We start from the raw sequence: 114,161 nt of genomic DNA on the forward strand, positions 1-114,161 counted from the left end.
ACACCGTTTCACTCATCGGCTTTGGCGGCGTGAACCGCGCCTTGGCAGAACTGATCGCCGAGCGCAACGAAACATGGCAGCGCGAGCTGGGGTTCGGGCTGAACATCGTCGGCGTCAGCGACCTGCATCTCGGCTCGGTCATTTCGCCCAATGGCATCGACGCCCGGATGCTGACCGCAACCCGCTTTGAAAAGGGCGGCTTTGCCAATCTGTCGGGCGGCAGCGCCGAGCCGCGCAGCCTGCATGTGGTGCGCAGCGCCCCGGCGGATATCGTGGTTGAGGCGACCTATACCGATCCGGCCACCGGCGAGCCTGCCATCTCGCATTGCCGCGCCGCCTTCGAGGCGGGGCGCAGCGTGGTCACGACCAACAAGGGCCCGGTCGCGCTGGCAGCGGCAGAGCTGAAGGCGATGGCGGCGGCCTGCGGGGTGGGCTTTGAATATGAAGGCGCCGTGATGAGCGGCACCCCGGTCATCCGTCTGGCGCAGAGCGCGCTGGCCGGGGCCGAGATCACCGGCTTTGCCGGGATCCTGAACGGCACGTCGAATTTCGTGCTGGGCCGGATGCAGACCGGGCTTGGCTTTGCCGAGGCGGTGGCCGAAGCGCAGGCGGCGGGCTATGCCGAAGCCGATCCGACAGCCGATGTCGAAGGGTTCGACGTGCGGCTGAAGGTGGTGATCCTGGCGAATGAGGTGCTGGGGGCCACCCTCACCCCGGATCAGGTGGATTGTGCGGGCATTTCCGCCCTGACCCCGGCGGCTCTGGCCGAGGCCGAGGCGGCAGGCACGCGCTGGAAGCTGATCGGGTCGGCGGCGCGCGATGCTTCGGGCCGGATCACGGCGGCGGTGCGCGCGGAACGGCTGCCGCTGGCGCATCCGCTGGCCTCGGTCAGCGGGGCGGTCAATGCCATCACCTTCCAGACCGGGCTTCTGGGGGATGTGACCGTCACCGGCCCCGGTGCCGGGCGGATCGAGACGGCCTTTGCGCTGCTGTCCGACATCGTGGCGCTGCACCGCAAGGCCACGCCCCTCGCACTGCGCGAGGCCGCAGAATGACCATGCAGGGCCATACCGGACTGACCGCCACCACCATCGCCGTCACCAGCCCGTTTGACGGCCGGCTGGTCGGCACCGTCGATCAGACCCCCGCCACCGCCATCGACAGCCTGTTGCAGCGCGCCGAGGCGGGTCGTCGGGCGGCGCAGCAGCTTCCCCGCCACCGTCGCGCCGCAATCCTCGAAGGTGCGGCCACGCTTGTGGCGCAGGATCAGGAGGCCTTTGCCCGGCTGATCAGCGCCGAGGCGGGCAAGACGATCCGGCAGGCCCGCAAGGAGGTGCTGCGCTGCATCAACACGCTCCGCCTGTCGTCCGAAGAGGCCAAGCGGGGCGGCGGCGAGATCATCCCCTTTGACGCCTTCGCAGGGTCGGAGCGGCGACAGGGCTGGTTCACCCGCGAACCGCTGGGTATCATCGTCGCCATCACCCCGTTCAATGATCCGCTGAACCTTGTGGCGCACAAGCTTGGCCCGGCCATCGCCGGGGGCAATGCGGTGCTGCTGAAACCGTCGGAGCTTGCGCCTTTGTCGGCATTGCGGCTGGTCGAGGCCCTGCGGGCGGCAGGGCTGCCCGAGGATGTGGTGGTGCCGGTGGTCGGCGGTGCCGATCTGGGTCATGCGCTTGTCGCGGCCCGTGCAGCGCGCATGGTGTCCTTCACCGGCGGGTTCCGCACCGGCGAGGCGATTGCCGCAGCGGCGGGGCTGAAGCGGCTGGCGATGGATCTGGGCGGCAATGCCCCGGTGATCGTCATGGCCGATGCCGATCTGGCGGTGGCGGTGGAAAGCTGCGTGTCGGGGGCCTTCTGGGCGGCGGGGCAGAACTGCATCGGTACCCAACGCATCCTGATCGAACGCGCGGTCTATGACACCTTCCGCGACGCCTTTGTTGCGGCTACGGCGGCGCTGGTTGCGGGCGATCCGGCCCAGGAGACGACCGATGTCGGCCCGATGATCACCGAACAGGCCGCCTTGCGGGCCGAAGCCACGGTGGCCGAGGCGGTGGCACAGGGCGCGCGGGTTCTGGCGGGCCATGTGCGCTGGGGCTCGGTCTATCACCCGACGGTGCTGGAGGCGGTGCCACATGCGGCGCGGCTCTGGTCCGAAGAAATCTTTGCGCCGGTGGTCACGCTGGAGCCGTTCGATGGTTTCGATGCGGCGATGGACATGGCCAATGCCATCGAGTTCAGCCTGCATGCCGGCATCTTCACCCGCAACCTGGACCTTGCACTGGAGGCCGCGTCGCGGATCGAGGCGGGCGGGGTGATGATCAACGATTCCTCGGACTACCGCTTTGATGCGATGCCGTTCGGCGGCTTCAAATACGGCAGTCTCGGGCGGGAGGGCGTGCGCTTTGCCTATGAAGAGATGACCCAGCCGAAAGTCACCTGCATCAACCGCGGGCAGGCTTGAGGCCCCGGCGCAAAACCCGGTCCGGCCCGCAGAACCTGCGGCGCCGGACTTGCCCAAGCCGACGGGGCCTGATAAACACAGCCCCGCGTGGCCCCTATAGCACAGCGGTAGTGCAGCAGTTTTGTAAACTGAAGGTCGGGAGTTCAAATCTCTCTGGGGGCACCATCCATCCCGCAAGCCACGTTGGATCCTGCCGCGACCCGTCTTGCCAATGCGCGCGACGGGGTGGCGATGGCGAAAAAATTGCCGTATGCGGCGATCGACAGACTGTTGCAAAGCCCTGATCCTCGATCCCCAATCGGAACCTCTGCCCTATGTTTATCGCCACGCTGCTGACCGCCCCCGCGCGCCCCGTGCTGGACCGTGCCACCGTCGAATCGCTGCGCAATGCCTGGGGCGGCGGCGATGCCGTCTGGCTTGATCCCGGCATCGCCGCCGAGATTGCCTTGCCCGCGCTGCCGCCGAACCGTTGGGACGTATGGCAGGGCTTGCAGGCGCAGGGCATTGATCTGGTGGTGCAGCAAGCTGCCGGGCGCAAGAAGCGCCTGCTGATCGCGGATATGGACAGCACCATGATCCAGCAGGAATGTATTGACGAGCTGGCCGATGAGGCGGGCGTCGGGGCCTATGTGGCCGATATCACCAAACGCGCCATGAACGGCGAGCTGGATTTCGAGGAGGCCCTGCGCGAGCGGGTCGGGCTGCTGAAAGGCCTGTCCGAGGCGGTGATCGACCGCGTGTATCAGGACCGCATCACCTTCATGCCCGGGGGCAAGGCGCTGCTGGCAACGATGAAGGCGCAGGGCGGTTATGCGGCGCTGGTGTCGGGCGGGTTCACCGCCTTCACCAGCCGCGTGGCTGCCGCCTTGGGCTTTGATGAGCACCGGGCCAATACCCTTCATGCCACGGATGGCACGCTGACCGGCACGGTGGGCGTGCCGATCCTGGGCAAACAGGCCAAGCTGGATGCGCTGGAAGAGATTTCGGCCCGTCTGGGCATCACCCCGGATCAGGCGATGGCGGTGGGCGACGGGGCCAATGATCTGGCGATGCTCAACCGTGCCGGGGCGGGGGTGGCGCTGCACGCCAAACCTTCGGTCGCGGCGCAATGCGAGATCCGCATCAACCATGGCGATCTGACGGCGCTGCTTTATCTGCAAGGTTATGCCCGGTCGGAGTTCGTCGCGTGATCGTCCGCCCGGCTGTGCCCGGTGACGCCGCCGCCATGGCCGATCTGCTGAATCGGATCATCGCCATTGGCGGCACCACGGCGCATGAGCGGCCGTTTTCGGCGCAGGACATTGACCACCACTATATCTCGGGCGCAGCGGTCATTTGCTGTCATGTGGCCGAAGATCAGGGTCTGATCGGTTTTCAGTCGGTCGAGGGCCACGCCGCCCTGCCGGAAGGCTGGGGCGATATCGGCACTTTCGTCGATCCGCAATGCCAGCGCAGCGGGGCCGGGGCTGCACTGTTTGCGGCCACACAGACCGCCTGCCGGGCCGCCGGTCTTGTGGCGATCAACGCTACGATCCGTGCCGACAATGCGCCGGGCCTTGGCTATTACGCCCGGCGCGGCTTTGTCGATCATGCGACGGACCCGGCGTTCGCACTGTCGGATGGCCGGGTAGTGGGGCGGATCTCGCGGCATTTCCGGCTCTGAAAGCCTGTCCGCAGCAAGAGGCAGTGTGATGTTTGAAGTCTCCTATGAACTGGCGGCGATGCTGATTGCCGCGGCCTTTGCGGCGGGGTTTGTCGATTCCATTGCCGGGGGCGGCGGGCTGATCACCCTGCCTGCCTTGCTGCTGGCCGGGGCCTCGCCGGTTCAGGCGCTGTCGACCAACAAGGTGCAGGGAACCTTCGGGGCGGCGACGGCGGCGGTCAGCTATGCGCTGGCCGGGCATGTGGAGCCGCGCCGCCAGATCGGGGCGGCTGCGGTTGCCTTCGCGGCGGGATGTCTGGGCGCGCTTGCCGTCAGCATCGTTCCGACCGAGGGCCTGCGCTATGCGCTGCCGGTGATCCTGATCGGCATTGCGCTGTTTTTCGCGCTCAAACCCGGGCTGAGCGATCAGGACCGGGTGGCGCGCCTGACGCCGACCTTGTTCACCGCCTTTGTGGTGCCGCTGATTGCCGCCTATGACGGGCTGATCGGGCCGGGGGCCGGGGCTTTCTACATGATCGGGTTTGTCATGCTGGCGGGCTATGGTGTGCTGAAAGCCACGGCCCATACCAAGCTGCTGAACCTTGCCTCCAACCTTGGCGGGTTGCTGATCTTTGCCGCGCAGGGCGCGCCGTGGTGGGCCATCGGCCTTGCCATGGGGGTGGCACAGATTGCGGGCGCACGGATCGGCTCGCGGCTGGCCATGCGCATCGGGGCCAGGGTGATCAAGCCGCTTCTGGTGCTGACCTCGACCGCGCTGGCGCTGCGCCTGATCTGGCAGATGATCTGACCATCCGCCTGCGCCCCGTCAGATGCGGAAGAGCGGTTGCAGCAGCCGGGGGATCATGCCGGTAAACCGCAGCGGCGCATCGGTTGCGGCAAGGCAGATGCAATCCTGACCCGGCTCTGCCACCGGGGTATGTTCCAGCTCTTCATTCGCGATTTCCAGATCTCCGGGGCCGAAGCGGTCGGTTGCATCGCTGAAAGCGCCTTGCAGCACCAGCGTCAGTTCGGTGCCGCGATGGCCGTGATCGGGCACGGCCTGCCCGGCGGGAATGAACAGCAGCCGCGCCGTTGCGCTGCGCCCGGTCGGCAGGATGGCCTGCCGCACCCCCATGCCCAGCGGACGCCACTTCACCGCTGCCAGATCGCCGCCGACGTAATCCTGCAACGGTTGCGGAAACAGGCCGCGCGGCGGGCGGGCCGCAGGCGCGGACGCGGGCGGCTGCCCCGCAATGCGCGCCATGCAGGCCTCCAGACTGTCGCCGGCAAGTTGGGCCTGACAGGTGTCCAGCATCGCGCCGCCCAGCGCATCATAGGCCCCCAGCCGCGCGCGGCAGTCATCACAGAGCGACAGATGCGTGGCCAGCACGAGGTTGAACGCCTCGGGCAACTGGCCTGCGGAATAGGCCATCAACAGGGCATCGGATACATGGTGGCGGATGGTCATGGTCGTCTCTTGCCTCAGCTCATCTGCAGGCGCAGTCGGTCCAGCGCCAGACGGATGCGGGATTTGATCGTGCCCAGCGGCAGACCGGTTTGCGTGGCGATTTCGGTATGGGTCAGATCCCCGAAATAGGCCTTTTCGATCAGGTCGCGCTGCGGTGGCGGCAGGCGAGCCAGCGCGGCACCCAGCCTTGCGGTGTCTTCGGCCATTTCCAGCACGGCCTGCTGATCCGGCTCCGGCTCTGGCCCCCAGGGCAGATCTTCCGGCTCCGGCCGTTTGGCGCGGCGCAGCGCGTCGATCCGGCGGTTGCGCGCGATGGTAAACACCCAGGTGGCCACCGAGGCGCGCGCCGGATCGAACAGATGCGCCTTCTGCCACAGCGTCGCCATCACATCCTGCGCACATTCCTCGGCCAGCGCATCAGATGCGCCGGATTTCATCAGGAACCCCTTGATACGTGGTGCAAAATGCCGGAACAGCGCCGCAAAGGCAGCGCGATCCTGACGATCCCGCACCGCCAGAAGCAATGCCGTCCAGTCGTCGCCCGTTTCCGTCACTCGTTCCACGCCTTTTCGCCGTTTGATGCCGATGCGCAGAGCATAGGGGCCACGCAAGACGTGTGCATCCTGAATTTCCGGGCGGGCGGCAACGAGTATCATGGTCTGTATACGGCGGCGCGCGCGGCCGGATCATCTGCTGCAACTTTTTATTGCAGTGATCCGTAAAGGGTTTTGCCGCGTAATCGTTTTGCACACCACAAGGACAGACACCGGATGCCGTTTGAAATGCCCCCCGCCCCCCGCCGCCGCATCGCCGTGATCGGAGGCGGCATTTCAGGAATGGCGGCGGCGCATCTGCTGGCGGATCAGGCAGAGGTGACGCTGTTCGAGGCGGCCCCGCGGCTTGGCGGCCATGCGCGCACCGTGATGGCGGGCAGGAATGGTGATCAGCCGGTGGATACCGGCTTTATCGTGTTCAACAAGGTGAATTACCCGCATCTGACCCGGCTGTTCGACCGGCTGGAGGTGCCCTATACCGAAAGCAGGATGAGTTTTGGCGCGTCATTCGGCAGCGGTGCGCTGGAATACGGGCTGGCCGATCTGGGCACGCTGTTTGCGCAGAAGTGGCGGCTGGCCGATCCGCGCTTTCTGCGCATGATCCGCGACATCGTGCATTTCAATGCCCATGCCGAAACCGCGCTGACCCATCCTGGCCTGACCATCGCCGAATTCCTGCGCGAGCTTGGCACCGGCGCGTGGTTCCGCGACCATTATCTGCTGCCGTTTTCGGGTGCGATCTGGTCGACCCCCTGTGCTGGTGTGATGGATTTTCCGGCCCATGCGCTGATCAGTTTTTTCCGCAACCATGCGCTGATGAGCGCGGAGGGCCAGCACCAGTGGTATACCGTCAAGGGCGGCTCAGTGCAGTATGTGCAGCGGTTGCAGGCGCTGCTGCTGGATCAGGGGGTCCACCTGCGGCTTGGCTGTCCGATTGCCGCGGTGCGCCGCGCGCCGGGGGTGGAGTTGCGGCCCGAAGCTGGCGAATGGGAGGCGTTCGACGACGTGGTGTTTGCCACCCATTCGGACGACAGCCTGCGCCTGCTGGCCGATCCGACGCCCGCCGAACGTGCGGCACTGGCGGCGGTGTCCTATCAGCCGAACGAGGCGGTGCTGCATTGCGATGCGGCGCTGATGCCCAAGCGGCGCCGGGTCTGGTCAAGCTGGGTCTATGTCGAACCGAAAGGGCCGAAACCCGACCGCATCGCGCTCAGCTACTGGATGAACTCGTTGCAGCCGATCCCGCAGGAGGATCCGATGTTTGTGACGCTGAACGCCACGCAGCCGATCCGCGAGGACCGGATCTATGACAGTGTGACCTTCCGCCACCCGGTCTATGATCTGGCCGCCCTGAAGGCGCAGGATCAGGTGCGGGCGATGAATGGCACCCGCGGCACATGGTTTTGCGGCGCATGGATGCGCAACGGCTTTCACGAGGATGGCTTTGCCAGCGCCGTGGATGTGGCGACGGCGATGGCGGCACGCGATCCGCTGTCGATGGCCGCGGAATGAGCCGGGTCGATCATATCGCGGGGCAGACCTTCCACGGCCGCAAGGGCGCCGTGGCGAACAGCTTTCGATATGGTGTGGATTATCTGCTGCTCGATCCCGAACGGGCGCAGGGGCCGGGGCTGTTTGCCCGCAACCGGCGCAAACTCGTCTCGGTCTGGGATCAGGATCATGGCGGCGCGCCGGGGCAGGGGCGCGGTGTCATCTGGCTGCGCGAGGTTCTGGCGGCGCAGGGCCTGCCCGCGCCGCTGCGGGTCGAGCTGCTGGCCCAGCCGCGCATCCTTGGCCATGTGTTCAACCCGGTCAGCTTCTGGCTGGCCTATAGTGCCGAGGGGTTGCAGGCGGTCGTGGCCGAGGTGACCAATACCTATGGCGACCGCCATTCCTATCTGTGCCACCGCGCCGATCACGGCCTGATTACCCGCGAGGATGAGATCGTGGCGCGCAAGATCTTTCACGTCTCGCCGTTCCAGCCGGTCGAGGGCGACTATCGTTTTCGCTTTGACATCGGTGCGCAGCGCATCGGCATCTGGATCGACCACAGCCATGCGGGCGGCGGCATCTATACCAATCTGATCGGTCGGCGGGTGCCGCTGACCAATCTTGGCATCCTGCGCGCCTGCCTGCGCCGCCCCTTCGGGTCGCGGCGGGTGCTGGCGCTGATCCACTGGCAGGCGCTGAAACTGGCGCTGAAGGGGGCCGGGTTCCGCAATCGCCCCGCCCCGCCCGCTGACGAGATCAGCCGGTGACCGCCCTGCCGCTCCATCGCGCCGATCCGGTGGGCTTGGGCCGTTGGTCGCTGTTTGCCGCGATGATCGCGGCGGCGGGTCTGCCGATCTATATCCATGCGCCCAAGGCCTATGTGGATGACTATGGGCTGAGCCTTGGCGCCTTGGGACTGACGCTGGCCGGGCTGCGGCTGCTCGATGTGGTGCAGGATCCGGCACTTGGCTGGCTGGCCGAGCGGACACGGGCGCGGCGCGGCGCGATGGTGGCGGGGGCGGGCGCGCTGATGGCCCTTGCGATGCTGGCGCTGTTTGCAGTGCCGCCGCCGGTTGCGCCGCTTTTGTGGTTCGCGCTGAGCCTGACCGCGCTATTCAGCGCCTTCTCCTTCCTCAGCATCGCCTTTTATGCCGAAGGCGTAGCCAAGGCCGCAGATCTGGGGCCGGGCGGGCATTTGCGACTGGCGGGATGGCGCGAGGCCGGGGCGCTGGCCGGGATCTGCACCGCCGCCGTGGCCCCGGTGGCTCTGGCGCAGATCAGTGACCGGCCCTTTGCCGTGTTTGCCGCAGGGTTTGCGCTGTTGGCCGGGCTTTCGGTCTGGGCGATGCGGCGGCAATGGCGCGGGGCGGTGTCGGGTGCCACCGCGTTCGGGCCGCTGCTGCGGGTGGCGGCGGTGCGGCGGCTGTTGCTGCTGGCGCTGGTGAATGCGGCCCCGGCGGCGGTCAGTTCCACCCTGTTCCTGTTCTTTGTGGAGAGCCGCCTTGACGCGCCGGGGGCCGAAGGGCCGCTGCTCTTGCTGTTTTTCCTGTGCGCCGCGCTGTCGGCCCCGGTCTGGAGCCATCTTGCCCGGCGCATCGGCGCGAAATCGGCGCTGCTGTCGGGCATGGTGCTGGCCATCCTGTCGTTTGGTGGGGCGCTGGCTCTGGGGGCAGGCGATGTGCTGCTGTTTGCGCTGATATGCGCCGCCTCGGGCGCTGCGATCGGGGCCGATCTGGTGCTGTTGCCCGCACTTTTCGCGCGGGAGCTGGCGCGGCTGGGGCAGGGCGAGGCGGCAGGCTTCGGCCTGTGGTCCTTTGTCTCGAAACTGTCGCTGGCGCTGGCCGCCGCCACGCTGCTGCCCATGCTGGAGGCGCAGGGCTTTGCGCCCGGTGCGGCCAATGATCCCGGCACATTGGCGCTGCTGGGGTTTTTATATGCCGGGGTGCCCTGCGGGCTGAAGCTGCTGTCGATTGCCCTGCTGTTGCGTCTGGATCTGCCGGAGATGCGTGATGACTGAAACCCTGTTCCTGATCCTTGGTATCCTGCTGGCGCTGGCGGGCCTGTTGCTGCATCAGCGCTTTTTCGGATTCGCCGCACAGCGCCCGCAGGATTATGCCCATGGCCCCCGCTTTGATCTGCGCCGCCACATGCAGGGGCCGATGGTCTGCGAAGGCGTGATCTATGGCCCGCTGGGCCGTGTGACCTCGCGCTTTGTGGCCGAGATCGACGGGCGCTGGGATGGCAACAGCGGTATCCTGTCTGAGCGGTTCCACTATGACAGCGGCACAGTCCAGCTGCGCGAATGGCGCTTGCGCCTTGGCAATGATGGCCGCATCCGCGCCGAGGCGGCAGATCTGGCCGGTGCGGGCGAAGGCTGGGCCGAAGGCTCTGCGGTGGTGCTGCGTTACCGCATCCGGCTGACACCCGAGGCGGGGGGCCATGCGCTCGACGTGACCGACTGGATGTATCTGATGGAGAATGGCACCATCCTCAACCGCAGCCAGTTCCGCAAATTCGGCATCAAGGTGGCCGAACTGGTGGCAACCATGCGCCCCAAGGTGACAGCATGATCTGGCAGGGCAAACGCTATTGGCTGGTCGGCGCGTCCGAAGGTCTGGGTCTGGCACTGGCCGAGGCGCTGAGCGCGCGGGGGGCGCATTTGGTGCTGTCGGCGCGGAATCCTGAACGGCTGGCCATGGTGGCGGCGGCGCTGCCCGGCCCGGCAGAGGTGCTGCCGCTGGATGTGGCCGATGGGGCTGCCGTGCGGGCGGCAGGGGCGCGCTTGGGTGCTCTGGATGGTGTGATCTGGCTGGCCGGGGTCTATTGGCCGATGCGGGCGCAGGACTGGGACGCCGATCAGGTCGAGGCGATGTGCGATGTGAACTTCACCGGCTGCGCGCGGGTGATCGGCGCGGTTCTGCCGGGTATGCTGGCGCGCGGCCAGGGGCATATCGTGATCACCGGATCGCTGTCGGGCTTTCGCGGTCTGCCGGGGGCGATAGGCTATGGCGCATCCAAGGCGGGCTGCATGTCCCTGGCGGAATCGCTGCATGCCGATCTGCGCGGCAGCGGCGTCCGGGTGCAGCTGGCCAATCCCGGCTTCATCCGCACCCGGCTGACCGCACAGAACGCATTTGCCATGCCGCAGATCATGGAACCGGCCGAGGCCGCCGCGCATCTGCTGCGCCTGATGGAGGGCACCCGGTTTGCGCAAAGCTTTCCGCGCCCGTTCAGCTGGCTGTTCCGCCTTGCGAATTTCCTGCCGGACCGCTTGTATTACCGCCTGTTCGCCCCGAAATGAGCGGAGGGCAGCGGAACGGGGCCATGGGATGCTGAGGGCTAAAGGGATTGCTTTGCTTGTGCTGGCTGGGGGTGCGGCGGCAGGCTGGGCGTTGCTTACCCCGCCCGCAAGGCTCAGCCCGGCCGAACTTGCAGCGCATTATGCCACGCCCTTGCCAAAGCCCGACACCCCGCTCGCGGTCTATCATCTGGGCCACAGTCTGGTGGGGCGCGACATGCCTGCGATGCTGGCGCAGCTGATGGGCGAGGGGCACCGCCATGCCAGCCAGTTGGGCTGGGGGGCCTCGCTCGATCAACACTGGCGCGGCGATGTGCCGGGCTTTGCCGAAGAAAACGCGCATCCCGCCTATCGCCCGGCGCATGAGGCGATTGGCGGTGGGGCCTATGATGCCGTGGTGCTGACCGAAATGGTGGAATTGCGCGATGCCATCCAGCACCATGACAGCGCCCGCGCGCTGGCCGATTGGGCGCGGCTGGCCCGGCAGGCGCGGGGTGATGTGCGGCTCTATCTTTATGAAACCTGGCACCGGCTGGATGATCCCTCGGGGTGGCTGGCACGGCTGGCGCAGGATCGCGCGGCGCTGTGGGAGGCCGAGTTGCTGCGCCCCGCAATGGCGCGGCAAGGCGTGGGCACCATTCATGTGATCCCGGCGGGGCAGGTTCTGGCGGCGCTGGTCACGCGGATCGAGGCGGGCGAGGTGCCGGGCCTGACCCGGCGCGAGGATCTGTTCACCCGCGATGCGCAGGGCGCGCCCGACATGATCCACCTGAATGATCTGGGCGCCTATGTGGTGGCGCTGACCCATTACGCGGTCTTGTCGGGCCGCCCGCCGCTGGGTCTGCCCCATACGTTGCAGCGGGCCGATGGCAGCCCGGCCACGCCACCCACGCCCGCCGCCGCGCGCGTGATGCAGGAGGTGGTCTGGCAGGTGGTCAGCCGCTATGCTGCGACAGGTATCGCTGGCTGAAAGGCACCCCCCCGCATGTCTCTGCTGTCGCTTCTGGCGGAAATCCTGTTTGTCGGCCACAGCCTTGTCGGCCCCAATCTGCCGCCGCTGATCGAGGCGGGGTTGCAGGCACAGGGCCAGCCCGAGGCCAGCGTTTCGGCGCAGATCATCAATGGTGCCCCGCTCAGCTATCAATGGGAGCATTCCGCCGAGGCCGAGGGCGTCGATGGCCGGGTGCGGCTGGCGACAGGGGACGTGACTGCGCTGGTGCTGACCGAGGCGATTCCGCTGGCGGCGCAGGTGCAGTGGAATGACAGCGCGGTGCAGGTGGCGGCCTTTGCCGGGCTGGCGTGGCGCGCCAATCCGCAGACGCAGGTGTTTGTTTATGAAACATGGCACAGTCTGGCCTCCGGTCCGGGCGCGGTGATCGAAGGGGATCCGGGGGCGGGCACGCCCTGGATTGACCGGATCGCGGCGGATCTGCCGATGTGGCAAGAGCTTGCGGATGCAGCCTCGGCGACGCGGCCCGCCGGGGCGGCTCCGGTGCGGCTGATTCCGGCGGGGCAGGCGATGGCGCTGGCGGCCAAGGCCGCACAGGCGGGGGATTTGCCGGGCATTGCCGCGGTGGGCGATCTGTTCCGCGACGAGATCCATCCCAATGGCAAGGGGCTGTATCTTGTGGCCATGGTGCATCTGGCAACGATCACCGGAAAATCGCCCGAGGGGCTGCCTGCGAAACTGACGCGCAAATGGCAAAGCCGCGATTCGGCCCTGTCGCCCGACCTGGCGCTGGCCTTGCAGCGCATCGCCTGGCAGGCCGCCGAGGCGCATCGCCTGCGCGAAGGCAGCGCGGCGGGGGCTGATGTGCAGCCCATCGTCGCGACAGCCGCGCCCGAGGAACCGCCGCAGGGTTTTGCCCCGATCCGCAACCCGGCGCTGGCGCTGGGTCTGGCCGGGGTGAATGACTGGTCGGTGCAGCAGCCCTTTCTGGATGTGATGAAAACCGCCCGTCCCTGGACCGGCCATCTGCCCGGACAATGGGGCGGCATGGATCACGCGGCCCTGGCGGCGGGCGGCTGGCTGGATGCCGATGGCTGGCTGACCGCCCTGCCGCCCGAGGTGACGGGCGTTTCCACCCTGATCCTGACCGATCTGCCCGCCGATGCGGCGGGTGTGGCGGGCCGTTATCTGGTGCGCTGGCAGGGCCGGGGGGACGTGACGCTGGGCGGGCGGGCGCAGACTGTGCAATCGGTGCCCGGCGGGCTGATCTTTGATTATACGCCGGGCGAGGGCGCGGTGATCCTGACGATCAACGGGCTGGTGGCGGGCGATCCGCTGCGGGCGATCCGCATCGTGCGGCAAGACCGCGAACGCGAGCTTGACGCGGGGGGCCTGTTCAACCCCGATTGGCTTGCGCGCATCCAAGGGGTTTCTGCCATCCGGTTCATGGATTGGATGATGACGAATGACTCGGTGTTGGCCACGGTGGAGCAAAGCCCGAAACTTGGCGATTACACCTGGGCGCGAAACGGCGTGCCGGTGGAGGTGATGGTGGCGCTGGCCAATGCGCTGGAGGCCGATCCCTGGTTCACCCTGCCGCATCTGGCCGAGGATGATCTGGTGCGCTTTTACGCCGAAACCGTGGCGGATCTGCTGAAGCCGGGATTACGCGCGCATGTCGAATATTCCAACGAAGTGTGGAACTGGCAATTCGCGCAGGCCCGCTGGGCCGAAGAGCAGGGCCGGGCGCGGTGGGGTCAGGATGGCACATGGCTGCAATTCTATGGCTTGCGCGCCGCACAGGTCGCCGCGATCTGGGCCGAGGTGTTCGGGGCCGAGGCCGACACCCGGCTGGTGCGGGTGGTGGCCACGCAGACCGGCGTGCCGGGGATCGAGACGCAGATCCTGGACGCACCGCTGGTGGTGGCCGAGGGCCTGCCCGCCCCGAAAACCGCCTTTGATGCCTATGCCGTCACCGGCTATTTTGCCGCCTTGCTGGGCAGCGAGGCGAAATTGCCGATGGTGAAGGACTGGCTGGCCGCAAGCGCCAAGGCCGATCCCGCCGCGCCCTATGCACAGGCAGTGACACAGGCCGCCGAAGAGCTGCTGGACGGACGCCATTCCGGCCTGGCCGAAGACACGCTGCGCGACGTGCTGGACCGGGTTCTGCCGCATCACGCGGCAGTGGCGCGGGCAGAGGGGTTGCGCCTGCTGATGTATGAGGGCGGCAGCCATGTCGTCGGTTATGGCCCGGTGGTGGATGATGCCGAGGTGACGGCCTTTTTACAGCATCTGAATTACACCGCCGAAATGGGGGCCTTGTATCAGCAGTTGCTGACCGGCTGGGCGCGCCTGTCCGATGCACCGTTCAATGCCTTTGTCGATGTCTATAGCCCGACCAAATGGGGCAGTTGGGGGGCCTTGCGCCATCTGGGCGATGATAACCCGCGCTGGCAGGCGCTGGCGACAGGCTGCGGCACATGCTGAGCGTGATCATTCCCGCGTCGAACGAAGCCGCCTATATCGGGGCCTGTCTCGCGGCGCTGTTCCAGTCAGACCCCGTGCCGGGGGGCGCCGAGGCGGTGGTGGTGGCGAATGGCTGCAGCGATGCGACGGCAGAAGTGGCGCGCGGCTTTGCCGATCATGCGGCGGCGGCGGGCTGGGCGCTGGTGGTGCTGGATCTGCCGCAGGGCGGCAAGCCCAATGCGCTGAACGCGGGCGACGCAGTAGCGCGCGGCGAGATGCGCGCCTATCTCGATGCAGATGTGGTGGTCTCGGCCCCGGTGATGGCGCAGCTTGTGGCGGCGCTGGCCGGGGATGCGCCACGTTATGCCGGGGGCACGCCAGAGATTCCGGTAGCACAGAGCCGGGTAACGCGGGCCTATGCGCGGTTCTGGCAGCGCCTGCCCTTTGCGCAAAGCGTGGCACCGGGCTTTGGCCTGTTTGCGGTCAATGCGGCGGGGCGGGCACGCTGGGGCGTGTTTCCGGCCATCATCTCGGACGATACCTTTGTGCGGTTGCAGTTTGCCCCCGCCGAACGGGTGCAGGTGGCCGCATCCTATCTCTGGCCGATGATCGAAGGGTTTGCCGCATTGGTGCGGGTGCGGCGGCGGCAGGATGCCGGGGTGGCCGAGATTGCCGCGCGCTGGCCCGGCCTGCTGGCGCGGGAAGGCAAAGCCCGGCTCGGCATGGCGCGGCTGGCGGCGCTTGCGCTGCGCGACCCGGCGGGCTTTGCCTGCTATGCGGCAGTCTCTGTCGCGGTCAAGGCGCGGCGCGGCGGGGCGGTCTGGACGCGCGGGCGCTGACGGTTCTTCAGGCCGAGGCCGTCAGGTCCATCCAGCCGCAGCGCCGGGCGAAATCTTCGGGATTGGTGTCTGCCCCCACTGCCATGCCCTGCCGGAAGGCCGCAGACTTGCGGGCCTGCCACAGATCCCGGCGCAGATGCAGGCCAGAGCGGCTGATCTTGGTGATCGGGGTGCGCAGGGGCAGGGCGGTGGCCCACTTGCGCTGCATCGCCTGATAGCAGGCCACATAATCCGGGCCAAGCGCGCCATGATACCTGTCATTGTGGATGCAGGGCAGCGCGCCCGCATAGGCCGCCCGCCCCGCCGCGCGGGCCTGCGCGACAATATCGGTGCCATACATGTGCCAGCCCGGCAGCCCCTCGTCAAAGCGCAGCCCCGAGGCGCGGCGCAGGATGATCACCATTTCATCGAAGCTTTGCACCGGAAGCGGTGCCATCGGCACCCGCCCCACGATCATGCCCAGCGAGGAGGACCAGACCGGCCCGATATGCGCGCCATCCAGCCCGACGCCAAAGGCCCCGAACAAGGCCCAGTCGGGATCCTGAGCCGTCAGCGCGGCCAGACGCGCGGCCAAAAGCCGGTCCCAGCCCTGCGGAAAATACACATCCTGATGGGCAAAGACGATGATCGGGGCCGTGGTCGCGTCCAGCGCCCGGTTATAGGCGATGGCAGCAGAGGGCGCATTCCATTCCACATGCAGCGGCACCCCCGCCTGCACCATGGGTGAACGGGCGAGGTTGTTGGCCAGAATCTCCTGCGCATTGCAGGCGGCGGCAAGAACCATGTCGGGCAGGGCGGCGGGATCAGGCATCAGCGGCATTTCGGATCAGAAGGGCAAGTTTGGTGGCTTCGCGGTCGATGTCGTGGCGGGCGAACACGCGCTGCCGGGCGGTCTGCCCCATGGCGGTCAGCCGGGGCAAGGGGGTTTCGGCCAGCGCATCAATCGCATCGGCCAGTGCGAGCGCATCGCCCGCCGGCACCAGCCAGCCGGTTTCGGGCACGACCAGCTCTGGCAGGCCCGCGATGGCGGTGGCGATCACCGGGCGGGCGGCGGCCATGGCCTCCATCACCACCATGGGCAGACCTTCGGCGAAAGACGGCAGGATCAGCGCCTGCGCCGCTGCCAGCTCTTCGCGCACCCGCGCCTCGGGCAACCAGCCGGTCAGCGTGACATGACGGCGCAAGGTATAGGTTTCGATCAGGGCCTCGATCTCGCCGCGCAGAGGGCCATCGCCTACCAGCGTCAGATGCAGCCCCGGATGCTGGCGCACCGCCTGCCCCAGTGCCTCGATCAGCAGCGGAAAGCCCTTCTGTTCGGAAAACCGCCCGATGGCCACCAGACGCAGCTTGGCCGGAAGCGGGGCGGGATCGGCAAAGCGCCAGGGCTCGATCCCGCAATGCACCACCTTCAGGCGCGGCCAGTCCGCCACATCGGACCAGCGGCACAGCTGGCTGCGGCCATAGGACGAAATCGCCACGCTGAAGGCCGCATGATGGATCTTTTCGGCCAGCGACAGCGCCTGGGGCGCATCGAATTCTTCGGGCCCGTGCAAGGTGAAGGAATAGCGTGGCCCGCCCAACTGATGACACAACAGCGCGACCGTGGCGGGGTTGGTGCCGAAATGCGCGTGCAGATGGCGGATGCCAAGACTGTCGCAGCGCGCCGCCACATGGGCTGCCTCGGCCAGATAGACCAGATGGCGCGCGCGTGCGCCCGCCCGTGCGCCCAGCCGCAGCGCCGTGGCCGTGGCGCGCAGGGCGGCCAGCGGGTGACGCAGCACCCAGCCCAGGGCCGACCCGGCAAGCGCCAGCTTTCCCGCCTCCAGCACATGTTCGGTGCGCTGATCCTCGGCCTCATCCTCGGGGTCGGACAGGGTGGCGCGATCTGACCGCATGGCAAAGCGGTGCACGGAAAAGCCCACACGCTCCAGCGCCTGAACCTCGCGCCGGATGAAGGTATGCGAGGCCCGTGGGTAGGTATTGACGAGATAGGCAATCTTCACAGCAAGGCCCCGGCGTTTCGACTGTTGTAGCAGAGTCTTTGATTTTGCAGAAGCTTGTGGCCGAAGAATGGCATTATTGACCCTTGCGAGTGGCCCGCCTAGGGTCGCGGCATGGAAATCACGCGCCCCAGCCTGTTTGCCCGCGCCCTGCGCGGATCGGCCCTGACGGCGGGATCCTATGCCATTACCCAAGGGCTGCGGCTTGGCTCCAACCTGATCCTGACCCGGCTGCTGTTCCCCGAGGCCTTTGGGCTGATGGCGCTGGTCTCGGTGTTTCTGGTGGGGCTGGCGATGTTTTCCGATATCGGCATCGGCCCGGCCATTTCGCACAGCAAGCGGGGCGACGAGCCGGGCTTTCTGGATACCGCCTGGACCGTGCAGGTGGCGCGCGGCGGGCTGATGTGGCTGGCCACCTGCGCCATCGCCTGGCCCGCAGCGCAGTTTTACGAGGCCCCTGATCTGCTGGCGCTGTTGCCGGTGGCGGGGCTGACGCTGCTGATTTCCGGCTTCAATCCGACGCGGATCGACACGGCGAACCGGCATCTGCTGCTGGGCCGGGTGACGGCGCTGGATCTGCTGGCGCAGACCATCGGCATTGCGGCTATGGTCGCGCTGGCCTTTGTGCTGCAATCGGTCTGGGCGCTGGTGATCGGCGCGCTGATCGGGTCGGTGGCCAAGCTGGTGCTGACGCATGTCGGCCTGCCCGGCCACCGCAATCGCCTGCACTGGGAGCCGGGCGCGGGGGCCGAGCTGATCCATTTCGGCAAATGGATCTTCCTGTCCACCGCCTGCGGCTTTTTGTTGTCGCAGGGCGACAAGGCCATTCTGGGGGCGTTTCTGCCGCTGGATGCGCTGGGCGTCTATAACATCGGTTATTTTCTGGCGTCGTTTCCGGTGCTGCTGGGCGGGGCGGTGACGGGGCGTATTCTGATCCCGCTGTACCGGGACCATCCGCCTGCCGCCTCGGTGCAGAACTTCCGGCGGTTGCGGCGCTTGCGGGTTGGATTGACGGCGGGGCTGCTGCTGCTGCTGCTGCTGCTGGCGCTGTTCGGCGGGGCATTGGTGCATCTTCTGTATGATGCGCGATATGCGCAGGCAGGCGCGATCGTGATGGCGATTGCGCTGGTGCAGATGCCGCTGGTGATCGGCATGACCTATGATCAGGCGGCGCTGGCGGCGGGGGATTCCCGGCGCTATTTTCTGGTGATGGCGCTGCGGGCGGCCTTGCAGACCTGCGCGTTCCTGATCGGTGCGGCGCTGGACGGGGTGCAGGGCGCGTTGATCGGGCAGTTCTGCGCGCTGGTTCTGGCGCACCCTCTGATTGTGTGGCTGGCGCGCCGATACCGCGTATGGGATGCTGCGCATGATCTGGGCTTTGCCATGTTTGCGATTCTGGTCCTGCTGCTTTCGCTCTCCCTCCATCTGGGGGCCTTTGCCGGTCTTTAGGCTGGAAATTGCCTAAAATTGACAGAAATCCTGCCCAAATTCCGCCAAAGTTTCGCGTTATGGATGATTTTAGGCTGGTATTGTTCTGAGAACGTGCAAAGATTTACGAATAAGGTCCAACCTGAAGGTGATACGCAACAATGCGGCGCGCATGACGGGCGTTGTGGAGGATAGGATGGCGATAGGCATGATGCTTTCTGGGATCGTCGCGGGCTTGGCCAGCGTGATCTGGGCGCTTGTGTCTGGTTACCCGATCCTTCTGCTGCTTGTCGTCTACCCCGTGGCGGGCATTGTCGGGGCTTTGGTGTTCCTTGCCATCGTCGGGCTGCGCAGCAGCACGCCGCAGGGGCAAAGCAGCCTGCACCCGATACGTCAGGGGCGTTAACCTTTTCAGCCGAGCAGCACGGCTTCTGGAAACAATACGGATCACAGTGGAACCGGGCCGGGGATTTTCCTCCGGCCTTTTGCGTTGCCGGTGCCGCTATCTGTGCGGGCTGCCGCCTGTCCGCCGTGCCGAATCACCTGATGATTCCGCAGAGCCGCCACCAAGAGGTTTCTCGCATAGGTTGCAAGCGAGATGAATGTGGCATCATTGCGGCGGTAGTGCGGCAAAATTTCCCCCTAATATCTAGGTTAATGAAGGGTTAACTCCCCGATAAATGTCGCCACTTCGCGTCAATAAAAGGTAAAATGGAAATTGGGGGCGTTACTTCTTGAGTGTACGCGATGTCTTGCAAACCACGCTATCTGATCACGATTTTCGGCGGGGGCCAGCCTGCGCCGATCACATATTCAATGCCGAATTCTTTGTAATTGTTAACGGGTGACTGACAATGACTATCAGCTATCCCCGTTTTCAAACGGGAAGTCCGGTCTCGGTGGAGCGTGTCGATCTGCTTGTGAATGGCCTGCCAGCCAATGCACAGGCCAAACCCGCACCGCGCAAGGGGGTGTATCGCGCCCTGTTCAAACGTGCCTTTGATGTGACCGCAATCGTGCTTGCGGCCCCGATCATCGTGCCGATTGTCGCGGCGCTGGCGGTGGCAGTGTCGCGCGATGGTGGCAAGGCGTTCTATACGCAACAGCGGGTCGGGCTGGGTGGCCGGGCGTTCCGCATGTGGAAGCTGCGCTCCATGGTCAGTGACGCGGACGAGCGGATGGCGCATTACCTTGCGGCCAATCCGGCGGCGCGGGCGGAATGGGATGAAACGCAGAAGTTGAAGAACGATCCGCGCATCACCCCGTTCGGGCGCTTCCTGCGCAAAAGCTCGCTGGATGAGCTGCCGCAACTGTGGAATGTGTTTGTCGGCGACATGAGCCTGGTCGGGCCGCGTCCGATGATGCTGAACCAGCAGGCGCTGTATCCGGGCACGGCCTATTATGCGCTACGCCCCGGCATCACCGGCTTCTGGCAAACGGCAGGCCGCAACCGCACCAGCTTTGAGGCACGGGCCGAATATGACACCAGCTATGAGGCAGAGCTGTCGCTGGCGACGGATGTCAAGATTCTGGCGCGCACGGTGAGTGTGGTGGTGAACGGCACCGGCTACTGATCAGAGGCCGATTGCTTGCAAAAAAGACCCGCCACCGGGATGCCGGGGCGGGTTTTGCCATGCCCTGAGGCGGGGTGTCAGTTGTGCTGCACCGGGGAATGGCCCGACAGCCGCCGCCACAGACGGCGTAGGGCACCTTCGGCGGGCGGATGCGCCAGCGCCAGATCGGGAATGGTGATGACCGGCCGGATGTCCAGTTCGCGCTGCATCTGTGCCGCGCTGCGCAGAACCGGGTGCATCAGATCCAGCGCGAAGGCGATGGCCAGAGCCAGCACAAGGCTGGCCAGCGTGCCCGCGACCGCGATCTTCTTGCCGCCGCCGCTGGTCGGATACTCCGGCACGATGGCGCGTTCCAGCAGGGTGAAACGTTCGGCATGTTGTTCCTGCTCCAGCCGCAGCGCGGTTTCGGCCTCGGCCTTGCGGGCGGTGATCAGCTCATACTGGCTTTGCAATTGCTGAAGCCGACGGTCATAGGCGCTGAGCGTGCGTTCCACTTCGGGGGCCTGTGCGCCCTGCGCATCCAGGGTGTCGCGCTGCGCCTGCAACGCCTCCTGCTGGCTTTGCAGCACCGCTTCTTGCGCGGTCAGATCCTCGATGCGGCGGCGGTCGGTTTCGCGCAGCCGGTCCTTGGCTTGAAGCGCCGCCCTTTCGCCCCGCACCGCAAGGATATTCTGCATCAGGCTGCGGATTTCGGTCTCGATGGTAACGCGCTCATCGGCAGTGCCACTGCTGCGCGCCACTGGATTGTCATTCTTGTAGGCCACAAGTTCGGCCTCCAGCGCCACGATCTCTTGCGAGATGCGGGCCTCTTCTTCGACAAAAAACGCCACGGTATCGCGGGCGCGGCTGGCCTGCTGCGCCACCGACATATCGAGAATCCCCTGGGCAAAATCATTGGCCACGCGGGCGGCCTGATCGCCATCGGGAAAGCGGGTGGAGATGATGAGCGCCGACACCGCATTCGGCACCCCGAAGCTGGCAGGTGCGGCTGAGGCCACGCTCTGGAACTGCACGGCGCTGCGCAGGGCGAAGATCTTCTGATCCAGCGTCAGGCCCGGCAGATCGGCAAACAGGCCATGGCGGTCGATCATCGCCGCCAGATTTTCGCGCGTGGTCAGCCGCTGCTCGATCCCTTGCAGCAGGCTGGCCGATTGCGGCACCATGCCGGGGGCCGTGCCAGAGATGACGGGCATTTCCACCTGGATCACGGCGGCGGTTTCATAGGTCTTGGTCCGCGATGCGCCGATCATCACCGAGATGATGGCACCAAACAGCACGATGGCGGCAATCATCAGGCGGCGGCGGTTCAGCAGGCCCAGGAATTCGTCAAAGCTTTGGATCGGTCCCATCAGATATTCACTTTTTACCATAACGATAGCGGCGGGCCGTGCTGTCCTTGGCGCGGTTCAGCACGACGCCCATCAGCGGCACACGCCCTTCGAACAGGCGCTCGCAGGCGCGGATATCCTCGGCGGTGGTGCGCGTGCCATCGGCCACCAGCAGCACGGCATCCAGACGAGGCAGCATCGAGATCACGTCGTCATTGCCTAGGGCAGGCGGCATGTCGATCACCATCACATCCGGGTCAAGCTGGTTGATGATGGCGCCGAGCGTGTCTTCGGTGCGCGGATCCAGCAGGGTTTCGGCGGCGGCCCGCACCGGCGCGCCATTCAGCGCCAGCGCCAGATTGCGCCCGACCCGGCGCAGATGCGCCTCCAGCGGCTGCGCACCGGTCAGCATGTCGCGCAGCGGCCCGACAGACTGACCAAACAGGGTGGCCAGATCGGGCTGGCGCAGTTCCAGATCCATCAGAACGGTGCGGCAACTGGGCAGGCGCGCCAGCGACAGCGCCAGATTTGCCGCCACCAGACTTTTGCCGCAGCCATGCGTCGGCGAGGTGATGGCGATGCGTTTCCAGCCGCGTTCGGCCATTGCCTGAAGCAGCCGGGTGCGCAGAATATCGAAGGCGGCGGTGGCCGGGTTTTGTGCCGCATCCGCGAACAAACCGTTTCCAGCCAGCTTTTCGCGGTCGAGCGAGGCAAATCCCAGCGATTCCCACATCCGGTCTGGCGTCTGTTGGGGCAGCGCGGGCGGGGTATAGACTTCCAGCACCGGCGGTTCGGGCGGTTGCGGCACAATGCCGGTGCCGCGCGGGCGGAACAGCGAAATTCCGGTGGGCCGCGTGCTGGGCGTCTGGCCAAGACGGCCCGAGAAATCATCCTCAGAACTCATGGTTTGCCCCATATCCGCGACAGAATAGTCCTGTGTGACCAATATAGTGTGGCTCGACATCGGTGAAACCAGGCTCCTGCATCGCGGTGGCATCACCGCAGGGGTAATCGTCACACCCGCCGTGCAGCGGGCCCTTGCTCTGGGATTTGCAGGATGCAGGCGCAGGGTTGCGCCCGGATCCAGATTCGCCCAGGCCCCCGCCCAGTTGACGTTAACTAACAGATTTGGCGGCAAAATGGAAGGGCAGGGGGGCGTGGCATCCGGCGGCGGCACGCGCTAGCATATGGGCAGAAACCCATGGGAGAGCGGCGCGTGGCGCAAGCGGATCTGGTCGATGCGGTGGTGATCGGGCGCAACGAGGGCGCGCGGCTTCTGGCCGGTCTGGCGGTGTTGCAGGGACAGGTGCGCCGCATCGTCTATGTCGACAGCGGCTCCGCCGATGGCAGCCCGGCGGCAGCGGCGGCGCTGGGGGCCGAGGTCGTGGCGCTGGATATGTCGGTGCCGTTTACGGCGGCGCGGGCGCGCAATGCCGGGCTGGCGCGGCTGGCTGCGGATCCGCCGGATCTGGTGCAGTTTCTGGATGGCGATTGCGAGGTGCAGCCGGGTTGGATTGGGCAGGCCCGCCGCTTTCTGGCACAGCACCCCGAGGTGGTGGTGGTTTGCGGGCGGCGGCGCGAACGCTTTCCAGAGGCCTCGGTCTACAACCGGCTGTGCGACCGCGAGTGGGACACCCCGCCCGGTCTGGCGACGGCTTGTGGTGGTGATGCGCTGATGCGCTTTGCGGCGGTGCAGGCGGTGGGGGGCTATGACCCCAGCCTGATCGCGGGTGAAGAGCCGGACCTGTGCCTGCGCCTGCGCCGGGCCGGGGGCGTGATCTGGCGGCTGGAGGCCGAGATGACGTTGCATGATGCGGCGATCACCCGCTTTGGCCAATGGTGGCAGCGCAGCCGGCGCGCGGGCCATGCTTTTGCCGAAGGTGCCTATCGCCACGGGGCCGGGCCGGAGCGGCATTGGCGGCGCGAAACGCGGCGGGCCTTGCTCTGGGGCGCGGGGGTGCCGCTGGCCGCCGCTGTGGCGGCGCTGATCCATCCGGCAGGCGCGTTGCTGCTACTGCTGTGGCCGCTGCAAGTGATCCGGCTGATGCCCCGCATGGGCGGTGCGGCGGCGCTGTTCACCGTGCTGGGCAAGCTGCCCGAGGCGCAGGGCGTGATCGGCTTTCACGCGGGGCGGCTGTTGCGGCGGCAGCGGCGGCTGATCGAATACAAGTGACCGCGCAGGATCAGCCGCGCAGGCGCAGCGCCTTGCGCATCTCGCCGGGCAGGATTTTTGCGCAGGCCCAATAGCGCGGCACCAGACGGCGCGGGCTGGACAGCATGCGCCACGCCCATTCCAGCGCCAGCCGCTGCACCCATTCCGGAGCGCGGTTCTGTGTGCCCGCCAGAAAATCGAGACCTGCGCCGATGCTGGCAAAACCCACATGCGGCGCCAGCGTCCGCCCGCGCGCCGCCAGCACCTCCTGCTTTGGCGCACCAAGGGCCAGAAAGCACAGGCCGATCTGCGCGGTTTCCAGCAGGCGCAGCAGGCGGGTCGCCTCGTCCCCGGCCGGATCAAAGCCCATCGCGGGGGCCAGTTGCAGCGCCACATCCAGCTTCGGCACCTCGGCGCGCAAATGCTCAGCCGCGCGGGCCAGCGCCGCTTCGGTCGAACCGAGCAGGGCCACCTTCACGCCGTTCTGCGCCGCCAGCCGCGCCAGTGGCAACACCATGTCGGATCCGGGCACCAGATGCACCGGGCGTCCGGCCAGCCGCGACAGCCAGACAATCGGATTGCCATCGGCCACCACAAAATCCTGCGCCGCATAGGCCTGCCGGAAGGCCGCATCCTGTGACAGTTTCACCAGATGATCGAGGTTGATGGTGGCCAGAGCGAAGCCTTCGCCCTGCGCCAGCCGCGTCTTCACCGCCGTCAGCAGGGCGGCGGCATGGGGCTGGTTGACGGTGATGGTGGTGGTCTCGAAGCGGAACTGCACGGGCATACTCACGAAATCTCTGCGGGCCTGTCTAACATGAAGCGGCCGGCGGCGCATCGGGCTTGCGGGGGGCGTGTGGCCTAAACACTCTGTTTCCCGAAGGAATACGGTGCAGAGGGACAGGGTGATTGCCAAGATCGGATGGCTTGGCGTAGCCAAACATCAGGGTATTGGTCCTGTGCCCGACCCAGAACCCCGGCAAAGGAGCCCGCTGCTGCTGATCACGCCCAATGCCTTTGCCTGGCTGATGCTGCTGCTCTGGCCCTTGGTTGTGCTGGTGCTGTATCGGCGGTTGCCTGCGGACAAGGCGCTGATCTGGGCGGTGCTGGGCGGTTATCTGCTGCTGCCACCGGGCATCGCGCTCAATCTGCCGCTGGTGCCGGATCTGGGCAAGGACAGCATCCCGGTGCTGATGGCGGCCGCAATGGCGGTGCTGGTGCTGCGCGACCGTGTGTCGCTGCTGCCACAGAATCCGCTGGGCCGGGTGCTGATGGCGCTGTTCGTGCTGTCACCCTTTGCCACGGTGCTGACCAATGGCGATGCGATGGCGCGGGGGCCGGGCGTCATTCAGGGGATGCGCCTGTATGACAGCGTGGCGGCGGTGGCCAATCAGGCGATTGCGCTGCTGCCGTTCTTTCTGGGCCGCCGTTATCTGGCCGGGCCGGATGCGATGCGGCACATGCTGGTGGCGCTGATGGCGGCGGGGCTGGCCTATTCGGTGCCGATGCTGATCGAGGTGCGCCTGTCGCCACAGATGAACGCCTGGATCTATGGCTATTTTCAGCATGACTTTTCGCAGACCATGCGCTTTGGCGGCTTTCGCCCGGTGGTGTTCCTGCCGCATGGGCTTTGGGTGGCGTTTTTTGCCATGATGGCGCTGATCGCGGCGCTGACTCTGGCGCGGGCCAGCCCGAAGGACAGGCGGCCAAAGCTGGTCTTTGCCACGCTCTATCTGGCGGCGGTGCTGGTGCTGTGCAAAAGCGCCGGGCCTTTGGTCTATGCGGTGGGTCTGTCGCTGCTGATCCTTGTGATGCCGCGCCGGGGGCAGGTGATCGTCGCGGCGGCCTTGGCAGTGATGGTGGTCAGCTATCCGTTGCTGCGCGGCGCGCAACTGATCCCGATCGAGGCGATTGTGGAGTTTGCCAAGGGTCTGTCACCCGACCGCGCCGCGTCGCTTCAGTTCCGCATCACCAATGAAGAGGCGTTGCTGGATCGCGCCAACCTGAAGGCCTGGTTTGGCTGGGGCGGGTATGGCCGCAATCTGATTTATGATCCGCTGACGGGGGCGGGCCTGTCGATTGCCGATGGGGCGTGGATCATCACCATGGGGATCTATGGCTGGCTGGGATATATCGCGCAATTCGGGCTGCTGGCTCTGCCCTTGCTGCTGATGGGGCGGCGGGCCCTGCTGCGGCGGGGCGAAGAGATTTCGGCCTATGCGGCGGCGGTTTGCCTGCTTCTGGCGGCGAATCTGGTGGATATGCTGCCGAATGCGACGCTGATCCCGTTCACATGGCTGATGGCCGGGGCGGTTCTGGGCCATGCCGAGGGGCGCGTGCAGGGCTGGGCGGAGCAGACCCCGGCGCCGGGGCGCGCGGCGCGCCTGCCGAAACCACGGCGGACCGTGCTGTGACACGGGTCGATATCGGGGTCTTTGCGCATAACGAGGCGGCAGGTATTGCCGCCATGGTGGCGCAGCTTCTGGCGCAGGATCTGGCGGGGCTGGAGGCGCGGATCCTGATCCTCGCCAATGGCTGCACCGATGACACCGTCGCGCGCGCCCGTGCTGCCGGGCAGGGCGCGATTGCGGTGGTGGATCTGCCACTGGGCGGAAAATCCCGCACCTGGAACCGCTTTGTGCATGATCTGTCGCGCAGCGAGGCCGAGGTGCTGATCTTTGCCGATGCGGATATTCTGCTGCCCCAGCCCGATGCCCTGCGGCAGATGGTGGCCGGGTTGCAGCAGGCCCCGGCGCTGCATGTGTTCAACTCGCGCCCGGTCAAGGACATCGTGGCGCAGCCCGAGGGGCTTTCGGTGCAGGACCGGCTGATTGCCATGGCAGGCGGCACGCTGGATGACTGGCGCCATGCCATCTGCGGCCAGCTTTACGCCATGCCCGCCGCCCGCGCCCGCGCGGTGCATCTGCCGGTGGGGCTGCCGGTGGAGGACGGGTTCCTGCGCGCCATGGTGCTGACCGACGGGCTGACCGGCGCAGAAGATTTCAGCCGGATTGACGGTGGCACTGTGTTTCACATCTATGCGTCGGAACGCAGCATTCCGGCGCTGATCCGGCACCAGATCCGCATCGTGATCGGGTCGGCGATCAATGTGGCGGTATTTGAAACAATCCGCGCCCGGCCCGTGACCGAACGCAGGCAGATGCTGGCGCTTGCGGCGGGTCATGACGGCTGGCTGGCTGGGGTGATCCGCCGCCAGTTGCCGCGCTGGCCCTATGGATTCGTGCCGCTGCATTTTCTGACCAAACGCAGCGGGAATCTGCTGCGCGCACCGCGCCGTCTGTTGCACCCCAAGGGCCTGATCCTGCTGCTGGCAGGCTTTGCCTTTGATGCGATTGTCTATGTTGGCGCACAAATCCGCATGGCGCGGGGCACCGGAGCGGGGCATTGGTAAGGCAGCGGCCTTGATCGGGCAGCTATTCCGGTGAAACTGCGGCGAAAGCCGGGCATTGTTCGCAGTCTGGCGATGGTCGATCCGGTTGCGCCTTCGGGTATCGCTAACCCGCTGTTTACGATACACTCTCATGGAGAGCGGATGACTCCTGCCGGGCCATGATCGGGCTTGGCAGGTCTGTGTATGTGTTTGGAACGTGGGGCCGGCGGTGAGCATGACTGAGCAAGACACAGGAATGAGCGGCATTGCCGAAACCGATATTGCCATTGTGGGCATGGCTGCGCATCTGCCGGGGGCGGCCTCGATTGTTGCCTATTGGGAAAACCTGCGCGCCGGGCTGGAAAGCATTTGCCAGCTGACCGAGGCGGAATTGCTGGCCAATGGCGAAAGCCCGGCCAAGCTGCGCCACCGCAATTATGTGCCCGCTGCCGCCGTGCTGGACAAGTTCGACCATTTCGATGCCGAGTTCTTCGGGTTTTCGCCGAAAGAGGCGGCGATCCTTGATCCGCAGCACCGGCAGTTTCTGGAAGTGGCGTGGGAGGCGATGGAAAACGCCGCCCATACGCCCGAAGGCTTCAAGGGGGCAATCGGCGTCTATGCCGGCTGCGGCATGGGCAGCTATTTCTATTTCAACCTGTGTTCCAACCCGGATCTGGTGGAAAACACCGGCATGTTCCTGTTGCGGCATACCGGCAATGACAAGGATTTTCTGGCCACCCGCGTCAGCCATATCTTCGACCTCAAGGGGCCGTCGATCAATGTGCAGACCGCCTGTTCCACCAGCCTTGTTGCGGTGCATTACGCCGCACAGGCGCTGCTGAACGGCGAATGTGACATGGCGCTGGCGGGCGGCGTGACCATCGAGCTGCCCCATGCGCGCGGCTATGTGTTCAACGAGGGCGAGATCCTGTCGCCCGACGGCCATTGCCATGCCTTCGATCATCGGGCGCAGGGCACGGTGTTCGGCTCGGGCGCGGGCTGCGTGGTGTTGCGCCGCGCGGTGGATGCGATCCGCGATGGCGATCACATCTGGGCGATCCTGAAAGGCTCGGCGGTCAACAATGATGGGGCGGCCAAGGCGGGGTATCTTGCGCCCTCGGTCGACGGGCAGGCGCGCTGCGTGGCCGAGGCACAGGCGATGGCCGGAGTGACATCGGACACGGTGGATTACATCGAATGCCACGGCACCGGCACCTTTCTGGGCGACCCGATCGAGGTCGCGGCGCTGACCGCCGCCTTCCGCGAAAGCGCCGAGACGGTGGGCACCTGCCGCATCGGATCGGTGAAAACCAATATCGGCCATCTGGATACGGCGGCGGGGGTGGCGAGCCTGATCAAGGTGGCGCTGCAATTGCATCACCGCGAACTGGCACCCTCGCTGGGCTATGAGGCGCCGAACCCGGCGATTGATTTCGAGTCTTCGCCCTTCCGGGTGAATGACCGTCTGACCGCCTGGGAGGCCAAGGGCCATCCGCGCCGCGCCGGGGTCAACAGCCTTGGCGTGGGTGGCACCAATGCCCATGCGGTGCTGGAGGAAGCCCCCGCGCGGCCCGCGTCGGAGGACAGCGACTGGCCGTTCCAGCCGCTCGTGCTGTCGGCCAGATCGAAATCGGCGCTGGACGAGGCGTCGCGCACGCTGGCCGCCCATCTGCGCGCCCATCCCGAACAGGCTTTGGCCGATGTGGCCTATACGCTGAAACAGGGCCGCCGCGCGTTTGAAAAGCGCCGGGTTCTGGTGGCCGAAAGCCATGCGCAGGCCGCCGATCTGCTGGAAGGCAAGGATCCGCGCCGGGTGTTCAGCCACGAGTTTCTGGGCGATGCCCCCGAGGTCGTGTTCATGTTCCCCGGCGGCGGCGCGCAATATGCGGGCATGGCGCGCGACCTTTACGACACCGAGCCGGAGTTCCGCGACTGGATGGACCGTGGCTTGGCCATCCTGCAACCCAAGCTGGACTATGACATCCGCGCCCTGTGGCTTCCGGAACCGGGGGCCGAGGCGACGGCGAATGCCCGGCTCAAACGTCCGTCGGTGCAGCTACCGCTGATCATGATCACCGAATATGCGCTGGCGAAACTGTATCAGAGCTGGGGCGTACAGCCCGCCGCGCTGATCGGGCATAGCATGGGCGAGAATACCGCCGCCTGTCTCGCCGGGGTGATGAGTTTCGAGGATTGCATCGGCCTTGTGCATCTGCGCGGGCAATTGTTCGACACCATCGCGCCGGGAGGCATGTTGTCAGTGCCGCTGGACGAGGCCGCGCTGCGCCCGCGCCTGACCGGCGATCTGGATATGGCCAGCGTCAATGCGCCGGGCCTGTGTGTTGTCTCTGGCCCCGATGCGGCGTTGCTGGCGCTGGCCGGAACGCTGGCGGCGGAAGGCGTGGAGACGCAGCGCATCGCCATCGACATTGCGGCGCACAGCCGGATGCTGGAGCCGATCCTGGGCCGCTTTGGCGCCTATCTGCGCGCCATCGCCCTGCATCCGCCACAACTGCCGGTGATCTCCAACCGCAGCGGGCAGCCGCTGACAGGGGCCGAAGCGACCAGCCCGGACTATTGGGTGCAGCATCTGCGCAACACGGTGATGTTCCAGCGCGGCATGGAGACGCTGCGCGCCGAAGCGGGTCGCGTCTATATGGAAATGGGGCCGGGGCGGGCCTTGTCGTCGCTGGCGCAGGCCAATGGCGTGGCGGCGGGGCAGGTGATCCCGGCGCTGCGGCATCCCGAACAGGCGATGCCGGATGACCAGTGGCATATCGCCTCGCTCGCGCGGCTTTGGGCATGTGGCGTGGCGATCGACTGGGAGCCGATCTGGGGCGATGCGCGGCGCAACCGCCTGCCGCTGCCGGGTTATGCGTTCCAGCGCAAACGCTATTTCATCGAACCCGGCAAACCGCAGGTGGTCGAGGCCGAGGCGCTGCCGATGCGGCAGGAGGATCTGGCGCAATGGGGCTGGCAGCCGGTCTGGCGGCAGCGGCCCGCCGATTGCGATGTGGATCTGGATGGCGACCTGTCGGAGGCGCCGCACCACAGCTGGCTGGTGTTTCTGGATGATGTGGGCTTGGGGCCCGCCACGGTTGCGCGGCTGCGCAAGGCCGGGCACAGCGTCACCACGGTGCGCGCGGGCGATACCTATGCGCGCGATGGCGAGGGTGGCTTCATCCTCAACCCCGAACGCGGGCGCGAAGGCTATGATGCGCTGATCCGCGATCTGGTGGCGCTGGGGCAGGCCCCGGACCGGATCGTGCATTTCTGGCTGGTGACGGCGCAGGAGCGATTCCGCCCCGGATCAAGCTTTTTCCACCGCAATATCGAACAGGGTTTTTACGCGCTGATGTTTCTGGCGCAGGCGATGGCCGAAGAAAACCTGCCACGCCCCATTCATCTGACCACTGTGACCTCGGGTGCGGCGCAGCTGAAGGCCGAAGGGCTGCCCTACCCGGAAAAGGCCACGATTTCCGGCCCGATCAAGGTGATCCCGCATGAGTTTCCGGGCGTGACCTGCGCGTCGATTGACGTGGCGCTGCCGCCCGTGGCGAAGGGCCGCCGGGCCAAGCCGGACCTTTCGGTGCTGGCGGGGCAGGTGCTGGAGGATCTGCTGGCCGAGCCGAAGTCCGCCGCCGTGCTGTGGCGCGGTGAAAAGCGTTATGAGCGCGGGGTGAGGCCGCTGCGGTTGGCCGAGGCCGGGGCGTTGCGGTTGCCGCAGGGTGCGCCAGTGCTGATCACCGGCGGGTTCGGTGGCATCGGCCTGACTATGGCCGAACGGCTGATCCGCGATTGCGGGGCCAGGATCCTGCTGATTGCCCGCAGCGATCTGCCTGCGCGCGATCACTGGGCGCGGCATCTGGCCAGCCATGATGCCGCTGATCCGGTCAGCCGCCGTATTCTGGCGGTGCAGCGGCTGGAGGCTTTGGGCGGCACCGTTCAAGTCGCGCGCGCCGATGTCTGCAATGCGCAGGACATGCGCGCGGCAATTGCCGGGGCCGAGGCGGAGTTCGGGCCGTTCAAGGCGGTGATCCATGCGGCGGGCATCGTGGATGACGGGCCGCTCTTGACCAAGACACCCGCCGCCGTGGAGGAGGTCTTTGCCCCGAAACTGCATGGCACGCAGGTTCTGGACGGGCTGTTCCCCGATGGCACGCTCGATCTGATGGTGGTCTTCGCCTCGACCTCGACCATCACCGGGCCTGCCGGGCAGATCGACTATGTGGCGGCGAATGACTATCTCAATGCCTATGCACAGGCGCGCAAAGGCGGTCGCACCCGGGTTCTGGCGTTGAACTGGGGCATCTGGGCCGGGGTCGGGATGGCGGCCGAGGCTTTGGCGGATCGGCTGGGCACCCGCCCTGCCGCGCCGCGTCTGCCACTGTCGCGCCCGATGCTGGACGAGGCCGGGTTTGACCGCGCGGGCCACCGCCTGTTCACCACGCGGCTCAGCACCGCGCGCTGGGTTCTGGATGGCCACCGCACCAAGGATGGCACCGCCCTGATCCCCGGCACCGGCTATCTGGAGCTTGCCGCTGAAGCCGCCGCCGAAGAGGGGCTGGGGGCTTTCGAGCTGCGCGACCTGATGTTCTTCCGGCCCCTGACCGTGCCCGATGACGCCCCGCGCGACATGCGGCTGCGCCTGACCCGCAGCGACGAAGGCTTTGGCTTCGAGGTGCGCTCGGCGGTGGATCACCGGGGCCGCACCGGATTTGCGCTGAATGCGCAGGGACGGCTGCTGCCCTTGCGCCGCCCGCCCGGGCGGCTGGATCTGGTTGCCATCGCCGCCCGCTGTGCAGCACCTGTGGAAGATCCGCGCGGCATCCGGTCGCCGCAAGAGGAGCATCTGAATTTCGGGCCGCGCTGGCGCGTGCTGAACCGGATGGCGCTGGGCGCGGGCGAAGGTCTGGCAATGCTGACGCTGCCGCTGTCGGCGCAGACCGATCTGACGCAGGGCTGGCTCATGCACCCCGCGCTGATGGATCTGGCGACGGGCTGGGCCATGGGGCTGATCGACGGCTATCAGCCCGCGTATCTGTGGGTGCCGGTCAGCTATGGCTGCCTGCGCGCCCATGCCCCCTTGCCCGCCCGTATCCACAGCTGGGTGCGCAATGCGGCGCGCAACCGCGGCGAAGGCCCGGTGGCGGTGTTCGACATCACGCTGACCGACGAGACGGGCGCCGTGCTGATCGAGGTCGAGGGCTTTACCATCCGCAAGCTGGACGGGGCCTTTGCGCAGAAACCACCCGAAGCGCAGGATCTGGAATTTGACGATGCCGAGGCGGCGCGGCCTGCGTCAAAGCAGGAGGAGCGGCTGTTGCACAATCTGGGGCAGGGTATCCGCGCCGAGGACGGGGCCGAGGCCTTTGTGCGGGCGCTGGCCACCGGGCAGTCGCAGGTCATCGTCTCGTCGCTGGATCTGCCTGCGCTGATCCGGCAGGCCGATACGGTCGAAGTGGCGCGCCCCGAAGGCCAGACCTTTGCCCGCCCCGATCTGGACAGCGACTACATCGCCCCGCGCAATGATCTGGAACGCACGCTGACCGGGTTCTGGCAGGATCTGCTGGGCGTCGGGCAGGTGGGGGTGGAGGATGATTTCTTTGCGCTGGGCGGCCATAGCCTGATTGCGGTGCGGCTGTTTGCGATGGTGAAAAAGGCGTTCCGCGTCGATTTCCCGATTTCGGTGCTGTTCGAGGCGCCGACCATCGCCGCCTGCGCCGCGCTGATCGAAGAGCGGATCGGGCCGGTGGGCGATACGTCCGGCCCGGTAAAAGCCGAGGCCCCGAAGCGCCGCTTTACCCATCTGGTCGCGATGCACGAACGCGAGGGCGGGCCGAAACAGCCGTTCTTCCTGGTGGCGGGCATGTTCGGCAATGTGATGAACCTGCGCCATCTGGCGCAGTTGCTGGGCGGCGACCGGCCTTTCTATGGCTTGCAGGCGCGCGGGCTCTATGGCGATGCCGAACCGCATCGCACCTTGCCCGAGGCCGCGCGGGATTATCTGGCAGAACTGCGTCAGGTGCAGCCGCGCGGCCCCTATCTGCTGGGCGGATTTTCGGGCGGCGGTCTGACAGCGTGGGAAATGGCCCGCCAACTGGAGGCAGAGGGTGAAGAGGTGGCGCTTCTGGTGCTGCTCGATACGCCCTTGCCGCTGCGCCCGCCGTTGTCGGGCCATGACAAGGCGCTGATCAAACTAGCAGAACTGCGCGCGCGCGGTCCCGGCTATCTGGCGGATTGGGCCAAGGCCCGCTGGGCTTGGGAGATGGAAAAGCGCCGCCCGAAAGCGGCAACCGACACCAGCCACCAGTTCCACAATGCCGAGATCGAGGCCGCCTTCCGCGCGGCGCTGCCGCTCTATGCGCTGCCGCTGCGCAAGGGGCCGACTGCGCTGTTCCGCCCGCCGCTGGACCGCAAATGGCAGGTGTCCAACGGGCAATGGGTCAGCGCGGCAAAGGAATATGTTTTTGCCGACAATGATCTGACCCGGTTCGCCCCGGCGCTGACGGTGATCGAGGTGCCGGGCGACCATGACAGCATGGTGCTGGAGCCGAATGTGCGGGTTCTGGCCGCGCGGCTGCGCGACGTGATTGCCGAGGCCGAGGCGGCGGCAGATCCTCTGGCCGAGGCCGCCGAATGATGCCGCAGCTTCTGACCGTGATCCTGAACTGGCGTACCCCGGCGATGACCCTGCAATCCGCCGAGGCCGCCCTGCGGGAAATGGCGGGCATCCGTGGGGCCATCACCATTGTCGACAATGACTCGGGCGATGGCAGTTTCGAGACGATGCAGGCCGAAGTGGCGGCGCGGGGCTGGGACCGTGGCCCGGTGCCGGTGCGGGTGCTGCAATCCGGGCGCAATGGCGGCTTTGGCGCGGGCAACAATTTCGGGATAAAGGCCGGGCTGCCGGGCGGCGCGCGCCCGGATTACGTCTATATCCTCAATTCCGATGCCTTTCCCGATCCGGGGGCCATCCGCGCCTTGCTGGATCATCTGGAGCAGCACCCGGCCACCGGCTTTGCCGGCAGCTATATCCATGGGCCGGATGGCGCGCCGCATCGCACGGCCTTCCGCTTTCCCTCTGTTGCCAGCGAGTTGGAAGGGGCGGCACGGTTCGGTCCGATTTCACGCGCCTTGCGCAGGCATATCGTTGCCCGCCCGATCCCCGAAGAGACGACGCGGGTGGATTGGCTGGCCGGCGCCAGCCTGATGATGCGGCAGGATGTGCTGGACCGGATCGGCGGGTTTGACGAGGTGTTCTTTCTGTATTTTGAAGAAACCGACCTGTGTCTGCGCGCGGCGCGGGCGGGGTGGCCCACCGATTATGTGCGCCAGTCCGAAGTCACCCATATCGGATCGGTGTCGACCGGCATGAAAACCTGGTCGCGGATTCCGCGCTTCTGGCTGGACAGTCGCCGCCATTATTTCACCAAGAACCATGGCTATGCCTATGCCGCGCTGGCCACGCTGGCCCATGTGGCAGGCGGGGTGCTGTGGCGTGCCCGGCTGCTGGTCCAACGCAAGGACAGGGGCGATCCGCCGCATTTTCTGCGGGATCTGATCGTGCATTCTGTTGCGGGGGCCGGGCGGGCGAAGGCCGCGCCTGCGGTGGACAGCACAGACAACACAAGCCCCGCCGCCTAGGGGCTATCACCGCCAGTTGCGGCGGAAGGAGTGTAAGATGAACCCGTTTTCCTGTTTCCTGATCGGCAATGAAAGCCTGACCCGCGAATGTGGCGAGATGCTGCTGGCGCGGGGCCATCACATCGCGGCGCTGGTCAGCCACAACCCGGATCTGCACGCCTGGGGCCGCGCGCGGGGTCTTGCGGTGATCGAACAGCAGGCCGGGTGGCCGGAGGCCTTGCCCGGCGGGGTGGATTGGCTGCTGTCGATCGCCAATCTGTCGCTGGTGCCCGAGGCCGCGCTGGCACAGGCGCGGCTGGGCGGGGTGAACTTCCATGACGGGCCTTTACCGCGCCATGCGGGGCTGAATGCGCCGGTCTGGGCGCTTCTGGCCGGTGAGGCGCAGCATGGCATCACGTGGCACATGATCACGCCCGGCATGGACGAGGGCGATATTCTGGACCAGCGCCTGTTCGACATCCGGCCAGACGATACGGCGCTGACGCTGAACACCCGTTGTTTCGAAGCGGCGATGGCCTCGTTCCCGGCGGTGATCGAGGCTTTGGCACAGGGCGCGCCGAACCGCCGCGCGCAGGATTTCTGCCTGCGCACGGTGCATGCGCGGGCGGACCGGCCTATCGCGGCGGGGCGGCTGGATTTCACCGCCTCTGCCACAGATCTGGCCGCTTTGGTGCGCGCGCTGGATCATGGCAGCTACTGGAACCCGCTGACGGCGGCAAAGATCTGGGATGGCAGCCGCTATGTGCTGGTCGGCGCGGCAGAGGTCGTGGCGGGGCAGGGCGCGCCGGGGCAGATACTGGCGGCGGATGCGGCCACGGTGACGGTGGCCTGCGGCACCGGGGCGCTGCGGCTGTCGCGGCTGACCTGCCAGAAGGGCTTTGAGGTTGCGCCGACCACGCTGCCCAATCCGCTGCGCTCGGCCACTGCGGCCGAGGCGGCGGCGCTGACCGAGACGCTGGCCCGCGCCGTGCCCGCCGAACCGCGCCTCCGCCGTGCCCTGCGCGCGCTGGATCCGGCAGAAGTGCCGGGCACCGGCAGCAGCACCGCCCCGGCGTTCTGGCAAAGCCTGCCGCTGGCACTGCCGTCGCTGGCGCTGACGGCACTGGCGGCAGGGCGGTTGTCGGGCAAGGGCGCTGCGGATCTTGCCTTTGCGGCGGGCCATGCAACGGCGGGTATCCTGTCGGACTGGGTGCCGCTGCGGGTCAGCGCCGAAGGCGCCTTGCCCGAAGCGCTGGCCCGCACTGAGGCGGCGCTGGAGCAGGCGCGGGCGCAGCCTGCCTTCCCGCTTGATCTGCTGGCACGGGACCGCAAGCTGTTCGGGCTGGCCCCACCCGCCATCGGTATCGCGGCGCAGCCGGTTCCGGGCACGGTGCTGACCCTGAATGACACGGCGCTGCATTATGATGCCAGCCGCCTGAGCATGGATCAGGCGCAGGCCATCGCAGCCCGGCTTGCTGCCTTTGCCGCAGCGGCCACGGGGACGGCGCGGGTGGAAAACCTGCCGATCCTGACCCCGGCAGAGCTGCATCAGGTGCTTTACGCCCATAACGCCACATCCAAACCCTATGATGCCAATCTTTGTGTGCATCAGGCGTTCGAGGTGCAGGTGACGCGCAGCCCCGATGCCGTGGCGGTGGTGTTCGAGGCGCAGAGCCTGACCTATGCACAGCTTGACGCCCGCGCCAATCGCGCCGCGCATGTGCTGCGCGACATGGGGGTGCGCCCCGGCACGCTGGTCGGTCTGCACACCCGGCGCAGCCTTGATCTGCTGATTGGCGCGCTGGCGATCCAGAAGGCGGGCGGGGCCTATGTGCCGATGGATCCGGCCTATCCGGCCGAACGCACCGCCTTGTTCATCGAGGACAGCGGCTGCCCGGTGATCGTGACGCAAAGCGCGCTGGTGCCTGCGCTGCCCGCGCATCAGGCGCAGGTGCTGTGCCTGGATACCGACGGGCGGCTGGGGCTGGCTCCCGACAGCGCACCCGACAGCGGCGTCACCGCGGCGGATCTGGCCTATATGATCTACACCTCCGGCTCCACCGGGCGGCCCAAGGGCGTGATGGTGGAACATCGCAATGTGGCGAATTTCTTTGCGGGCATGGACGACCGCATCGACCATGCCACGGGATCTGTCTGGCTGGCGGTCACATCGCTGTCCTTCGACATTTCGGTGCTGGAGCTGTTCTGGACGCTGGCGCGCGGCTTCAAACTGGTGATGAGTTCGGATGAAAACCGGGCGCTGGTGTCGAATGGCAGCATCGGCTCGGCCCAGCCGATGGAATTTTCGCTGTATTACTGGGGCAATGACGATGGCGTCGGCCCCAAGAAATACGAACTGCTGCTGGAGGGCGCGAAATTTGCCGACAGCCATGGGTTTTGTGCGGTCTGGACGCCCGAGCGGCACTTTCATGCCTTTGGCGGCCCCTACCCGAACCCTTCGGTGACAGGGGCGGCGGTGGCGGCGGTTACGCGGAATCTTGCCGTTCGGGCGGGATCCTGCGTCTTGCCCTTGCATCACCCGGCCCGGGTGGCCGAAGATTGGGCGGTGATTGATAATCTGACAAATGGCCGTGCCGGCCTTGCCATCGCCTCAGGCTGGCAGCCCGATGACTTTGTGCTGCGGCCCGAAAACACCCCGCCCGACAACCGCGCCGCGATGTTCACCGGGATCGACCAGCTGCGCCGGTTGTGGCGGGGCGAAACGGTGGAGTTCCCGACCCGGACCGGCACATTCGGCGTGGTGACGCAGCCGCGCCCGGTGTCGAAAGAACTGCCGATCTGGGTGACCACGGCGGGCAATCCCGCCACTTGGCGCGAAGCGGGCGAGATTGGTGCCAATGTGCTGACCCATCTGTTGGGGCAGACGGTGGCCGAAGTGGGCGACAAGATCCGCATCTATCACGAGGCCCTGCGCAAGGCGGGCCATGATCCGGCCAAGCATTCCGTCACGCTGATGCTGCACACCTATGTCTGCCGTGACCGCGATCAGGCGCGGCGCGTGGCCGAAGCGCCGATGAAAAGTTACCTCGCGGCGGCGGTGGGGCTGGTCAAGCAATATGCCTGGGCCTTCCCGGCGTTCAAGAAACCGCAAGGCGTTGACAACCCGATGGACATCGACCTGCGCAGCCTGAGCGCCGAGGAAAACGAGGCCATTCTGGATTTCGCCTTCCAGCGCTATTTCGAAGAGTCCGGCCTATTCGGCACGGTCGAGGATGCGCTGGCACGGGTGGAAAGCCTGAAACGTATCGGCGTCACCGAAGTGGCCTGCCTGATTGATTACGGCATCGCGCCGGATGTGGTGATGGAGGGGCTCTATCCGCTGGCCGAGGTGTTGCGCCGCGCCAATGCCGGGGCGGGGCCTGCGGCGGATGATTTCTCGATCGCGGCGCAGATCCTGCGCCATGGGGTGACGCATCTGCAATGCACCCCGTCGATGGCGCGCATGATCATGCTGAACGACGAGGCGCAAGGGGCGCTTGCCTCGGTCAAGACCCTGATGCTGGGCGGCGAGGCCCTGCCGGGGGCGTTTGTGTCGGATCTGCGCAAGGTCACGCAGGCGCGGATTGAAAACATGTATGGTCCGACCGAAACGACGATCTGGTCCACCACCGAAACGGCGCAGGGCGGCGAGGGTGTGGTGAACATCGGGCGTCCCATCGCCAATACGCAGGTCTATGTGCTGGACGGTGGGCAGCAGCCGGTGCCGCCTGGTGCTGCGGGCGAATTGTGGATCGGCGGCGATGGCGTGACGCGCGGCTATTGGCAGCGCCCCGATCTGACGGCAGAGCGGTTCCTGCCGGATCCGTTCATCCGTGATGGCGCCTGCTCCTGGGGCGCACGCATGTATCGCACCGGCGATCTGGTGCGGCTGCGCGGCGATGGCAAGCTCGATTACCTTGGCCGCGCCGATTATCAGGTGAAGCTGCGCGGCTACCGGATCGAACTGGGCGAGATCGAGGCCGCGCTTGAGGCACAGCCGGGCGTGCAGCAGGCCGTGGTTCTGGCGCGCGAGGACAGCCCCGGCGATCTGCGGCTGGTCGCCTATATCACCGGCGCGGCGCAAGAGGCCGCGTTGCGCGCGGCGCTGGGTGCGCGTTTGCCCGAGCATATGATCCCGGCGCATTTCGTGACGCTGGACCACTTTCCGCTGACGCCCAACCGCAAGGTGGATCGCAAGGCGCTGCCTGCGCCACAGGCACAGGCCGCCGTGGCCACCTATGCGGCGCCGGAAACCGGGCTGGCGGCGCAGCTGGCGGTGATCTGGCAGCGGGTGCTGGGGGTGCCACGGGTGGGGGCGAAGGACAATTTCTTTGCGCTGGGTGGCCATTCCCTGTTGGCGGTGCAGGCGCATCGGGAAATCCGCGACACGCTGGGCCTGACCAAACTGTCGATCACCGATATCTTCCGCTTCCCCACACTGTCGGCCTTGGCCGATCATCTGGACGATGCGCCGAAAGCAGCGGTGGCGGCGGCGGCACCCGCGCCGGGGCTGGCTGATCGTGCGGAAAACCGGGCGGATGCAATGGCGCGCCGCCGGGCGCTGCGGGCAGGGCGGCTGGATGCCTGATCTTGCTGGCCTTGCCGCCTGTGCCCGTGCCCTGCTTCCCCCCGGCACCGGCATTGGTGCCACCGATCCGCGCGACCGGCACCCCGCCTTTCCGGGCGAGGATATTGCGGGCGTGCCGCTGCGACTGGCTGAATTCCGTGCCGGGCGGGCCGCCGCCCGCGCCGCCATGGCTGAGCTCGGCCTGCCGACCTTTGCCGTGCCGGTAAAGGACGACCGTGCGCCGCGCTGGCCTGCCGGGCTGTGCGGCTCGATCAGCCATAGCGAGACGCTGTGCCTTGCCGCCGTGGCGGTGCTGTCGCCTTTGCGCGGCATCGGGCTGGATCTGGAAGAAGATGGCCCGCTGGAAGAGGATCTGCGCACCGCTATCCTGCGCCCGGAAGAAAGCCATGTCAGCGCCGAAGAGGCGATGCTGATCTTTTCCGCCAAGGAGGCCGCCTACAAGGCGCAATATCCGATGTCGCTGTGCCTGTTCGGCTTTGATGCGCTGTCGGTCCATCTGGATCACGCCAACCGCAGCTTTACGGCGCGTTTTACCACCGAAATCACCCCTTTTCCGATGGGATATGTGCTGCATGGCCGCTATGCCCATGTGCAGGACCATATTCTGACGGCGGTGACGCTCTGAGGTTTTCTTGCCCTCCGGGGCAGGATATAGGGGATTATGCGACAGACCCTGACCGAGATTTACGAGGCCCGCGTGGCCGATGGCCACCTGCGGGCAGACCCGGCACAACATGCCGTGCTGCCGGTTCTGGAAAGCCTCCGCGTCTGGCTTGAGGCCAATCCCACCCGGAAAACCGGCCTGTTCGCGGGCCTGTTTGCCAAGCCGGTGCCGCCGCCCAAGGGCTTGTATCTTTGGGGCGGGGTCGGGCGCGGCAAATCCATGGTGATGGATCTGTTCGTGGAACATCTGGAGATTGCCGCGAAACGCCGGGTGCATTTTCATGCCTTCATGCAGGAAATTCATCGCGGCATGCACGCGGCGCGGCAGCGCGGGGTCGAGGATGCGCTGGCCCCGGTGGCCGATGCCGTGGCGAAAGAGCTGCGCTGCCTTGCCTTTGACGAGATGCAGATCACCGACATCACCGATGCGATGATCGTGGGGCGGCTGTTCCAGATGCTGATGGATCAGGGCGTGGTGATCATCACAACCTCCAACCGCCCGCCCGAACAGCTGTACAAGAACGGCCTGAACCGGGCGCTGTTTCTGCCGTTCATCGCGTTTCTGAACAGCAGGATGCAGGTTCACGCGCTGGAAAGCCCGCATGATTACCGGCAGCACCGGCTGGCGGGGGCGCAGGTGTATTTTCATCCGGCGGGCAAATCCGGGGCGGCGATTGATGCGATCTGGCGCGATCTGTCGGGCGGTGGCGCGGGCGAGCCGCTGCGCCTGCCGGTGAATGGCCGCGAGGTGGAGCTGCCACGGTTTGCCAATGGTGTGGCGCGGGCAACCTTCTGGGATCTTTGTGCCAAGCCGCTGGGGCCTGCCGATTATCTGGCAATTGCGGCAGCGGTGCGGGTGCTGATCCTTGAGGATGTGCCGCAGCTTTCGGCGTCGAACTATAACGAGGCCAAGCGCTTCGTGACGCTGATCGACGCGCTGTATGAGGCGAAGGTGCGGCTGATCTGTTCGGCGGCCGATGTGCCTGAACGGCTGTATATCGAAGGCACCGGCGCGTTTGAATTTGAACGCACCGCCTCGCGCCTGCGGGAAATGCAGGGCGCAGACTGGGGCAGCGCGTAAGAACTGGGGCAGCGCGTAACAGAAAAGGGCGGCCCGAAGGCCGCCCCAGTTGCGTGCCAGGAGAAAGGGTTTACGCCCGCACGAGTCCCGATTGGCCGCGCATCAGGGCGATATGCAGCACACCGCCCAGAATGGCCCCGATCACCCAGCCATAGCCTGACAGATTGGCCAGCGCCGGCACCCAGACCGTGGCAACTGAAAAGACTGCCGCCAGCGCAAAGGCGGTGATCGCCTTCATGTTCCAGCCATTGCTGTAGTGATAGGCACCCGACGGCGAGGCGTCATATAGCGCGTCCAGATTGATCTCTTGTTTGCGCACCAGATAGTAATCGGCCACGAGGATGCCATAGAGCGGGGCCAGAACCGCGCCCAGCGTATCGACGAAACCGGCAATCCCGATGGTCGAAATCAGCGGCACCCACAGCGCACCGATGAAAAACGCGATGACGGCGGTGATGATGCCCCCCATCTTGGCGCTGATCTTCTGCGGCGCCAGATTGGCGATGTCATAGGCGGGCGGGATGAAGTTGGCGACAAGGTTGATGCCAACGGTCGCGGCAAAGAAGGTGATCGCGGCGATGATGGTCAGCCAGGTATTGTCGACCCGGTCCACGATATCGGTGGGGTTGACCAGCTTTTCGCCAAACAGCACCACGGTGCCCGCCGTCACGAACAGCGCGATGAACGAGAAGATGGCAATGGATACAGGCAAGCCCCAGAAATTGCCGGTTTTCATCTGCTGTTCGGTTTTCACGAAGCGTGAAAAGTCACCGAAGTTGATGACCACAGCGGCGAAATAGGCGATCATCGTGCCGACCACCGCCACGAATGCGGCCACAGGCCCACGCGGATCGGTGGCCTCGCTGCCTTCAAAGATGGTGCCGAGGGCGGCGAAGATGCCGTTGCCCGCTTTCCACCAGATCACCAGCATCAGCGCGATCATCACCGCATAGACGAACGGCCCCGCCCAGTTGAGGAATTTGCCAACCCAGTCGATGCCCTTCATGAACAACGCCACCTGAAACACGCAGACGATCAGATAGGAAATCCAGCCGATCGCGGTCATGCCCAGGAAGGTTGCACCGCCCTCGACCCCCAGAATGGTGTTGAGCAGCAGCGTGACGGCTGTCGAGGCGAAATAGGTCTGCACCCCATACCAGAAAATCGCCACGATGCCGCGGATCAGCGCCGGGAACTTTGCCCCCTGCACCCCCATCGAGGCCCGCGCCATCACCGGATATGGGATGCCGTATTTGACCGAGGGTTTGCCGGTCAGGTTGACCAGCCACATCACGATGAACCCGGCCAGCACGATGGCGGCGAACACCGCCCAGCCGTTCAGGCCATAGGTCACGAACAGGCTGGCGGCGAGCGAATAGCCGAACAGCGACTGGATATCATTGTTCCAGACGTTGAAAATCTCGAACGCGCCCCATTTGCGCTGCGCGACCGGCAGGGGTGCGAGGTCTTCGTTATACAGCCCGGCGTCGCGTTGCGCCGTGCCTTGGCCCATCTGTGCCATGGAATCTTGTCCCTTCCCGTTGTGGCCCGGTATCGGGCCCTGTGTGCGGTCATTTGCCGCGCGGCCTGCCATTTGGCATTGCATCTGAAATGTTAGATGGAATATCATCAAAGATATATCCCGGCGAAACGTAAAACAGTTTTCGTAAAAACCTGAAAATGCGCGCCGGGGCCGGGAGGATGACGTGACCGACGACAAAGCATCGCTGATGGCCGATCAGGCCTTTCAGCGCCTGATGATTGCGCTGCGGCAGGGCACGCTGGCGGGCGGGCAGTTCGTGTCGATGCCGGTGCTGGTGGGCGATCTTGGCTTCCCGATTGCGGCGGTGCGCGAGGCGGTGAAACGGGCCGATGCGCGCGGCCTGCTGGAAATCCTGCCCAAACGCGGCGTGCTGGTGATGCAGGCCACAGCAGATGTGACCCGCGATTGCCTTGATATGCGTGCGGTGCTGGATTGCGAAGGCGCGCGGCGGCTGATTGCGGCGGGGGCGGTGCCGGATCTTGCGCCGCTGCGCGCGGCGCATGTCGCGGTGCTGGAGGCCGCGCGGGGCGGCGGGATCGCCGGATTGCCGCAGCGCGCCAAGGACACCGATCTGTCGCTGCATGATCTGCTTGCCACCGGGCTGGACAACCGCCCCCTCGCCGACGCCTATGCCGCGAACCGCGACAGGATTGCCGTGATCCAGAACACACGGCCCTTTCTGGCCGACCGGATTGCCTCGGCCATGGCAGAGCATTTGGCGATTCTGGATGCGCTTCAGGCCAGGGATGCGGCGCAGGCCTGTCTCGCCATCCGTTATCACTATGAACAAACGCTGCGCTGGTGGGGGGTAGAGCTGCTGGCCGCCTGATCACCCGGTCTTGCCAGCCCCGCCCATCGCGCGCATCCTCGGCCCATTCGCATGGGAGTGTTCTGGATGCGCCGTTTGCTGCCGCTGTTGTTTTTGCCCGCCCCGGTCTTTGCCGACACGATTGTTGCCCCTTCGACCGTGACGGCGGTCACGATCTATCCGCAGGGGGCCGAGGTGACGCGCGAGGTGCAGTTTTCTGCCCCCGCCGGGCGGCACGATCTGCGCATTGCGGATCTGCCTGCCTCTACGGTGCCGGATCTGATCCGGCTGGCGTCAGAAGAAACCGCGCTTGGCAGTTTCACCTTTCAGGAGGCCGGGCTGATTCCGGTGGATCCGCCCGCCATGCCGGATCTGGACGCGGCGATCAGCGCAGCGCAGGCCACCCGTGATGCGGCGGCACTTGCGCGCGACCGCATCGCCGCGCGGATCGAGGCCGCCGAGGCGCAGGTAGGGTTCCTGCGCGGCATGACAGCTGAGGTGACGAGCCAGCCCCCGGCAGAGATTGCCGCCCTGTCGCAGATGATCGGCAGCGAAGTTCTGGCCGCCCGCGAGGCGATGCTGACGGCGCGCGCCGAACAGGCCGCCGCCGACCGGGTGCTGGCCGAGGCGGACACGGCTTTGGCCGAAGCTCTGGCCGCGCGCGAGGAGGTGCGCGCCGCACAGGCCGACAAGGCGCAGCTGACCGTGGCCATCACGCAGGCGGCGGATGGCGCGGGCCGTCTGACCCTGCGCCATTTTGTCGAGGATGCGGCCTGGCGTCCGGTCTATGATGCGACGCTGATCCGCAGCCCGGCGCCTGCGCTGACGCTGAACCGGGGCGCCCTGATCAGCCAGTTTTCAGGCGAGGACTGGCGCGGGGTGGCGCTTACCCTGTCAACCGCGCGCCCGTCGGATCAGGCGGCCCCGTCGCTGCTCTGGCCCGAATTGCGTAGGGCCGAACTGCCGGAGCCGGAGCGCGCCTATAAAAGCGGCGCGATGGAGGATATGGCCGTCGCCGCCGCCCCGGTGGCAGAGGTCGAAACGGCCGTGCCCGCGATGCAGGGCGATGTGGTGGTCTATCAGGTGCCCGCAGCGGTCGATCTGGCCACCGGCGTCGCCGATCTGCGCGTGGCGCTGGGCGATCTGAGCTTCACGCCCGAGATCGAGGCCCGCGCCGTGCCGCGTGCCGACAGCACCGCCTTTGTCATGGCCACCTTTACCAATGGCGCGGAAATCCTGCTGCCGGGCGAGGTGGTCTTGCTGCGCGATGGCACACTGGTCGGGCGCAGCGCGCTGGAACTGACGCCCGCGCGCGGGGAAATCGAACTGGCATTCGGCGCGATTGACGGGCTGAAACTGACCCGCGACATGCCGCAGAACAGCCAGGGCGATGCCGGGTTCCTGTCCTCGGACACGGCGCGCAGCGAAGCGGCGCTGCTGCGGGTGGAAAACCTGACGGAAGAGGCCTGGCCGCTGCATGTCATCGACCAGATCCCCTATTCCGAACAGGACGAGCTGGCGATCACCTATAGCGCCACCCCTGCCCCGACCGAAACCGACCCGGACGGCGCGCGCGGGCTGCTGGGCTGGCGCTTTGATCTGGCGCCGGGGGCGGTGCAGGAGATTGCGCTGACGGTGCAACTGCGCTGGCCCGAGGGGATGGAGCTGCGCTGAGGGGTGACGGATGGCGCGATCACCGCGCCATTCGTTCAAGGATCAAAGGGCGACAAAAGCCTTCTGCGCTGGATCATATTGCTCCAGCACACCTGCGCCGATGTCATTCCACAGCCCGTGCAGCGTCAGGAATTCGGATTCCACCGCTGTGCGCACGAAGGGGAAGGTCATCAGGTTTTCAAGGCTGACCAGCACCGCCTGCTTTTCCAGCGCGCGGGTTTTCTGTTCCGCGGGCAGGCCCTGGACCCGTTCATAGCCGGGGCGCAGGATATCCATCCAGCGGCCGACAAAGCTGGACTGCTTTTCCAGCTCGGGCGCATCACCGGCGCACATGTCGAGGCAGCCCTTGACGCCGCCGCAGTTGGAATGGCCCATCACCACGACATGCGCCACTTTCAGCGCGGTCACGGCATATTCCACCGCCGCCGAGGTGCCGTGATTGCCGCCGTCCGGGCTGTAGATCGGCACAAGACCGGCGATGTTGCGGTGAATGAAGAACTCGCCCTCGTCCGCGCCGAAGATCGAGGTCACATGCACCCGGCTGTCGCAGCAGGAAATCACCATCGCGCGCGGATGTTGGCCGGATTCGGCAAGGCGGTGATACCAGGCCTTGTTGGAAGTATAGGTTGTCGCCTTCCAGCCATTGTAGCGGCTGATCAGATAGGCGGGCAGCGGTCTGGCGTGATCCATGAAAACTCCGTCAGATGTGCAGGCAAAAGTCTGTCCGTCTGAATATGCTGCAATTGCAGAAAATTCGAGGGGTTTATTTTGCCCGGCGCAACCTTTTGTTCAGCCTGTCACGGCACGATGGGTTTGGGTGTTTTCGAGGGTCGGGTGAACAACATGGGTAATGTGACGGCTTTGCAGCCGAAGGAACAACTTTATCAGAACGCCGAACCCGTGGCGGCGATGTATCGCGATCTGGGCACGGCGCAGGCCGAACAGGTTGTGTCGCGCGCCTTGGGCGAACTGGCGCTGACCATGTCGGCGCTGGTCACGCAGGTGCGGGCGCATGATCTGGCCGATCTGCCGCGCCAGTTGCGCCGCTTGCAGCGCATGTCGGACCAGCTGGGCATGGTCAGCCTTGGGCTGGTGGCGGCGGATGCGCGGATCTGTCTGGACCAGGCGGATGTCACGGCGTTTTCGGCGGTCTGGGCGCGGTTGCTGCGGGTGGCGGAACGCTCGCTTGCGGGCGACAAGGATCTGCTGGATCAGACCGTGTAACCGGGGTTGCGGGTGGCACCGGATGGGCTAGTCTCTGGCCAAATCGCTGCAAGGAGCCGCCCATGACCCCCGCATTTGCTGATCCCGCCAGCCCGTCGCGCCCGCTGCATGTTGTGGCGGCGGATGCGCTGGAACCGTGGCTGGAGGCGCAGCCGGTTGCGGTGGCGGTCTGGCTGCGCGACTCTGGGTTCAAGGCGGGGCTGGGAGAGGTGAAGCTGATCCCCGGCGCGGGCGGGGCCGTGGTGGCGGCGGTGATCGGGTCCGGCACCGCGAAAGCGCGGGCCCGCATGCGGTTTGGCCTGTCAAAAGCCGTGGCGCAATTGCCTGCCGGGGATTGGCACTTCGAGGGCCTGCCCGAGGCGCAGCGGTTCGAGGCGGCGCTGGGCTGGCTGCTCGCGCAATATCGCTTTGATCGCTACAAACCCGCCTCGGGCATGTTGCCCGGCCTGAAATGCCCCGAGGGCGTGGATGAGGCGCGCGTTCTGGCGATGGCTGCGGGCGAATTTCTGACCCGCGACCTGATCAATACCCCGGCGCAGGACATGGGGCCTGCGGAACTGGAAGCCGCGTTTCTGGCGCTGGCTGACCGTTTCGGCGCGGCAACGCAGGTGGTTTCCGGCGCGGATCTGGCGCGGGATTTCCCGATGATCCATGCCGTCGGCAAAGGGTCTGACCGCCCGCCGCGCCTTTTGTCGCTGCGCTGGGGCACGCAGGGGCCAAGCCTCACTCTGGTCGGCAAGGGCGTGTGTTTTGACACCGGCGGCCTGAACCTCAAGCCCTCTGCGGGCATGTTGCTGATGAAAAAGGACATGGGCGGGGCGGCCACCGTGCTGGGGCTGGCGCAGATGATCATGCAGCTTGGCCTGCGGCTGCGGCTGCGGGTCATCGTGCCTGCGGTTGAAAACAGCGTATCTGGCCGGTCGATGCGGCCGAAGGACATTCTTACCTCGCGCAAGGGGCTGACGGTCGAGGTGAATGACACCGATGCCGAAGGGCGGCTGGTGCTGGGCGATGCCCTGGCATGGGCGGCAGAAGAAAATCCCGAACTGCTGATCTCCATGGCCACGCTGACGGGTGCTGCGCGGGTCGCCGTCGGCCCGGATCTGGCCCCCTATTACACCGATGATGCCGCGATGGCGGCGGCACTGGAGGCGGGGGCAGTGGCCACCGCCGATCCGGTCTGGCGGCTGCCCTTCCATGACGCCTATGAGCCGGTGATCGAGCCAGGCATTGCCGATCTGGACAATGCGCCGGGCTTTGGCTTTGCCGGGTCGATCACCGCGGCGCTGTTCCTGCGCCGCTTTGCTGACCATCCGCGCTACATGCATTTTGACATCTATGGCCATACGCCCAGCGATGCGCCGGCCCGGCCCAAGGGCGGTGCGGGGCAGGGTGCGCGGGCGGTCCTGGCCGCCTTGCCCGCGTTGCTGGGGATCTGACGTGGATCGCCGCCTGACCCCGGCCAATGCCCGCGCCGCGTTGGAAAGCCTGCGTGGTCAGGTCGACGCCACCCGTTTCACACCGGGCGAACCCGCGCGCATTGCCGTGCCGCTGGTCGATCTGTTGCGCGACCCGGAAGGCGCGCGCGACCGGCAGCTGATCTGGGGCGCTGCGGTCACGGTGATCGACCGGCACGCGGGCTGGGCCTTTGTGCAGTCCGCCCGCGACGGCTATTGCGGTTATCTGCGTGAGGATCAGCTTGGCGCGGCAGAGCAGGCAACCCATTGGGTCGCCACGCCGGGCACCCACCTTTACGCCGGGCCAAAGGTGCAGCAACCGGAGCGCGCGGCGCTGACCCTCGGGGCGCAGGTCACGGTGACGGGGCACAGCGGTGCTTGGGCCGAGACCCCGCAGGGCTTCGTGCCCGCGGGGCATCTGCGCCCGCTGGGCGACTGGCTGGAGGATCCGGCGGCGGTGGCGCAGGGGTTCTTGCACACACCTTACCTCTGGGGCGGCAACAGCCGGGCGGGGCTGGATTGTTCGGGTCTGGTGCAGGCGGCGCTGCTGGCCTGCGGGCGAGCTTGCCCCGGCGACAGCGACTTGCAAGCGGCACTGGGCACGGCGATTGCCGAAGGCGCCCCGCTGCAGCGCAATGACCTGCTGTTCTGGAAAGGGCATGTGGCGCTGGTGCTGTCACCCACCCGGATGATCCATGCGACAGCGGCCTATATGGCGGTGGTCGAGGAAGAGATCGAAATGGCCATCGCCCGCATCCTGCGCGCCGGGGAAGGGCCGGTCACGCATCGGCGCAGGCTTTAGGCGGTCAGTCGATCGGGCGGATCAGCTTCTTTTCCAGCACCTTCAGCACCGCAGCCAGATCGTGCCCGCGTCGCAGCACCTGCCCGGCCTCGCCGGAAATCGCATACATGCCTTGTTTCATCCGCAGTTTCGGGCGTTTTTCGATGCGATACAGCGGGTTTTCGGCCGTGCGCCGGAACACCGCAAACACCGCCAGACCCGGCTGGAACGACATGGCATAATCACGCCACTCAGCCGCCGCCACCATGCGCCCATACAGCGACAGGATCAGGCCAAGTTCCGCGCGGTCAAAGCTGACCTGCTCGGGCAGGGCATCGTCACGCGAGAACGGAACGGGCGGGACAGGGGGCATCATCGTCATGTTACAAAGTTTACGCCTTCGCAGAGGCAAATCAAGAATCAATGGGCGTCGCGGCTGCCCTATCACTGCCGCAAAATGACCTCTGAATAACCTGTCCGCTTCCGCAGTGCTGCCGCGATGCAGGGCGATACAGGGGACGTAGCAAGTGAACCCCGGTGGCGCGGACAATTGCCCCCACTCAGCCTGTGTCACCGGGAATTACCTGCTCGACGGATGGCCCTCGCCTTTGGCGGGGGCCTCTTCCATTCTGCGGGGGTCAGGCAAAGCCGGGGGCAAGCCGGGTGATGCCGGTCTCCAACCCGCGCCAGTTGCGCTGCACCGCGTTCAGGCGCTTCAGCGTGGCCGGGTGCTGCGCATCCAGCACGCCCAGCCGCACCAGCAGGCCCGCAATCGCCGCCTCGGACGCGCGGCTGGCCCCATCGACGATCTTCAGCGCAATGCCCAGCTTTTGCGCGGGCAGGATCGCCACGAACACCGCCTCGGCCCCGGTCTTGATCGCTACCTTGCCGCCCATGGCCCGCATCAGCTCGCTGCAGGCGCGGCCTTCGCCCGCCACGAATTCCGGGTAGGCGGCCATGGCGCGGGTCAGGCGATAGGCGGCACGGTCGCGCGCCGATCCGGTTTCGGGCGCTGCGGCAAAATAGGCCATGGCCCGGGCCAGTCCCTGCACGGTGGTGGCGAAATTGGGGGCCGAACAGCCATCAATGCCAAAGCCGGGGCTGGGGATCTGTGTCACCTCTTCGAACGCATCCTTGATGGCGCGTTGCAGCGGATGGTCCGGTGCGACGTATTCGGGGCCGGCACCGATATGTTTGGTATAGGTCAGAAAGCCCGCATGTTTGCCGGAACAGTTGTTGTGATACTGGCAGGGGGCCTGATCGCTGCGGATCAGCAGATCGCGGGCGGTGCGGTCATAGGGTTCATGCGCGCCGCAGCGCAGATCCGCCTCGCCCAGGCCGATCCCGTCCAGCCAGCGCGCCACTGCCCCGCTGTGCAGCGCGGCCCCCTGATGGCTGGCACAGGACAGCGCCAGTTGCGCATCTGTCAGGCCAAAGGCATCGGCGGCCCCGCTTTCGATCAGCGGCAGCGCTTGCAGCATCTTGCAGGACGAGCGCGGGAAAATCACCGCATCGGGATCGCCCCAGCTTTCGCGCACGGTGCCGCTGGCATCGCAGATCACGGCATGGCCGGCATGGCTGCTTTCCAGAAGCCCGCCCCGCCAGATTTCCACCATCTGTGCTGCCGCTGCCATTGCCGTCTCCCTCACAGTTGCGCGATTCTCTGCCCAAGGGACTTTCACGCCTTGCCATTTTTGCGCTATGCAGGGTATCGGGTAGAACCGTTTCCCGCCACTGGAAAAGCCTGGGCAAACCAGCAGCACGGCCGGGGGACAGAGGCAATCTCGGCTGGAGGCTGACGCATATGACATCCCTTCTCGCACGCACCTTGGGTGGGGCCGCGCTGGCATTTGCAGCGGCGACCACGGCAATGGCGCAGGAATCCACCAATCAGGTCGCGGTGATGACCGATTGGTCCGTGTTCAGCGAACCGAAGGACGGCACGCCGAAAGAATGCTGGGGCGTATCCAGCCCCAAGGAAACCGTGAACACCAAGGGTGGCAAGCCGGTTTCCGCACGGCGCGGCGACATCCTGCTGTTTGTGACCTTCCGCGCCGGTGGCGGCGGGCGTGGTGAAGTGTCGTTTACCGGCGGCTATCCTTTTGCGGGCGGCTCGACGGCGACGGTCGATATCGGCGGCACGCAGTTTGAACTGTTCACCGATGGTGAATTTGCCTGGACGGCCAATGCCGAACAGGATGCCGCGATCATGGCCGCGCTGAAAAAGGGCGCATCGGCAACGATTACGGCGCGGTCGGGCAAAGGCACGCAGACGCAGGATACCTTCTCGCTGCGCGGATTTACGGCAGCGATGGAAGACGCGGCAAAGCGCTGCGGCTGATTTCGGATCGCAGCACGGACAAAGGGCCGCCCGATGGGGCGGCCCTTTTGCATTGGGAAGGCCGTTATTGCAGGACGGTCGGCAGGGTGACTGTTTTGGCCTGACCATCGGGTGGGGCTGCGACAGCGCCTTTGCGCGACAGGTGCGCCACAACCTTGGCATCCAGTTCTGGATCCCCGCTGGAGCGTTTGAGCGATACGCTGGTAATCTGGCCGCTGCCGGTGATCTTCACCAACAGGGTTACGGTGACACCGCGGCCATGGAACGCCTTTCGGTGCATGTGTTTGGACAGCTGACCCTGTGCCTTGCGGATCCATTTTGCGTCGGCATTGGCCGACACCGCGCCTTTGGCGGTCGAGGGTGCCCCGGCTTTCGGCGTGGCCTTTTGCGGCTTCGGCTCTGCGGCGGCCTTTTTTGCCTTGGGTTTCGGCTCTGTCTTCGCCTTTGGCTTGGGTTCGGGTTTCACCTCGGGCTTTGGCGCGGGCTTCACCTCCGGTTTCGGTTCCGGTTTGACCTCGGGTTTCGGCTCTGGCGTGACCACCGGCTCCGGCTCGGGGATTGGCTCCGGTTCGGCCACCTCTTCCACCAGTTGTTCCGGCGGGGTTTCGGCGGGTTCTTCCACTTCGGGCGGCGGCGGTTCGGGCTTTTGCGGCAGGCTGGCCAGCATTTCGGCGGGGGGCAGGGCAGACAGGTCGATCAGCACCGCATCCTTCAACGCGTCATCCCGGCCATATTCCTGATCCAGCCACAGCGCCAGCGCGGTGGTTGCCGCCAGCATCAGCGCAACGAGGGCCGCCGAAAGGATCCACAGCAGCGGCTCCACAATGCGCCGCCCACGGGCGATATGGTCTGCCCAATCGGTCATGGTGCCGCCTCCAGCCCGACAAGGGCCACCTGGGTAAAGCCGCCATCGCGCAGCAGCGTCATCACATCCATCAGCGCCCCGTAAGACACGGTGGTATCGGCGCGCAGGAAGATGCGGGTGTCGGGTTTGTTGCCACTGGCGGCCAGCAAGCGGGCGGCCAGCGTCTCGCGCGCCACCACGCCATTGCCCAGCGACAGCGTGAGGTCGGGTTGCAGGCTGACGATGATCGGCTCGTCCGGGCGCTCGGTCGGCGGGGCGGCGGCATTGGGCAGGTTCACCGGCACATCGACCGTCGACAGCGGCGCGGCCACCATGAAGATGATCAGCAGCACCAGCATCACGTCGATAAACGGCGTCACGTTGATCTCATGCGCCTCGGCCATGTCGTCGTCGCTACTGCTCCGGATGCTGCCAGCCATGGCTCAGGCTCCTGTCACGGGGCGAAAGTCGATGTCGCGGCTCAGCAGGCGCAGCACGGCGGCAGAGGCATCGCCCAGCGACAGCCGATAGGCGGCGATGGCGCGGGTGAAATGGTTGTAGATCACCACCGCCGGGATCGCTGCCACCAGCCCGATCGCGGTGGCCAACAGCGCCTCGGCGATGCCCGGTGCCACCACGGCCAGATTGGTGGTCTTGGTTTCGGCAATGCCGATAAAGGCGTTCATGATGCCCCAGACCGTGCCGAACAGCCCGACAAACGGCGCGACCGACCCGACGGTGGCCAGCAGGCCGGTGCCCCGGCGGATGCGGGCCAGCGCCTGCGCTTCGATCTGTGCCACCAGCGACGCGGCGCGCTCTTTCACGCCTTCCGGCCCGGCGGGACCGATGGCGGCGTCGGAGCGGGTGTATTCCTCCAGCACGGCGCGCACCATGAACGAGGCCGGGTCGGCGCGCTGCGCGAGGCTCTGGGTGGCGGCGGCCAGACTGCCCGCCTGCCGCAACGTCGCCCCGGCCCGGCGGGCGCGGAGGCGGGCAAAGCCCAGTTCGATGGTTTTGAACAGCCAGACTGTCCAGGTCAGGAAGCTGGCGGCCAGAAGCGACAGCATCACCGCCTTCACCACCCAATGCGCCTGTTCATACATGCCCATGGGCGACAGGTCATGCGCTGCGGGCAGCGGCTGTTGCGCGGGGGGCACCATGGGCGCGGGGAGCACGGGCGCAGGCTGCGGCAGGGCGGTCGCGGGCGGGGTGGGGGCTGGTGTCAGCGGCTGTGCCGTGCCGGTGGGCGGCGCTGCCGGGGCATCGGGCGCGGTCTGCGCAACGGCGGCAGAGCTGAGCCCGATCAGGGCGGAAAGAAGCAGGGGGCGCAGCAGCAGAGCCATCAGGTATTCCGAGTGTTTTTCTATGATTCAAATTCTTATACGAAAATACTCGGGAATTTCCAGTCCCGTTGCGCCCTTCACGCGGATTTTCTCTGGCCCCCCTTTGGCAAAGCCCATGTTTTGCTGTATGAGCCGCGTTCAGCCAAGGAATCCGCGCCATGACCTCGCCTATCGCCGCCCCGATCACGCAAGACGTTCTGACCCTGCCGCGCAAGCTGCCCGAGGGCGGCAAGACCAATCTTGTCGGCCTGACGCGGGACCAGTTGCTGACCACGCTGATCGCGGCGGGCACACCGGAGCGGCAGGCCAAGATGCGGGTCGGGCAGGTGTGGCAATGGATCTACCATTGGGGCGTGCGCGACTTTGCGCGGATGACCAATCTCGCCAAGGACTATCGCGCGCTTCTGGCCGAAAACTTCGTGGTGGAGATCCCCGAAGTGGTCAGCCGACAGATTTCGTCCGATGGCACCCGCAAATATCTGGTGCGTATCGCGGGCGGGCATGAGGTTGAGGTTGTCTATATCCCGGAAACGGATCGCGGCACCCTGTGCATTTCCAGCCAGGTGGGCTGCACGCTGACCTGTTCGTTCTGCCATACCGGCACGCAGAAACTGGTGCGTAACCTGACAGCGGGCGAAATTGTCGGGCAGGTGATGCTGGCGCGGGATGATCTGGGCGAATGGCCGGTGCAGGGCGCGCCCAAGGTGGAAACGCGGCTGATTTCCAACATCGTGCTGATGGGCATGGGCGAGCCGCTGTATAATTTTGAAAATGTGCGCGACGCGATGAAAGTGGTGATGGATGGCGAGGGCATCGCCTTGGGTCGCCGCCGCATCACCCTGTCGACCTCGGGCGTTGTGCCGGAGATTGCCCGCACCGCGCAGGAAATCGGCTGCCTGCTGGCGGTCAGCTTCCACGCCACCACCGATGAGGTGCGCGACCAGCTGGTGCCGATCAACAAGCGCTGGAACATCGCGGCGCTGCTGGATGCGCTGCGCGACTATCCGGGCCTGTCGAATTCAGAGCGGATCACCTTTGAATATGTGATGCTGGCCGGGGTGAATGACAGCAACGAAGACGCCTACCGGCTGATCGAGCTGATCAAGGGTATTCCAGCCAAGATCAACCTGATCCCGTTCAACGAATGGCCCGGCGCACCCTACAAACGCTCGTCCGGCAACCGCATCCACACCTTTGCCGACATCATCCACAATGCGGGCTATGCCTCGCCGATCCGCACCCCGCGCGGCGAGGATATCATGGCGGCCTGCGGCCAGTTGAAATCCGCGACCGAACGCGCCCGCAAAAGCCGGGCGGCGATTGCGGCAGAGGCGGGACTGTAAGCGCCGCCGCCTGCTGGCGGGATCAAAAGGCGAACATCGTCGCTTGTCTGTGGAAAATCGCCTGCTAACATGCGGCGATGACATCCTTGCCGCATCTCTCCAATGCCGACGCCCGTGCGATCTTTCTGGATCGGCATGCGCTGGCCGAAGCGCCGACCGGGCCTGCCAGTGGCGCGGCGCTGGCGGCGCTGATCGACCGCATCGGCTTTGTGCAGGTGGACAGCATCAACACGGTGGCGCGCGCGCATCAGATGATTCTGTTTGCCCGCCGCCAGACCTATCGCCCGGCGGCGCTGGAGCGGCTGTTGCATCGCGACCGCGTGGTCTGGGAACATTGGACGCATGATGCCTCGATCCTGCCGGTAGGGCTGTTTCCACATTGGCGGCACCGCTTCGCGCGGGACCGGGAGCGGCTGGTGCAGCGCTGGACAGGCTGGCAGCGCGCCGGGTTTCACGAGAAGTTCGACGAGGTTCTGCAACGGATCTCCGATCATGGCCCGGTCACGTCGGCCGATGTGGGCGAGGGCGAGGCACGCGGATCGGGCGGCTGGTGGGATTGGCATCCCTCCAAGGCGGCGCTGGAATATCTGTGGCGGGTGGGAGAGCTGTCTGTCACCCGGCGCGAGGGGTTCCGCAAGGTCTATGACCTGACCGAACGGGTGATTCCGCAGGCCCTGCGCCAGACGGATCATGCCGCGGAAGACAGCCTTGCGGCGCTGTGCGATGGCGCGCTGGACCGGCTGGGTTTTGCCACCAGCGGCGAGATTGCGGCCTATTGGGCGGCGGTATCCCCCGAAGAGGCAAAGCTTTGGGTGGAGACCGGGTTGCGGCGCGGCACGCTGGCCGAGGTGATGGTGGCGGGGGCGGATGGCAGCCTGCGCAAACACATTGCCCGCCCGGAGACGCTTGCCGCCCCTGTGCCCGAGGTGACGCCGCGCCTGCGCATCCTGTCGCCCTTTGATCCAGCGCTGCGCGACCGCAAACGCGCCGAGCGGCTGTTCGGATTTTCTTACCGGATCGAGGTCTTTGTGCCCGAACCGCAGCGGACCTATGGCTATTATGTCTTTCCGATTCTGGAAGGCACGCGGCTGGTCGGGCGGATCGACGTGAAGGCGTTCCGGGACGCCGATGTGCTGCGGGTGCGGGCCGTCTGGCCCGAGGCGGGCGTGGCCTTCGGGCGTGGCCGCCAGCAAAAGCTGGCGACCGAGCTGGAGCGTCTGGCGCAATTCGCCGGATGTGCGGCTGTGGACTGGGCCGACGGGTGGTGGCGCGGCTGAGGGGCTGCGCGGTGCCGGATCAGCAGGGCTCCTCCCAGCTGTCGATCACCTCCAGCGCCTCGGCGGCGGTTTCGACAAAGCGGAACAGCGTCAGATCCTCGGGGCTGATGGTGCCCGCATCGGCCAGCGCCTGCCAGTTGATGATGGTTTCCCAGAACGCCCGCCCGAACAGCAGGAAGGGCACGCGCTTCATGCGCCCGGTCTGGATCAGGGTCAGGCTTTCAAACATTTCATCCAGCGTGCCAAAGCCGCCCGGAAAGATGCAGACGGCCCGCGCCCGCATCAGGAAGTGCATCTTGCGGATGGCGAAATAGTGGAAGTTGAAGCTGAGATCCGGCGTGACATAGGCATTGGGAGCCTGTTCATGCGGCAGCACGATGTTCAGGCCAATGGATTGCCCGCCCGCCTCATGCGCGCCGCGATTGCCCGCCTCCATCACGCCCGGCCCGCCGCCGGTGACAATGACATTTTCGCGGCCATAGCTTTCCATGCTGCGTTCGGTCATGGCGCGGGCGAACTGGCGCGCCTCGTCGTAATAGCGGCTCAACTCGGCCAGAGCCGGGGTTTTGGCGGTATCCTTGCGATCCGGGGCCGGGATGCGTGCGCCGCCGAACAGCACGATGGTCGATTTGATGCCGCGTTCATCCATCACCATCTGCGGCTTCAGCAGTTCAAGCTGCAAGCGCACTGGGCGCAATTCCTCGCGGGTCATGAAGTCGGGATCGGCAAAGGCCAGCCGGTAGGCGGGCGCGCGGGTCTGCGGCGTATCGGGGATGCGATGGGAGGCCGCCACATCCTGCGTGCTGTCACGGAACGGGTGGCTGCGGCTGTCGTCGGTCATTCTGGCATCCTTGAGACGAAAACGGGGAGACGGAAACGGGCAATTGCTTGGTCGGGGACCAGCGACTATAGGCTAAGGCGCAAAGTGACCATTGGGAAGGGAGCGCGCCGCATGAGCAATGCCGCATTGGAAGCCGCCATCGAAACCGCCTGGGAGGCGCGCGACAGCATCAGCCCGGCCACCAAGGGCGAGACCCGCGACGCCGTAGAGGCAACGCTGGAGGCGCTGGGCGCAGGCACGCTGCGCGTGGCCGAGAAAAGCGGCAATGCCGATTGGCATGTCAACCAATGGGCCAAGAAGGCCGTGCTGCTGGGCTTCCGTCTGCAAGACATGGGTCTGCAATCGGGCGGGCCGCAGGGCAGCAGCTGGTGGGACAAGGTGGACAGCAAGTTTACCGGCTGGGGCGAGGCTGAATTCAGGGCCGCAGGCTTCCGTGCCGTGCCCAATTGCATCGTGCGCAAATCGGCGCATATCGCCAAGGGCGTGGTGCTGATGCCCAGCTTCGTGAACCTCGGCGCTTTTGTCGATGAGGGCACCATGGTCGATACCTGGGCCACCGTCGGGTCCTGCGCGCAGATCGGCAAGAACGTGCACCTGTCGGGCGGTGTCGGCATCGGCGGCGTGCTGGAGCCGATGCAGGCCGGTCCGACCATCATCGAGGACAACTGCTTTATCGGCGCGCGGTCCGAAGTTGTCGAAGGCTGCATCGTGCGCGAAGGCTCGGTTCTGGGCATGGGCGTGTTCATCGGCAAATCCACCAAGATCGTCGACCGCGAAACCGGCACCGTGACCTATGGCGAGGTTCCGGCAGGATCGGTTGTGGTGGCAGGGTCCATGCCGTCGAAAAACGGCATCAACCTCTATTGCGCGGTGATCGTGAAAAAGGTGGATGCGCAGACGCGGTCCAAGACCTCGATCAACGAACTGCTGCGCGACTGAGGCGCCCAAAGTTTGAGACGACAAAAAGGGCGCACGCAGGTGCGCCCTTTTTCAAACCCTGTGCCGGTCACGCGCCATGGCGGCGTGTCGTGGGGCGGTCGCACAAGGGGAGCAGAACAAGGCGAAAGGGGGAGCAAAAATTGGCCCATCGCTCCCCCCTTCGGTCCGTCACGCCAGATGAGAGCTTGCGGGCGTGCAGGATCTGGTCAATCGCACCCGGGGCGCGTATTGTCTTATATCATGTTAGCGGTAACACTATCGCAAGATCAGCCCTTGGACAAGTGCTTCCTTTGGCGCTAACAATGGGAAAACATCGCCCGGAGGGTATTCGCCCGTGTCAAAACCGCCTGTCGTCGATCCGCGCCGCACTCTGACGCTTCGTGATGTCTCCGAGGCGTCCGGCGTCAGCGAGATGACGGTCAGCCGTGTCTTGCGCAACCGGGGTGATGTGTCGGACAGCACGCGGGAACGGGTGCTGGAGGCGGCACGCAACCTTGGCTATGTGCCCAACAAGATCGCGGGTGCGCTGGCCTCGCAGCGGGTCAATCTGGTGGCGGTCATCATCCCGTCGATGTCGAACATGGTCTTCCCCGAAGTGATGATGGGCATTTCCGACACGCTGGAGGATACCGGCCTGCAACCCGTGGTCGGCATTACCAATTATTCGCCCGACCGCGAAGAAAGCGTGCTGTATGAAATGCTCAGCTGGCGCCCCTCGGGGGTGATCATCGCCGGGCTGGAACATACGCCCGCCGCGCGGGCGATGCTGGAAAGCGCCGGGATCCCGATTGTCGAGATCATGGACGTGGACGGCGATCCGGTCGACAGCGCGGTCGGCATCTCGCATCGCCGCGCCGGTCGGCAGATGGCCGAGGCGATTGTCGCCGCAGGCTATCGCCGGATCGGATTTCTGGGCACTAAGATGCCAGAGGATCACCGGGCGCGCAAACGGCTGGAAGGCTTCCGCGATGGGCTGGCCAAGGCGGGCATCAGCCTAGCGGATGAAGAATTCTATGCGGGCGGTTCGGCGCTTCTGAAAGGGCGCGAGATGACCGAGGCGATTCTGGCGCGCACGCCGGATCTCGATTTTCTCTATTTCTCGAATGATATGATCGGCGCGGGGGGCCTGCTGTATTGTCTGGCGCAAGGCATCGACGTGCCGGGGCGGCTGGGGCTTGCCGGGTTCAACGGTGTGGAATTGCTGGACGGCTTGCCGCGCAAGCTGGCCACGATGGACGCCTGCCGCCGCGAGATCGGCATTCACGCGGCAGAGATCATCGCAGGCAAACGCCCCTCGGGTATTGTCGGGGGCGAGGTGATCGAGCTGTCGCCGACGCTCCAACCGGGCGACACCATCCGCAAGGGATGAGATCGCCCGGCAGCCCGGATCAGTAGATCATGCCGTCGAACAGGCCATAGACACCGGCGGAACTGCCCAGCTTGCGGCTGTTGCCGCTGTCATTGGCATAGGCCACGATGGCATTGTAGGTGCCCGGCCCGAACGACCCGTCGATGCCGCTGCGGTAATAGCCATAGGCGGCCAGACGTTGCTGGATGCGTTTGCGGTCGGTGTAGCCGTAGGAATTGAAGGCCTGCGCAACCGGGGTTGCATAGATGCTGTTGCGATAGGTCGGCTGCGGCGCGGGGCGATAGACCGGCGCCGGGGCGACATAATTGTAGACCGGCTGCTGCGTATAGTAGCGCGGTTTCTGATTGCGGCGCACATCGTCCAGAACCCGGTCGACCACCATTGCGGCGGCGACGCCTTTCAGAAAGTTGCGTTCATTCTTGCCAAGCGCCTGTGCGGGGGCGACGGCAGAAAGGCTCAGGGCGGCGGCCAAGGCGCCGGTCAGCGCGAGTTTGGTTGCTTTTGCGGTCAGGACAGCGGGCAGCATGTCGTTTCCTTTCAGATCGTGGTTTCGTTGATCCAACAGATGCGCTTTTGCCGGGTGATAGGCAAAATCGCAGGGCTTGTTATCGGATAACACCCGGGCCGGGCGGTTGGTTTCATCCCTGTTCTGCCCCCGCAAAGGCTTGACGCGCCTGCGCCGCCCTTGCAGGGTCGCCACAGATTTTGAACGGGTGGAGTGGTAGCGATGGCCCTTGTGATGCAATCCGGCGCGGACGGATTTGATTTCAGCATGTTGCGCGAGGTGCCGCAGAGGGTGGTCAATGCCGGGCCGGTCTCCTTTCCCTTTGATCTGGTGGATGTCGAAATCTTCGGCGAATCCTACAGCCTCGACTTCCCGGATCTTGATGCGAACTCCGGTCTGGCGGCGCTGCTGCGCGATGGCCGTGCGCTGGGGGTGATGGGCGATGACATCCGCTTTGCAGGCAATGGCCTGTTGCAAAGCGGCACGGCCACTCTGCTGCTCGGCTTTGAGGATGAAGAGCCGGAATTCATGCTCGCCGGGGTGAGCGTGGAGGTGAGCCGTCTGATTGCCGTTGGCCGGACGGCGACGACGCAGGACGATTCGGCGCTGCTGGCCGAGCTGCTGCGCGGTGATGATGTGATGTTGGGTAACGACGATTACGCCACCGACGATGTGCTGAACGGGCGGGGCGGCCGCGACGTGCTGGGGGGATATGCGGGCGATGACCGGCTGGCTGGCGGGCGGGGCGATGATGTTCTGCTTGGCGGCGCTGGCCGCGATACGCTGGAGGGCGGGGCCGGGCAGGACATTCTACTGGCCGATGCCGGGAATGACATCCTGCGCGGCGGTTTTGGTAATGACGTGCTGGCAGCCTTGATGGGCGCGCATGGCCTGACCGGCGGCAAGGGCCGCGACATCTTTGGCTTTGGCGCTGGCAGCATTGGCAGCGTGATCCGCGATTTTCGCGATGGCACCGACCGGATTGCCTTTGACATCGAAGGGCTGACCTTTGCCGACCTGCGCATCACCCAGCTTGGCCCCGATGTGGTGCGCGTGGCGGGTGATGGCTTTGCGTTTCGGGTGGCGGGGCTGCGCGTGGAGGATCTGGGGCGCGCGGATTTTCTGTTTGGGACGGCGGCCCAGGACAGCGTGGCAGCCAGCTTGGATGCGTTTCTGGATGGTTGGGCCTATTCCGTCTGATCGCAGATCTGCCCTATACAGTTTGGCGCAGATGCTCTATGCGCTGCACCGAGGCTCCTATGATTCCGGGGCGATCCTGCATTGGGAGGCAGGATTGCGAGGGGGATGGCAGGGCCGTTAACGGGCTCTGAACCGCCCCTTCAAGGTAATGAAATGACCGATCTCGATATTGCGGCGCCGCTTGCAGCGGCCCTCGCCGCCAAGGGCTATGAATCCCTTACCCCCGTGCAAACCGCCGTTCTGGCCCCCGAAGTTGCCGGGCGCGATGTGCTGGTTTCGGCGCAGACCGGCTCGGGCAAGACGGTGGCCTTTGGCATCGCCATGGCCCCCGAAGTGCTGGCCGGTGCCGACCGTCTGCTGTTCGCCGATGTGCCGCTGGCGCTGATCATCGCGCCGACGCGCGAACTGGCGCAGCAGGTTGCGCGCGAGCTGACCTGGCTTTACGCCGAAACCGGGGCGCAGATTGCGACCTGTGTGGGCGGCATGGATTACCGCACCGAAAAGCGCACGCTGGATCGGGGCGCGCATATCGTTGTCGGCACGCCCGGCCGTCTGCGCGACCATATCGAACGCGGCAGCCTCGATCTGTCCAACCTCAAGGCCGCCGTGCTGGACGAGGCGGATGAGATGCTTGACCTTGGGTTCCGTGAGGATCTGGAATTCATCCTGCAATCCGCGCCGGACACCCGCCGCACTATGATGTTTTCGGCCACCGTGCCGAAGGCGATTGCCGAACTCGCCAAGGATTTCCAGCGCGATGCGCTGCGTCTGCAAACGGCGGGCGAGGCCAAGCAGCATGTCGATATCGAATACCGCGCACTGAACGTCTCGGCGCGCGACAAGGAACACGCGATCTTCAACATGCTGCGCTATTACGAAGCGCGCACGGCGATCGTGTTCTGCAAGACCCGCATGGCGGTGAATCACCTGCTGGCCCGCATGGGCAACCGCGGGTTTCAGGTTGTCGCCCTGTCGGGGGAACTGAGCCAGACCGAGCGGATGCACGCGCTGCAAGCGCTGCGTGATGGCCGGGCGCGCGTGTGTATCGCCACCGACGTGGCGGCACGTGGCATCGACCTTCCGGGGTTGGAACTGGTGATCCATGCCGACCTGCCGACCAACAGCGAAACCCTGCTGCACCGTTCGGGCCGCACCGGGCGCGCGGGTCAGAAAGGCGTCTCGGCGCTGATCGTGGCCCCGGCGGAGTTCCGCAAGGCGCAGCGCCTGCTGCAAGGTGCCAAGGTCGTTGCCGAATGGGCCAAGGCTCCCTCGGCGGATGAGGTTCAGGAACGCGATGACGCGCGCCTGCTGGAACATCCGTCGCTGCTGGAAGCACCGGGCGACGAGATGACGCTGGCGCAGACGCTGATCGAGCGGTTCAGCCCGGAACATATCGCCGCCGCCTTTGTGCGCCTGTGGCGCGAAGGCCGCTCGGCGCCGGAAGTGCTGCAAGACATGGCGACGCCGGGCCAGCCCGCTGCGCCGCGCGAACGTGGCGAGTTTGGCGAAAGCGTGTGGTTCACCTTGTCGGTCGGCCATTCGGGCCGCGCCGAAGCGCGCTGGCTGCTGCCGAAGCTCTGCGATGCAGTGGGGATCACCAAGACCGAAATCGGTGCCATCCGCGTGCAGACCGATGAAACCTTCGTGCAGATCGCCAAATCGGTGGCCGGCAAGTTCGGTGCCGCGATGGAGATCGAAGAGGGCGTTTCGATGCGCCGCCTTGACGGCGAGCCGACGTTGGAGCGCCCCGAGCGCGCACCTGCCCGCAAGCCCGCCGCGCGCGACCGCTCTGACCGGCCCGCCTATGCGCCGAAGCCCTCGCGCTTTGTCGAGGATGGCGAAGAGGCCGCGCCGCGCAAGCCCTATGCCAAGCGCGAAGACAGCGCCCCGCGCCCCTATGTCAAGCGCGAGGAAGGCGACCGCAAACCTTATACCCCGCGTGAGGATGGCGAGCGCAAGCCCTATGCCAAACGCGAGGACAGCGAGCGCAAGCCGTTCGTGAAACGCGAGGACGGCGACCGCAAACCCTGGGCCCCGCGCAACGACGGCCCGAAACCGGCCTATGCACCGCGCGATGATGCGGCCCCGCGCAAACCCTATGCCAAGCGTGAAGACGGCGACCGCAAGCCCTATGCCAAGCGGGACGATGCCGACCGCAAACCCTATGCCCCGCGCGAAGAGGGGGCAAAGCGCCCCTATGCGCCGCGTGCGGCGGCTGACGGTGCCGCCTCGGCAGACCGCAAACCGCGCTGGAAAGAGGGCGACAAACCGGCTGGCGACAAGCCGTTCGGTGCCAAGGCTCCGCGCTCGGCAGGGTTCAAGACGCATGGCGGTGCCGAGGGCAAACCGGCACGCGCCGCAGGGTTCAAATCGCATTCCAGCGAGGGCAAGAGCTTTGGCAAACCCGGTGCCAAGGCAAAACCCGCCCCGGCCCCGCGCGACGCCAAGGATACGTCGAAGCGCTTTGTGCCGCCGAAAAAGAAATGATGCCATTGCGGCAGATCTGATGAAAAGGGGGCCTCGCGGCCCCCTTTTTCGTCGCTGTCAGGGGATCAGTGCCTTGATGCCCGCCACATGTGTTGCCGTGGCGCCCTGGGCATCGGCGGCAAGGGCGGCCACCTCGGCCATCAGCGCCTCGGGCGGCACAATCCGGTCGACCAGCCCCCAGTTCAGCGCCTCTTCCATGCTGGCCTTGACCCCGGCCATCAGGATCATCTTGGCGCGGGCGGGGCCGATCAGCGCCGCAAGCCGCGTAGGATCCGAGGGTTGCGGCAGGAAACCCAGTTTCATCACCGGATAGAACACCTTCGCGCCCGGCACTGCCAGCCGCAGATCACAGGCCAGCGCCATGCCCATCGCGCCCCCGGCCAGCGTGCCGTTCAAGGCGGCGATGGTCAGGCAGGGCAGGGCGGCAATACGGCCCGACAGCCGCTCCCACACGCTGTCGGTGGCCAGACCGGCGCGGGCCTCGTCCAGATCGGCCCCGGCGGAAAACACCCTGCCCGCCCCGGTCAGCACCAGCACGCGCGCGCCTTCGCGGGCGGCGCGCAGGGCGATGGCGTCCAGCGCCTCCAGCATGTCCTTGGTCAGCGAATTCGCCTTGTCGGGCCGGTTCAGCGTTACGGTCCACAGGCCGCCGTCAATCGTCAGGTCAATCATGCAATCAGCCCCACCTGTCTGCGGATGTTGTCATCGCGCAAGGATACCTCTTGCCCGCGCAGGGCATCGCCTGCCGGGCCGCACATCCACAGCAGCGTGCGCGCGGCCCAGTCGGCGGGAATATGCGCCGAAGGGTCCAGCGCGCTGACCGCATTCACCCCCGAGGCCTTGATCCGCACCTGCATGTCGGTGGCGACAGTGCCGGGCGACAGGCCCATGATGCGCAGCGTCGCGCCCTCTTCCAGATGCGCGGCCTTGGTCAGCATGGCGGCCCCCGCCTTGCTGGCGCAATAGGCGGCCCACCCTTCCAGCGGGCGATGCGCCGCACCTGACGAAATCGTGATGATCGTGCCAGACCTCTGCGCCTTCATCACCGGAAGCGCGGCGCGCATGCCATGAAAGACGCCATTCAGGTTGATCTGCATGGTGCGGGCCCAATCCTCTGGCGCGATGCTGTCGATCCGCGCAATCGGCTCGATCACGCCGGCATTGTTGATCAGCACGTCCAGACGCCCGAACCGGGCCACAACCGCGTCAATCGCCGCCTGAACCTGCCCCGCATCGGCCACGTCGCAGGCCAGCGCGATGGCCGTGCCCGGCAGCTCTGCCGCCAGCCGTGCGGTGCTGGCCTGATCGCGTGCCAGCAGTGCAACCTGTGCGCCCGCCTCGGCAAAAACCCGCGCGGCCGCCGCCCCGATGCCCCGGTTTGCGCCGGTAATCGCCACTACCCTGCCTTGCATCCTGCCTCCATCTTCCATCCGCCCCGCAAGCTTGTTACCTCATGCGCAGCCGCTTCGGAAACCCTTGACCGGCCCGAGGCGCTCTAGGATGCTAATGTATCATTTGAAAGCAGGAAGGCTTCGTTATGACCCAGTGGAAATTCATGTGCTCCACCGCATTGGTGGCCCTTGTGGCCGCAAACGCCGCACTTGCAGACGTGACGCCGGATGAAGTCTGGGAAAACTGGAAAACGCTCAGCACCTCCTATGGCCAGACGATCACCACGCAAAGCGAAGTGACGGATGGTGATGCGCTGATCATTTCGGGACTGGAGATCAAATCGTCGCAGGACGGGGCCGAGGCGTCGATCACTGTCGAAGAGCTGACCTTCACCGACAATGGCGATGGCTCTGTCGATGTCACGATGAGCGACAGCTATCCGATGACGATCCGCGCCGATGGCATTGACGGTAAGCCCGATGTGGTCACGACGCTGACTATCAGCCACCCGGAGCTGGTGATCACCGCCTCGGGCAGCGCCGCAGAAACCCGATATGATTTTGAAGGCCCGACGCTGGCCGTCAAGCTGGATGGGGTCGAGGGCACCGACGCCCCGACCGACATGAAGGTCGACGTGACCGTGACCGATCTGGCCGGGAACTACATCGTCACTGGCGATGAGGCCAAGGCGATCAGCAGCAACATGACCGCAGCGGCGCTGGCCATGGTGATTGCAGGCACCGACCCCGAGGATGGCAGCAAGATCAGCGCCAATTTCAGCCTTGCCGATCTGGCGGGCACCGCCAGCGGCAAGACCGTGGCCGACATGACCGATCTTGCCGCCGCGCTGAAGGCAGGCTTCGGGTCGGAAGGCAGCTTTACCTATGGCGCCACCAGCTATGACATGACGGTGAACGAGCCCGCAGGCGAAACCAAGGTCACCGGCGGTGCGGCAGGGGGCGACCTGAACTTTGTGATGGACGCGGCCCGCCTTGGCTATGGTGGCGGCGCGAAAGACGTGACGGTCAGCATTTCCGGGGCGCAGATCCCGTTCCCGCAGGTCAATCTGGCCTATAAGGAAGGCGCGTTCAACTTTGTGATGCCGGTCTCCAAGGGCGATGCACCGTCGGATTTCGCGCTGATGACGAAACTGGTCGATCTGACTATTTCGGATGAGATCTGGGCGATGTTCGATCCGACCAACCAGTTGCCGCGCGATCCGATGACGCTGGTTCTGGATACCAAGGGTACGGCCAAGCTGAATGTCGACCTGATGGATCAGAAGGCGATGGAAGCCCTGGGCGAAGGCATGCCGGGCGAGCTGAACTCGCTGGATCTGACGGCGCTGCAACTGAAGATGGCAGGCGCCGAAGTGACCGGCACCGGCGCGCTGACCTTCGACAACACCGATCTGGTCACCTTTGGCGGTGTGCCCGCCCCGACCGGCAAGGTGGAGTTGAAGGCCGTGGGCGTGAATGGCCTGCTCGACAAGCTGATGGCGATGGGTCTGGTGCCCGAAGATCAGATGATGGGCGCGCGCATGATGCTGGGCATGTTTGCCAAGGTCGTGGAAGGCCAGCCCGATACCATGACCTCCACGCTGGAGTTCAAGGACAAGGGCTTCTTCGCCAATGGCATGCAGCTGCAATAAGCGGCACTGACCTGCACAATCAGGCCGCCCGCGCCCCGTGCCGGGCGGCCTTTCTTTTGGGATGACACCATGGATTATGCCGCCGTTTTTGCCGATCTGCACCGCGCCGCCGAAGCCCTTGGCGGTGCGAGGCTGTTCACCGTCACGGTGCAGGACAACCGCGCCGGGCTGGCACGGCGGGCCTATACCTCGCATCCGGTGGAATATCCCACATCCGTCGCCAAACCCTTGCAGCAGGATGCGTGGAGTCGGCAGGTGCTGGTCGAAGGGCGGACCTTCGTGGCCAATACCACCCCGGAATTCGCGGTGCATTTCTTTGACCACGCGCAGATCAACGCGCTCGGCTGCGAGTCGGCGGTCAATATCCCGCTGATCGCGGCGGGCGAGGTGCTGGGCACCATCAATATTCTGGATGTGGAACACCATTTCACCCCCGCCCGCGTCGCAGCGCTTGAGACGCTGATTGCCGCACGGGCCGGGGATCTGGCGGCGGCGATGCGGGCGGTGCCGATGGGCGCGGGCGCGTTCGAGGCGCGTCTGGCCCGGCTGCGGGTGCGCATGGTCGAGGCCGGGGTGGATCTGGTGGCGCTGGCCCCCGGGGCGCATCTGCGCTGGCTGACCGGGTTTTCCCCCTTTGCCGATGAACGGCCCTGTCTGGCGCTGGTGGGGCATCGTGGCGCAGGCTTTCTGATGCCGGTGCTGAATGCCGATGACGTGCGTCAGCACAGCGACTGGCCGTTCTGGACCTGGGCCGATGATGCCGGACCGGCGGATGCACTGGCCGAGGCGATTGCGGCGCTGGGGCCGGTGGCGGCGGTCAGTCTGGACGAGGCGATGCGCGCCGATCATGCGCTGTTGCTGCTGGAGGCCCTGCCGGGCGCGCGGCGCAGCTTTGCCGCCGAAACCGTCGGGCATCTGCGCCTGTGCAAGGATGCGACCGAGATTGCGGCGCTGCGTGAAAACGCCCGGATTGCCGATCTGGCACAAGCGGCCCTGCGCGCGGCCATCCGCCCCGGTGTGACGGAACGCGCGGTGGCCGATGCGGCCCGCGCCGCCTTTCGCGCCGAAGGGGCGGTGCCGGAGTTCACCATCATCGGCACCGGTACCAATGGCGCCTTTCCGCATCACCACACCGGTGAGACGGTGCTGGCCCATGGTGATGCCATCGTCTGTGACATCGGGGCGAAGAAAGACGGCTATTATTCCGACATCACCCGCATGGCCTGCTGTGGTGCCCTGCCCGAAGGTTATGCCGAAGTGCATGCCGTGGTGAATGCCGCTGTTGAGGCGGCGCTGGCCGCCATCCGCCCCGGCATCCGTGCGCGCGACGTGGATGCCGCCGCGCGCGCCGTGATCACCGCCGCAGGCTATGGCGACTATTTCACCCATCGCACCGGCCATGGCGTTGGGCAGGAAATCCACGAACCGCCCTATATCACCGGCGTCTCCGACGTGATCCTTGCCCCGGGCATGGTGTTCACCGTCGAGCCGGGCATCTATCTGCCGGGCCGGTTCGGCATCCGGCTGGAGGAAATCGCGGTGGTGACCGAGACTGGCTGCGAGATCTTGTCCACGCTGTCACGCGCGGTTCATGTGGCGTGACGCTTGCCTAACGCCGCGCGCCTGATTACCTCGGCAGCACGCCACAAGGAATTGCCATGACCGATCGCCTGCACAGCCTGACCGAAGCCCTGCTTGATGCCGCCCGCCGCGCCGGGGCCACTGCCGCCGATGCGCTGGCGGTCGAGGGCACGTCGCTGTCCATCGACATCCGGCAGGGAGCCCTGGAACAGGCCGAACGTTCAGAAGGCATCGAGATGGGGCTGCGGGTGCTGATCGGCGGGCGGCAGGCCTGTGTGTCGGTCTCTGACATTTCGGCGCGCACGATTGTCGATGTGGCCGAACGCGCCGTGGCCATGGCCCGCGAAGCGCCGGAAGACCCCTATGCCGGGCTGGCCGACCCGGATCAGATCGCGCGCAGCTGGGATCTGGCGGCGCTGGAGCTGACCGACCCGGCGGCGGAACCCTCAGCCAAGGCGCTGGAACAGGACGCCCGCACCGCCGAGGCCGCCGCGATGGCGGTGGCCGGAATCCGGCAGGTCGAGGCTTCGGCGGGCTATTCGCAGCGCCGCATGTTCCTTGCGGCCTCCAACGGCTTTGCAGGCGGCTATGCCCGCAGTTCGCGCTCTGTCTCGGCAGTGGCGTTTACCGGCGAAGGCACCGGCATGGAGCGTGACTGGGCAGGCGAGGCGCGGATCTGGCAGGCCGACATGCCGGGCGCCGACAGCATCGGCGCGCTGGCGGCGGAACGGGCGCTGGCCCGCGCCGGGGCCCGCAAACCGGCGACGGGCACGTTTCCGGTGCTGTTTGACGAACGCATCGCCAATTCGCTGATCGGGCATCTGTTGTCGGCGATCAACGGGGCGTCGGTGGCGCGCGGCTCCAGCTGGTTGCGCGATGCGTTGGGTCAGCAGGTCTTGCCCAAGGGCCTGTCGGTGATTGAGGATCCGCTGCGCCCGCGCATTTCCGGCACGCGCCCCTTTGACGCCGAAGGCCTGCCGACACAGCGGCGGGTGCTGGTGGAAAACGGCATCCTGACCGGCTGGACGCTGGACCTTGCGACCGGGCGCAAGCTGGGCATGGCCAGCACCGCCAATGCGGCGCGTGGCACCTCGTCCACGCCGTCGCCCGCCACGTCGAACATCGACCTCAGCCCCGGCACCGCCACGCGCAAGCAGCTGATCGGGCAGATGGGCACCGGGCTGCTGGTTACTTCGCTGATCGGGTCGTCGATCAACCCGACCACGGGCGATTATTCGCGCGGGGCCAGCGGCTTCTGGGTGGAGGATGGCGAAATCACCTATCCGGTCAATGAATGCACCATCGCGGGAAATCTGCGCGACATGCTGCTGTCGATGATCGCCGCGAATGACGCACGGGCGCATCTGTCGACCCGGGTGCCCAGCCTGCTGGTGGAAGGCATGACGCTTGCCGGCGCCTGATCTCGCCCTGTTGACCGAAGCGGCGCGGGGCGCGGGGCGGATTGCCCTGCGCTACTGGAAGCAGTCGCCACATGTCTGGGAAAAGCCGGGGCAGGGGCCGGTGACCGAGGCGGATCTTGCGGTGAATGACTACCTGCGTGGCCTTCTGCGCCCGGCGCGGCCCGATTACGGCTGGCTGTCGGAAGAGGATGCGGACGGGCCGGAGCGGCTTGGCGCGGAGCGGGTGTTCATCCTGGATCCGATTGACGGCACCCGCGCGTTCATCGCCGGGGAAGAAACCTTTGCCCACTCGCTTGCGGTGGCAGAACGGGGGCGGGTGGTGGCCGGGGTGGTCTATCTGCCCGCGCTGGACCGGCTTTATACCGCCACGGCGCATGGGCCCGCGCTGAAGGATGGACAGCCGATTGCCGCCAGCCATCGCGCCGGGATCGACGGGGCAACGCTGCTGACCACGCATCCGAACCTTGCGCCGGAACATTGGCCGGGCGGGGTGCCAGAGGTGAAGCGCAGCTTCCGCGCCTCGCTGGCGTATCGGCTGTGTCTGGTGGCCGAGGGGCGGCATGACGGGATGCTGACACTGCGCGATGCCTGGGAGTGGGATATTGCGGCGGGCAGTCTGATTGCCAGCCGCGCCGGGGCGGTGGTGACGGATCGCCTGAATGGCGGGTTGCAGTTCAACACGGCGCATCCGCAGGCCCGGGGCGTGATCGCGGCGGCCCCGGGGCTGCATGGCGCGCTGATCGGGCGGCTGGGCCTTGGCGCGTGATCGCTGCCTCAACCTCTATCTGCCCGCGCATCTGCGGGCGGATCATCGGGCCGGAAAGACCAATATCCTCAGCCGTCTGAGCGCAGCCCTGCCCGATTGGCAGCTGATCGACCGCGACGAGGCCGAGGGCGTGGCCCCGCCGCATGGTGGCTTTGCGCTGACCCATATGCAGGAGCCGCTGGGGCCGGACACGCTTTGCCTGCGCCGCGCCTATTATTACCCGTTCTGGCGGATCGAGCCGACCAATGCCCGCTGGGATTTTGCCGTGGCGCGGGCGAAACCGGCATTGGCGGCAGTGCCGCCCGGCCCGGCGCGGGCGTTCCATCGGCGGATGCAGGCGCGCATTTTCGGGCAGGCTGACCCTGCGCTGACCCCGCAGGACTTTGTCTTCATGCCGTTGCAGGGCCGGTTGCTGCAGCATCGCACATTTCAGAGCATGTCACCGCTGGCGATGATCCGGGTGACGCTGGCCCAGATGCCGGAGCTGGAGATTCGCGCCACACTGCATCCGCGCGAAAGCTACAGTGCCGAAGAGCGTGCGGCGCTGGCCGAGGTGGCGGCGGCAGAGCCGCGCTTCCGGCTGGTGGAGGCTGCGGCCACCGACCTGATCCGCAGCTGCGCCTTTGTGGTGTGCCAGAATTCTTCGGTTGCCTTGCAGGCGATGATCGCAGGCAAGGGCGCGGTGCTGTTTGCCGGGATCGACTTTCACCACCTTGCCGGATCGGTGCCGCGCGACGGGCTGGCAGCTGCCTTTGCCAAGGGGCAGCAGCCCCCGGCGCAGATGGCCAGTTACCTGTGGTGGTTTTTCCGCGAACAGGCCATCGACGCACAGCGCCCCGAGGCCGAGGCCGACATCCGGCGCATCCTTGCGGCGCAGGGCTGGCCGGTCACATGAAAAAGGCGGCCCGCAGAGGAGCCGCCTTTTGCACGAGGTTTATGGCCGGATTCAGATCGCAGCGTTAATCCAGTTGGCCAGCGCGGCCTTGGGGGCAGCGCCGATCTTGTTCGACACGACCTGACCATCCTTGAACAGGAACAGCGCCGGAATCCCGCGCACACCCAGCACGGCCGGGCTGTCGGGGTTTTCGTCCACGTTCACTTTGACGATCTTCACTTTGCCGGCAAGTTCGGTTGCCAGTTCTTCCAGCGCAGGGCCGATCTGGCGGCAGGGGCCGCACCATTCGGCCCAGAAATCGACGACGACGGGGATGTCCGACTGGCGGACCTCGGCGTCGAAGGTGGCATCGGTAACGGCTACGGTCGCGGCGCCCATGATTGTTCTCCAAGGGAATCTGTCAGGCACTGAACGTAAGGATCGGGGCGGGCAGCGTCAAGCAGTAGCGGCTTTTGCATGGCGGCACTCAGGATATTGCATGGCTCAGCCAAGATGGCGCGCGGCGGCCTGCCCGGCCCAAAGCCCCGTCGCCCAGCAGGCGGTCAACAGGTAACCCCCCGTCGGCGCTTCCCAATCCAGCATTTCGCCACAGGCAAAGATGCCGGGCAGGGCGCGCAGTTCCAGATCCCCGGTCAGGCTGCCCTGCGCAATGCCGCCTGCCGCCGAAATCGCCTCGGTCAGCGGGCGGGGCCCGGCATGGCAGATCGGTAGCGCCTTAAGCAGGGGGGCCAGCTCTGCGGGCAGCGGGCGCGCCATCTCCATCACCAGCGCGACGCTGGCCGGGGGCAGGCCCAGCTTGCGCAGACGGTTGGCCGCCGTTTCGCCGGGCTTCATCCGGGCCAGCCGGTCGCGCAACTGTGCCGCGCTGTGATCGGGAAACAGATCAAGCTGCAATGGCGCGCCCAGACGCAGTGCCCGGCTGACGCTGTAAATACCGCCACCCTCCAGCCCGCGTTCCGACAGCACGAATTCGCCACGCTCCCGCTGATCGCCCGCAATCAGGCAGGCGCCTTTGATCGGCTGGCCGAAATGTGGGGCCATATGTGCCGACCAGTGCATGTGAAACCCCATGTTCGCAGGCCCAAAGGGGGTGATCTGCACGCCACGCTCTGCCAGCCACGGCACCCAGACGGCATCGGACCCGAGACGCGGCCAGCTGGCCCCGCCAAGCGCCAGCACGGTGACCTCGGGGTGCAGGGTCTGCGGCCCCTCTGGCGTGTCAAAGCGCAGGGCCTCTGCCGCGAAGCCTGTCCAGCGCCAGCGGGTGCGCAGGCTGACGCCCTTGGCCTCCAGACGGGCCAGCCAGGCGCGCAGCAGCGGCGAGGCTTTCATCGCCGTGGGAAAGACCCGCGCCGAGGATCCGGTGAACACTGGCTGCCCAAGGGCCTCGCACCAGGCCTGCACCTGATCCGGGCCAAAGGCGCGCAGCATCGGCGCCAGCCAATCCGCATCGAACCGGGTCAGAAAGGCGGGCAGTGGTTCGGCCTTGGTCACATTCAGCCCGGATTTCCCCGCCATCAGCAGTTTGCGCGCCGGGCTGGGCTTGGCTTCGGCCACCACCACCGCCACTCCGGCATCTGCCAGCGCCTCGGCCGCCATCAGCCCGGCGGGGCCTGCGCCGATGACAAGGGCGCGGCTCACGCCTCGGCCTTGCTGCGCCGGGGTTTGGCGGGGGGGGCAGGATCCTGCTTCAGATGCACCACCCGCTGCGGGAAGGGCATTTCGATGTCATGCTCTTTCAGCGCGTTCCAGATGGCGAAGAGCACCGGGCTGCCAAAGCGGTTCTTGCCGTCATCAATGCCGTTCACCCAGTATTCCACCGCGAAATCCACCGAAGATTCGCCAAAGCCGCGCAATTCGCAATCCGGCCCGTCGGGGGATTTCAGCACGAAGGGCAGCCGCCCGACCGCCTCTTCGATGATGTCGGGGATGGTGTTGATGTCGGTGTCATAGCTGACCGAAAACGCCGCCTCATAGCGGTTGGCCGAGCCCTGGTCGGAGTAGTTCACCACCCGCGTCGTGATGAAATGTTCGTTTGGCACCACGATCCAGCGCCCGTCAAAGGTTTCCAGCACACAGGCGCGGGCCGTCATCTTGATGATGGTGCCCTTTTCGCCGCCATCCAGTTCGACATAATCGCCCACCGTGGTCTGGCCTTCGACCAGCAGGATGATACCCGACACGAAGTTGGCGGCGATCTGTTGCAGGCCCAGCCCGATCCCCACGCCAAGTGCGCCGCCCAGCACCGCAACCGCCGTCAGATCAATGCCCATGATCGACATCAGCAGCAGGAACGCGGCACCAAAGATCATCACCTCGGCGGCCTTGACCGCAAGCTCACGCGTGGCCGGGCGGAGCTCTTCCTGCTTCTTGATATAATCGGCGCTTTGGCGGTTCGACCATGAGCCCAGCCAGAACAGCAGCGATCCGGCAATCAGGCCGCGGATCAGCGCCATCACCGAAAAGCGGATATTGCCCAGCGAGATGATGGTCTCTTCCAGACGTGTGGTGATCTCTGTCAGGATGCCAAGCGCATAGATCGCCGCAATCGGGATCAGCACATAACGCCCCAGCAGCCGCAGGAACGGGTCTGTCAGCACCTCGTTCACAAAGATGCGGGCGGCAAGGAACAGGAAGATGCGTTTGCCAAAGGCAATCACCGCGCCCGACCCGAACAGCGACCGCGTGACCTCTTCCCCCATCGCGGTGAAGGCATAGGCCAGCAGCGGCAGCAGCAAGGGCAGGCCCCGGCGCAGATAGAGGCGGGCGGTGACGGTCAGCCCCGCCTTGCCTTCGGGCGGGGTCAGATAGGGGGCAAGGGCCGGTTGCAGGCGGCGGGTGATCATGCGCGCGGCGATGAAGGCCCCGACCAGCAGCGCGAATTGTGACCATGCGGCGGGCGAGAGCAGCCAGCCCATGGCGATATCGCCTGCCTGTTGCAGCCAAAGGCTGAGTTTCGTGACGATTTCGGGTTGCCCGTCCATAGCGCGACCTCCTGCTTTGCCTGACGCTTGGCAGAGCTGGCGTCAGGGTGCAAGACCGCGCCCCGCGATCTGCCGGGCGCAACCGGATCAGATCATGCGGATCGTGTCTTTTTCGACCGCCAGAACATAACCGCGCCGGGCAATGGTCTTCACCAGCAGTTCCGATACCAGCTGATTGCCCAGGGCATCGCGCAGGCGTTTCACGCGGGTTGCCCCTGCCGCCTCGTCGCAATCGGGTTCGGGTCTGCCCGAAATCACCGATTCGATCTGCGCACCGGTCATCACATCATCATCCATCCGCGCCTCGGCCAGCACCGACAGCGTTTCGATGGCGGCCTCGGTCAGTTTGAATTCCAGATCGTTGATATAGACGGCGCGGCTTTCGCGGCTGATCATCAGCGACGACACCTGAATCCCGGAGCGCTGGATTGCAGAAATGCGGCGGTTCAGCGTGATGATGGTCACCAGAAACACCAGACAGGCCAGCAGCAGCGCGGTCGAAAACACCAGCAGCACAAAGATCACCATGCGATAGCTGGCCAGCACCTCCTGAAAGGTGGTGCCGGATTGCGCGATGATTTCCAGAAGCTTGATCTCGGCCAATGTGCGCAGATCGTCATTGGCGACAAACAGGCGTTCGACCCGGTCGTTGAAGGCGTTGGCATCGGGCAGGGCAAGAAACAGGAACACGGCTGCCGCCACAAGAATGGCGACGATGGTTGCGATACCGAAGGACACCACGCGATTGCCCGCGCGGAGCGATTCAGTAACGGAGGAAGTAATCTCCGGCACTCGACTGTCTTTCATTCAGACCTTCGGGACCGAAGGTGGACACGATGTTCAGCAGCTTCCAGCCACCGGCCTTCAGGCGGGGGGCCAGTTCGGCCTTGGCGGCCTTGCGGTCGCAGGCCGAGACTTGCGCCACACCATAGTGCAGACGCAAGGGGCCATCCTGTTTTGCCTTGTAATCGGCGAAACATTGCGCCTGGGCCGGAAGAGCCGCCAGGGCAAGAAGGGCAGCAAGAAGAAGGGGGCGGATCATGCGCTGCTCCTGGGGTTGCGGTCAGATGTCATACTGTGGGTTGGGGGCCGGTAATTCAATATCAACCGCATGGTAGAGACGTTGTTATGCGATGACAGCGCGCTGATATTGCCTGTCCTGGGCGGGAGGGGCGAGGGTTCGGGCAAGAAAAACGTGCAGGAGGAACAGGCGATGCTCATGCCCCCCAAACGCAGTGGCCGCACCCACCGTTACCACAGAGGGATGCGTCCCGAGTTGAAATTCGCGCTGAGCATGATGCTGGCGCTGGCGGTGCTGACCACCTTGACGCTTTCGGCGCTGCCGGGGCGGTCGGATGCGGCGGCAGTGTGCCGTATGGTGATTGGCGGGCCGCTGTCCGGCACTTGCCGCGACCAGTAAGGGGGCAAAGCCCAACAGTATCGGCGGCCCGCCCTGTCCCCTCTGGGGTGGGTTGCTGACGGCGGGGTGGGAGAGTGGTCCCGCCCCGCTGGTATCCTGCGGCGGCAGCCCTGATTTCAGGTTTGCAAAGCTGTGTGGATCGGGGTTGAAAGGGGCATGACACGCCCTGCCCCTGACCTGAGTTTCGAGCGTGCCGCGCAGGCGCGCGGTGCAACCTGCATTGCCGGTGTGGACGAGGTGGGGCGCGGGCCGCTCTGTGGTCCGGTCACGGCGGCGGCGGTGATCCTGGATCCCGGCCATATACCTGCCGGTATAGGCGACAGCAAAGCCCTGTCCGCCGCGAAGCGTGAACGTCTGTTTGCCGATCTGATGCAAACGGCGCAGGTCAGCGTGGCCCATGCCAGCGTGGCCGAGATCGACAGCCTGAACATCCTGCATGCCAGCCATCTGGCGATGGAACGCGCCATCGCCGGATTGGCGCTGCGGCCCGATTTCGTGCTGGTCGATGGCAACCGCTTGCCCGGCAATCTGCCCTGTGCCGCCGAAGCGGTGGTGAAGGGTGATGCCAAATCACTCTCCATCGCCGCCGCCTCGATCATCGCCAAAGTGGTGCGGGATCGCATCATGGTGGATTTGGCGCAACAGCACCCCGGATATGGCTGGGAGCGGAACGCCGGTTATCCCACCAAGGACCATCTGGCGGCGCTTCTAAATCTTGGGGTGACCCCTCACCATAGGCGTTCGTTCAAACCCGTCCACAACATCTTGTATCAAGCCCCCTTAGTAAGTGATTGATTCAAAAAAGAATTTGACGGCGAATCAGTCCTGACTCATCCTAGGCGTCAACAAATCGGCACAAAGAGGCCGGAGACAGAGGCAGTAATGACGACCAGGAAAATCCCTGCGGAGGCCCCCGTGCTTCCGCTGAACCAGATCCTTGCCGGTGACTGTATCGAGTTGATGAATGGGTTGCCCGCCGGCAGCGTGGACCTGATCTTTGCAGATCCGCCTTACAACCTTCAGTTGAAGGGCGATCTTCATCGCCCGGACAACAGCAAGGTTGATGCGGTGGATGACCACTGGGACCAGTTTTCAAGCTTTGCGGCCTATGACAAGTTCACCCGCGAGTGGTTGGCGGCAGCCAAGCGGCTGTTGAAACCCAATGGCGCGATCTGGGTGATCGGCAGCTATCACAACGTCTTCCGCGTCGGGGCGGCCTTGCAGGATCAGGGCTTCTGGATGCTGAACGATGTGGTCTGGCGCAAGACCAATCCGATGCCGAATTTCAAGGGCAAGCGGCTGACCAACGCGCATGAGACGCTGATCTGGGCCAGCCGGGATGAAGCCTCGAAATACACCTTCAATTACGAGGCGCTGAAGGCGCTGAACGAAGGGGTGCAGATGCGCTCGGATTGGGTGCTGCCGATCTGCACCGGGCATGAGCGGCTGAAGGATGAAAACGGCGACAAGGCGCATCCGACGCAGAAACCGGAAAGCCTGCTGCATCGCGTGTTGGTGGCAACCACCAATCCGGGGGATGTGGTGCTCGACCCGTTCTTCGGCACCGGCACCACGGGTGCTGTCGCCAAGATGCTGGGGCGCGATTTCATCGGCATCGAACGCGAAGAGGCCTATCGCAAGGTGGCCGAAGAGCGGATCGCGCGGGTGCGCAAATTCGACGCCTCGGCGCTGGAGATCACCGGCAGCAAGCGGGCCGAACCGCGCGTGCCCTTCGGGCAGGTGGTGGAACGTGGCATGTTGCGCCCGGGTGAAGAGCTTTATTCGATCGGATCACGGTTCAAGGCCAAGGTGCGCGCCGATGGCACGCTGATCGGCAATGACGTGAAAGGCTCGATCCATCAGGTGGGGGCGGCGCTGGAAGGCGCACCCAGCTGCAATGGCTGGACCTACTGGCATTACAAGCGCGATGGCAAAATGGTGCCCATCGACATTCTGCGCCAGCAGATCCGCGCCGAAATGGAGGCTGACCGCGGCCCGCGTCACTAAGAGGGGGTGGTCGGCACAGTGGTGGGGCCTGCCCCCGCCATTTCCCACAGCATAAGGTTACGCCTGTGCTTCGGTTCGCCGGAAGCACACCTCCCCGCCATGCGTGCATGGCGGGGCTTTTTGTTGCAATCGCGGCTCAGGGCGCGAGAAAGCCATTGATCACCTGCGCCGCCGCTTCGGGCTGTTCCCAGAAGAAATTGTGGCCAAGGCCGGTGAAGGTTTCGTGCCGCGCCGTGGGCAGCAGTTCTTTCACCCGGGTCTGGCTGGCGGCATCGAACAGCGAATCCTGATCGCCCCACAGCACCAGCGTCGGCGCGGTGATGCGCGGGGCCAGCGGGCTCCAATCCGTCAGGGTCAGCGCCTTCAGCACCCCCATCCAGACCTGCGCAGGCACGGCGGCACTTTCGGCGCGTTCGCGCGACAGGAAATCTTCGGCCACTGGCGTCGGGTTCCAGTACCAGGCCAGCATGAATTCGGAATTGGGGTCTATCGGGTGGCTGAGCTTCGGCACATTGTCCCATAGCCAGTCAGACCCGGCTTTCGGCACAGTGGCGGCGGTCGACACCAGCACCAGCTGATCCACGCGCGCGGGGTGATAGGCGGCCAGCGTCGCCGCCGTCATCGAGCCGAGCGAATGGCCGATCACATCGGCCTTGTCGATGTTCAGCGCCGCCAGAAACCCGTCTACATCCTGCGCAAGCGAGTCGATGCCATAGCAGCAGGCGGGGGCGGCGCTGCCGCCATGGCCGCGCAGGTCCAGCGCGATCAGGCGACGCCCGGCCAGATGCGGTGCGAGCAAGGACCAGCTGCGGCTGTTGTCGGTATAGCCATGCAGCAACAGCACCGGCTGACCCTCGGCGCTGCCCATTTCGACATAGCTGAGCTGCTGCCCGTCCGCTGTGGTCACGGTCTTGCGGGCGGCATCCCAATCGGCCTGTGACGGCACAGGCGTATCGGCACCCGCCGGGGTGGCGAGTGCCAGAACGAGCGCCAACAGACCTTGGCGGGCCGACAGGGTGAACATGGGAACCTCCGCTTTTGTTGATTGATCCATCAATCAGCTTTCCGCGGCCCCTGTCTGTCAACCGGAATCTGCGGGCGCGGCGTGTCTATTGGATCCTGAGGATCTGCATGGCCTTGGCCAAGGTGGCGACCGAGGCGTCGTGATCCCCGGCCTCGTGCTGGGTCTGGCCGTCGGCGCGCAGGGTCTGCACCTCGGCCAGCTGTTCCGCGGTGATCTGTGGATTGGCCGCCAGCGCTGCGTCGATCGCCGCCATATCGGCGGGGCAGTGATGGGCAAAGGCGGGTGTCGTGATCAGCAGGGCAATGGCAAAAGCAGCAAGATGTTTCATCTGGTCCCTCCCCGGATAACGGAGCCAAAGGTCCGGCCCCCGGATCAGCCTAGACCCATTGCCTGAGTCGCGCGAGGTCGCCCTGCATCACCGCTCTGTGTGCCCGGGCAGGTTGAACCTTCGGGCGGGATGGGGTTAGCTAGAACGGTTCCCCCATTCCATGCCCCAGAGGTGCGATCCCTTGGTATTCCGCCGCCGCACCCCGCTGAGCCTGCCCCGGAAAATCAGGGCCATGGTCATGCCCGAAGGCGGCTGGTTGCGGGCGCTCAGCTATATGCGCCATCGCTTGCTGCGCATCCCGGATGCGCCGCACCGGATTGCGCGCGGCATTGGCTGCGGCATCTTCGTATCGTTCCTGCCGCTGTTCGGGCTGCATTTCTTTCTGGCGGCGGGGGCGGCCTGGCTGATCCGGGGCAATGTGGTGGCCGCCCTGCTGGGCACCGCCTTCGGCAATCCGGTGACCTTTCCGCTGATCGCGGTGGTGTCGGTCGAACTTGGTCATCTGCTACTAGGCACCGGGGTTGATGGCGTGCCCGCGTTGCAGATCCTCACCGCTTTTGCGCAGGCGGGGGACGAGGTGCTGCGCAATATCTGGGCCATCTTCTCGCCCGAGCCGACGCAGTGGCAACGGCTGAGCCGGTTCTTCTTCGGCCTGTTCATCCCCTATCTGGTGGGCGGGATCCTGCCGGGGCTGGCCTGCGCGTTTGCGGGCTATTGCCTGAGCCTGCCGATTATCGGCGCGGTGCAGACGCTCCGGCGCAAACGGATGCGCGACCGCGCCGAACGGCTGCGCGAGGCGGCGGCTGCGCGGCAGGACGGGCCGCAGGCCTAGCGCTGCGGCGGCGTCCAGTCTGTCACATCCGGGTAATAGGTCTTGCGCCAGGCCCGCACGCGCGGGTTCATCCGCCGCCGCCAGAGCGGCGGGATCATCGCCAGTGTCGCCATGGCCGGATACCCGAAGGGTAGCATCGGCGCTTCGTCTGCCGCATAGGTTTGCAGCAGCGGAAAGCGGCGGTCGGGTTTGGTGTGATGGTCAGAATGGCGTTGCAGATTGATCAGCAGCCAGTTTGACGCCTTGTGCGGCGCGTTCCACGAATGATGCGGGCGCACGGGTTCATACTTGCCCGAGGGCAGTTGGCGGCGGGTCAGGCCGTAATGTTCGATGTAATTGGTCAGCTCCAGCTGCCAGACCGCAAAGAACGCCTGCAAGGCAAACAGCACCAGCCCGAACCAGCCCCCCACCAGAAACGCCAGCAGCAACGCCCCGGCTTGCAGCGCCGCATAGCGCCAGAACGGATTGGAGCGATGCCAGACCGGGCGCCCCACGCGGGCCAGCCTGTCGCGCTCTGCCGCCCAGGCCGAGGGCGGGCAGTCACGCAGCACCCGCAGGAAATAGCGGTGGAAGCCTTCGTTATACCGCGCCGTCACCGCATCGCGCGGGGTGCCGACATGGCTGTGATGCACCAGCAGATGCTCGGTGCGGAAATGGCTGTACAGCACCGAGGCCAGCAGCAGATCACCCAGCCACCGTTCAAGATCATTGCGCTGATGCAACAGCTCGTGGGCATAGACGATGCCGATGGTGCCCGACATCACGCCCAACCCGAAGAACAGGCCCAGGATTTCGACCCAGGACAGGTGACTGGTGCGTGTCACCCACCAGATCATGCCATAGATGGTCAGCAGTTGCAGCGGCAGCCAGATCAGGGTGATGGCGCGATGCCAGATCAGATCCTGTTCATCGGTCTGCGGATCGGGATTGTCTTCGTTCAGGCCCAGCACCGCATCCAGCAGCGTGGTCAGCATCCAGGCATAGGCGGGCATCAGCAGCACGGTCCATCCGCCCTGCGTGGCACCGATGAAGGCCAGGGGGATCAGGCCAAGTGACAGCCAGAAGGGCAGGGCATGTCTGAGCGAGGTGATATCCGGTGCCATGGGGGCCTCCTGTTGCGGGCAGTCTAGGCGCAGGCGGGCGCGCGCTCAACCGGGCTGCGGCAAGATGGCCAGATCCCATGCCTTGCGCATCACGGTGGGCAGGGCTGTAGGGGAAAAGTCGGTGCGCGGGGTGAACTGGCCGCGATCCGGGTTGCCATCGGATTGCGCCGCCAGCACGGTCAGGATCAGGTGGAAATGGGTAAAGGTGTGGCGCACCTCGCCCCGGTCCTGCCAGTCTGCCGCCAGCGGTGCGGGCAGGTCGCTGCCATCCCAGCCGGTGGTCGGAAAGCCTGCCATGCCGCCCAGCAGACCCTTGGCCGGGCGTTCCTCCAGCAGCACCGCGCCATCGTGCCGGGTGACAAGCCACAGCGTGCCATGGCGGATCGGTTTGGCGGGCTTGGGCGATTTGCGCGGCAGGCTGGCCTGCACGCCGACGCTGCGGGCGGCGCAGTCCTCGGTCCAGGGGCAGAGGCTACAGGCCGGATTGCGTGGGGTGCAGATCGTCGCGCCCAGATCCATCACCGCCTGCGCATAATCGCCGGGGCGCAGCGCCGGGGTAAGCTCGGCGGCGCAGGTGGTCAGTTCGGCTTTGGCCTGTGGCAGCGGCGTTTCCACCAGACGCAGCCGGGCCATCACCCGCTCCACATTGCCATCGACGACGGTGGCGGCCTCGTCAAAGGCAATCGCGGCGATGGCGGCGGCGGTATAGGGGCCGATGCCGGGCAGGCTGAGCAGCGCATTGCGGCTGCCCGGAAACTCGCCGCCATGATCCTGCGCCACGGCGCGGGCGCATTTCAGCAGGTTGCGGGCGCGGGCGTAATAGCCAAGCCCGGCCCATTCGGCCATCACCTCGGCATCCGGCGCGGCGGCAAGGGCGCTGACCGTGGGCCAGCGCGCAGTGAAGCGCTGGAAGTAGTCGCGCACCGCCGCAACGGTGGTCTGTTGCAGCATCACCTCGGACAGCCACACCCGATAGGGATCGGGCCGCACCCCCGCCTTGCGCTGATCCGGCGGCACGCGCCAGGGCATCGTGCGGTGGTGGCGGTCATACCAGTGCAGCAACCGGGCGGAGAGATCGGCGGGGCTGGTGCTCACCCGATCACCCGGCGCAGCAGGTCCATCCAGTTGCCCCAGAGCAGACGCTCGATCAGCGCCGCGCCATAGCCCGCCGCCTCCATGCCCGCCACCAGTTTCGGCAGATCGGCGGCCGAGCCGAGCCAGTCGGCGGTCATCGTGCCGTCAAAATCCGATCCCAGCGCCACGCCGCCTTCGCCCAGCCGCGCAATCAGGTGATCCAGATGTGCGATCATGCGGCCCACCGGCATGTCTGCCTTCTTGATGCCATCCTCGCGCAGGAAGGCTACGCCGAAATTCAGCCCGACCAGCCCGCCGGTTTCGCGCATCGCATCCAACTGGCGGTCGGTCATGTTGCGGGTGGCGGGGCAGAGCGCATGGGCGGCGGAATGGGTGGAGACAAGCGGTTTGCCGGTCATGCGCGCCACATCCCAGAACCCGGCCTCGTTCAGATGGGCCAGATCGACCAGCACCCCCAGCCGTTCACATTCGGCCACCAGTCGTTTGCCCGCATCGGTCAGGCCCGGCCCGGTATCGGGCGAGGCCGGAAAGTTGAACGGCACCCCATGGCCAAAGATGTTGTCGCGGCTCCACACCGGGCCAAGGCTGCGCAGCCCGGCGGCGTGATAGACCTGCAATTCCTCCAGCCCGGCGCCGATGCCTTCGCAGCCTTCGATATGCAGCAGCGCGGCAATGGCCCCGGCTGCCCGTGCCGCCTCGATCTCGGCCACGCTGCGGCACAGGCGGATCGTGTCGGGGCGGGCCTCGCTCATGCGCAGCAGGATTGCGGCCTGTTCCATCGTGATCCGATGCGCCTTCTCAACGCTGATCGGCGCAAAGGCGCGATAGGTCGCCATCGGATCCGGCGCGCCCTCGCGTTCGCCCGGCACCCAGATGGCGAAAAACCCGCCCGCAAAGCCGCCCGCCCGGCAGGCCGCCAGCGAAATGTCACCTTGGCGCCCGGCAAAGAAAGTTTCGCCATGGTGATCGCCCGCATGCCATAGGCAGGACAGCAGATCATTGTGGCCGTCGAATATGGCAGGGCTGGGCATGGATGCTCCTTCCTCGGGCGGTTTGTTGCGCGGATCACGCCATGTTTCATCTCGGTTGACAAGCCCATGCGAAAGTTGCCCAATCGGTCAAGAACTTTGGCCCCAACGACCAGAGTCGAAAAAAAACGCAAATAAACCAAGGGAGTTCTAGATGTTGCTTGATCCGTCTCTGCGCCGGGCTGGCCTTGCCGCCCTGTCTGCCCTGATGCTCAGCACCGCGCCTGCCGTGCTGCTGGCGGAAACGCCGCCCGATACGCTGGTGATCGCCGATGCGATTGACGACATCGTGTCGCTTGATCCGCATGAGGCCTATGAGTTTTCGGGTCTGGACGTGGTGAATAACGTCTATGACGGTCTGGTGGAACTCGATCCCGCCAAACCGGGCGAGCCGATCCCCGGTCTGGCCGAAAGCTGGGCCGTGGCCGAGGATGGCATGACCTTCACCTTCAAGATGAAGCCCGGCCTCACCTTCTCGTCCGGCAATCCGGTGACGGCAGAGGATGCGGCGTTTTCGCTGCAACGTGCGGTCAAGCTGAACAAATCCCCGGCCTTCATCCTGAACCAGTTCGGCTGGACGGCGGAAAACGTCGACAGCATGGTCACCGCTGAAGGCGATACCCTCACCCTCAAGACCGACAAGGTCTATGCGCCGACCTTCCTCTACAACTGCCTTACCGCCGGTGTCGCCTCGATTGTCGACAAGGCGACCGTCATGGCCAATGAGGCCAATGGCGACATGGGCAATGAATGGCTGAAGAACAATTCGGCAGGCACAGGGGCCTTCGTGCTGAAATCCTTCAAGCCGAATGACGGCTATCTGCTGGAGGCCCGCGCGGGCCATTGGCGGGGCGATGCGGCGGTGAAATCGGTGTTCATGCGCCATGTGCCCGAAGCCGCAACCCAGCGCCTGTTGCTGGAAAAAGGCGATATCGACGTGGCGCGCGAACTGACGCCGGTGGATATCGAAGGCATGGCGGGCAATGCCGATGTGAAGGTGCAGGCCGATGTGGGCGGCCAGATCTTCTATCTCGCCTTCAACCAGAAGAACGAGAATTACAAGAACGCCAAATTCCTAGAGGCGATGCGCTGGGCGGTCGATTATCAGGGCATGGCCGATACCTTCCTGAAGGGCAACATGGTGCCGCACCAGGCCTTCCTGCCGAAAGGCTATCTCGGCGCGATGGAAGATCTGCCCTACAGCCTCGATATTGAAAAGGCCAAGGCGCTGCTGGCGGAATCGGGCATTGCCGCGCCGAAAGTGGTGCTGGATGTGCGCAACGCCGCCGACCGCATGGATATGGCGCAGTCGATCCAGAACACCTTCGGGCAGGCGGGCATCACGGTGGAGCTGAACATCGGCGAGGGGGCAGAGCAGCTCAAACGCTACCGCGCCCGTCAGCATGACGGCACGCTGCAAAGCTGGGGCCCGGATTACCCCGATCCGCATACCAATGCCTCGGCCTTTGCGATGAATGCCGACAATTCGGATGGTGCCTCGACCGGCGGTCTGGCGTATCGCAACGCCTATGATCCGGGCGAGTTGCACGCCAAGACCGAAGCCGCCGTGGCCGAAGGCGATGCCGCCAAGCGCAAGGCGATGTATGAAGAGATCCAGAAAACCCACCGGGAAACCTCGCCCTTCATCGTGATGTTCCAGATCGGCTATCAATCCGCGATGCGCAGCAATGTAGAAGGTTTCTACACCGGGGGCGCGATTGACAGCGCCGCCTACTGGCTCGTGACAAAATAAGCGATTGCGCCCCCGGTGCCTGTGGTGCCGGGGGCGTTGCATATGACCATGACCATATCCCCCCCCGCCTCTTCAAAACTCGGAGCCCGGCTACGTGGCCTCGGCTCTGTCCTGCTTTCTTTGGCCGTCACCCTGTTCGGCCTGCTGCTCGTGACCTTCATCATTGGCCGGGTCGTGCCGATCGACCCGGTTCTGGCCATCGTCGGGGATCGCGCGACCGAGGCGCAGATCGAGGCGACGCGCGTGGCGCTGGGGCTGGACCAGCCGATGTGGCAGCAATTCTTCATCTATGCAGGCAATGCACTGCAAGGTGATCTCGGCCAGTCGATCCGCACCGGCGAGCCGGTGATCGAGGCGGTGGCGCGTGCCTTTCCCGCCACGCTGGAACTGGCGACGCTGGCCACCATCATGGGCGTTCTGGCCGGGGTGCCCGCCGGGGTTCTGGCCGCCACGCGGCCCGGCAGCCTTGCCGACCATCTGGTGCGGCTGGTCGGGTTGATGGGCTATTCCATGCCGGTGTTCTGGCTGGGGCTGATCGGGCTTTTGCTGTTTTACGGCGTGCTGGATTGGGTGGGCGGGCCGGGCAGGCTCGATGCCGCCTATGACATGATGTATGATTTCGAGGTGACGCCTGTCACCGGCATGATCCTGATCGACACGGCACTGGCCGGGCGTTGGGACATGTTCACCAATGCCATCAGCCATATCATCCTGCCCGCCGGTCTGCTGGGCTATGTGTCGATGGCCTATATCAGCCGGATGACCCGCAGCTTCATGATGAACGAACTGAGCCAGGAATATATCACCACCGCCCGCGTGAAGGGGATGCCGGAATGGCGGGTGATCTGGGTTCATGCGATGAAGAACGTGGCGGTGCCGCTGATCACCGTGGTCGCGCTCAGCTATGCCTATCTGCTGGAAGGATCGGTGCTGACCGAGACGATTTTTGCCTGGCCCGGCCTTGGCAGCTACATCACCGATGCGCTGCTGGTGAATGACATGCCTGCCGTGCTGGGGGGCACGGTGGTGGTGGGCGTGGCCTTCGTGCTGCTCAATCTGTTTTCGGACCTGCTGTACAAGCTGGTCGATCCGCGCGCGCGGTAAAGGGGGCAGCATGTCGCAATTCATCACATGGCTGCGTGATCCCAATCCTGCCTCGCGTCGGCAGGCCCGGCTAGGGCAAACCTATCTGGGCTGGCTGCGGCTGAAGCGCAATCCGCTGGCGGTGGCGGGGCTGATCATCATCGGGGCGCTGCTGCTGATGGCGGCCTTTGCGCCTTGGCTTGCCACCCATGATCCGGTGGCGCAGAACCTGCAAAACCGGCTGTTGCCGCCCGGCTCTCCGGGGCATTTTCTGGGCACCGACGATTTCGGCCGCGATATCTGGAGCCGGATCGTGCATGGCGCGCGCATCACGCTTTACATCATCGCCCTGGTGGCGGTGACGGCCCCGCTGATCGGCATGCTGGTCGGCACGGTGGCGGGCTATTTCGGTGGCTGGGTCGATCAGGTGCTGATGCGCATCACCGATATTTTCCTCGCCTTTCCCCGGCTGATCCTGGCGCTGGCGCTGGTGGCGGTGCTGGGGCCGGGCATCGAGAACGCAGTTCTGGCCATCGCGCTGACCGCCTGGCCGCCCTATGCGCGGGTGGCGCGGGCCGAAACGCTGACCGTGCGCAATTCCGATTACATCGCGGCGGTGCGGCTGCAAGGGGCGGGGGCCAGCCGGATCATCTGGGGCCATGTGATGCCGATGTGCCTGCCCTCGGTCATCATCCGCGTCACGCTGGATATGGCGGGGGTGATCCTGATTGCGGCGGGCCTTGGCTTTCTGGGCCTTGGTGCACAACCGCCGCTGTCGGAATGGGGGCTGATGATCTCGGCCGGGCGCAAATACCTGTTTGAACAATGGTGGGTGGCCACCATGCCGGGGCTTGCCATCTTCATCGTGTCGCTGGGCTTCAACCTGCTGGGCGACGGGCTGCGCGACGTGCTGGACCCGAGGAGCAGTGGCAAATGACCCTTCTGTCGGTAAAAAACCTGCGTGTGACCTTTAATACCGAGGCGGGCCGGGTCGAGGCGGTGCGCGGCGTGTCGTTCAGCCTTGGCCGCGAACGGCTGGGCATCGTCGGCGAAAGTGGCTCGGGCAAGACCATGACCGGGCGTTCGGTGCTGCGGCTGATCCGCCCGCCGGGGCGGATCGAGGCGGACGAGATGCTGTTCAATGGCCGCGACCTGATGAAGATGAGCGAACGGGAAATGCGCGCCCTGCGCGGCCCGCGCATGGCGATGGTGATGCAGGATCCGAAATATTCGCTGAACCCGGTGATGAAGATCGGTGATCAGCTGACCGAGGGGCTGCGCCAGCGTGACAGGCTGGGCCGGGCCGCCGCCCGCGACAAGGCGGTTGCAGCGCTGGAGGCGGTGCAGATCCGCGACCCTGGCCGGGTGATGGAGGCCTATCCGCACGAATTGTCGGGCGGCATGGGCCAGCGGGTGATGATCGCCATGATGCTGATCCCCAACCCCGATCTGCTGATTGCGGACGAGCCGACCTCGGCGCTGGATGTGACGGTGCAGGCCGAGGTTCTGTCGATCCTCGATGGTCTTGTGCGCGACCGGGGCATGGGGCTGATCTTCATCAGCCATGATCTGCGGCTGGTGGCGCGGTTCTGTGACCGGGTGCTGGTGATGTACAAGGGCCGCGTGGTCGAAGAGCTGGCGGCGCAGGATCTGTTGCAGGCCAGACATCCCTATACGCAGGGCCTGCTGAACTGCCTGCCCCGGATTGGCGGCGACCGGGGGCCGTTGCCGGGGCTGGACCGCACTGCAGATTGGGCACGCTGAAATGGCTTTGATCGAGATCGAAAACCTGTCGGTGACCTTCGAGGCCAAGGGCCGCAGCGTCCGAGCGGTCGAGGGGGTGAGCCTGTCTGTCGACAGCCGGGAAAGCTTTGGGCTGGTGGGCGAAAGCGGGTCGGGCAAAAGCACCATCCTGCGCGCGATCTGCGGGCTGGCGCCGGTGTCGGGCGGCACGATCCGCATCGGCGGCGCGCCGGTCGAACGGGGCCGCGCCTTTTCGCGCCGGGTGCAGATGGTGTTTCAGGACCCCTATGCCAGCCTGCACCCCCGGCACACGCTGGACCGCACGCTGTCAGAGCCGCTGGCGATTCATGGCATCGGCGACACTGACAAACGCGTGGTGCAGGCGCTGGCGGATGTGGGTCTGCCGGTGTCGTTCCGCTTTCGTTATCCGCACCAGCTTTCCGGCGGGCAGCGGCAAAGGGTGGCGATTGCGCGGGCGCTGATGCTGGAGCCGGAGATCCTGCTGCTGGACGAACCGACCTCGGCGCTGGATGCCAGTGTGCAGGCCGAAACGCTCAATCTGCTCAGCCGTTTGCGCGAAGAGCGCGGGCTGACCTTCCTGATGGTCAGCCATGATCTCGCGGTGATCGACCATATGTGTGACCGGGTGCTGGTGATGCAGCATGGCCGTGCGGTGGAAGAGCTGACGCGCGCGCAACTGGCCGGGGCGCAGATGCAGACGACCTATGCGCGCAGCCTGTTCGAGGCCAGCGCCGACCGGATGCTGGCGTGATGGCGGGGCCTAGCCCCAGCTGACATCGCCCAGAAAAATATACCCCGCGCCATAGATCGTCTTGATCAGCGTGGGGTTTTTCGGGTCTTCGCCCAGTTTGGTGCGCAGGCGCGAAATGCGGACATCCATGGCGCGATCAAAGCTTTCCCCCGCCACGCCACCCAGCGTTTCCTGCATCTGCGTGCGCGAAATCAGGCGTTTCGGCGCATCGAGGAACAGGCGCAGCACCTCGCCCTCGGCATGGGAAAACGGCACTTCGCCGCCATCCGCGGCGATCAGCACATATCGGTCGAACAGGGCCGTCCAGCCGTTGAACCGTGCGATCTGCGCACCCCGGTCCGGTTCCGGGCGGGATTTGCGCAGCCGCGCCCGCACCCGCGCCACCACCTCGGCCGGATCGAAGGGTTTGATGATGTAATCATCCGCCCCCAGTTCCAGCCCGGTCACACGATCCTGCACCTGCGCGCGCCCCGAGATGATGATGATCGACGCCCCGGATTCAAGCGCCAGCCGATGCACCACCGCCAGCCCGTCACGGTCGGGCAGACCCAGATCGACCAGACAGACATCGGGGGTCATGCGTTTCAGCGCCGCCTCGAATTCGGTGGCGCGGCCATGGGTGGTGACGCGGTATCCCGCCTCTTCCAGCGCATCGGCCAGCATCCGGCGGATTTCCGGCTCGTCGTCCAGAATGGCAATATGCGGGGCTTTGGTCATGCGAGGCTGGCTCCGATTACGGCAGAAAGCGTGGCGGCATCGAAGGGCTTGGTCAAGACCGGGGCTGTGGCGGCCAGACGGCGCGGGTCGCCTGCGGGCAGCGCGCTCATCAGCAGCAGGCGGGCGGCATGGCCCTTGGCGTGCAGCGCCGCCGCCAGATCGGTGCCGCTCATCGCGCCGGCCAGCTGGATGTCCGACAGCACCAGACCGATGCCGGGCACCTCGGCCAGCGCCAGCGCCTCGGCGCCGCTTGCGGCCTCGATCACGGCATGGCCTGCGGCGCGCAACATGCCGCGCACGGTTTCGCGGATGTCGGGATCATCTTCGACCAACAGCACCAGCAGCGGCGCGGGGGCAATCTCCACCGGGCGCAACGGCAGCCGAAGCGAGACCGAAGCCCCGCCGCCGGGCCGGTTCGACAGGCGCAATGTGCCGCCCGCAAGTGTGGTCTGGTCATAGACCATCGACAGGCCCAACCCGGTGCCCTCGCCGCCCTTCGTGGTGAAGAACGGGTCCAGCGCCTTGTCGAGTGCCTCGGCGCTAAAGCCAGTGCCCTCATCCTCGACGCGGATTTCCAGCCAGGTGTCGCGCAGCGCCTGCGCGCAGATGCGGATCAGACCCCCTTTGGCCCCCATGGCATCGCGGGCATTCAGGACCAGATTGACCAGCGCATCCTGCAAAGCCCCGGCATCCAGCAACAGCAGCGGCAGAGGGCCGCCGATATGAGTTTCCAGCCGGGTCGTCTCGGGAAGGGTGGGGGTGGCGAGCAGGCGCAGATCGTCCAGCAGGGCGGCCACATCGGTCGCCACCGGGCGCGGCGCGCGACGCCCCGAGACCGAGGCGATGCGGTCCAGCAGAACCCCGCCGCGCCGTGCCGCCGCCAAGGTGCCCGCCACCAGCGCGCGCCCGTCCTCGGGCAGATCAAGCCGTTCCAGCCGACCTTGCAGCCCGAGGATGATGGTCAGCAGATTGGCAAAATCATGCGCAACCCCCGAGGTCAGCTGCACCGCCAGTTCGCGTTTGCGGGTCTGCATCAGGGCGGCACGGGCCTGGGTTTCGCTGGTGACATCCATCGACAGGATATAGACGCCGCTGATCGGCCCGTCGGCAATCTGATCCGGGGTGAAGGCGGCCCGGATGCGGCGGCCACTGGCCTCGTCGCTGAATTCAAAGACCGAGGCCTCGCCCTCCAGCGCGCGCAGCAGATAGGGGTGGATCTTCTCGAAGGTCTCATCCCCCAGCGCCTCGCGCCCGGTCAGCCCGAGGATCTGCGACGGGCGGCCCGGAATGACGGTGCTGAGCCTGCGGTTGGAATAGGTATAGCGCAGATCCCGCCCGACATGCGCGATATGGGCGGGCATCATTTCGGTGGTCAGCCGGGTGCGCGCCTCCATTTCCGTCAGTTCGCGCTTGGCTTCCTGCAAGGCGGTATTGGTGGCGGCCAGCGCACGGTTCGCCTGTGCCAGCCGTTCTGAATTGGCCAGCACCTCATCGCTGAGTTCGGCGGAACGGGCGCGCAACATGCGTTCCTGAAGCTTCACTTCGGTGATGTCGGTATAGACAGTGACCCAGCCGCCCTGCGGCAGCGGCGAGCCTTCGACGGAAATCCAGCGCCCGCCGGGGCGCTCGCGTTCCATGTAATGCGGCTGGAAGGCGCGAGCGGCGCGCACCCGGGCCTGCACCGCCGCTTCGGGGTCATCGACCACGCCATATTCGCCGCGCCCGACCAGAAAGCGGATCGTTTCTTCGAAACTGGCGCCTTCGCTGGCCAGATGTTCCGGCAGCGCGAACATTTCCTGAAAGCGCGGGTTCCACACGGCCAGTCGCAGATCGCGGTCATAGATCGACAGCGCCTGCTGGATCAGGTTCAGCCCGGCCCGCATCAGGCCCGCGCGTGCCTCGTCTGTGCCCATGGCTTTGCCCCCTCTTTATTCATGGCTATCATTGCCGGACCCGCAACCGGAAGCGACAATCTCTGCCTGTAACAATTCGCAAGGATTGCGAAAAACTCCGGCAAGCATTCCCCGTCATCCCTAGTCTTGCAACTGGCGGCGGCCGTAGAATCGCCCCGCTTGCACGACGCCCCAAAGGGCGCAGGGAGGAGATTGCATGGCGGGAACGGACGAGTTGACCTCGATTCCGGCGCTGCTGGCCCGCAATGCGCGTGTTTACGCGCAGCAGCCAGCCTGGCGTGAAAAGGAATTTGGCATCTGGCAGGCCTGGAGCTGGGCCGAGGGCGCGGCAGAGATCCGCGCGATGGCCCTGGGCTTCATGGCGCTGGGGATGAACCGGGGCGACCATGTGGCGGTGATCGGCCGCAACCGGCCCGCGCTCTATTGGGCGATGATCGCGGCGCAGATGTGCGGGGCGGTGCCGGTGCCACTCTATCAGGACGCCACGGGCGACGAGATGGCCTATGTGCTGGAACATTGCGGCGCGCGCTTTGTGGTCTGCGGTGATCAGGAGCAGGTCGACAAGGTGATCGAGGTGCAGCTGACCGTGCCGTTCATCGAACAGGTGGTCTATCTCGACAAACGCGGGATGCGCAAATACGACCATTCGCGCATGAACGCGCTGGCCGATGTGGTGGCCGAGGGCAAGGCCGCGCATCACCGCTTTGATGCCGAGCTGGACCGCCGCATTGCCGAGCTGACCTATGACAGCACCTGCGTGATGCTTTACACCTCGGGGACGACGGGCAAGCCCAAGGGCGTCGTGCTGTCGAACCGCAATATCATCGAAACCTCGAAAAACTCTGCCACCTTCGACAAGCTGCGCGCCGGGGACGAGGTGCTGGCCTATCTGCCGATGGCCTGGGTGGGCGATTTCATCTTTTCGGTCGGGCAGGCGATCTGGACCGGGTTCTGCGTGAACTGCCCGGAATCCGCTGCGACCATGATGACCGACCTGCGTGAGATCGGCCCCACCTATTTCTTTGCCCCGCCGCGTGTGTTCGAAGGCCAGCTGACGCAGGTGATGATCCGCATGGAAGATGCGGGCCGCGTCAAGAAATGGCTGTTCGATCATTACATGGGCGTGGCGCGCCGGGTCGGGCCTGCCATTCTGGATGGCAAACCCGTGTCGGGCGCAGACCGGCTGGCCTATTGGATCGGTGACAAGCTGATCTATGGCCCGCTGAAAAACACGCTGGGCTTTACCCGGGTGCGGGTGGGTTATACGGCGGGCGAGGCGATCGGGCCGGAGATCTTTGATTTCTATCGGTCCCTGGGCATCAACCTGAAACAGCTTTATGGCCAGACCGAAGCCTCGGTGTTCATCACCCAGCAGCCGGATGGTCAGGTGCGTTCGGATACCGTGGGTGTGCCCTCGCCGGGGGTGGAGCTGCGGATCGCAGAGAATGGCGAGGTGTTCTACCGCAGCCCCGGCACTTTCATGTCCTATTACAAGAACCCCGAAAGCACGGCCTCGACCAAGGATGCCGAAGGCTGGGTTGCCACCGGCGACGCCGGTTTCTTCGAGGAAGGCACCGGGCATCTGCGCATCATCGACCGGGCGAAAGACGTGGGCAAAATGGCGGATGGCAGCCTGTTCGCGCCAAAATACGTTGAAAACAAGCTGAAATTCTATCCCTCGATCCTTGAGGCGGTGGTGTTCGGCAATGGCCGCGACCGCTGCACCGCCTTCATCAACATTGATCTGACGGCGGTGGGCAACTGGGCAGAGCGCAACAACATCGCCTATTCCTCGTATCAGGAACTCGCGGGGCATCCGCAGGTCTATGACATGATCCGCGGCCATGTGGAGGAGGTGAACCGCTCGGTCGCCGCCGATCCGATGCTGGCGGGCTGTCAGGTGCACCGCTTCCTGATCCTGCACAAGGAACTGGATGCCGATGACGGAGAGATGACCCGCACCCGCAAAGTGCGGCGCAAGGTGGTTGAGGAGAAGTTCGCAGACCTGATTGCCGCGCTCTATGACGGGCGCGACAGCATCTATACCGAAACGGAAGTGACCTATGAGGACGGCCGCAAGGGCGCGATCAAGGCGACGCTGCGGCTGATGGATGCGGCAGTTTTGGGCGGCGAGAGCCGGAGGGCTGCAGCATGAGCGCATCATGGAAAGCTGAAGGCGTATTGGACTGCAAGGCGCAGTTGCGTGCAGAGATCACAATCCGCAGCGGCGTCGCAGCGATGCGTCTGGCACAGCGCAAGGTAAGTATCGTTCGGGGAAAGGCCTTCGCTGCGGCAAGCGCGTGCGACACCTTCTTTGAAAAGATCGGGTTGGTTGGCCATCGGAGTGCCTGCAATGAAGAAGCGAGTCGGCCAAGCATCGCACCTGAGGGTTGCCATCGTCCGCTGGCGGCATTTCCGGCGCTGAAGGTGGTGCGCCAATGACTGTTCAGCCAGGAAATGAAGGCTATACCACGGCGGATGGCCGCAGCATCGGCGGCGTGCTGATGGAGATGAAGAACATCACTCTGCGCTTTGGCGGGGTGAAGGCGATCACCGACATCAGCTTTGACATACGCGAAGGCGAGATCCGCGCGATCATCGGCCCGAATGGGGCCGGCAAATCGTCGATGCTGAACGTCATCAGCGGATTTTATGTGCCGCAAGAGGGCGAAGTCTGGTTTCGCGGCCAAAGACGCGCGCCGATGAAACCCTATGAGGTGGCGCAGCAGGGCATCGCCCGCACCTTCCAGAACATCGCGCTGTTCGAGGGCATGTCGGTGCTCGACAATATCATGACCGGGCGGCTGACCCTGATGAAAACCGGGTTGCTGGAACAGGCGCTCTGGTGGGGCCGGGCGCAGCGCGAAGAGACAGAGCATCGCGAACGGGTCGAGAGGGTCATTGATTTTCTGGAGATCCAGCACATCCGCAAAACCCCGGTGGGGCGTCTGCCCTATGGGCTGAAAAAGCGGGTGGAACTGGCGCGCGCGCTGGCCGCAGAACCCAAGCTCCTGCTGCTCGATGAACCGATGGCGGGCATGAACGTCGAGGAGAAAGAGGACATGAGCCGCTTCATCCTCGATGTGAACGACGAATTCGGCACCACCATCGCCCTGATCGAACATGACATGGGCGTGGTGATGGATCTGTCCGACCGGGTGGTGGTGATGGATTACGGCAAGAAGATCGGTGACGGCACGCCCGACGAGGTGCGCAACAATCAGGCGGTGATCGACGCCTATCTGGGGGTGGCCCATGACTAGGCCGCGCGTCTGGGATCTGTCCGGCCTGTGCCGGGCAGCCATGGGGACTGCAACATCGGGGGCCGCACATGCCTGACCAACTTCTTTATGCGATGGAAGTCTCGCTCAACGGCCTCATGGCGGGGATCATGTATTCCCTCGTGGCGCTGGGCTTCGTGCTGATCTTCAAGGCCAGCGGCATCTTCAATTATGCGCAGGGCGTGCTGGCGCTGTTTGCCGCGCTGACACTGGTGGGGCTGCAAAGCGGGCAGATCCCGTTTGCCCATGTGATCAATGCCACCTTCGGCACCGATCTGCACCACTTCGGCTGGCAATTGCCCGGCATCGTCGCCATCGCGCTGACCGCGCTGGTGATGGTGGGGCTGGCCATCCTGATCGAGCGGCTGATCCTGAAACATCTGGTCAACCAGGAGCCGATCATCCTGTTCATGGCGACCATCGGCCTCGCGTATTTTCTGGAAGGCCTCGGCGATGTGATGTGGGGGGCCGACATCAAGACGCTGGATGTGGGCCTGCCGCAGGGCATCTCGGATGCGGTGGAGGGCTGGACGGCCGAGTGGCTGGGTTATGGGTTCTTCATCGACCGGCTGGATATTGTCGCGGCTTTGGTGGCGGCGGCGCTGGTCGCCTCGCTGACGCTGTTCAGCCAATACACCAAATATGGCCGCGCCCTGCGGGCGGTGGCGGATGACCATCAGGCGGCGCTGTCGGTCGGCATTTCGCTGCGCTTTGTCTGGGTTCTGGTCTGGTCCATCGCCGGTTTCGTGGCGCTGGTGGCGGGCATCATGTGGGGCACCAAATCGGGCGTGCAGTTCAGCCTGAGCCTCATCGCGTTGAAGGCGCTGCCAGTGCTGATGCTGGGGGGGTTCACCTCGATACCCGGGGCCATTGTCGGTGGCCTGATCATCGGCATGGGCGAGAAGCTGTTTGAATTCTTCGTCGGGCCGATGATCGGCGGGGCGACCGAAAACTGGTTTGCCTATGTGCTGGCGCTGCTGTTCCTCGTCTTTCGGCCGCAGGGGCTGTTTGGCGAGAAGATCATCGAGAGGGTCTGAGGCATGAGCATGTGGCTGGCGACGGATTGGGGGCCAGCCCCCAAACCCCCGGGATATTTCGACCAAGATGAAAGCATGAAAAGAGGAGGGAGGGGCTGATGTTTTACCGGGAAGCGGGGGATTTCAAGACCTCCTATGTGAAGGACAGCCAGACCTTTCCGATCACGTTCGACCGGATGCGCTATTACGCGGTGCTGGTGATCGGCTTCGGCATCATCCCCTTCGTGATCAATGATTACTGGGCCAATGCGGTGTTCGTGCCCTTTCTGATCTATGCGATTGCGGCGATCGGACTGAACATCCTGACCGGCTATTGCGGGCAGGTGAGCCTTGGCACCGGCGGGTTCATGGCGGTTGGGGCCTATGCGGTCTACAAGCTGATGACCGCCTTTCCCGAGGTGAACATCCTGATCCATGTGCTGCTGGCGGGCGGCATCACGGCGGGGGTGGGTGTGTTGTTCGGGCTGCCCTCGTTGCGGATCAAGGGGTTCTACCTTGCGGTGGCGACGCTGGCGGCGCAGTTCTTTCTGGTCTGGCTGTTCAACAAGGTGCCGTGGTTTTACAACTATTCGGCCTCGGGCCAGATCACCGCTCCGGAGCGCACGCTGCTGGGCGTGGCGGTGACGGGGGCCAATACGCCGGCCTGGGCGAAATATCTCTTCTGCGCGGCGATCCTGTTTGCGCTGGCCTGGTTGGCCCGCAACCTGACGCGCGGCACGGTGGGGCGCAAATGGATGGCGATCCGCGACATGGATATCGCCGCCGAGATCATCGGGGTGAACCCGCTGACCACCAAACTGTCGGCCTTTGCGGTCAGCTCGTTTTTCATCGGGGTGGCGGGGGCGCTGTTCTTCGCTGTCTATCTGGGGGCGGCGGAAGTGGGCGAGGCCTTTGGCATCCAGAAAAGCTTTCTGATCCTGTTCATGGTGATCATCGGCGGGCTGGGCAGTCTGTTCGGCTCGTTTGCCGGGGCGGCGTTTCTGGTGCTGCTGCCGGTGTTCCTGAAAAACGTGCTGGTCGAAGGCATGGGCTGGCCCACCGATCTGGCCGCGCATGTGGAGCTGATGATCGTCGGTCTGCTGATCATCGTGTTCTTGATCCTGGAGCCGCATGGGCTGGCACAGCTGTGGCGCGTGACGAAAGAGAAGCTGAGACTTTGGCCCTTCCCGCATTGAGGCGGGGCCGGACCACAGCCGCGCGCGTGGGAGGCGGGCGCGGCGCAAAGATCAACACGGGAGGAATGACAATGAAAAAAACCTTTACCATGCTGGCGGCAGCGGCGATTGCGGCCACCACAGCGGCGGGTCCGGTGCTTGCGGATCTGGTCGTGCCGAACCTGAGCTACCGCACCGGGCCGTTCGCGGCGGGCGGCATTCCCTATGCCGACGGGTTTCAGGATTACTTCACCCTGCTGAACGAGCGCGATGGCGGCATCGGCGGCGAAAAGGTGCAGGTGCCGGAATGCGAGACCGCCTATAACACCGAAAAGGGTGTGGAATGCTATGAGGCGACCAAGGGCCAAGGCGCGCTGGTCTATAACCCGCTGTCGACCGGCATCACCTATCAGCTGATCCCCAAGATGAAGGCGGATGGCATCACCCTGTATACGCCGGGCTACGGGCGCACCTCGGCGGCGAATGGCAAGGTGTTCGAATGGGTGTTCAACTATCCGGCGAACTATTGGGACGGTGCCAGCGTGGCGGTGAAACATCTGCTGGAGCAGAATGGCGGCAGCCTGGAAGGCAAGAAGATTGCGCTGCTCTATCACAATTCGGCCTATGGCAAGGAGCCGATCCGCACCTTGCAGGAACTGTCGAAAAAGCACGGTTTCACGCTGGCCGAACTGCCGATCGACAGCCCCGGCCAGGAGCAGAAAAGCCAGTGGCTGCAAGTGCGCCGCGACAAGCCGGATTATGTGCTGTTCTGGGGCTGGGGTGTGATGAACTCGGTTGCCATTCAGGAGGCCGCGAATATCCGCTTTCCGATGGAGAATTTCATCGGCATCTGGTGGTCGGGTTCGGAAAATGACGTGACGCCCGCAGGGGCCGGGGCCCATGGCTACAAATCTCTGACGATGCACGGCATCGGCGCGGACTACCCGGTCTATGCCGATCTGAAGAAGCATGTGCTGGATGCGGGCAAGGCCGCAGGCGCGGGCGATCAGGCCGGATCGGTGCTCTATTCGCGCGGCATGTATGCGGCGATGGTGATTGCCGAGGCGATCCGCAAGGCGCAGGAAATCCATGGCACTTCGGCGGTGAATGCGGCGCAGGTGCGCGACGGGTTCGAACAACTGGAGATCACCGAGGCACGCATGGCCGAACTGGGCCTGCCGAACTTTGGCCAGCCGTTCAAGGCAAGCTGTGAGGACCATGGTGGCCCTGGCGCGGCGATGATCCAGCAATGGGATGCCGAGGCGAAGAAGTGGAACCTGATTTCGGGCTTCATCGCGCCGGATGACGAGGTGCTGACGCCGCTCGTCATGGAAGATTCGGCGGCTTTCGCAGCCGAGAATGCCATCACCGAACGCTGCAACTGAGAGTGACCGGGGCTCCGGCATCTGCCGGGGCCTCTCCCTTCTGCCCGAGGGCTTTGCCATGCTTGATGCGACGACGACACCGGAGACCCTGCTTGAGGTCAACAATATCGAGGTGATCTACAACCATGTGATCCTCGTGCTGAAAGGCGTGAGCCTGACTGTGCCCAAGGGTGGCATCACGGCGCTGCTGGGCGGCAACGGGGCGGGCAAGACCACCACACTGAAGGCCGTGTCGAACCTGCTGCATTCCGAGCGCGGGGCCGTGACCAAAGGCACGATCAGCTATCGCGGCGACCGGGTGCAGGATCTGAACCCAGCGGAACTGGTCAAGCGCGGCGTCATTCAGGTGATGGAGGGGCGGCATTGTTTCGAGCACCTGACGGTGGAGGAAAATCTGCTGACTGGCGCCTATACCCGGACCGACGGCAAGGGCGCGATCAATGCCGATCTGGAGATGGTCTATAACTACTTCCCGCGTCTGCGCGAGCGGCGCAAAAGCCAGGCTGGCTATACCTCGGGCGGCGAGCAGCAGATGGTTGCGATGGGACGCGCGCTGATGTCGCGCCCCGAGATGATCCTGCTGGATGAACCTTCGATGGGGCTGGCCCCGCAGCTGGTGGAACAGATTTTCGAGATCGTGCGCGCGGTGAACGCGGGCGAAGGCGTGACCTTCCTGCTGGCCGAACAGAACACCAATGTGGCGCTGCGCTATGCCCATACCGGCTATATTCTGGAAAGCGGCCGGGTGGTGATGGAAGGCACGGCACAAGAGCTGCGCGAAAACCCGGATGTGAAGGAATTCTACCTCGGCATGTCGGATAAGGGGCGCAAGTCGTTCCGCGACGTGCGCTCCTACCGCCGCCGCAAGCGGTGGCTGGCGTGAGGGGGAGACAGGCATGACCCATTTTGATGCGCTTGAAACCCGATCCGCCGATCAGCGCGCCGCCGATCTGACGCTGGATCTGCCCGCGCTGATCGCGCTGGCACAACGCACTCCCGCGATGGCCCGCACTCTGGCCGGGGTCGAGGCCGCTTCGATCACCAGTGCCGAGGCGCTGGCGGCGCTGCCGCTGATCCGTAAGGCGGATCTGTCGGGGGCGCAGAAGGCCTATCCGCCGCTGGGGGGCTTTTTGCCGCCGGGCGGGGCCTATGAGCATATCTTCCAGTCGCCGGGGCCGATTTATGAGATTGGCCGCACGACGGCGGATTGGTGGCGCATGGGGCGGTTTCTGCATGCCTGCGGCATCGGGCGCGGCGATATCGTGCAGAACTGCTTTGGATATCACCTGACCCCTGCGGGCATGATCTTTGAATCCGGTGCGCGCGCGGTGGGGGCGGCTGTTCTGCCTGCGGGCACCGGGCAGACCGATCTGCAAGTGCGCGCGGCGGTGGATGTGGGCAGCACCGCCTATGCGGGCACGCCGGATTACCTCAAGGTGATCCTCGACCGCGCGGATGAACTGGGCGAGCGGCTGTCGATCACGCGCGCGGCGGTGGGTGGCGGTGCCTTGTTCCCGTCCTTGCGCCGGGAATATGCGGATCGTGGCATTTCGGTGCTGCAATGCTATGCCACGGCGGATCTGGGCAATATCGCCTACGAAAGCCCGGCGATGGAGGGCATGATCCTCGATGAAGGGGTGATCGTGGAAATCGTGCGCCCGGGCACCGGTGATCCGGTGCCGGTGGGCGAGGTGGGCGAGGTGGTTGTGACCACGCTGAACCGCGATTACCCGCTGGTGCGCTTTGCCACCGGCGATCTGTCGGCGCTGATGCCGGGCGTCTCGCCCTGCGGGCGCAGCAATCTGCGCATCCGGGGCTGGATGGGGCGGGCGGATCAGACCACCAAGATCAAGGGCATGTTCGTGCGCCCCGAGCAGGTGGCCGAGCTGGTGGCGCGGCATGAAGAGGTCGCCCGCGCCCGCGTCATCGCGCTGCGCGAGGGCGAAATGGACACGATGCTGGTGCAGGTGGAAAGCCGCGCCTCCAATCCGGCGTTGTATGAAGGCTCGGTGCTGGAAGTGCTGAAGCTGCGCGGGCGGGTGGAAATCGTGACGCCGGGCACCCTGCCCAATGACGGCAAGGTGATCGAGGACCGGCGCAGCTACGGCTGATTTCCCCCCGACTGCGCGGCCCGGCCCCACACGGTCGGGCCGCGGCTTTTGGCGGGCGGGCTACGACCAAAGTCTGACACCAGGGCGGGCGGGGCCACAGAATACGCTGGCACCCTGCGACAATCCGTCCCATGCTGCCCGGACGCGCGGTTTTGGGAGGAACCACATGACAAAACTTGTAGCCGTGATCTGTGTGATCAGCTGGTCGGGCTTCTGGGCCTTCGGGTATCTGGCCCTGACGGCGAGCATGGCGGATCAGGCACAGATGACCATGGCTGTGCTGCTGGCCTCCATGGGCTTTTTCAGCGGCATGTTGGCCTGGCTGAAGCTGTCGCGCGATGGGGCGGCGGCCGTGGCGCGCCGCGCCTGAACAGGGCGACGCCGAAGGATCAGCCTTTCAGTTCGGCAATCAGCCGGATCGGGCCGGGGCTGCCGCGCAATTTGGCGCGGTAGATTGTTAGCGATTCCGAGACACGCATCACATAGGTGCGGGTTTCCGAAAACGGGATCATCTCTACCCAGTCAACCACATCCACATCGGGGCGGCGTGGGTCGCCCATTTCGGTTATCCAGCGGCGCGGGCGGCCCGGGCCCGCATTGTAGCCCGAGGCGACCAGCGCGATGGAGGGGCCGAATTCCTCGATCAGCTTTGCCAGATAGGCGCTGCCCAGCGTCGCATTGAAGCCCGGATCGCTGGTCAGCCGCGACACCTCAAAGGGCAGACCCAGTGATTTTGCGGTGCGTTCGGCGGTTTCCGGCATCAATTGCATCAGGCCGCGCGCGCCCGCACTGCTGCGGGCGGCGGGATCGAATTCGGATTCGCGGCGCGAGATCGACAGGGCAAGCGCACGTGATGTGGCAAGGCCCTCGGGCACCATGACGGGCAGCGGGAAATAGGCTTCGGGCAGGATGATGCCACGCTCGGCCCCCTGTTTGCCCAGCAGAACGGCGATATGCGGCTCGTTGATCTGCAACGCCAGTGCGGCGAGGCTGGCAAGATCGGGGGCCGTCAGCGGCTCGGCCAGATGCAGCAAGAACCGCTTGGCCTGTGTGCGGTCGCCCGCCTTCAGCAACAGAAGTGCGGCCTCCAGCACCGAAGAACGCGCGAAGGCGGCCTGCCGCCAGTCCGCCGCGTTCAGCGGGGCCAGAAGGCTGGCATCCAGCGACAGGCCCAGCTTTTCGGCGGCGAGCTGTCCGTAATAGGCGGTCTGGTGGCGGGCGGCCTCGGTATATGCGGCCTGTGCTGCGGGATCGCCCAGAGCTTCCAGCGCGCGGCCCTGCCAGTATTTCGCCCGGCTGACCGAGATCGGTGTGACCACCGCGCTTTCCAGATGGCGGAAATGGGTCAGGGCGGTTTGGGCATCATCCAGACGGCGCAGGGCGATGAACCCGGCCAGAAATTCCAGATCGGCATAGGCGGCACCACTGGTCATCCGGTGGCGCGCGGCGATGCGATAGGCCTGCGTGGCCTCGCCCTCGCGCAGCAGATGACGCGCGAGTTGCGCGCGGCGATCGGCCCAAAGCTCGGGCCGGCCCAGCGTGTCGGCGCTGGCGGAATGTTCCAGCATCAGCGCGGCGGCATCGGGCCAGAGGTCGCTGTAGATGCGCCAGTCGAGCCGCGCCTGCGCCAGCAGCGGATGCTGGGCCAGGCTGCCGGGCACGGCTTCGACCAGACGGCTGACCCCGGTGGTCCGCTCCATCAGGGCGATGCGGGCGCGGGCCAGCGCAGCCCAGTTTTCGGACACCTGCGGCAACAGCCGCTTCGCCTCGCCCTGCTTGCCCTCCCACAGCAGGGTGGCAAGGCGCGTCTCGTTCAGGTCGCGCAGCGCGGGATAGAGCTTCAGCAGCACCGCCTCGTCCTCGGCGGTGAAGGGCAGGCTGGTCCAGGCGCGGCGGGCTTCGGCCTCGGCCTCGGCACCGCGACCCTGCGCGAGCAGCGCCTTGATCACCGCCAGCGACCCGGTGCCGGTTTCGGGCAGGGTGCTGCCGAACCAGCCGATCACGCGCGCCGGGGTGGAGGACCGCGCCACCGCCGCCTCGCCCTTCTGACGCAGCAGCGGCAGGCCCGGCCAATCCGGGCGGCGGGCCAGAAAATCCTCGTATTCCGTCAGCGTGCCGACGCCTGCGCGCAGGCGCTGCCACTGGATGACATCGGCGCCCACGGCGCTGCTGCCCTGCGCGAGGCGCTGTGCCTCCTCCCAATTGGCGCGACCGGCCTCATTCAACGCCAGACGCAGGGCGCTGGCGGGATCGGACTGGGCTGCGGCGGGCGTGGCCAGCAGCAGAGCGAGGGTGAGGGCGCGCAGGATCGACATGGCCGGAAAGTGCCGCAATGTGGCGGCAAGGGCAACTCACAACCCGGACAGCACGTGCAAGACGCACAGGGCAACTTGGCAAGGGCGCGAAGGCCCGTTAGACAGCGGGCGGTCAACGGGCGAGTCTGCCCCCGAGTTTCAGGAGATGCGTGTCATGTTCACAGGGTCCATGCCTGCCCTTGTCACGCCGTTCAAGGACGGCGCAGTGGATGTGGCGACGCTCAAGAAACTGGTGGAGTGGCATATCGCCGAAGGCTCCAACGCGCTTGTGCCGGTGGGCACAACCGGGGAAAGCCCGACGCTGAGCCATGAAGAGCACGGCCGCGTGATCGAGATCGTGGTCGAGGCCGTCGCAGGCCGGGTGCCGGTGATCGCGGGCGCAGGATCGAACAACACCGTCGAGGGCATCGGGCTGATCCGCCATGCGGCGGCGGTGGGGGCCGATGCGGCGCTTGTGGTGACGCCCTATTACAACAAGCCGACGCAGGCAGGGCTGATTGCGCATTTCACCGCGCTGCATGACTGCTGCGATCTGCCGATCATCATCTATAACATCCCGGGCCGCTCGGTCGTTGACATGTCGCCCGAAACGATGGGCGAGCTGGCCCGGCTGCCGCGCATCATCGGGGTGAAGGATGCCACCGGCAAGATCGAACGGGTGTCGATGCAGCGCGCCACCTGCGGTGCCGCGTTCATCCAACTGTCGGGCGAGGATGCGACGGCGCTGGGTTTCAATGCCCATGGCGGCGTGGGTTGCATTTCGGTGACCGCCAATGTGGCCCCGCGCCTCTGCGCCGAGTTCCAGGCGGCGACGCTGGCAGGGGACTATGCCAAGGCGCTGGCCTATCAGGACCGTCTGATGCCGCTGCATGAGGCGATCTTCCTTGAGCCGGGGCTGGTGGGCGCCAAATACGGGCTGTCACTGCTGGGTCTGTGTTCCGAAGAGGTGCGCCTGCCGCTGGTCGGGCTGACCGAGGGCACGAAGGCGCGCATCAAGGCCGCGATGGTGCACGCGGGCCTGCTGTGACAGCGCGGGGGCTTGCCCCCGCACCCCAGGATATTTGGGCCAAGATGAAAGGGATGTGCCGTGAGCGATAACCTGCGCGGCAGTCTGTTCATGGTTCTGGCCATGGCGGGATTTGCCCTTGAGGACATGCTGCTGAAGCGTGTGGCGGGCCATGGCATGCCGGTGGGGCAGATCCTGATCCTGTTCGGCGGCGGCGGCAGTCTGCTGTTCATGGCGCTGACGCGGGCGCAGGGGCAGGCGATCTGGCATCCGGCGGTGGTGCAGCCGCGCATGTTGGTGAAGGCGGCTTTCGAGGTCTTGGGGCGGTTGTTCTACACACTGGCGCTTGCCTTCACCGCCCTGTCGAGTGCCAGTGCGATCTTGCAGGCGACGCCGCTGGTGGTGGTGGCTGGGGCGGCGCTGATCTTTGGCGAGCGGGTCGGCTGGCGGCGCTGGACGGCGATTTCGGTGGGATTGCTGGGGGTGCTGGTGATCCTGCGGCCGGGGCTGGACGGGTTCAGCATGGCGTCCTTGCTGGCGGTGGCCGGGCTGATCGGTTTTGCGGGGCGGGATCTGGCGACGCGCGCTGCGCCGAAGGTGCTGAGCAATTTCCAGCTGGGGATTTACGGCTTTCTGGCGATGGTGCCCACCGGGGCCGGGCTGTTGCTGTGGCAGGGCGGGGCGGTGATGCCCGGGCTCGTGGATTGCGGGCAATTGGTGCTGGCGATCTGTATCGGGGTCTATGCCTATTGGGCGCTGACCGTGGCGATGCGCACCGGCGAGGTGAGCGTGGTGACGCCGTTCCGGTATACCCGGCTGGTGTTCGCGCTGATCCTTGGGTTGCTGGTGTTTGGCGAGCGGCCGGATGCGATGACCTATCTTGGTTCGGCCATCGTGGTGGCGGCAGGGATATACACCTTGCTGCGCACCCGCAGGGTTGCGCCGCAAGCCTGAGGCGCGGGTCTGGACTTTCGGGGGCGGCTCGCCTATCTCGGACCCATCATGGTCGTGAAATCTGATCCCAATTCCAAGCTGATTGCCGAAAACCGCCGGGCGCGGTTCGATTACCATATCGAAAGCGACCTTGAGGCGGGCATCATGCTGTATGGATCAGAGGTGAAATCGCTGCGTCAGGGCGGCTCCAACATCGCCGAGAGTTATGCCTCGGTCGAGGGGGGCGAGCTGTGGCTGATCAATGGCTATATTGCCCCCTATGTGCAGGCGAAAACCTTTGGCCATGACGAGCGGCGGCGGCGCAAGTTGCTGGTGTCCAAGAAGGAACTGAGCCGGTTGTGGAATGCAACCGCGCGCGAAGGCATGACCATCGTGCCGGTCAAGATGTATTTCAATGACCGGGGCATCGTGAAGATCAAGCTGGGCATCGCCAAGGGCAAGAAGCTGGCTGACAAGCGCGCGACCGAGGCGAAGCGCGACTGGGACCGCCAGAAGCAGCGGCTGCTGAAGCAGAATCACTGAGACAGTTGCGGCGCGGGGCGGGCGTCTGGCATGGCTTCGCCCTTGCCTGCGCGGGCGGCTGTGGTTAAGTCGGGCTGACCCCCGGTGAGGAGACCCGCGATGACCGCCGCCTTCTTGGATGACCCGAAAACTCTGGTTTCGACTGACTGGCTTGCCGCCCATCTGAAAGACCCCGATCTGAGGGTGCTGGATGCGAGCTGGCACATGCCGGACGCGGGGCGCAATGCGCAGGCCGAATATGCGCAGGCGCATATTCCGGGGGCGCGTTTCTTCGACATTGATGACATCAGCGATGCGCGCTCGGCGCTGCCGCATATGGCACCGCCGCCCGAGAAGTTCATCAGCCGGATGCGGGCCATGGGGGTGGGCGATGGCCATCAGGTGGTGGTCTATGACAGCACCGGGCTGTTTTCGGCGGCACGGGTCTGGTGGACGTTCCGTCTGATGGGCAAGATGGATATTGCGGTTCTGGATGGTGGTTTGCCGAAATGGCAGGCCGAGGGGCGCGAGATCGAGGATATGCCGCCGATGGTGCGCGACCGCCACATCACCGTCAGCCGTCAGGCCGGGCTGGTGAAGGATGTGACGCAGGTCGCCCATGCCAGTAAGTTGGGCGAGGCCGAGATCATCGACGCCCGCAGCGCGCCCCGGTTCAGGGGTGAGGTGGCCGAGCCCCGGCCCGGTCTGCGCTCCGGTCATATTCCGGGGGCCAAGAACGTGCCGTTTGGCGAGGTTCTGAACGCCGATGGCACCATGAAGGATCCTGCTGCGCTGAAGGCGGTGTTCGAGGCGGCGGGGGTCAATCTGGGCAAGCCCGCGATCACCACCTGCGGTTCAGGGATCACGGCATCGGTTCTGGCGCTGGCGCTGGAGCGGGTCGGGCACCGGAACTGGTCAGTTTACGATGGATCGTGGGCCGAATGGGGCATGTATGACGATCTGAAAGTCGCGAAAGGGTAAAGCGATGCTGGAGGCACTGAAGGCTCAGCCGCAGGACAAGATCCTGCAACTGATCCAGATGTATCGGGAAGACACGCGCGAGGGCAAGATTGACCTCGGCGTGGGGGTTTACAAAGATGCCACCGGGCTGACCCCGGTGATGCGGGCTGTCAAGGCCGCCGAGCAGCAGTTGTGGCAACTGGAAACCACCAAGACCTATACCGGGCTGGCGGGGGAACCTGCCTATAACGCCGCGATGCAGGCGATGATTCTGGATGGGGCGGTTGCGGCAGCGCGTCTGGCCTCGGTGGCGACACCGGGCGGCACCGGGGCGATCCGGCAGGCGCTGGAGCTGGTGAAGCTGGCATCGCCCGGGGCGACGGTGTGGATTTCGGCGCCGACCTGGCCGAACCATCCGTCGATCATCAAATATCTGGGTATTCCGATGGCGGAATACCGTTATTTCGATGCCACCACTGGCGGCGTGGATTTTGCCGGGTTGCTGGCGGATCTGGGCACGGTCAAGCCGGGCGATGTGGTCTTGCTGCATGGCTGCTGCCACAACCCGACCGGCGCGAACCTCGATCCGGCGCAATGGGCCGAGGTTGTGGCGCTGCTGGCCGCAAAGGGCGCGGTGCCGCTGGTCGATCTGGCCTATCAGGGCTTTGGCGATGGGCTGGAAGCCGATGCCGCCGCGACGCGGCTGGTGGCGGCGTCTTTCCCCGAGGTGCTGATTGCGGCCTCGTGCAGCAAGAATTTCGGCATTTACCGCGAAAGGACCGGCGTGCTGATCGCGGTGTCGAAGGATGCCGAGGCGACCAAGATCACCCAGCAGAACCTCGCCTTCCTGAACCGCCAGAATTACAGCTTTCCGCCCGATCATGGCGCGCGTCTGGTGACGATGATCCTGGAAGATGATGCCCTGCGTGCCGACTGGAAGGCCGAGCTGGAAGAGGTGCGACTTAACATGCTTGGCCTGCGGCAGGCACTGGCCGATGCGCTGCGCGCCGAGACCAACAGCGACCGCTTTGATTTCGTGGCGCGCCATCGCGGCATGTTCTCGCGGTTGGGGCTGACCGAGGCACAGGTGGTGCGGCTGCGCGAAGAGTTCGGCATCTATATGGTGGGCGACAGCCGGATAAACATCGCCGGGCTGAATGCGCGCACGGTGCCCTTGCTGGCACGGGCCGTCGCGTCGGTCCTGTAACCCGCCGATCCTGCGGGACTGAAATACAAAAGGCCCGGAGCAGCGCTCCGGGCCTTTTGTCTGTGATGCAGTGCCGGGGAGAAGGCCCCGGCACCCGGTGGGCAGATCAGCCGTGATAGGCGGCTTCGCCATGCGAGGTCAGATCAAGGCCCTGACGTTCCGCATCCTGATCCACACGCAGGCCGATGGTCATATCCACCAGCTTGTAGAGGATGAAGGAGATGACGCCGGTCCACACCACGGTCAGCGCGACGGATTCGATCTGGATCCAGGTCTGGGCCGCGATGGAGTAATCGTCGCCCTTCACGCCGCCAAAGCTGGCTGCCGAGAACACGCCGGTCAGCACGGCGCCAATGATGCCGCCCACGCCATGGATGCCGAACACGTCCAGGCTGTCGTCATACTTCAGCTTGATCTTGACCACGGTGACGAAGAAGTAGCAGCCCGCCGCCGCAATCACGCCAAGGGCAATCGCGCCCATCGGGCCGATGGTGCCGCAGGCCGGGGTGATGGCGACGAGGCCGGACACCATGCCCGAAACTGCACCCAGCATCGAGGCCTTGCCGCGCAGAACGCTTTCCAGCAGCGACCAGGCAACAACACCGGCAGCGGTGGCGATGAAGGTGTTGATCATGGCCAGCGTCGCGCCGCCATTGGCCTCAAGGTTGGAGCCGACGTTGAAGCCGAACCAGCCGACCCAGAGCATCGAGCCGCCGATCATGGTCATCACCATCGAATGCGGGGCCATGTTTTCCTTGCCGTAGCCGACGCGCTTGCCGATCACGAGGCAGCCGACCAGCGCTGCAACACCGGCGTTGATATGCACCACGGTGCCGCCTGCAAAGTCGATGGCGCCGTGTTGGAACAGCAGGCCATTCGCATCCCAAACCATATGGGCGATCGGGAAGTAGCAGAAGGTCGCCCAGAGCACCGAGAACACCAGAACGGCCGAGAATTTCACCCGCTCTGCAAAGGCACCGATGATCAGCGCCGGGGTGATGGCCGCGAAGGTCATCTGGAAGGCGATGAACAGATATTCAGGGATGACATAGCCCGCCGAGAAGGTGGCCGACATGCTGTCTGCCGTGACACCCGACAGGAACAGTTTGGACGTGCCGCCCCAGAACGCCGAGGTGGAGCCGCCGAAGGTGACGGAATAGCCATAGGTGACCCAGACCAGCATCATCACGCAGGCAACCAGCGTCGTCTGCATCAGCACCGACAGCATGTTCTTGGTGCGCACAAGGCCGCCGTAGAACAGCGCAAGGCCCGGCAGCGTCATGAAGAGCACCAGCACCGCAGACATCATCATCCAGGACACATCGCCCTTGTCCATCACGGGGGCGGCCTCGACGACGGCTTCGGCGGTCGCGGCGGCGGCCTCGGTCGTGGCCTCCTGCGCCCAGACGGGCAAGGCGGCAAACGCGGACGCCGCGCTGAGGCCGGAAAGTTTCGTCAATGTTTTCATGGTTCTCTCTTCCCCTTCGACCCTGTTCTCAGAGCGCGTCGTCATTGATTTCGCCCGTCCGCACACGCACGGCCTGTTCGACATCCAGCACAAAGATCTTGCCATCACCGATCTTGTCGGTGCGGGCGGTGGACCGGATGGTTTCCACCACCTGATCGGCCAGCGCATCCGAGACCACGATCTCAAGGCGCACTTTCGGCACGAAATTCACGGCATATTCGGCCCCACGGTAGATTTCGGTATGGCCGGACTGAGAGCCGAAGCCCTTGATTTCGGTCACCATCATGCCGCGGACGCCGATGGTGGTCAGCGCCTCGCGGACCTCCTCCAGCTTGAATGGCTTGATTGCTGCGATGATCAGTTTCACTTGCGTCCCCTTCTCCTGGCAGGCGGCCCGCTGCGGGGCCTTGCGCAGCCATGAAGGCGGGCAATCTTTGGACAGCACAAGAATTCAGCAGGCATTTCCCCGCCGATGCGCTTAAGATTTGCACAATTTTTGCACTTATTTTGCGATTGGATTAATTTTTGTGCGAAATGCTATTACGAATCGTTCGCAGGCCCACTCCACAATCGCGACGCGCCGGGGTAAGATTCCGTCATAAGAATGACCAGAACATGGGCGTATCGGGCATGAGCGGATCGGGCAAAAAGAATGCGCCTCTGGTGGCGGATCGTCGGTATTCCGGCGGGTCGGGGGGCAAAGGCGGCAGCACGCCACCGCGCAAACCCGCCCCGGCACAGAAACCGGCGCCGCGCAAAAGCTCTGCGCGCCCGCCGCGCCGCCACGGCCTGATCATGGGCCTGATCCTTGGGCTGGTGTCGCTGATCTGGCGGGTGGTCTGGGGGATCGGCTGGCGCGTGACGGCGCTGCTGGCGCTGGTGGTGTTCGGCGCGGCCTTCTATTTTCAGCAGCAACTGCCGCCCGTGTCGGATTTGGTGGATGCGCGCGCCCGTGGCTCTGTGACCATGCTGGACCGCGATGGCCAGGTCTATGCTTGGCGGGGCGAGACGTTCGGCGGCATGATCACCTCGGACACAGTGTCGGACCATCTGCGCAACGCGGTGGTGGCCACCGAGGACAAGCGCTATTACCAGCATTTCGGCATCAGCCCGCGCGGCATCGCCAGCGCCATCCGCATCAACCTGAGCGAGGGGCGCGGCCCGCTGGAGGGCAATGGCGGTTCGACCATCACGCAGCAGGTGGCGAAATTGCTGTGTCTGGGCGTGGCCTATGATGCGTCGAAATGGAAATCCGAAGCGGAATATGAAGAGGATTGCCGGGGCGGGGGCGTCTGGCGGAAGGTGAAGGAAATTCCATTCTCCATCGCGATGGAATGGAAATATTCCAAGGCTGAAATCCTGACGATCTATTTCAACCGCGCCTATCTGGGCGCCGGTGCGCGCGGGTTCGAGGCGGCGGCGCAGCGTTATTTCGGCAAATCGGCCAATCAGGTTGGCCCGGCCGAAGCCGCGATGCTGGCGGGGCTGCTGAAAGCGCCGTCGCGTTATGCGCCGACCAACAACCTGAAACGCGCGCAGGACCGGGCGAATGTGATCATCAGCCTGATGGAGGATCAGGGCTTCCTGACCGCCGCCGAGGCCGATGCCGCCCGCGCCAAACCCGCCGAGCTGTCCGAAGCCGCCGCCAAGAATGCGGGCGGGTTCTTTGCCGATTGGGTGATGGAAAGCGGTCCGACCTTCCTGACCAAGGAAACTACCGAGGATGTGATCATCCGCACCACGCTGGATCAGAAGATGCAGCGGCAGGCCGAAGAGGCGCTGGCCTATGTGTTCGACACCAAGGTGAAGGAAGGCAGCAATGCGCAGGCCGCCATCGTGGTGATGAGCGCGGATGGCGCGGTGCGCGCCATGGTCGGCGGGCGGAAGATCGCGGCGGCCGGCAGCTTTAACCGGGCGACGCAGGCCCTGCGCCAGACCGGCTCGGTGTTCAAGCCCTTCGTCTATGCCGCGGCGCTGGATCTGGGTTACAGCCCGGCAGATTTTGTGGAAGACACGCCGCTCACCATCAATATCAAGGGGTCCGGCCCCTGGACGCCCGAAAACTATGACAAGAAGTTCAAGGGCCTGATCACGCTGACGCAGGCGCTGGCGGAAAGCCGCAACATTCCGGCGGTGCGCGTGTCCGAGGCGGTGGGGCGCGATGTCGTGCGCACCGTCGCCTCGCAATTCGGGGTGAAAAGCGATCTGGCTGCCGGGCCTGCATTGGCGCTGGGGGCCAGCGAAAGTACGCTGCTGGAAATGACCGGGGCCTATGCGGGCATCCTGAACGGCGGCTCGTCGGTGAAACCCTATGGGCTGGTGGAGCTGAAGCTTCAGGGCGAAGAAGGCGAGCTGTTCGGGCAGGGCGGCGGTATTGGCGAGCGGGTGATCAGCCAGAACGCCGCACAATTGCTGACCTATATGCTGACGCAGGTGGTGGAGCGCGGCACCGGCGGGCGGGCGCGGCTGGCCGATCATCCGGTGGCGGGCAAGACCGGCACCACCAATGCGGCGCGCGATGCTTGGTTCATCGGCTTTTCGGCGCATTATGTGGTGGGTGTCTGGATGGGTTATGATGACAACAAACCGCTGAGCGGTGTGACAGGCGCGGGCTTGCCTGCCGAGATCTGGCATGAGGTGATGGCGCGCATCCACAAGGGCGTGCCGTCGCAGCCCTTGCCGATGATCGTGCCCGAAGCGCGCACGCCTCCGGTGGCCTCGGCTGGGGCGCAGGCCTCGTCGGGTGGGGTTGCGGGGGTGCCTGCGGAACAGCAAGCCCCGCTTCCGCAGGGCGGGCAGCAACCGGCCCCAGGCGCGCAACGGACCGGCGACCCGGTGGAAGATGCGCTGCGCGAGGTGCTGGGCACTATTTCCGGCACCTACTGATCGCGCCCCGGATCAGCGGAACAGCGACAGCACCAGCGGTGCCAGAAACGCCGTCAGCACCGCATTCAACCCCATGCCGAGGCCCGCAAAGGCCCCGGCGGTCGGATGCACCTGAAAGGCGCGGGCGGTGCCGATGCCATGCGCGGCGACGCCGGTGGCAAAGCCCCGCGCACGCCAGTCGCGGATGCGCAGCGCATTCAGCAGCGGCGTGGTGCAGATCGCGCCGATGATGCCGGTCAGGATCACCAGCACGGCGGTCAGCGTGGGTGAGCCGCCCAGCTGTGCCGAAATTCCCAGCGCCACCGGGGCCGTGGCGGATTTGGGCGCGAGCGAGGCCAGCACCTCGCCCTCGATCCCCAGCGCCGAGGCGATGGCCAGCGCCGATCCCACGGCGGTCAGCGATCCCGCCAGCAAGGCCGCCAGCAGCGGCAGCGCGGCGCGGCGCACATGGCCCAGATTGTCCCACAGCGGCAGGGCAAGGGCGACCGTGGCCGGACCCAGCAGGAAGTGCACGAACTGCGCGCCTTCAAAATAGGTGGCATAGGGCGTGCCGGTCAACCACAGCAGGCTGGCCAGCAGCAGCACTGCAATCAGCACCGCATTGACATAGGGCTTGCGCCCCGACGCCCGAAACGCCGCATCGCCCAAGGCATAGGCCAGCAGCGTGGCAGTCAGCCACAGCAGCGGGCCTTCGGCAAGATAACTCCAGATCTCGGTGAAATCGGTCATAGCTCCGGCTCCGTTCCCATCAGTCGCGCCACGGCGGCGAAGGCCAGCGCCCCGGCGGCGATGGCCAGCACGGTGGAGCCGACCAGCGCCAGAAGCAGCGGCGCGCCCTGCGCTGCGATCTTGTCGAGGTGGCCGATCACGCCGGTGCCTGCGGGTACGAACAGCAGCGACAGATTGCCAAGGATCCCCTGTGCCAGCGGGCGCACCACCTCCACCAGACTGGGGAACAGCGCAAAGGCGGCAATCAGCAGCAACATGCCCGCCACCGGGCCGGGCAGGGCTGCGCCAGTGGCGCGGGTCAGGGCCTCGCCTGCAAGCTGGGCCAGAAGCAGGGTCAGAAGGGCAGGGATCATGGGCGGCTCCACAATGGTGATCCGCGCCAGCCTGCGACAAAGGCCGGGGATTGGAAAGCCGCGATTGGTGGCCGCATTGTGCCGCAAGGCCCGTTCAGGCAAGCGCCTTGCGGAAGGTGAAGATGGTCGGGCGGTCGTAACCCGGATGCGCGGTCTCGGCGGTTTTCACAAAGCCCATCGCGGTGAAGGCGGCATGGTTTTCCAGCAGCTCGATCCGCGATTGCAGCTCCAGCGCGGTCAGGCCCATGGCGCGGGCACGGCTTTCGGCCAGGGCGATCAGGCGTCTGGAAAGGCCTTTGCGGCGGTGCGCGGCATCGGTGGCAAGTTTGCCGATATAGAGCGCATCGGGCTTGCGGATGAAAAACACGCAGGCCTGAAGCGGCTGCCCGATCAGCCAGACCTCGCCCTGCCGGGCCTGTGTGCGGATGTCATCCTCGGTCAGCCGCTCCATCGACGAGGGTGGGTCGATCCGCCCCTGCATATAGGCGAAGGCATCCCGGATCAGCGCCAGCACCGGGGCCGGATCCTGATCGGGCAGAAAGGGGTAGGGTTCGGGCATCATCCCCGGAGTGTCGCGCGCGGCCATGGCGGCGTCAATCCGTGTGCCACAGGCAAGCTGTTGGGGATAAGCTAGGCCAGAGCCGCCAGATGCAGGGGCCAGCGGTTGACAGCGCTGCGCCCAAGCCCGACGATAGCCGCCCTTTTGCGGAGATTCCCTTGCGGTTCACACGCCTGCGCCTGAATGGCTTCAAAAGCTTCGTGGACCCCACGGATCTGGTGATCCATGATGGGTTGACCGGCGTTGTCGGGCCGAATGGCTGTGGCAAATCGAACCTGCTGGAGGCGCTGCGCTGGGTGATGGGCGAAAACCGCCCCACAGCCATGCGTGGCGGAGGCATGGAGGATGTGATCTTTGCCGGGGCTGCCACCCGGCCCGCCCGCCATTTTGCCGAAGTGGCGCTGGTGCTGGACAATGCCGACCGGCTGGCACCGTCAGGCTTCAATGATCAGGACCAGATCGAGATTGTGCGCCGCATCACCCGCGATGCCGGATCGGCCTACAAGGCCAATCAGAAAGATGTGCGCGCGCGTGATATCCAGATGCTGTTTGCCGATGCCTCGACCGGCGCGCATAGCCCGGCGCTGGTGCGGCAGGGGCAGATTTCCGAACTGATCAACGCCAAGCCCAAGGCACGGCGGCGGATTCTGGAAGAGGCCGCCGGGATCTCGGGCCTCTATCAGCGGCGGCATGAGGCCGAGCTGCGGCTGGCGGCGACCGAGCAGAATCTGGCCCGGATTGATGACGTGGTGGAACAGCTGGCCAGCCAGTTGGCCACGCTGGCCCGGCAGGCCCGGCAGGCGGCGCGTTATCGCGAGATCGGGGAAGAGCTGCGCCGCGCCGAAGGTATGTTGCTGTATCGGCGCTGGCGCGAGGCCGATCAGGCCAGGCTGGAGGCCGAAGAGGCGCTGCGCAGCCGTCTGGTTGCGGCCGGTCAGGCCGAACAGGCCGCGCGGGCGGCGGGCAAGGCGCGGATGGCAGCCGAGGATGCGCTGCCCCCCAAACGCGAGGAAGAGGCGATTGCCGGGGCCGTGTTGCAGCGCCTTGTGGTGCAGCGCGATGCCCTGAACGATCAGGAGGCGCGGGCGCGGCAGGTGATCGACACGCTGCATGGCCGCATCGCCCAACTGGCGCGGGATCTGGAGCGTGAAGCGGGCCTGAACCGCGACGCGGGCGAGACCATCGGGCGGCTGGAATGGGAGCAGGAGGCGCTGGTCAAGGCGCATGACGGCCATGAGGACCGGCTGGTCGAGGCGCAGGACACCGCGCGCGAGGCGGCGGCGATCCTGTCAGAGCGCGAAGGCGCGCTGTCCGAGCGGACCGAGGATGTGGCCCGGCTGGCGGCGCGGCATCAATCGGCGCAGCGGCTGCTGTCGGATACCCGCGCCACAGTGAACCGCGCCGAAACCGAGGCCGCGCGCGCCGCAGAGGCGGTTCTGGCTGCACAGGAGGCGCTGGACAGCGCCGCCGAGGCGCAGGACGCGGCGGGCATGGCGCAGGAAGAGGCCATCGGCATGGCCGAGGCCGCCGAAGAGGCGCTGGCCAATGCCGAAGAAGCCCGCGCCGAAGTGCAGGGGCGCGAGGCGGATGCGCGGGCGGCGCGTTCGGCGGCCGAGGGCGAGGCCAATGCGCTGCGCGCCGAAGTGGCGGCGCTGACCCGTCTGGTGGAGCGGGAAACGGCGGCGGGCGTGCAATTGCTGGACCGGGTTCAGGTGGAACCGGGCTATGAAGCGGCACTGGGTGCGGCGCTGGCCGATGATCTGCGCGCG

At 65.6% G+C, this 114,161-nt stretch carries 102 protein-coding genes and 1 tRNA gene (2 of these 103 running past the window's edge); 67 read left to right on the forward strand and 36 right to left on the reverse strand.

The features are described 5' to 3' along the window. From KM031_RS11015 to KM031_RS11040, 6 genes are all read left to right on the forward strand, one after another. On the forward strand, positions 1-1,055 hold the 3' portion of the coding sequence (locus tag KM031_RS11015) for a homoserine dehydrogenase (protein WP_215504851.1). The gene continues 10 nt to the left of window position 1, outside the view; 1,055 of the gene's 1,065 nt are visible here — the last part of the coding sequence; its start codon lies off the left edge, out of view; it ends in the stop codon at positions 1,053-1,055. Beyond that, a complete protein-coding gene (locus tag KM031_RS11020) occupies positions 1,052-2,464 on the forward strand; it encodes an aldehyde dehydrogenase family protein (RefSeq protein WP_215504850.1) in 1,413 nt (470 codons plus the stop codon). Before KM031_RS11015 ends, KM031_RS11020 begins: the two co-directional genes overlap by 4 nt. Positions 2,465-2,554: 90 nt before the next feature. Then, a tRNA-Thr gene (locus KM031_RS11025) sits at positions 2,555-2,629 on the forward strand. 149 nt (positions 2,630-2,778) lie between these two features. Further along, complete coding sequence (serB, locus tag KM031_RS11030) at positions 2,779-3,654, forward strand: phosphoserine phosphatase SerB (RefSeq protein WP_215504849.1); 876 nt, start codon at positions 2,779-2,781, stop codon at positions 3,652-3,654. Beyond that, a complete protein-coding gene (locus KM031_RS11035) occupies positions 3,651-4,127 on the forward strand; it encodes a GNAT family N-acetyltransferase (protein WP_215504848.1) in 477 nt (158 codons plus the stop codon). Before serB ends, KM031_RS11035 begins: the two co-directional genes overlap by 4 nt. 28 nt (positions 4,128-4,155) lie before the next feature. Next, complete coding sequence (locus KM031_RS11040) at positions 4,156-4,914, forward strand: TSUP family transporter (RefSeq protein ID WP_215504847.1); 759 nt, start codon at positions 4,156-4,158, stop codon at positions 4,912-4,914. Between the two features lie 18 nt (positions 4,915-4,932). Here KM031_RS11040 and KM031_RS11045 read toward each other — a convergent pair whose 3' ends face one another. Continuing rightward, positions 4,933-5,574 carry a ChrR family anti-sigma-E factor gene (locus tag KM031_RS11045; protein ID WP_215504846.1) on the reverse strand — a complete coding sequence of 214 codons (642 nt, stop codon included), beginning with the start codon at positions 5,572-5,574 and terminating at the stop codon, positions 4,933-4,935. A gap of 14 nt (positions 5,575-5,588) precedes the next feature. After that, positions 5,589-6,230: a sigma-70 family RNA polymerase sigma factor gene (locus tag KM031_RS11050; protein WP_246566999.1), complete on the reverse strand. Its 642-nt coding sequence runs from the start codon at positions 6,228-6,230 to the stop codon at positions 5,589-5,591. A 114-nt stretch (positions 6,231-6,344) separates the two neighbouring features. Here KM031_RS11050 and KM031_RS11055 point away from each other — a divergent pair, with 114 nt between their 5' ends. The 8 genes from KM031_RS11055 to KM031_RS11090 all read left to right on the forward strand — a co-directional run bounded on the left by KM031_RS11055 (position 6,345) and on the right by KM031_RS11090 (position 15,171). Beyond that, entirely contained in the window at positions 6,345-7,640 is a 1,296-nt protein-coding gene (locus KM031_RS11055) for an NAD(P)/FAD-dependent oxidoreductase (protein WP_215504845.1), read from the forward strand. Further along, on the forward strand, positions 7,637-8,386 hold the full coding sequence (locus KM031_RS11060; RefSeq protein ID WP_215504844.1) for a DUF1365 domain-containing protein: 750 nt from the start codon (positions 7,637-7,639) through the stop codon (positions 8,384-8,386). The genes KM031_RS11055 and KM031_RS11060 overlap by 4 nt, the downstream gene beginning before the upstream one ends. A 62-nt stretch (positions 8,387-8,448) precedes the next feature. Next, on the forward strand, positions 8,449-9,636 hold the full coding sequence (locus KM031_RS11065; RefSeq protein ID WP_215505012.1) for an MFS transporter: 1,188 nt from the start codon (positions 8,449-8,451) through the stop codon (positions 9,634-9,636). Next, entirely contained in the window at positions 9,629-10,189 is a 561-nt protein-coding gene (locus KM031_RS11070; RefSeq protein WP_215504843.1) for a DUF3833 family protein, read from the forward strand. The genes KM031_RS11065 and KM031_RS11070 overlap by 8 nt, the downstream gene beginning before the upstream one ends. Continuing rightward, the gene (locus KM031_RS11075) at positions 10,186-10,920 is read left to right on the forward strand and encodes an SDR family NAD(P)-dependent oxidoreductase (RefSeq protein ID WP_215504842.1); all 735 of its coding nucleotides are present in this window, start codon (positions 10,186-10,188) and stop codon (positions 10,918-10,920) included. The genes KM031_RS11070 and KM031_RS11075 overlap by 4 nt, the downstream gene beginning before the upstream one ends. A 58-nt stretch (positions 10,921-10,978) precedes the next feature. Then, positions 10,979-11,887: a hypothetical protein gene (locus tag KM031_RS11080; protein ID WP_260692141.1), complete on the forward strand. Its 909-nt coding sequence runs from the start codon at positions 10,979-10,981 to the stop codon at positions 11,885-11,887. Between the two features lie 15 nt (positions 11,888-11,902). Beyond that, on the forward strand, positions 11,903-14,353 hold the full coding sequence (locus KM031_RS11085) for a hypothetical protein (protein ID WP_215504840.1): 2,451 nt from the start codon (positions 11,903-11,905) through the stop codon (positions 14,351-14,353). Continuing rightward, on the forward strand, positions 14,347-15,171 hold the full coding sequence (locus KM031_RS11090) for a glycosyltransferase family 2 protein (protein WP_215504839.1): 825 nt from the start codon (positions 14,347-14,349) through the stop codon (positions 15,169-15,171). Before KM031_RS11085 ends, KM031_RS11090 begins: the two co-directional genes overlap by 7 nt. Before the next feature lie 7 nt (positions 15,172-15,178). On the opposite strand, the gene KM031_RS11095 is transcribed toward KM031_RS11090, so the two are convergent. Then, positions 15,179-15,982: a glycosyltransferase family protein gene (locus KM031_RS11095; RefSeq protein WP_215504838.1), complete on the reverse strand. Its 804-nt coding sequence runs from the start codon at positions 15,980-15,982 to the stop codon at positions 15,179-15,181. Further along, entirely contained in the window at positions 15,975-17,174 is a 1,200-nt protein-coding gene (locus KM031_RS11100; protein WP_215504837.1) for a glycosyltransferase, read from the reverse strand. Before KM031_RS11100 ends, KM031_RS11095 begins: the two co-directional genes overlap by 8 nt. Positions 17,175-17,285: 111 nt before the next feature. Here KM031_RS11100 and KM031_RS11105 point away from each other — a divergent pair, with 111 nt between their 5' ends. The 3 genes from KM031_RS11105 (at position 17,286) to KM031_RS11115 (ending at position 20,173) form a co-directional block, all read left to right on the forward strand. Continuing rightward, a complete protein-coding gene (locus tag KM031_RS11105) occupies positions 17,286-18,620 on the forward strand; it encodes an oligosaccharide flippase family protein (RefSeq protein WP_215504836.1) in 1,335 nt (444 codons plus the stop codon). Positions 18,621-18,807: 187 nt separating this feature from the next. Beyond that, the gene (locus KM031_RS11110; protein ID WP_215504835.1) at positions 18,808-19,005 is read left to right on the forward strand and encodes a hypothetical protein; all 198 of its coding nucleotides are present in this window, start codon (positions 18,808-18,810) and stop codon (positions 19,003-19,005) included. A 448-nt stretch (positions 19,006-19,453) separates the two neighbouring features. Continuing rightward, a complete protein-coding gene (locus tag KM031_RS11115) occupies positions 19,454-20,173 on the forward strand; it encodes a sugar transferase (RefSeq protein WP_215504834.1) in 720 nt (239 codons plus the stop codon). 77 nt (positions 20,174-20,250) lie between these two features. Here the strand turns inward: KM031_RS11115 and KM031_RS11120 are convergent, their stop codons facing one another. Continuing rightward, a complete protein-coding gene (locus KM031_RS11120) occupies positions 20,251-21,522 on the reverse strand; it encodes a GumC family protein (protein ID WP_215504833.1) in 1,272 nt (423 codons plus the stop codon). 7 nt (positions 21,523-21,529) lie between these two features. Further along, on the reverse strand, positions 21,530-22,405 hold the full coding sequence (locus KM031_RS11125; protein WP_215504832.1) for a CpsD/CapB family tyrosine-protein kinase: 876 nt from the start codon (positions 22,403-22,405) through the stop codon (positions 21,530-21,532). 297 nt (positions 22,406-22,702) lie between these two features. Here KM031_RS11125 and KM031_RS11130 point away from each other — a divergent pair, with 297 nt between their 5' ends. Further along, positions 22,703-23,674, forward strand: a complete 972-nt coding sequence (locus KM031_RS11130) for a glycosyltransferase family 2 protein (RefSeq protein WP_215504831.1) — start codon at positions 22,703-22,705, stop codon at positions 23,672-23,674. 10 nt (positions 23,675-23,684) lie between these two features. On the opposite strand, the gene KM031_RS11135 is transcribed toward KM031_RS11130, so the two are convergent. Then, positions 23,685-24,440, reverse strand: coding sequence for a WecB/TagA/CpsF family glycosyltransferase (locus KM031_RS11135; protein WP_215505011.1), 756 nt, complete (start codon positions 24,438-24,440; stop codon positions 23,685-23,687). A 172-nt stretch (positions 24,441-24,612) separates the two neighbouring features. Here KM031_RS11135 and KM031_RS11140 point away from each other — a divergent pair, with 172 nt between their 5' ends. The 7 genes from KM031_RS11140 to zapE all read left to right on the forward strand — a co-directional run bounded on the left by KM031_RS11140 (position 24,613) and on the right by zapE (position 41,002). Next, positions 24,613-26,067 carry a hypothetical protein gene (locus KM031_RS11140; RefSeq protein WP_260691904.1) on the forward strand — a complete coding sequence of 485 codons (1,455 nt, stop codon included), beginning with the start codon at positions 24,613-24,615 and terminating at the stop codon, positions 26,065-26,067. Next, positions 26,064-27,065 (forward strand): glycosyltransferase family 2 protein, encoded by a 1,002-nt coding sequence (locus tag KM031_RS11145; protein ID WP_260691906.1) that lies wholly within the window; start codon positions 26,064-26,066, stop codon positions 27,063-27,065. Before KM031_RS11140 ends, KM031_RS11145 begins: the two co-directional genes overlap by 4 nt. Positions 27,066-27,279: 214 nt before the next feature. Then, entirely contained in the window at positions 27,280-33,687 is a 6,408-nt protein-coding gene (locus KM031_RS11150; RefSeq protein WP_215504829.1) for a type I polyketide synthase, read from the forward strand. After that, the gene (locus tag KM031_RS11155; RefSeq protein WP_371878991.1) at positions 33,684-34,691 is read left to right on the forward strand and encodes a glycosyltransferase; all 1,008 of its coding nucleotides are present in this window, start codon (positions 33,684-33,686) and stop codon (positions 34,689-34,691) included. The genes KM031_RS11150 and KM031_RS11155 overlap by 4 nt, the downstream gene beginning before the upstream one ends. Positions 34,692-34,728: 37 nt before the next feature. Beyond that, positions 34,729-39,258 (forward strand): MupA/Atu3671 family FMN-dependent luciferase-like monooxygenase, encoded by a 4,530-nt coding sequence (locus KM031_RS11160; RefSeq protein ID WP_215504828.1) that lies wholly within the window; start codon positions 34,729-34,731, stop codon positions 39,256-39,258. Further along, positions 39,251-39,883 carry a 4'-phosphopantetheinyl transferase family protein gene (locus tag KM031_RS11165; RefSeq protein WP_215504827.1) on the forward strand — a complete coding sequence of 211 codons (633 nt, stop codon included), beginning with the start codon at positions 39,251-39,253 and terminating at the stop codon, positions 39,881-39,883. The genes KM031_RS11160 and KM031_RS11165 overlap by 8 nt, the downstream gene beginning before the upstream one ends. A 36-nt stretch (positions 39,884-39,919) precedes the next feature. After that, a complete protein-coding gene (zapE, locus tag KM031_RS11170) occupies positions 39,920-41,002 on the forward strand; it encodes a cell division protein ZapE (RefSeq protein WP_215504826.1) in 1,083 nt (360 codons plus the stop codon). Between the two features lie 70 nt (positions 41,003-41,072). Here the strand turns inward: zapE and KM031_RS11175 are convergent, their stop codons facing one another. Beyond that, positions 41,073-42,524: an NCS1 family nucleobase:cation symporter-1 gene (locus KM031_RS11175; RefSeq protein WP_246566997.1), complete on the reverse strand. Its 1,452-nt coding sequence runs from the start codon at positions 42,522-42,524 to the stop codon at positions 41,073-41,075. A 184-nt stretch (positions 42,525-42,708) separates the two neighbouring features. Between KM031_RS11175 and KM031_RS11180 the strand changes: the two genes are divergently transcribed. Together KM031_RS11180 and KM031_RS11185 are read left to right on the forward strand one after the other, a co-directional pair. Next, positions 42,709-43,374, forward strand: a complete 666-nt coding sequence (locus KM031_RS11180) for a GntR family transcriptional regulator (RefSeq protein ID WP_260691907.1) — start codon at positions 42,709-42,711, stop codon at positions 43,372-43,374. A 66-nt stretch (positions 43,375-43,440) separates the two neighbouring features. Next, positions 43,441-45,027: a DUF4139 domain-containing protein gene (locus KM031_RS11185; protein WP_215504825.1), complete on the forward strand. Its 1,587-nt coding sequence runs from the start codon at positions 43,441-43,443 to the stop codon at positions 45,025-45,027. Positions 45,028-45,069: 42 nt separating this feature from the next. Here the strand turns inward: KM031_RS11185 and KM031_RS11190 are convergent, their stop codons facing one another. Then, a complete protein-coding gene (locus tag KM031_RS11190) occupies positions 45,070-45,717 on the reverse strand; it encodes a carbonic anhydrase (protein WP_215504824.1) in 648 nt (215 codons plus the stop codon). Positions 45,718-45,870: 153 nt separating this feature from the next. Between KM031_RS11190 and KM031_RS11195 the strand changes: the two genes are divergently transcribed. The 3 genes from KM031_RS11195 to KM031_RS11205 all read left to right on the forward strand — a co-directional run bounded on the left by KM031_RS11195 (position 45,871) and on the right by KM031_RS11205 (position 48,510). After that, positions 45,871-46,251: a hypothetical protein gene (locus KM031_RS11195; protein WP_215504823.1), complete on the forward strand. Its 381-nt coding sequence runs from the start codon at positions 45,871-45,873 to the stop codon at positions 46,249-46,251. Between the two features lie 62 nt (positions 46,252-46,313). Then, a complete protein-coding gene (locus tag KM031_RS11200; protein WP_215504822.1) occupies positions 46,314-47,690 on the forward strand; it encodes a leucyl aminopeptidase family protein in 1,377 nt (458 codons plus the stop codon). Position 47,691: 1 nt separating this feature from the next. Then, positions 47,692-48,510: a C40 family peptidase gene (locus tag KM031_RS11205; protein ID WP_215504821.1), complete on the forward strand. Its 819-nt coding sequence runs from the start codon at positions 47,692-47,694 to the stop codon at positions 48,508-48,510. Positions 48,511-48,514: 4 nt separating this feature from the next. Here KM031_RS11205 and KM031_RS11210 read toward each other — a convergent pair whose 3' ends face one another. Continuing rightward, the gene (locus KM031_RS11210) at positions 48,515-48,871 is read right to left on the reverse strand and encodes a DUF2794 domain-containing protein (protein WP_215504820.1); all 357 of its coding nucleotides are present in this window, start codon (positions 48,869-48,871) and stop codon (positions 48,515-48,517) included. 256 nt (positions 48,872-49,127) lie between these two features. Beyond that, the gene (locus KM031_RS11215; RefSeq protein WP_215504819.1) at positions 49,128-50,123 is read right to left on the reverse strand and encodes an asparaginase; all 996 of its coding nucleotides are present in this window, start codon (positions 50,121-50,123) and stop codon (positions 49,128-49,130) included. Between the two features lie 170 nt (positions 50,124-50,293). Between KM031_RS11215 and KM031_RS11220 the strand changes: the two genes are divergently transcribed. Next, positions 50,294-50,830, forward strand: a complete 537-nt coding sequence (locus KM031_RS11220; RefSeq protein WP_215504818.1) for an invasion associated locus B family protein — start codon at positions 50,294-50,296, stop codon at positions 50,828-50,830. A 64-nt stretch (positions 50,831-50,894) separates the two neighbouring features. On the opposite strand, the gene KM031_RS11225 is transcribed toward KM031_RS11220, so the two are convergent. Genes KM031_RS11225 through exbB form a run of 3 tightly spaced genes read right to left on the reverse strand, consistent with a single transcriptional unit; the run spans position 50,895 to position 53,017 of the window. Beyond that, positions 50,895-51,695 (reverse strand): TonB family protein, encoded by an 801-nt coding sequence (locus tag KM031_RS11225; RefSeq protein ID WP_215504817.1) that lies wholly within the window; start codon positions 51,693-51,695, stop codon positions 50,895-50,897. Further along, positions 51,692-52,114 (reverse strand): TonB system transport protein ExbD, encoded by a 423-nt coding sequence (gene exbD, locus KM031_RS11230; RefSeq protein WP_215504816.1) that lies wholly within the window; start codon positions 52,112-52,114, stop codon positions 51,692-51,694. The genes KM031_RS11225 and exbD overlap by 4 nt, the downstream gene beginning before the upstream one ends. A 3-nt stretch (positions 52,115-52,117) precedes the next feature. Continuing rightward, positions 52,118-53,017 (reverse strand): tonB-system energizer ExbB, encoded by a 900-nt coding sequence (gene exbB, locus KM031_RS11235; RefSeq protein WP_215504815.1) that lies wholly within the window; start codon positions 53,015-53,017, stop codon positions 52,118-52,120. 158 nt (positions 53,018-53,175) lie between these two features. On the opposite strand from exbB, the gene rlmN reads away from it, so the two are divergent. Beyond that, entirely contained in the window at positions 53,176-54,360 is a 1,185-nt protein-coding gene (gene rlmN / locus KM031_RS11240; protein ID WP_215504814.1) for a dual-specificity RNA methyltransferase RlmN, read from the forward strand. A 77-nt stretch (positions 54,361-54,437) separates the two neighbouring features. Next, entirely contained in the window at positions 54,438-55,637 is a 1,200-nt protein-coding gene (locus KM031_RS11245) for a winged helix-turn-helix domain-containing protein (protein ID WP_215504813.1), read from the forward strand. 19 nt (positions 55,638-55,656) lie between these two features. On the opposite strand, the gene KM031_RS11250 is transcribed toward KM031_RS11245, so the two are convergent. Then, a complete protein-coding gene (locus tag KM031_RS11250) occupies positions 55,657-56,478 on the reverse strand; it encodes an LOG family protein (RefSeq protein WP_215504812.1) in 822 nt (273 codons plus the stop codon). 111 nt (positions 56,479-56,589) lie between these two features. On the opposite strand from KM031_RS11250, the gene dapD reads away from it, so the two are divergent. Then, complete coding sequence (gene dapD / locus KM031_RS11255) at positions 56,590-57,417, forward strand: 2,3,4,5-tetrahydropyridine-2,6-dicarboxylate N-succinyltransferase (RefSeq protein WP_215504811.1); 828 nt, start codon at positions 56,590-56,592, stop codon at positions 57,415-57,417. A gap of 334 nt (positions 57,418-57,751) precedes the next feature. Beyond that, on the forward strand, positions 57,752-58,786 hold the full coding sequence (locus KM031_RS11260; RefSeq protein ID WP_215504810.1) for a LacI family DNA-binding transcriptional regulator: 1,035 nt from the start codon (positions 57,752-57,754) through the stop codon (positions 58,784-58,786). A gap of 19 nt (positions 58,787-58,805) precedes the next feature. On the opposite strand, the gene KM031_RS11265 is transcribed toward KM031_RS11260, so the two are convergent. Further along, on the reverse strand, positions 58,806-59,312 hold the full coding sequence (locus KM031_RS11265) for a peptidoglycan-binding protein (protein ID WP_215504809.1): 507 nt from the start codon (positions 59,310-59,312) through the stop codon (positions 58,806-58,808). Positions 59,313-59,513: 201 nt separating this feature from the next. On the opposite strand from KM031_RS11265, the gene KM031_RS11270 reads away from it, so the two are divergent. Both KM031_RS11270 and KM031_RS11275 read left to right on the forward strand, forming a co-directional pair. Next, a complete protein-coding gene (locus KM031_RS11270) occupies positions 59,514-60,491 on the forward strand; it encodes a calcium-binding protein (protein ID WP_215504808.1) in 978 nt (325 codons plus the stop codon). Between the two features lie 153 nt (positions 60,492-60,644). Further along, a complete protein-coding gene (locus KM031_RS11275) occupies positions 60,645-62,978 on the forward strand; it encodes a DEAD/DEAH box helicase (RefSeq protein ID WP_215504807.1) in 2,334 nt (777 codons plus the stop codon). Positions 62,979-63,035: 57 nt separating this feature from the next. Here the strand turns inward: KM031_RS11275 and KM031_RS11280 are convergent, their stop codons facing one another. Both KM031_RS11280 and KM031_RS11285 read right to left on the reverse strand, forming a co-directional pair. Further along, the gene (locus KM031_RS11280; protein WP_215504806.1) at positions 63,036-63,650 is read right to left on the reverse strand and encodes an enoyl-CoA hydratase/isomerase family protein; all 615 of its coding nucleotides are present in this window, start codon (positions 63,648-63,650) and stop codon (positions 63,036-63,038) included. Further along, the gene (locus KM031_RS11285; protein WP_215504805.1) at positions 63,647-64,390 is read right to left on the reverse strand and encodes an SDR family oxidoreductase; all 744 of its coding nucleotides are present in this window, start codon (positions 64,388-64,390) and stop codon (positions 63,647-63,649) included. Before KM031_RS11285 ends, KM031_RS11280 begins: the two co-directional genes overlap by 4 nt. Positions 64,391-64,515: 125 nt before the next feature. Here KM031_RS11285 and KM031_RS11290 point away from each other — a divergent pair, with 125 nt between their 5' ends. The 5 genes from KM031_RS11290 to KM031_RS11315 all read left to right on the forward strand — a co-directional run bounded on the left by KM031_RS11290 (position 64,516) and on the right by KM031_RS11315 (position 70,684). Beyond that, positions 64,516-66,021: a DUF2125 domain-containing protein gene (locus KM031_RS11290; RefSeq protein WP_215504804.1), complete on the forward strand. Its 1,506-nt coding sequence runs from the start codon at positions 64,516-64,518 to the stop codon at positions 66,019-66,021. A 69-nt stretch (positions 66,022-66,090) separates the two neighbouring features. Beyond that, positions 66,091-67,623 (forward strand): M24 family metallopeptidase, encoded by a 1,533-nt coding sequence (locus tag KM031_RS11300; protein ID WP_307742824.1) that lies wholly within the window; start codon positions 66,091-66,093, stop codon positions 67,621-67,623. Positions 67,624-67,679: 56 nt separating this feature from the next. Then, positions 67,680-69,023, forward strand: coding sequence for a TldD/PmbA family protein (locus tag KM031_RS11305; RefSeq protein WP_215504803.1), 1,344 nt, complete (start codon positions 67,680-67,682; stop codon positions 69,021-69,023). Further along, complete coding sequence (locus KM031_RS11310; protein WP_215504802.1) at positions 69,010-69,789, forward strand: 3'(2'),5'-bisphosphate nucleotidase CysQ; 780 nt, start codon at positions 69,010-69,012, stop codon at positions 69,787-69,789. The genes KM031_RS11305 and KM031_RS11310 overlap by 14 nt, the downstream gene beginning before the upstream one ends. Beyond that, positions 69,779-70,684, forward strand: a complete 906-nt coding sequence (locus tag KM031_RS11315; RefSeq protein WP_215504801.1) for a hypothetical protein — start codon at positions 69,779-69,781, stop codon at positions 70,682-70,684. The genes KM031_RS11310 and KM031_RS11315 overlap by 11 nt, the downstream gene beginning before the upstream one ends. A 51-nt stretch (positions 70,685-70,735) precedes the next feature. Here KM031_RS11315 and trxA read toward each other — a convergent pair whose 3' ends face one another. The 5 genes from trxA to KM031_RS11340 form a co-directional block, all read right to left on the reverse strand. After that, on the reverse strand, positions 70,736-71,062 hold the full coding sequence (gene trxA, locus KM031_RS11320) for a thioredoxin (protein WP_215504800.1): 327 nt from the start codon (positions 71,060-71,062) through the stop codon (positions 70,736-70,738). A 105-nt stretch (positions 71,063-71,167) separates the two neighbouring features. Further along, a complete protein-coding gene (locus KM031_RS11325; protein ID WP_215504799.1) occupies positions 71,168-72,325 on the reverse strand; it encodes a TIGR03862 family flavoprotein in 1,158 nt (385 codons plus the stop codon). Then, complete coding sequence (locus KM031_RS11330) at positions 72,322-73,668, reverse strand: mechanosensitive ion channel family protein (protein WP_215504798.1); 1,347 nt, start codon at positions 73,666-73,668, stop codon at positions 72,322-72,324. Before KM031_RS11330 ends, KM031_RS11325 begins: the two co-directional genes overlap by 4 nt. Positions 73,669-73,755: 87 nt before the next feature. Next, positions 73,756-74,460 carry a winged helix-turn-helix domain-containing protein gene (locus KM031_RS11335; RefSeq protein WP_215505006.1) on the reverse strand — a complete coding sequence of 235 codons (705 nt, stop codon included), beginning with the start codon at positions 74,458-74,460 and terminating at the stop codon, positions 73,756-73,758. Next, a complete protein-coding gene (locus KM031_RS11340) occupies positions 74,432-74,710 on the reverse strand; it encodes a hypothetical protein (RefSeq protein WP_215504797.1) in 279 nt (92 codons plus the stop codon). The genes KM031_RS11335 and KM031_RS11340 overlap by 29 nt, the downstream gene beginning before the upstream one ends. 171 nt (positions 74,711-74,881) lie before the next feature. Between KM031_RS11340 and KM031_RS11345 the strand changes: the two genes are divergently transcribed. From KM031_RS11345 to KM031_RS11355, 3 genes are all read left to right on the forward strand, one after another. Further along, positions 74,882-75,088, forward strand: coding sequence for a hypothetical protein (locus KM031_RS11345; protein WP_215504796.1), 207 nt, complete (start codon positions 74,882-74,884; stop codon positions 75,086-75,088). Between the two features lie 156 nt (positions 75,089-75,244). Next, positions 75,245-75,883 carry a ribonuclease HII gene (gene rnhB / locus KM031_RS11350; protein ID WP_215504795.1) on the forward strand — a complete coding sequence of 213 codons (639 nt, stop codon included), beginning with the start codon at positions 75,245-75,247 and terminating at the stop codon, positions 75,881-75,883. Between the two features lie 87 nt (positions 75,884-75,970). After that, positions 75,971-77,095, forward strand: coding sequence for a site-specific DNA-methyltransferase (locus tag KM031_RS11355; RefSeq protein ID WP_215504794.1), 1,125 nt, complete (start codon positions 75,971-75,973; stop codon positions 77,093-77,095). A gap of 136 nt (positions 77,096-77,231) precedes the next feature. Here the strand turns inward: KM031_RS11355 and KM031_RS11360 are convergent, their stop codons facing one another. Beyond that, complete coding sequence (locus KM031_RS11360; RefSeq protein WP_215504793.1) at positions 77,232-78,119, reverse strand: alpha/beta fold hydrolase; 888 nt, start codon at positions 78,117-78,119, stop codon at positions 77,232-77,234. A gap of 85 nt (positions 78,120-78,204) precedes the next feature. Next, the gene (locus tag KM031_RS11365; RefSeq protein WP_215504792.1) at positions 78,205-78,447 is read right to left on the reverse strand and encodes a PA2433 domain-containing protein; all 243 of its coding nucleotides are present in this window, start codon (positions 78,445-78,447) and stop codon (positions 78,205-78,207) included. A 232-nt stretch (positions 78,448-78,679) separates the two neighbouring features. Here KM031_RS11365 and KM031_RS11370 point away from each other — a divergent pair, with 232 nt between their 5' ends. Beyond that, positions 78,680-79,279, forward strand: a complete 600-nt coding sequence (locus KM031_RS11370) for a DUF2062 domain-containing protein (RefSeq protein WP_215504791.1) — start codon at positions 78,680-78,682, stop codon at positions 79,277-79,279. Here KM031_RS11370 and KM031_RS11375 read toward each other — a convergent pair. The 3 genes from KM031_RS11375 to KM031_RS11385 are packed head-to-tail and all read right to left on the reverse strand — an operon-like array spanning position 79,276 to position 82,508. After that, a complete protein-coding gene (locus KM031_RS11375; protein ID WP_215504790.1) occupies positions 79,276-80,382 on the reverse strand; it encodes an alkane 1-monooxygenase in 1,107 nt (368 codons plus the stop codon). The two genes, KM031_RS11370 and KM031_RS11375, sit on opposite strands and share 4 nt — an antisense overlap. Before the next feature lie 45 nt (positions 80,383-80,427). Next, positions 80,428-81,477, reverse strand: coding sequence for an A/G-specific adenine glycosylase (gene mutY, locus KM031_RS11380; protein ID WP_260691910.1), 1,050 nt, complete (start codon positions 81,475-81,477; stop codon positions 80,428-80,430). After that, a complete protein-coding gene (locus KM031_RS11385) occupies positions 81,474-82,508 on the reverse strand; it encodes a dipeptidase (RefSeq protein WP_215504789.1) in 1,035 nt (344 codons plus the stop codon). The genes mutY and KM031_RS11385 overlap by 4 nt, the downstream gene beginning before the upstream one ends. A gap of 151 nt (positions 82,509-82,659) precedes the next feature. On the opposite strand from KM031_RS11385, the gene KM031_RS11390 reads away from it, so the two are divergent. The 5 genes from KM031_RS11390 to KM031_RS11410 are packed head-to-tail and all read left to right on the forward strand — an operon-like array spanning position 82,660 to position 87,856. Then, positions 82,660-84,258 (forward strand): ABC transporter substrate-binding protein, encoded by a 1,599-nt coding sequence (locus KM031_RS11390; protein ID WP_215504788.1) that lies wholly within the window; start codon positions 82,660-82,662, stop codon positions 84,256-84,258. Positions 84,259-84,306: 48 nt separating this feature from the next. After that, a complete protein-coding gene (locus tag KM031_RS11395; RefSeq protein ID WP_246566994.1) occupies positions 84,307-85,362 on the forward strand; it encodes an ABC transporter permease in 1,056 nt (351 codons plus the stop codon). A gap of 10 nt (positions 85,363-85,372) precedes the next feature. Further along, positions 85,373-86,278 (forward strand): nickel transporter permease, encoded by a 906-nt coding sequence (gene nikC, locus KM031_RS11400; RefSeq protein ID WP_215504786.1) that lies wholly within the window; start codon positions 85,373-85,375, stop codon positions 86,276-86,278. Beyond that, complete coding sequence (locus KM031_RS11405) at positions 86,275-87,105, forward strand: ABC transporter ATP-binding protein (protein WP_215504785.1); 831 nt, start codon at positions 86,275-86,277, stop codon at positions 87,103-87,105. Before nikC ends, KM031_RS11405 begins: the two co-directional genes overlap by 4 nt. 1 nt (position 87,106) lies before the next feature. Then, positions 87,107-87,856, forward strand: coding sequence for an ABC transporter ATP-binding protein (locus KM031_RS11410; protein WP_215504784.1), 750 nt, complete (start codon positions 87,107-87,109; stop codon positions 87,854-87,856). A 9-nt stretch (positions 87,857-87,865) separates the two neighbouring features. On the opposite strand, the gene KM031_RS11415 is transcribed toward KM031_RS11410, so the two are convergent. Beyond that, entirely contained in the window at positions 87,866-88,573 is a 708-nt protein-coding gene (locus tag KM031_RS11415) for a response regulator transcription factor (protein ID WP_215504783.1), read from the reverse strand. Further along, the gene (locus tag KM031_RS11420) at positions 88,570-90,486 is read right to left on the reverse strand and encodes a hybrid sensor histidine kinase/response regulator (RefSeq protein WP_215504782.1); all 1,917 of its coding nucleotides are present in this window, start codon (positions 90,484-90,486) and stop codon (positions 88,570-88,572) included. Before KM031_RS11420 ends, KM031_RS11415 begins: the two co-directional genes overlap by 4 nt. A gap of 196 nt (positions 90,487-90,682) precedes the next feature. On the opposite strand from KM031_RS11420, the gene KM031_RS11425 reads away from it, so the two are divergent. The 9 genes from KM031_RS11425 (at position 90,683) to KM031_RS11465 (ending at position 99,824) form a co-directional block, all read left to right on the forward strand. After that, entirely contained in the window at positions 90,683-92,641 is a 1,959-nt protein-coding gene (locus tag KM031_RS11425; protein ID WP_215504781.1) for a long-chain fatty acid--CoA ligase, read from the forward strand. Further along, positions 92,638-92,928 (forward strand): hypothetical protein, encoded by a 291-nt coding sequence (locus tag KM031_RS11430; RefSeq protein ID WP_215504780.1) that lies wholly within the window; start codon positions 92,638-92,640, stop codon positions 92,926-92,928. Before KM031_RS11425 ends, KM031_RS11430 begins: the two co-directional genes overlap by 4 nt. Then, on the forward strand, positions 92,925-93,749 hold the full coding sequence (locus KM031_RS11435) for an ABC transporter ATP-binding protein (RefSeq protein ID WP_215504779.1): 825 nt from the start codon (positions 92,925-92,927) through the stop codon (positions 93,747-93,749). Before KM031_RS11430 ends, KM031_RS11435 begins: the two co-directional genes overlap by 4 nt. A 68-nt stretch (positions 93,750-93,817) precedes the next feature. Continuing rightward, the gene (locus tag KM031_RS11440) at positions 93,818-94,804 is read left to right on the forward strand and encodes a branched-chain amino acid ABC transporter permease (protein ID WP_215504778.1); all 987 of its coding nucleotides are present in this window, start codon (positions 93,818-93,820) and stop codon (positions 94,802-94,804) included. Positions 94,805-94,902: 98 nt separating this feature from the next. Beyond that, positions 94,903-95,979, forward strand: coding sequence for a branched-chain amino acid ABC transporter permease (locus KM031_RS11445; RefSeq protein ID WP_215504777.1), 1,077 nt, complete (start codon positions 94,903-94,905; stop codon positions 95,977-95,979). 71 nt (positions 95,980-96,050) lie between these two features. Further along, entirely contained in the window at positions 96,051-97,343 is a 1,293-nt protein-coding gene (locus tag KM031_RS11450; protein ID WP_215504776.1) for an ABC transporter substrate-binding protein, read from the forward strand. Positions 97,344-97,401: 58 nt separating this feature from the next. Further along, a complete protein-coding gene (locus tag KM031_RS11455; RefSeq protein ID WP_215504775.1) occupies positions 97,402-98,226 on the forward strand; it encodes an ABC transporter ATP-binding protein in 825 nt (274 codons plus the stop codon). Between the two features lie 13 nt (positions 98,227-98,239). After that, positions 98,240-99,454 (forward strand): phenylacetate--CoA ligase family protein, encoded by a 1,215-nt coding sequence (locus KM031_RS11460; RefSeq protein ID WP_215504774.1) that lies wholly within the window; start codon positions 98,240-98,242, stop codon positions 99,452-99,454. A gap of 166 nt (positions 99,455-99,620) precedes the next feature. Then, positions 99,621-99,824, forward strand: coding sequence for a hypothetical protein (locus tag KM031_RS11465; protein ID WP_215504773.1), 204 nt, complete (start codon positions 99,621-99,623; stop codon positions 99,822-99,824). Between the two features lie 19 nt (positions 99,825-99,843). On the opposite strand, the gene KM031_RS11470 is transcribed toward KM031_RS11465, so the two are convergent. Beyond that, positions 99,844-101,769 carry a lytic transglycosylase domain-containing protein gene (locus KM031_RS11470; RefSeq protein ID WP_215504772.1) on the reverse strand — a complete coding sequence of 642 codons (1,926 nt, stop codon included), beginning with the start codon at positions 101,767-101,769 and terminating at the stop codon, positions 99,844-99,846. Between the two features lie 154 nt (positions 101,770-101,923). Between KM031_RS11470 and dapA the strand changes: the two genes are divergently transcribed. From dapA to KM031_RS11495, 5 genes are all read left to right on the forward strand, one after another. Further along, positions 101,924-102,796 carry a 4-hydroxy-tetrahydrodipicolinate synthase gene (gene dapA, locus KM031_RS11475; RefSeq protein ID WP_215504771.1) on the forward strand — a complete coding sequence of 291 codons (873 nt, stop codon included), beginning with the start codon at positions 101,924-101,926 and terminating at the stop codon, positions 102,794-102,796. A gap of 60 nt (positions 102,797-102,856) precedes the next feature. Further along, positions 102,857-103,729, forward strand: coding sequence for a DMT family transporter (locus tag KM031_RS11480; protein ID WP_260691912.1), 873 nt, complete (start codon positions 102,857-102,859; stop codon positions 103,727-103,729). A gap of 48 nt (positions 103,730-103,777) precedes the next feature. Then, positions 103,778-104,251 carry an SsrA-binding protein SmpB gene (smpB, locus tag KM031_RS11485; protein WP_215504770.1) on the forward strand — a complete coding sequence of 158 codons (474 nt, stop codon included), beginning with the start codon at positions 103,778-103,780 and terminating at the stop codon, positions 104,249-104,251. 99 nt (positions 104,252-104,350) lie between these two features. Beyond that, positions 104,351-105,211, forward strand: coding sequence for a 3-mercaptopyruvate sulfurtransferase (gene sseA / locus KM031_RS11490; protein WP_215504769.1), 861 nt, complete (start codon positions 104,351-104,353; stop codon positions 105,209-105,211). Positions 105,212-105,215: 4 nt separating this feature from the next. Further along, positions 105,216-106,397 (forward strand): amino acid aminotransferase, encoded by a 1,182-nt coding sequence (locus KM031_RS11495; RefSeq protein WP_215504768.1) that lies wholly within the window; start codon positions 105,216-105,218, stop codon positions 106,395-106,397. Between the two features lie 106 nt (positions 106,398-106,503). On the opposite strand, the gene KM031_RS11500 is transcribed toward KM031_RS11495, so the two are convergent. Further along, positions 106,504-107,865, reverse strand: a complete 1,362-nt coding sequence (locus KM031_RS11500) for an ammonium transporter (protein ID WP_215504767.1) — start codon at positions 107,863-107,865, stop codon at positions 106,504-106,506. Between the two features lie 28 nt (positions 107,866-107,893). Next, entirely contained in the window at positions 107,894-108,232 is a 339-nt protein-coding gene (locus KM031_RS11505) for a P-II family nitrogen regulator (protein WP_215504766.1), read from the reverse strand. A 263-nt stretch (positions 108,233-108,495) separates the two neighbouring features. On the opposite strand from KM031_RS11505, the gene KM031_RS11510 reads away from it, so the two are divergent. Beyond that, complete coding sequence (locus KM031_RS11510; RefSeq protein ID WP_215505003.1) at positions 108,496-110,751, forward strand: transglycosylase domain-containing protein; 2,256 nt, start codon at positions 108,496-108,498, stop codon at positions 110,749-110,751. 12 nt (positions 110,752-110,763) lie between these two features. Here the strand turns inward: KM031_RS11510 and KM031_RS11515 are convergent, their stop codons facing one another. The 3 genes from KM031_RS11515 to KM031_RS11525 form a co-directional block, all read right to left on the reverse strand. Beyond that, the gene (locus KM031_RS11515) at positions 110,764-111,480 is read right to left on the reverse strand and encodes an LrgB family protein (RefSeq protein ID WP_215504765.1); all 717 of its coding nucleotides are present in this window, start codon (positions 111,478-111,480) and stop codon (positions 110,764-110,766) included. Continuing rightward, positions 111,477-111,833, reverse strand: a complete 357-nt coding sequence (locus tag KM031_RS11520; protein ID WP_215504764.1) for a CidA/LrgA family protein — start codon at positions 111,831-111,833, stop codon at positions 111,477-111,479. Before KM031_RS11520 ends, KM031_RS11515 begins: the two co-directional genes overlap by 4 nt. Positions 111,834-111,927: 94 nt before the next feature. Further along, positions 111,928-112,419: a GNAT family N-acetyltransferase gene (locus KM031_RS11525; RefSeq protein ID WP_371878992.1), complete on the reverse strand. Its 492-nt coding sequence runs from the start codon at positions 112,417-112,419 to the stop codon at positions 111,928-111,930. Positions 112,420-112,550: 131 nt separating this feature from the next. Between KM031_RS11525 and KM031_RS11530 the strand changes: the two genes are divergently transcribed. Then, positions 112,551-114,161, forward strand: the beginning of a protein-coding gene (locus tag KM031_RS11530) for a chromosome segregation SMC family protein (protein ID WP_215504763.1). It continues 1,845 nt past the right edge of the window; only the first 1,611 of its 3,456 coding nucleotides appear in the window; its start codon is at positions 112,551-112,553; its stop codon lies beyond the right edge, outside the window.

This window comes from Gemmobacter fulvus (assembly GCF_018798885.1).
Taxonomy (GTDB): Bacteria; Pseudomonadota; Alphaproteobacteria; order Rhodobacterales; family Rhodobacteraceae; genus Gemmobacter; species Gemmobacter fulvus.

Bases quoted from the DNA above. Each gene is read 5' to 3' on its own strand.
- KM031_RS11020 (WP_215504850.1), top strand. From the start codon at position 1,052: ATGACCATGCAGGGCCATACCGGACTGACCGCCACCACCATCGCCGTC.
- serB (WP_215504849.1), top strand. From the start codon at position 2,779: ATGTTTATCGCCACGCTGCTGACCGCCCCCGCGCGCCCCGTGCTGGAC.
- KM031_RS11040 (WP_215504847.1), top strand. From the start codon at position 4,156: ATGTTTGAAGTCTCCTATGAACTGGCGGCGATGCTGATTGCCGCGGCC.
- KM031_RS11045 (WP_215504846.1), bottom strand. From the start codon at position 5,574: ATGACCATCCGCCACCATGTATCCGATGCCCTGTTGATGGCCTATTCC.
- KM031_RS11050 (WP_246566999.1), bottom strand. From the start codon at position 6,230: ATGATACTCGTTGCCGCCCGCCCGGAAATTCAGGATGCACACGTCTTG.
- KM031_RS11055 (WP_215504845.1), top strand. From the start codon at position 6,345: ATGCCGTTTGAAATGCCCCCCGCCCCCCGCCGCCGCATCGCCGTGATC.
- KM031_RS11060 (WP_215504844.1), top strand. From the start codon at position 7,637: ATGAGCCGGGTCGATCATATCGCGGGGCAGACCTTCCACGGCCGCAAG.
- KM031_RS11065 (WP_215505012.1), top strand. From the start codon at position 8,449: ATGATCGCGGCGGCGGGTCTGCCGATCTATATCCATGCGCCCAAGGCC.
- KM031_RS11070 (WP_215504843.1), top strand. From the start codon at position 9,629: ATGACTGAAACCCTGTTCCTGATCCTTGGTATCCTGCTGGCGCTGGCG.
- KM031_RS11075 (WP_215504842.1), top strand. From the start codon at position 10,186: ATGATCTGGCAGGGCAAACGCTATTGGCTGGTCGGCGCGTCCGAAGGT.
- KM031_RS11085 (WP_215504840.1), top strand. From the start codon at position 11,903: ATGTCTCTGCTGTCGCTTCTGGCGGAAATCCTGTTTGTCGGCCACAGC.
- KM031_RS11090 (WP_215504839.1), top strand. From the start codon at position 14,347: ATGCTGAGCGTGATCATTCCCGCGTCGAACGAAGCCGCCTATATCGGG.
- KM031_RS11095 (WP_215504838.1), bottom strand. From the start codon at position 15,982: ATGCCTGATCCCGCCGCCCTGCCCGACATGGTTCTTGCCGCCGCCTGC.
- KM031_RS11105 (WP_215504836.1), top strand. From the start codon at position 17,286: ATGGAAATCACGCGCCCCAGCCTGTTTGCCCGCGCCCTGCGCGGATCG.
- KM031_RS11110 (WP_215504835.1), top strand. From the start codon at position 18,808: ATGATGCTTTCTGGGATCGTCGCGGGCTTGGCCAGCGTGATCTGGGCG.
- KM031_RS11115 (WP_215504834.1), top strand. From the start codon at position 19,454: ATGACTATCAGCTATCCCCGTTTTCAAACGGGAAGTCCGGTCTCGGTG.
- KM031_RS11120 (WP_215504833.1), bottom strand. From the start codon at position 21,522: ATGGGACCGATCCAAAGCTTTGACGAATTCCTGGGCCTGCTGAACCGC.
- KM031_RS11125 (WP_215504832.1), bottom strand. From the start codon at position 22,405: ATGAGTTCTGAGGATGATTTCTCGGGCCGTCTTGGCCAGACGCCCAGC.
- KM031_RS11130 (WP_215504831.1), top strand. From the start codon at position 22,703: ATGGGAGAGCGGCGCGTGGCGCAAGCGGATCTGGTCGATGCGGTGGTG.
- KM031_RS11135 (WP_215505011.1), bottom strand. From the start codon at position 24,440: ATGCCCGTGCAGTTCCGCTTCGAGACCACCACCATCACCGTCAACCAG.
- KM031_RS11150 (WP_215504829.1), top strand. From the start codon at position 27,280: ATGACTGAGCAAGACACAGGAATGAGCGGCATTGCCGAAACCGATATT.
- KM031_RS11155 (WP_371878991.1), top strand. From the start codon at position 33,684: ATGATGCCGCAGCTTCTGACCGTGATCCTGAACTGGCGTACCCCGGCG.
- KM031_RS11160 (WP_215504828.1), top strand. From the start codon at position 34,729: ATGAACCCGTTTTCCTGTTTCCTGATCGGCAATGAAAGCCTGACCCGC.
- KM031_RS11165 (WP_215504827.1), top strand. From the start codon at position 39,251: ATGCCTGATCTTGCTGGCCTTGCCGCCTGTGCCCGTGCCCTGCTTCCC.
- zapE (WP_215504826.1), top strand. From the start codon at position 39,920: ATGCGACAGACCCTGACCGAGATTTACGAGGCCCGCGTGGCCGATGGC.
- KM031_RS11175 (WP_246566997.1), bottom strand. From the start codon at position 42,524: ATGGCACAGATGGGCCAAGGCACGGCGCAACGCGACGCCGGGCTGTAT.
- KM031_RS11185 (WP_215504825.1), top strand. From the start codon at position 43,441: ATGCGCCGTTTGCTGCCGCTGTTGTTTTTGCCCGCCCCGGTCTTTGCC.
- KM031_RS11190 (WP_215504824.1), bottom strand. From the start codon at position 45,717: ATGGATCACGCCAGACCGCTGCCCGCCTATCTGATCAGCCGCTACAAT.
- KM031_RS11195 (WP_215504823.1), top strand. From the start codon at position 45,871: ATGGGTAATGTGACGGCTTTGCAGCCGAAGGAACAACTTTATCAGAAC.
- KM031_RS11200 (WP_215504822.1), top strand. From the start codon at position 46,314: ATGACCCCCGCATTTGCTGATCCCGCCAGCCCGTCGCGCCCGCTGCAT.
- KM031_RS11210 (WP_215504820.1), bottom strand. From the start codon at position 48,871: ATGACGATGATGCCCCCTGTCCCGCCCGTTCCGTTCTCGCGTGACGAT.
- KM031_RS11215 (WP_215504819.1), bottom strand. From the start codon at position 50,123: ATGGCAGCGGCAGCACAGATGGTGGAAATCTGGCGGGGCGGGCTTCTG.
- KM031_RS11220 (WP_215504818.1), top strand. From the start codon at position 50,294: ATGACATCCCTTCTCGCACGCACCTTGGGTGGGGCCGCGCTGGCATTT.
- KM031_RS11225 (WP_215504817.1), bottom strand. From the start codon at position 51,695: ATGACCGATTGGGCAGACCATATCGCCCGTGGGCGGCGCATTGTGGAG.
- exbD (WP_215504816.1), bottom strand. From the start codon at position 52,114: ATGGCTGGCAGCATCCGGAGCAGTAGCGACGACGACATGGCCGAGGCG.
- exbB (WP_215504815.1), bottom strand. From the start codon at position 53,017: ATGGCTCTGCTGCTGCGCCCCCTGCTTCTTTCCGCCCTGATCGGGCTC.
- rlmN (WP_215504814.1), top strand. From the start codon at position 53,176: ATGACCTCGCCTATCGCCGCCCCGATCACGCAAGACGTTCTGACCCTG.
- KM031_RS11245 (WP_215504813.1), top strand. From the start codon at position 54,438: ATGACATCCTTGCCGCATCTCTCCAATGCCGACGCCCGTGCGATCTTT.
- KM031_RS11250 (WP_215504812.1), bottom strand. From the start codon at position 56,478: ATGACCGACGACAGCCGCAGCCACCCGTTCCGTGACAGCACGCAGGAT.
- dapD (WP_215504811.1), top strand. From the start codon at position 56,590: ATGAGCAATGCCGCATTGGAAGCCGCCATCGAAACCGCCTGGGAGGCG.
- KM031_RS11265 (WP_215504809.1), bottom strand. From the start codon at position 59,312: ATGCTGCCCGCTGTCCTGACCGCAAAAGCAACCAAACTCGCGCTGACC.
- KM031_RS11270 (WP_215504808.1), top strand. From the start codon at position 59,514: ATGGCCCTTGTGATGCAATCCGGCGCGGACGGATTTGATTTCAGCATG.
- KM031_RS11275 (WP_215504807.1), top strand. From the start codon at position 60,645: ATGACCGATCTCGATATTGCGGCGCCGCTTGCAGCGGCCCTCGCCGCC.
- KM031_RS11280 (WP_215504806.1), bottom strand. From the start codon at position 63,650: ATGATTGACCTGACGATTGACGGCGGCCTGTGGACCGTAACGCTGAAC.
- KM031_RS11285 (WP_215504805.1), bottom strand. From the start codon at position 64,390: ATGCAAGGCAGGGTAGTGGCGATTACCGGCGCAAACCGGGGCATCGGG.
- KM031_RS11290 (WP_215504804.1), top strand. From the start codon at position 64,516: ATGACCCAGTGGAAATTCATGTGCTCCACCGCATTGGTGGCCCTTGTG.
- KM031_RS11300 (WP_307742824.1), top strand. From the start codon at position 66,091: ATGGATTATGCCGCCGTTTTTGCCGATCTGCACCGCGCCGCCGAAGCC.
- KM031_RS11305 (WP_215504803.1), top strand. From the start codon at position 67,680: ATGACCGATCGCCTGCACAGCCTGACCGAAGCCCTGCTTGATGCCGCC.
- trxA (WP_215504800.1), bottom strand. From the start codon at position 71,062: ATGGGCGCCGCGACCGTAGCCGTTACCGATGCCACCTTCGACGCCGAG.
- KM031_RS11330 (WP_215504798.1), bottom strand. From the start codon at position 73,668: ATGGACGGGCAACCCGAAATCGTCACGAAACTCAGCCTTTGGCTGCAA.
- KM031_RS11340 (WP_215504797.1), bottom strand. From the start codon at position 74,710: ATGATCCGCCCCCTTCTTCTTGCTGCCCTTCTTGCCCTGGCGGCTCTT.
- KM031_RS11345 (WP_215504796.1), top strand. From the start codon at position 74,882: ATGCTCATGCCCCCCAAACGCAGTGGCCGCACCCACCGTTACCACAGA.
- rnhB (WP_215504795.1), top strand. From the start codon at position 75,245: ATGACACGCCCTGCCCCTGACCTGAGTTTCGAGCGTGCCGCGCAGGCG.
- KM031_RS11355 (WP_215504794.1), top strand. From the start codon at position 75,971: ATGACGACCAGGAAAATCCCTGCGGAGGCCCCCGTGCTTCCGCTGAAC.
- KM031_RS11360 (WP_215504793.1), bottom strand. From the start codon at position 78,119: ATGTTCACCCTGTCGGCCCGCCAAGGTCTGTTGGCGCTCGTTCTGGCA.
- KM031_RS11365 (WP_215504792.1), bottom strand. From the start codon at position 78,447: ATGAAACATCTTGCTGCTTTTGCCATTGCCCTGCTGATCACGACACCC.
- KM031_RS11370 (WP_215504791.1), top strand. From the start codon at position 78,680: ATGGTCATGCCCGAAGGCGGCTGGTTGCGGGCGCTCAGCTATATGCGC.
- KM031_RS11375 (WP_215504790.1), bottom strand. From the start codon at position 80,382: ATGGCACCGGATATCACCTCGCTCAGACATGCCCTGCCCTTCTGGCTG.
- KM031_RS11385 (WP_215504789.1), bottom strand. From the start codon at position 82,508: ATGCCCAGCCCTGCCATATTCGACGGCCACAATGATCTGCTGTCCTGC.
- KM031_RS11390 (WP_215504788.1), top strand. From the start codon at position 82,660: ATGTTGCTTGATCCGTCTCTGCGCCGGGCTGGCCTTGCCGCCCTGTCT.
- KM031_RS11395 (WP_246566994.1), top strand. From the start codon at position 84,307: ATGACCATATCCCCCCCCGCCTCTTCAAAACTCGGAGCCCGGCTACGT.
- nikC (WP_215504786.1), top strand. From the start codon at position 85,373: ATGTCGCAATTCATCACATGGCTGCGTGATCCCAATCCTGCCTCGCGT.
- KM031_RS11405 (WP_215504785.1), top strand. From the start codon at position 86,275: ATGACCCTTCTGTCGGTAAAAAACCTGCGTGTGACCTTTAATACCGAG.
- KM031_RS11410 (WP_215504784.1), top strand. From the start codon at position 87,107: ATGGCTTTGATCGAGATCGAAAACCTGTCGGTGACCTTCGAGGCCAAG.
- KM031_RS11415 (WP_215504783.1), bottom strand. From the start codon at position 88,573: ATGACCAAAGCCCCGCATATTGCCATTCTGGACGACGAGCCGGAAATC.
- KM031_RS11420 (WP_215504782.1), bottom strand. From the start codon at position 90,486: ATGGGCACAGACGAGGCACGCGCGGGCCTGATGCGGGCCGGGCTGAAC.
- KM031_RS11425 (WP_215504781.1), top strand. From the start codon at position 90,683: ATGGCGGGAACGGACGAGTTGACCTCGATTCCGGCGCTGCTGGCCCGC.
- KM031_RS11430 (WP_215504780.1), top strand. From the start codon at position 92,638: ATGAGCGCATCATGGAAAGCTGAAGGCGTATTGGACTGCAAGGCGCAG.
- KM031_RS11435 (WP_215504779.1), top strand. From the start codon at position 92,925: ATGACTGTTCAGCCAGGAAATGAAGGCTATACCACGGCGGATGGCCGC.
- KM031_RS11440 (WP_215504778.1), top strand. From the start codon at position 93,818: ATGCCTGACCAACTTCTTTATGCGATGGAAGTCTCGCTCAACGGCCTC.
- KM031_RS11445 (WP_215504777.1), top strand. From the start codon at position 94,903: ATGTTTTACCGGGAAGCGGGGGATTTCAAGACCTCCTATGTGAAGGAC.
- KM031_RS11450 (WP_215504776.1), top strand. From the start codon at position 96,051: ATGAAAAAAACCTTTACCATGCTGGCGGCAGCGGCGATTGCGGCCACC.
- KM031_RS11455 (WP_215504775.1), top strand. From the start codon at position 97,402: ATGCTTGATGCGACGACGACACCGGAGACCCTGCTTGAGGTCAACAAT.
- KM031_RS11460 (WP_215504774.1), top strand. From the start codon at position 98,240: ATGACCCATTTTGATGCGCTTGAAACCCGATCCGCCGATCAGCGCGCC.
- KM031_RS11465 (WP_215504773.1), top strand. From the start codon at position 99,621: ATGACAAAACTTGTAGCCGTGATCTGTGTGATCAGCTGGTCGGGCTTC.
- KM031_RS11470 (WP_215504772.1), bottom strand. From the start codon at position 101,769: ATGTCGATCCTGCGCGCCCTCACCCTCGCTCTGCTGCTGGCCACGCCC.
- dapA (WP_215504771.1), top strand. From the start codon at position 101,924: ATGTTCACAGGGTCCATGCCTGCCCTTGTCACGCCGTTCAAGGACGGC.
- smpB (WP_215504770.1), top strand. From the start codon at position 103,778: ATGGTCGTGAAATCTGATCCCAATTCCAAGCTGATTGCCGAAAACCGC.
- sseA (WP_215504769.1), top strand. From the start codon at position 104,351: ATGACCGCCGCCTTCTTGGATGACCCGAAAACTCTGGTTTCGACTGAC.
- KM031_RS11495 (WP_215504768.1), top strand. From the start codon at position 105,216: ATGCTGGAGGCACTGAAGGCTCAGCCGCAGGACAAGATCCTGCAACTG.
- KM031_RS11500 (WP_215504767.1), bottom strand. From the start codon at position 107,865: ATGAAAACATTGACGAAACTTTCCGGCCTCAGCGCGGCGTCCGCGTTT.
- KM031_RS11510 (WP_215505003.1), top strand. From the start codon at position 108,496: ATGAGCGGATCGGGCAAAAAGAATGCGCCTCTGGTGGCGGATCGTCGG.
- KM031_RS11515 (WP_215504765.1), bottom strand. From the start codon at position 111,480: ATGACCGATTTCACCGAGATCTGGAGTTATCTTGCCGAAGGCCCGCTG.
- KM031_RS11520 (WP_215504764.1), bottom strand. From the start codon at position 111,833: ATGATCCCTGCCCTTCTGACCCTGCTTCTGGCCCAGCTTGCAGGCGAG.
- KM031_RS11525 (WP_371878992.1), bottom strand. From the start codon at position 112,419: ATGGCCGCGCGCGACACTCCGGGGATGATGCCCGAACCCTACCCCTTT.